Below are 114,498 nucleotides of genomic sequence, written 5' to 3' on the forward strand. Positions count from 1 at the left end.
ACCGTTCTCACCCTGGATCGGCTCCAGGATCACCATCGCGGTTTCACCGGTCACCGCGCTCCGGAGGGCCTCGACATCGCCGTACGGGATGTGCGAGACGTCTCCGGGCAGGGGCCGGAAGGGATCCTGCTTCGCCGGCTGGCCCGTCAGGGCCAGCGCCCCCATGGTCCGGCCGTGGAACGCGCCCTCGGTCGCGACGACGTGGGTGCGACCGGTCAGGCGGGAGATCTTGAAGGCGGCCTCGTTCGCCTCGGCGCCGGAGTTGCAGAACAGCACCCGGCCGGCCCGGCCCGCGAGGGCGAGGAGCAACTCGGCCAGGGCCACCGACGGCTCGGAGACGAAGAAGTTGGAGACGTGCCCCAGCTGCTGGATCTGCTGCGTGACCGCGGCGACGACGGCCGGGTGGGCGTGGCCGAGAGCGTTGACCGCGATGCCGCCGAGGAAGTCGACGTACTGCGTGCCGTCCTCGGCGGTGAGAACCGCCCCTTCCCCCTTGACCAGGCCGATCGCCGGCGTCCCGTAGTTGTTCATCATCGACTGCGACCAGCGCTCGGACAACGTGCTCATGCCGTCACCTCCGCTTCGCTCCGGTGCCGGCATGAGTCGATCACTGAGCTCGATGATTCGCTCGCAAGCTCGCTCATGAGGGGACCACCATGGTTCCGATTCCTTCTTCCGTGAAGACTTCGAGCAGCGTCGAGTGGGCGACCCGGCCGTCGACGACGTGCGCCGACGGGACCCCGCCGCGCACCGCGCGCAGGCACGCCTCCATCTTGGGCACCATCCCGGCCTCGAGGGAAGGCAGCAGCCCGGCCAGCGCGTCCGCGTCGATCTCGCTGGTCAGCGACGACGTGTCGGGCCAGTTCGTGTAGAGGCCCGGCACGTCGGTCAGCACCACGAGCTTGCGGGCGCCGAGCGCGACCGCGAGCGCGGAGGCGGCGGTGTCCGCGTTCACGTTGTGGGTCACGCCGTCCACGTCCGGGGCGACGGTCGCGATGACCGGGATCCGGCCGGCCGCGATCAGGTCGTCGACCGCGGACGTGTCCACCTTGTCGACGTCGCCGACCTGACCGATGTCGACCTCTTCGCCGTCGATCGTCGCGCCCCGGCGGACCGCCGTGAAGAGCCCGGCGTCCTCACCGGAGAGACCGACCGCGTAGGGGCCGTGCTGGTTGATCAGGCCGACCAGCTCCCGGCCGACCTGCCCGGTCAGCACCATCCGGACGATCTCCATGGTCTCCGCGGTGGTGACGCGCAGACCGCCGCGGAACTCGGACTCGATACCCAGTCTCGTCAGCATGCGGTTGATCTGAGGACCACCGCCGTGCACCACGACCGGCTTGATCCCGACGTGTCGCAGGAAAACCATGTCGGCGGCGAAGGCGGCCTGCAGCGAAGCGTCGATCATGGCGTTGCCGCCGTACTTGATGACGATCGTGGCGCCGTGGAAGCGCTCCAGCCAGGGCAGGGCCTCGATCAGGATTTCTGCCTTCTCGTGCGCTTTCACGAGGAGTAGGCCGAGTTCTCGTGAACGTAGGCGTGCGAGAGATCCGTGGTCCAGATCGTCGCGCTCATCTCGCCCTCGCGCAGGTTGACCACCACCTTGACGTCCCGGCCGGAGAGGTCGACCTTGGTCCGGTCCTCGGCGGCGGCGCCGTTCTTGCACACCCACACGCCGTTGATCGCGACGTCGATCCGGTCCGGCTCGAAGGCCGCCGATGTGGTGCCGACCGCGGCGAGGATGCGCCCCCAGTTCGGGTCGTTGCCGAAGAACGCCGTCTTCACCAGGTTGTTCCCGGCGATCGAGCGGCCCACCTGCACCGCGTCGGCCTCGCTGGCCGCGCCGGCCACCTCGATCGCGATGTGCTTGGTGGCGCCCTCGGCGTCGGCGATCAACTGCTGGGCCAGGTCGTGGCAGACCTCGGTGACCGCGGCGGTCAGCTCGGCGAGCGTCGGCTGCCGGTCCGAGGCGCCGCTGGCCAGCAGCAGCACGGTGTCGTTGGTCGACATGCAGCCGTCGGCGTCGATCCGGTCGAAGGTGACCCGGGTGGCCGCGCGCAGCGCCGCGTCGAGCGTCTCGTTGTCGGCCGAGGCGTCCGTGGTGATCACCACGAGCATGGTGGCCAGGGCCGGGGCGAGCATGCCGGCGCCCTTGGCGATGCCGCCGACCGACCAGCCGTCGCGCTGGGCCACCGCGTTCTTGGCCACCGTGTCGGTGGTCATGATCGCCTCGGCCGCTCTCGGGCCACCGTCGGCGGCGAGCGCCTTGACCGCCGCGTTCACACCCGGGAGCAGCTTGTCCATCGGGAGCAGCTCGCCGATCAGGCCGGTCGAGCAGACCGCGATGTCACCGGGGCCGATCATCAGCTTCTTCGCCGAGCGCAGCACCGACGCGGTGTGCTCGGCGGTCGCGTGGGTGTCGCGGAAGCCCTGCGAGCCGGTGCACGCGTTGGCGCCGCCGGAGTTCAGCACGACCGCGCGGATCACGCCGCCCTTGAGCACCTGCTGGCTCCAGAGCACCGGCGCGGCCTTCACCCGGTTACCGGTGAAGACGGCGGCCGCGGTGTAGTCGGGGCCGTCGTTGACGACCAGGGCGACGTCGGGGTTTCCGCTGGCTTTGAGCCCGGCGGCGACTCCCGAGGCCTTGAAGCCCTTCGGGTGGGTAACGGTCACGGTGCCACTCCGTAGACGCTGAGGCCGGCCGTCTCCGGCAGACCGAACATGATGTTGGCGTTCTGCACCGCCTGGCCGGCGGCGCCCTTGCCGAGGTTGTCGAGCGCGCTGACCACGATGATGCGGCCGGAGTCGACATCGACCGTGGTCTGCAGGTGGCACGAGTTGGAACCGGAGGTGGCGGCGGTGTGCGGCCACGCGCCCTCGGGCAGGACGTGGACGAACGGCTCGTCCGCGTAGGCCGCCTGCAGCGCCTCCCGCGGGTCGCCGCCGTTGCGCCGCTTCGCGGTGACGGTCGCCAGGATGCCGCGCGGCATCGGCGCCAGGATCGGGGTCATCGACAGCGACCCGGCGCCGGTGGCCTGCTTGATCTCCGCGACGTGCTGGTGCGCGCCCACCTTGTAGGGCGCGAGGTCGCCCATGATCTCGCTGGCCAGCAGGTGCGCCTTCGCGTTGCGGCCCGCGCCGGAGGTGCCGGAGCCGGCCACCACGACGACATCCTCCGGGTCGGCGACACCGGCGGCGATCAGCGGGGCGAGCGCCAGGATGATCGTGGCCGCATAACAACCCGTGTTGGCCACCCGCTCGGCGGCCTTGATCGCCGCCCGCGCGCCGGGCAGCTCGGGCAGCCCGTAGGTCCACGTGCCGGCGTGGCCGCCACCGTAATACCGCGTCCACTGCTCGGCGCTCTCCAGCCGGAAGTCGGCGCCCAGGTCGACGACCTTCACCCCGGCCGGCAGCTGCGCCGCGACGGCACCCGACTGCCCGTGCGGCAGGGCGAGAAAGACCAGGTCAGCCTGGCCGAGCGTGGCGGCGTCGGTGCTGCCGAGCGTCAGGTCGAGCCCGGTCAGCTGGGGGTGCACGGACGTCACGTGCTGACCGGCCTGACTGTGCGCGGTCGCCGCGACCAGGTCGAACTCGGGGTGCGCGGCCAGCAGGCGCAGCAACTCCCCGCCCGCGTAACCACTTGCCCCGGCGACCGCTACCCGGACTCCCATAACAACACCCACCTTCGCATGACTATGCAAAGAACCGTATCAACTCACATTGCCCAGGGCAACCGTGGCGTGCTCGGAGTCACGATCGCGCCTGAAGGCGCATCCCGCCAGACAAATACGGATTTATAAGGCATGCGAAGGGCAAGCCGAGCCAACACCCGAAGAGGGCGGGCCGCCTCAACGGGCCAGCCGCGCCCACTCCTCCCAGGCTGCCAGCCAGTGATCCCCGATCCCGGCGATGCCGTCCACGGCCGGGCGCGGCGGCAACTGCCGCGTACCCTCCCGCTCGCCCCACGCCTCCTGCGCGGCCCGGCTCGGCACGTTCTCCGACAGGCCGGTCGCATAAAGCAGCGTCTCGCTGATCGCCCGTTCCCGCAGCCGCTCGTCCTCGCGGAACCACGCGGCATCCGACTGCAACCGGGTGAGCTGTGACAACAGACTCTGCATGGCCACCTCGGCGGCCGCCTCGGGCTCACCGGACAACTCGGCCTGACGCCGGATCGCCGACCGCCACACCTCCGGCCAGGCCGCCGTCTGCCGCGGCGCCGGGCCGCCCTCGTCGAGCCAGACCACCGTCTCCCGGGCGCTGCGCAGCACCAGGTGGACCAGCCGCCGGTGCGGTTCGCCGCCGGGATCCGACGGCTCCCGGGACAGCTCGGCCTGCGGCCATCGCTGCGGGACCAGCGGCGCGTCCAGCATCCGCGCCACCGTCTCGTCCGGCAGGGTCACCACCCGGAGATCAAGTGCTTTCCGGTACGCCGTGAGCCCCACCTCGACCTCGCCGAGCACCGCCCGAGCAGCCCACCAGTCGTCCCCGGCGCGCAGCACCCGGGCGGGCAGCGCCTGACCGTCCACGGTCAGGGTCGCCTCGGACTCGGCCCAGGTGACGTCCGCGAACCACACGCCGGTGGTCCGCAGGCACTCCTTCAGGGTGTCCCGCAGGTCCGGCGCCGACCGGATCGTCCCCGTCCAGCGGGCCGCCTCGACGGCGAGCCACGAGTCGCCGGGCTCCCCGTACTCCACGGTCACCGTGGCCAGCAGCCCGTCCGACATCTCCCACCCGCCGAACCGCGGGTCGCCCGCATCCGGCGCCCCGAACGCCGGCAGCCGGCCCTCGGCGAGCCCGCGCCGCAGCTCGGCCCGGAGATCCCGCCACCCGGGCCGTCGCGGCGCATCGAACCTCATGCCTCCATCCTCACGGACGATGCGAGCGGCGTCACCCCGCAATCGGTCGACATCGTCGCCGGGAAACGGGTAAGCCGGACGCATGACCGACGACACCATCAGCGCGCTGCGCGCCGCCTCCACGGCTTACGCCGAGGCCGTGCGCACCACCCAGCGTTTCTTCGACCACGTCGAGGACGTGGACGACCCGGCCGTCCTCGCGGAGTACGCCACGCTCGCCGAGCAGGAGAAGATCGCCGCCGAGAACCGCCTGGACGCGCTCGAGGCCGCCGGCATCGCTGCCCCCAGCATCGACAACTCCCCCACCGACTGACCACTCCGCAACCCGCGCTCCCGGCCCGCCCGCCCCAGCCGCGGCTCGCGGAGCCGGCCGGGCCTCGCCATGGTCATGAGGCACGAACAACCACGGTGAGGCCCGGCCGGGAGCCGGTGACCCAGCCGGGAGCCGGTGGCCGGGTGGCCCAGCCGGGAGCCGGTGGCGCGGCGGGGAGCCCGGCCCGGCCGGGCGTCGCGCGGGCACGGACGGGGCCGGGCCGGCTGGAAACGGGCGGCGTTACCGACGTACCGGCTGGATCGTCTCGGCCTGGACCAGAGCGAGGCCGAACCATTCCTGCGGGTCGGACCACCAGTGGCGGAGGGCGAAGCCCGACGCGGCGAGCTCCGCGGTCAGCCCGGCCCGGCGGAATTTCGCGGAGATCTCGGTCCGCAGCTCCTCGCCGTCGGCGAAGGCAACTTCAAGATCAAGGTCTTTCACGTGTACGACCTGGTCCCGCCCCGACCGCAGCCGCATCTCGATCCATTCGCTGGCCGGGTCCCAGATCGCCACGTGCTCGAACGCGAGCGGATCAAAATCGGCCCGCAGCTCCCGGTTGATCACGTGGAGGACGTTCTTGTTGAACTCGGCGGTCACCCCGGCCGCGTCGTCGTAGGCCGGCACCAGCGTCCCCGGGTCCTTGACCAGGTCGGCGCCGAGCAGCAGCCACTCCCCGGGGTGCAGGACCGAGCGCAGATCGCTGAGGAACGCGGCCCGCTCGGACGGGACCAGGTTGCCGATCGTCCCGCCCAGGAACGCCACCACCCGGCTGTCCCCGTCGGGCAGGTGTCGCAGGTGGCGGGTCATGTCGCCGACCACGCCGGTGATCGCCAGGCCCGGGTAGGCCCCGCCGAGCGCGTCGACGGCCTCGCGCAGGGCGGATTCGGACACGTCGAGCGGCACGAACGAACCGAGCGTCCCGCGGTCGAGCATCGCGTCGAGCAGCAGCCGGGTCTTCTCGGACGAGCCGGAGCCGAGCTCGACCAGCGTCTTGGCGTCGGTGAGCCGGGCGATCTCGGCCGCGGCCGACGTCAGGATCGCCCGTTCGGTCCGGGTCGGGTAGTACTCCGGCAGCCGGGTGATGTCCTCGAAGAGCCGGCTGCCGCGAGCGTCGTAGAACCACTTCGGCGGCAGGCGTTTCGGGGTGGCGGTGAGTCCTTCGCGCACGTCGGCGCGCAAGGATCGGGCCAGGTCACGCTCGTCGAGGTGCTTCTCCAGTGAGGTCACAGTTCTCCCAGGGTCACGTCGGACGGGGTGGCGATCAGGAGGCGGTGGTCGGGGATCGGCTGCCAGCCGGGGTGGTCGTCGAGCGGTTCGGAGGCGACGAGCACGGAGCCGGCGGTGGTGCGGACCGAGAGTGAGTGGCCGACGGTGGTCGCGATGATCCGTTCGCCGTCGGTGAGGATCAGGTTCAGGCGCGAGCCGGGCGAAGTCGCTGAGACGCCGGAGACGACCCCGGCGATTGCCTCCTCGGCAGTCTTGCCCGCGCGCAGCTGATGCCGGACGAGAGCGAACAAAGCCGCCGAATCGGTCGGAGCATCCAAGGTCAGCAGATCTTCGACCGGAAGCGCGGCGGCCAGCGAGGCCAACGCACCAGGAAAGCCCCGCACGACGCCGTTGTGGCTGAACAGCCACCGGTCGTGGAGAAAAGGCGCCGCAGCGGTCTCGACCACCGGCATCCCGACCGTCGCCGAACGAACTGCCGCCAGGACCGCGCCGGAATGAACAGAAGCGGACAGCCCAGGCAGCGCCGCATCCGACCAGATCGGCATCGCCGAGCGGTACCGGATCGGTTCACCCCCGGCCGCCGGATACCACCCGGCTCCGAACCCGTCGGCGTTGATCGTCCCGCCCCCGCGCATGTCCCGCGGCGCCCACGCCTGATGGGCCAGCCCGTGCGCCGCGTCGAAGAGCAGCGACGACAGCGGCACGGGCGGCCCGAGGTAGGCCAGGTGACGACACATCAGGCGAGGTCCCGGGCGCAGCGGAAACCACTGAAGATCTGCCGCCGGATCGGATGGTCCCAGTTGCGGAACGTCCCGCGGATCGCGGCCGCGTCCGTGCCGAACGAGCCGCCGCGCAGCACCTTGTAGTCGCCGCCGAAGAACACCTCCGAGTACTCCGCGTACGGGAACACGCAGAACCCGGGGTATCCGTGCCACTCCGACGACGTCCACTCCCAGACGTCGCCGATCAGCTGGTGCACGCCGAGCGGCGACGCGCCCGCCGGGTACGAACCGACCGGCGCCGGCGCGAGGTGCCGCTGCCCCAGGTTGGCGTGCTCGGGGCCGGGCGGCTCGTCACCCCACGGGAAGCGGCGGGAGCGTCCGGTCTCCGGGTCCCAGCGGGCCGCCTTCTCCCACTCCACCTCGGTCGGCAGCCGTTTCCCGGCCCAGGACGCGTACGCCTCGGCCTCGAAGTAACTGACGTGGACGACGGGTTCGTTGCCGATGATCGCCGCGACGCGGCCGAACCGGCGGTAATGCCACTCGCCGTCCTGCTCGATCCAGTGCATCGGCGCGGACAGCCCGGCCTCGTTGCGGTGGGCCCAGCCGCGCTCGGACCACCAGCGCGGGTCGTCGTAGCCCCCGGCGTCGATGAAGGCCAGGTAGTCGGCGTTGGTCACCGGCCCGGCGTCGATCAGGAACGCCGGAACCTCCACGACGTGCGCCGGCCGCTCGTTGTCGAGGGCCCACGGGTCGGTGTCGGTGCCCATCGTGAACGGGCCGCCCGGGATGAACACCTCGCCGCGCACCCTGGTGAAGGAGCGCGGAGGCGGCGGCGCGGAGAGCACCGGGCCGCCCGTGCGCAGCTGGTGCGTGGCCAGCATGGTCTCGTCGTGCTGCTGCTCGTGCTGCACGATCATCCCGAACGCGAACCCGCCGGCGAGCAACGGCCGCTCGTCCAGTCGCACCCGGTCGAGCACGTCGAGCGCCTTGTCCCGGACCTGCGCGATGTACTGCCGGGCCTGCGCCGGGTCCAGCAGCGGCAGCGCCGGCCGGTCCCGGCGGGCGTGCTTGAAGGCGTCGTAGAGGTGGTCGATGTCGGGCCGCAGCGGCTCGCGCCCGCCCACGTCGCGGACCAGCCAGATCTCCTCCTGGCTGCCGACGTGGGCCAGGTCCCAGACCAGCGGCGACATCAGCGGCGAGTGCTGCCGGGTCAGGTCGTCCTCGTCGACCGCGTCGGTCAGCAGCGCGGTGCGGGCCCGGCTGCGCTCCAGTTCCGCCGCGATCGCGTTCTTGTCAGGGGTCGTCGTCACGGGTTTCCCTCCACACCGGTTCTCGTTCGCAGCCGCCGGAAGATCCCGGCAAAGACCTTTTCCCGTACGGCTTCGGTCAGCCCCGTCCGGGCGAAATGCCGGCAGGCGAGCTCCGCGAGCCCGGTCGCGGCCGGCCCCAGCACCGGATCGCCGAGCCCCGCCCGGGCGGCCTCCACCCAGCGGTCCGCGGCCGGAGCGGCGATCTCCCGCGCCTCGGCGGTGATCGCGTCGTCGGCCATCAGCGTGGCGACGACCGCGACCGGCGCGATCCACTGCTCGCCCGGCTGGGTGTCGAGGTAGCGCACCTCCAGGTAGCCCCGGGGGCGCACCGGCGGGAACAGGGTGTTCAAGTGGTAGTCCAGGTCGGCCACGGTGGGCGGCCGCCCGATCGGCCCGCTGCCGGCGATCCAGTCGGCGAAGGTGAACCCGGGCGGGGCGTCCCAGTCGTCCCCGTCGCTGCGCACGCAGAGCAGCGGGGCGTCCATCGCGTAGCCCGCCCAGTCCTTCGCCGGGTCGTGCCCGCCGTTGAGCGCGGGGGCGGTGCGCCGGGGATCGATGCCGTGCCACGTCACCATCCGGGCGGACTCCCAGCCGGTGTCGCGCCCGGCGTGCCCGCGCGAGTTCGCGAAGAGGGCCACCAGCGGCGGCCCGAACTCGTGCAGCGCCGCCCAGCGGGCGGCGACCGAGCCCGGCTCCCCGGCGTCCAGGCAGACCTGCAGGCCGGCGGTGCTGCCCATCATGGTCCGGCCGTGGTGGTCGAAGGCGCGTTCCATCGCGGCGTAGCGCGGGGTGTCGAGGATGCGACGGGGCGCCCGGTGTGGGTCGATGCCGTGCTCCCCCAGCTCGATCCCGCCGCGGCCGAGCAGGTCGGCGAGGTAGGCGTGATCGGCGGTGACGGCGGTGTGCAGGGCGGTCAGCGACTCGGCCGGTGCGGACGAGATCTCGACCTGGCCGCCGGGCTCGACGGTGACCGTGCCACCGTCAGGCAGTGGCCGGGGCTCCGGATTCCCGAGGCTGGCGGGCGCGTGCCCGCCGAGTGCGGCGCTCAGCTCCTCGGGCCGCAGGTAGGCGGCCGGGTCACCGGCGCGGTGGGTGGTCCATTCCAATTCGGCGCCGATGAATCGGGGCGGGCCGGTCTTGAAGCAGATGCCCTCGATGTGCTCGATCGCCGCGGCGGCGCCTCTCAGCACCTGTTCGGTGTCGCTCACGCTCCCCCTCGGACGGTCACGTAGAGTCATGGATAAACTCCGATCCGCAGGAACCTCCCGCGACCCTACCCGGATCGACGCCGTTCCGCCGCTCGGGTTCACGGGGTTTCCCCGTGTTTCACGTCTCGTCGATCGGCTCTAAAAGTTCCGGAACCGGTGCGGGGTGCCGGAACCGGTTCCGGACTGGAAGACTCCGTGTCGTTCGTGTTCGGCAGACCGTGCTTCGCGGTCACGACGACCGGAGGCCCGCGTGCCCGCCGACTTCCCCTATCTCGACCCCGCCCTGCGCGTGGAGCAGCGCGTCGACGACCTGCTCAGCCGCATGACGCTGCCCGAGAAGGTGGGGCAGATGCTGCAGCTCGACGCCCGCCAGGACCTGGCCGAGATCATTCACGACAGGATGGCCGGTTCGATCCTGCACACCTCGCCGGCCAAGCTGATCGAGGCGAGCGAACTCCTGGCCCGCACCCGACTGAAAATTCCGCTGCTCACCGCGGAGGACTGCATCCACGGCCACTCGTTCTGGCCCGGCGCCACGATCTTCCCGACCCAGCTCGGCATGGCCGCCTCCTGGGACCCGGAGCTGCTCGAACGCGTCGCACGGGCGACCGCGGTGGAAGCCTCCGCGACCGGCATCCACCAGACCTTCTCGCCGGTGCTGTGCATCACCCGGGATCTGCGCTGGGGCCGGGTCGGCGAGACCTTCGGCGAGGACCCGCTGCTGATCAGCGACCTGGGCGCGGCCATGATCCGCGGCTATCAGGGCGACGGCCTGTCCGATCCGACCGGCATCCTGGCCACCGCCAAGCACTTCGCGGGATACTCGGAGACCGTCGGCGGGCGCGACGCCACCGAGGCCGACCTCAGCCGCCGGAAGTTGCGGTCCTGGTTCCTGCCGCCGTTCGAGCGGGCCGCCAAGGAGGGCTGCCAGGTCTTCATGCTCGGCTACCAGTCGATGGACGGCGTTCCCATCACGGCCAACAAGTGGCTGCTCAACGACGTGCTCAAAGGCGAGTGGGGGTTCACGGGCACGCTCGTGACCGACTGGGACAACGTCGGCCGGATGGTCTGGGAACAGAAGGTGTGCGCCGACTACGCGGAGGCCGCCGCGGTCGCCGTCAAAGCCGGGAACGACCTGGTCATGACGACCCCGGGCTTCTTCGAGGGCGCGCAGCAGGCGATCGAGCGGGGCCTGCTCACGGAGTCCGACATCGATGAAGCCGTACGGCGCATCCTGCGTTTGAAGTTCGAACTGGGTCTTTTCGAGAACCCACGGACGCCGGACGCCGACCGGCAGCGTGCGGTCATCGGCTGCGCCGAGCACACCGAACTGAACCTCGAAGTGGCCCGGCGCTCGCTGGTCCTGCTGCGCAACGACGGGACGCTGCCGCTCGACGCCACCGCCCCGGCCCGCCGGATCGCCGTGCTCGGGCCGAACGCCGACGACGTCTCCGCGCAGCTCGGCGACTGGGCCGGCAACTCCGGGCAGGTCGCCTGGCTGCCGGACGGGCACCCGCGCGAGCTGACCACCACCGTGCTCGACGGCATCCGGGCGACCGTCCCGTCCGGCTGGGAAGTGGTGCACGAGCGTGGCGCCGACATCGAGCGCCTGGTGCCGGACCCGGAGGGCGAGACGTTCCCGGACGGGCAGCCCCGACCCTGGATCTCCGAAGCCGCCCCGGCCGACCCCGCCCGGATCGCCGCCGCGGCCCGGCTCGCCGCCGAGTCCGACTACGCCGTCGTGGTCGTCGGCGACACCGTGAACCTGACCGGCGAGGGCTGCTCGACCGCCACGCTGGAACTGATCGGCGGGCAGATCGCCCTGCTCGACGCGGTCGCCGCCACCGGCACCCCGATGATCGTCGTCCTGGTCAACTCCAAGCCGCTGTCCCTGCCGCCGTCGGCGCTCGGCGCGGCCGCGATCATCCAGGCGTTCAACCCCGGCATGCGCGGCGGGCAGGCCCTCGCCGAGGTGCTGCTCGGGTTGGTCGAGCCGAGCGGGCGGATGCCCGTCTCGGCCGCCCGTCACGTCGGGCAGCAGCCGGTCTACTACAACCAGCTGCGCGGCCAGCACGGGACGCGTTACGCCGACCTGACGCAGGATCCGCTGTTCGCGTTCGGTGAGGGGCTCAGCTACACGACCGTCGTCTACGACGGGCTGGCCATCGGGGAACCGGACGTGCCGGCCGACGGGGTGGTGCGGGCGACCGTGCGGCTCTCCAACACCGGGACGCGGCCGGCGCTGGAAACCGTCCAGGCCTACGTGAGCGACCTGGTCACGAGCGTGACCTGGGCGCATCGGGAGCTGAAGGGGTACCGGCAGGTGACCGTGCCGCCGGGCGAGAGCGTGACCGTGGAGATCGAGATCCCGGCGGCGGAGTGCACGCTGGTCGACGCGGACGGCCGCCGGGTCGTGGAGGCGGGTGATTTCGAGCTGCTGGTCGGGCCGAACTCGCGCCTGTCCGCCCTGCAGTCAGCGAAGTTCCGGCTGAGTTAGACGGCCTCGCTTCGGTCGGCGGCGTCTCACCCCGGGAAGTCGATGACGAGAGCCCGGAGATCGGCTCGCGGGCGACGAGCAGCGTCCACCGCTCGGCGAGCAGCGCTCCGGCACCGCACTGAGCTGGACCGGGGCCGACGCGGAGAACCTGCCGTTCGCCGACGCCGGGTTCGACATGGTCCTGTCCGGCATCGGCGTGCTGTTCGCGCCGCACCACCAGCAGGGCGCCGACGAGCTGCTCCGGGTGTGCCGGCCGGGCGGCACGGTGGCGCCGCCGCCCTCGACGCGGCGCCGGCCGACCTCGGCGATCGTCCCGGCGCCGGCCGCGGGGAACACCTGCTCCGGACCGCCCGGCGGGTCTAGAGCTGCTTCGCGGCGGCAACCCTTCGGGTCGCAAAACCCAATTTGTGGTACGTCGCCACGGCCACGACATTGTCGTAGTCCGCCAGCAGAGCCACCCGTTCCCGTCCCGCCAGCAGCTCGTCGGCCGCCCACGCACACAGGCCCGCGGCCAGTCCCCGCCCACGGGCCTCCGGCCGGGTCGTCACCCCGGCCAGGAACCCGACCTCGCCGGTGGACCAGGCGTCGGCGGCCACCGCGAGCAACCGGCCACCGGTGTCGCGCAGGCCCGCCCACCTGGCGACGCCGGTCCCGCCCGGACGCGCGTACGAGTCCGGGAACGACTCGTCGAGCAGCTTGCCCACCTCCGGCCACTCGTCCTCGCCCAGCCAGTACGGGTCGCCGGACGGCACCCGGCCGATCGGCTCGGTCACCTCCATCCAGGCGAAGCGGGCCGTGGCGACGAGCTCCGGCATCCGTGCCACGACGGCGGTGACCAGGGGCTCCGGGCCGAACGGACGGAACGACGTACCCACCTCGGGCATCACCTCGCGAAGCAGGGTGGCCAGGGTCGCCGGGTTGCCGCTCATCACCAGCCGATCCCAGTGCGCCAGGTTCGCGCAGGCCACGACCGTCGCACCGGGCCGTTGCCAGACGCGGGCGCCGTCGGCGGCGGCCGCCCACCGGACGAAAAGATCTTGTGTCGACACGCGCCCATGCTGCCTCATCCGCTCGGCACGGATCCGGGAGGTGGCGCACTGCCGAAGCCTGTCAGAGTGGGCCGCGTGCCGAAGATCTCCTCCCTCCGCCGGCGTCGCCTGATCATTCTCGGCGGCCTCGGAGCCGCGCTCGCCATGATCATCGTGGCGGGCAGCAATCTGTGGGTACGGGCCGGCTCGGACGGGCACGTGTACCCGGCGGCGGACGTGCCGTCGGCGCCGGTCGCGCTGGTGCTCGGTGCGCAGGTCAACCCGGACGGGGAGCCGTCCGCGTTCCTGGCCGCGCGGCTGGACGTCGCCCTCGCGCTCTACCGAGCCGGCAAGGTGAAGGCGATCCTGGTCTCCGGCGACCACGCGGAATGGTCCTACGACGAACCCGGCGCGATGATGGTCTACCTGGTCGCCCGTGGGGTGCCGGCCGATCGGATCGTGATGGATCACGCCGGGTTCGACACGTACGACTCGTGCGCCCGGGCCGGCCAGGTCTTCGGGGTGCGGCAGGCGATCGTCGTCACCCAGTCATTTCATGTTCCGCGGGCGGTGGCGCTCTGCCGGGCGCTCGGGATCGAGACGGTGGGGGTGGGGGACGACACCGCTCGGGTCTACGAGCCGTTGTGGGCGCGCGGTCAGATGCGGGAGTGGGCGGCGGCGGTGAAGGCTGCCTGGGACGTGACCAGTGGGCGGGACCCGGTTTTCCTCGGGCCGCACGAGAGCGGAGTGGAGACCGCGGTGGCGCGCGCCTGAGCTCCGCCTGACACGCGCCCGGGGGCCAGCCGCTGCGGCCCCGGTCAGGGAAGGGGAGTGAGGTGACGGCGGGTCGCGGACGGGGCTTCGGCCACGGGGCCCTGCCAGGCCAGGTGACCGTCGGGGCGGATCAGGGCGGCCACCCCCGAGGGAGTCACCGGGGCGGCGAGGCGCAGGCGGTCGCCGTACCCGGGAAGGGTTTGATCGTCGGTGATCAGGATGTGCTGCCCGGATCGGAGCGCCTCGTAAAGACGCTCACCATCACCCAGGGTCAGGTCAGCGGCTCGTGGCGCGCCCGGGTAGGCGATGCCGATGCCGGAGAGGATGCCGGCGGCCCGGTGCATGACCGGCGGCAGGGACATCAGCGCGGAGCCCGCGGTGTTCCGGACGAAGCGCCCGCCGGCCGAGCGGATCTTCGCGAGGCGGATCAGTGCGCCGCTGCTACGCAGCACGAGCCGGCCGACCGGGTGGCGTTCGGCCTGGTAGGTGTCGAGGAGACCGGGCGGGGCCCAGCCCTGGATCGTCGCGGCCAGCTTCCACGCCAGGTTCGCGGCGTCCTGCAAGCCGGTGTTCATGCCCTGGCCGCCGGCCGGCGAGTGGACGTGCGCGGCGTCGCCGGCCAGCAGGATGTTGCCCGCACGGTACGCCGGGACCTGTCGTTCGTCGCTGTGGAAGCGCGACATCCAGCGACTCTCGGTGATCCCGAAGTCGGTGCCGAGCGCACGTCTCGTGACTGCCCGGATTTCGTCGAGGGTGACGGGTTCACGGTCGCTCACCTGGTGGCGGCGGTCCCAGGCGAAGATGCGGTGCCAGCCGTCGCCGAACGGGGCGACGAACGCGAACGCGTCGCCGACCGCGTTGACGGCGAGCACGTCCGGCGGCGGGTCGGCCAGGCGCACGTCGGCCAGCATGATAGAGGTGAGCACGGAGCGGCCGGGGAACGGCAGGCCGGCCATCTCGCGGACGGTGCTGTGCACCCCGTCGGCGCCGATGATCCAGTCGGCGGTGGCGGTCCCGGGGCCGAACTCGACGCCGCGGACTAATTGTGCGCCGGCTTTCCGGGCGCGCTCCTCCAGCAGTCTCTCCACGTTGTACTGCGGGGTGATCAGCAGGAACGGGAAGCGGGTCGGCAATGAGCCGAGGTCGACCCGGAGGTGGTCGAAGAGCCGGAGCCGCGAGACTTTCACCCCGGTGGCGATCAGCTCGTCGGCGAGGCCACGGGCGTCGAGCACCTCGAGGGTGCGGGCGTGCACGCCGAAGGCCCGGGTCAGGTTCGACGTCTCGGACCGGCGTTCGAAGACGGTCACCTCGATCCCGGCCCGGGCCAGGTCGCCGGCCAGCAGCAGGCCGGTCGGGCCGGCTCCGGCGATTGCCACGGTGGTGTGCATGACCCCTCCTGTCAACGGTTGTTGGCCAACGCTTGTTGACAACGGTAGGGGCACGTCACTCTGAATGTCAACGGGTGTTGGCAAGCGCTTGCCGAGGACAACTGGAGCACGCCGCCGTGGATGTCAACGCTTGTTGGCATAGATTGGGGGCATGACAGCACCACGCCGCTCCGACGCCACCCGCGCCGCGATCCTGGCCGCCGCGCGGGAACGATTCGCCGCCGACGGCTTCGAGCGGGCCACCATCCGGGCCATCGCCGCCGACGCGAGCATCGACCCGTCCCTGGTCATGCGCTACTACGGCAACAAGGAGAAGCTGTTCGCGGCGGCCGCCGAGTTCGACCTGCGCCTGCCCGACCTGGACGGAGTGCCGCCCGAGGACTACGGCGCCGCACTGGTCGCGCACTTCCTGGACCGCTGGGCCGGCGACGAGAAACTGCTGGCGCTGCTGCGCTCCGGGGTGACGCACGAGGCCGCCGCCGAGCGGATGCGGGAGATCTTCGCCGCGCAGGTCGGCCCGATCGCGGCCCGGGTCGCCCCCGATCCGGCGTCCGCGGCGACCCGGGCCGGGCTGATCGCCACGCAGATCCTCGGGTTCGCGTTGTGCCGGTTCGTGCTGCGCCTGCCGCCCGTCGTCGACCTGGACCGGGAGGCCTCGATCGCCTGGCTCGGCCCGACCGTCCAGCGCTACCTGAGCGGCGCCGCCTGACATCGACGACCGTGGAATTTCGCCCACGAGCATCAGGACGTCAAGGTGGTCGACGGCGTGCAGTTCGGCGACCTGGTCGAGTTCTGCGACTTCGGATACATCGCCCGCGTCAACGCGGCCACGCTCTGGACCCTGGCCAACGCCCCCGGCACGCCCAGGAACGTCGTCATCGACACCACCCTGCTCACCAACGAGACCACCCTGCGCTGGACCCTCGGCACCGAACCCGGCCTGGCCGGCTACGAGGTGGTCTGGCGGGAGACGACCGCGCCCGACTGGACCCACGCGGTGCCGGTCGGCAAGGTGGCGACGGCCACGGTCGACATCTCCAAGGACAACGTCCAATTCGGCGTACGGGCAGTGGACACCTCCGGACACCGCAGTCCCGCGGCAGCGCCGAAGCCGTCGGCCTGATAGGTTCCCTTCGTGATCCGCGCGCACCGCGCATGATCCCCGAGTGCTCGAAAGAGTGAAGCCAATGATTGCCCCGCCGCCCGCCAGTGGGTTCCTCGTGCTTCCTCTTCTCGTTCTGCAGCCCTCGGAAGGGTCTACCCATCATGGATCTGCGCATTCAGCGCTCTGTCGTCGCCAACCTGCGTAACCGGCCGAACCCGGTCGACTCCGGGCCGTTCGTGCTCGGGCTGGATCTGAGCACCGACAGTCCTCACATCAACTACGCGACGCCGGTTCCCGGCATCGAGATCACCGCGGGAGACGTCCGCGGCCTGGTCCAGGCCTTCGGCACCTTGAAACCCCGCTTGGAGTACGTCGTCAGCTGCGCTCCCGACCTGGAGAAACTGCTGCTGGACGCGGGCTTCGAGGTGGAGTCCCGCAACGAGTACCTGATCTGCACGCCGTCGACGCTCACCGTCCCGCCGGTCCCGGAGGGCTTCGAGCTGTTCGAGCCGTCGACGGACGAGGAGTTCGCCGGCATGATCTCCGCCCAGAACGAGTCGTTCGGCGGCGAGTTCAGCGCCACCCCGGCCGACGTCGACCGCTACCGGCGCAACCGGGCGAAGGGCGGCCTGCAGGTCGCCGCCCGCACGCTGGACGGCCAGTACGCCGGCGGGGGCACCGCCGTCGCCCCGGACGAGGGCCTCAGCGAGGTCGCCGGCATCGCCGTCCGCCCCCAGTTCCGCCGCCGCGGCCTGGCCGGCGCCGTCACCGCCGCCCTCACGTCCCGCCTCTTCGCCACCGGCAACGACGTGGCCTGGCTGGAAGCGTCCGGCGACGACTCCTGGCGGGTCTACGAGCGGGTCGGCTTCCGCCCGTCCGGCCAGCGCCTCTACATCGCCAAGGACTGACCCTTCACGCCTCCCCCGCCGTTGTCCTGCCCCGGACAGCGGCGGGGTCGTCGCTAGGGTGGCAGCGTGACGATCAACGGTGTGGCCCTGGTGACCGGAGCATCGCGAGGGCTGGGCGCGCACATCGCGCGGCGGCTGGCGGCGGACGGGTGGCCGGTGGCGGTGAACTACCGGTCCGACGCGGAGGGAGCCGCGCGGGTCGTGGCGGACATCGAGGCGGCCGGTGGGCGGGCGGTGGCGGTCGGGGCCGACGTGACGGACGAGAACGCCGTACGGGAAATGGCTTTTGACGTCGCCTCTCGTCTCGGGCCGATCCAGGTGGTGGTGGCGAACGCGACCGGGCCGCAGCCGGCCCGGCCCGCGGAGGAGGTGAGCTGGCGGGATCATCTGGACCAGCTGGAGTTCTTCGTGAAGAGCCCGACGCTGCTGCTGCAGGCCACGCTGCCCGGGATGCGGGCGCTCGGCGGTGGCCGGTTCATCCACATCGGGTCGGATTCTCCGGTACGGGCTCTCCCCGGCGCCTCCGCCTACAACGCGGCCAAGGGAGCGCAGCTGGCGCTGGCCAAGACGTGGGCGCGGGAGCTGGGCGTGCACAACGTGACCGTGAACGTGGTCGCGCCCGGCTGGATCCCGGTCGAACGGCACGACGACGTGACGGCGGAGGACAAGGCGGGATACGCCGCGGATGTGCCGCTCGGCCGGATGGGGACGCCGCAGGAGATCGCGGAGGTGGTCGCCTTCGTCGCGTCGGACGCGTCCCGCTTCGTCACCGGCGAGCGGATCATCGTGAACGGCGGTCACACCCTCGGCTGAGAAATGTCGGACCCGGTCGCTAGCGTGCGGGCATGTTCTCCAAGCGGCGACCTGCCCTCACGAACGATCCGGCCCGCGGCGCGTGGCGGTCGGCTCAAGGACTGCTCTGGATCAGCGAGACACCTGTCGAGTCCGGCTGGTGGAGCACGGTGCACGCACAGCGCGGCGAGACCGGGCTGTGGCCGTTGCTCCTGCAGGGGCTGGGCACCTCGACGCCGATGCGGCCGTGGGAGAGCGGCGAGCTGCTTCCGGAGCTGATCCGGACGAGACCCGGCGATCACGACGTGTCCGCGCTGCTCCGGATGTGGTTCGAGGGCCAGATGCCGCTCGAGGAGGAGCTGGCGGAGGTGGGCGAGGTCATCGCCCCGTTCCGGGACGGATGGCCCGGGCTCGCGCCGCCCGGGGCGATCGGGACGGATCCCGAGGAGCACGCCGTCGAGTCGGCGGAGCTGCTCGCCGACTTCGATCGGGCCGCCGGGGCGCGGCTCGGGCTGGTCCCGTGCTCGCGCGGCGCGGACGCGCCGGCGGCCATCGGCTGGTCCGGGCCACTCAACCACGAGAACGACACCGCCATGATCTCCGCGGTCCTGCGCAGCTGGGAGGAGCGGTTCGGGGCACGGCTGGTCGCGCTCGGCTTCGACACGATGGTCCTCAGCGTGGCGGCGCCGCCGCGGGAGATCGAGCACGCGCGGCTGGTCGCGGCGGAACATCTCGGCTTCTGCCCGGACAACATCACGCAGGGCACCGGGTCGCTGGAGGAGTATGCGAAGGAGTTGCTCGGCGCCGAGCAGTGGGGGTTCTGGTGGGACTGAGATTTCTTCAGCCTGAACTGGTCGGTCTCAGCTGAAGGATTCACCGTCGGGGACATGAGCGAGATTCCCGTGTCCGCGACGCGGGCCGCCGGTGCGATCCGGTTGGCCCTCAGCCGGCTGCGCCGGCGCCTGCGCGAGGTGGCCGCCCTGGGCGGCGACACCGTCACCGTCGACGGCGCCACCCCGTCAGGCAGCAGCCGCGACCGCATCAGACCCAGAGGCTGACGCATTTTGGCTCGGCGGGGCGCGGGCGCGCGGCGAGCGCGGGCGCGGCAAGCGCGGGCGTGGGCGTGGCGGGCGTGGGCGTGGCGGGCGTGGCGGGCGCGGGCGCGGCGAACGCGGGCGCGGGCGCGGCAAGCGCGGGCGCGGCAAGCGCGGGCGCGGGCGCGGCAAGCGCGGGCGCGGGCGCGGACTCAGTGCGAGCCACGGCGCTGGGATGCGGCGCGCGGGTGAGTCGAGGCGGGCGGTTCACGGCGTACCGGAAAGGGGAAGCCCGCGGCATGGAGCCGCGGGCTTCCCTGGTGCCGAGCGGATCAGGCGCCGCGGAGCGTGGCCCCGAAGCGGGAGGCCGTCACCGCGACCGCGGCGTCCCGGGCGGCGATGGTCTCCTCCGAGGTGAGCGTGCGGTCGGGCGCGCGGAACGTCAGCTTGTAGGCCAGCGACCGCTTCCCCTCCCCCAGCTGCGCGGACTCGTAGACGTCGAACAGCGCGACCGACTCCAGCAGCTCGCCGGCCCCGGAGACGAGGGCCGTGCGGACCTCCTCGGCCGGGACCGAGGCGTCGAGGACCAGGGCCACGTCGATCAGGGCGGGCGGGAACGTGGAGATGTGGACAGCGTCGACGATCGGGGCGTCCGGGAGGGCGTCCAGGTCGATCTCCATCACGCTGGTGCGCTTCGGCAGGTCCAGCGCGGAGACGACGGCCGGGTGCAGTTCGCCGGCGTGGCCGACGACCGTGCCGTCGACGAGGATCGCGGCGCAGCGACCCGGGTGCCACGGGGCGTGCTCGGCCGCGCGGACCGTGACCCGGTCGTCGCGGACACCCGCGGCGCTGATCGCGACACGTGCCGCCTCGACCGCGTCGGCCCAGGTGGCGGCGCGACCCGCACCCCACCAGCCGGACGGCTCGGCGTCACCGGTCAGGACCGCGGCGAGGTGCCACGGCTGCTCGGGGACGATCGCGTTGGCCTGCGCCCACTCCTCGTCGGTGGGGCGCCGGTCGACGCCGAGCGGCTGCGGGGCCGCCGGCGTCAGGTGCGGCAGGAACACCGTGCCGGCCTCGAAGAGGGCCACGTCGCGGTGGCCGCGGCCCAGGTTGCGCTTGAGCGTGCCGAGCAGCGGGCCGATCAGGCTCGTGCGCAGCAGCGGCTCCTCCTCGGAGAGCGGGTTGGTGAGCCGCACCGCGCTGCGCCGCGGGTCGTCGGCGGCCAGCCCGAGCTGGTCCGCCGTGCCGGGCGCGACGAACGGGTAGGACAGCACCTCGACGTAGCCGTTCTCGGCCAGCGCCCGGCCCACCGACCGGCGGCGGCGCTGGGACGGGGTGAGACCGTTGCTGGCCGTGGCCGGCGGGAGCACGCTCGGGATGTCGTTGTAGCCGCCGAGCCGCGCCACCTCCTCGACCAGGTCGATCGGGGTGAGCAGGTCGGGCCGCCAGCTCGGCGGCACGACGTCAGTGCCGGCGACCGTGCAGCCGGCCGCGGTGAGCAGCTCGGCGGTCCGGTCCTGGGTGTAGGGCAGGCCGATGATCCGGGTCGGCAGGTCGGCCGGCAGGTGGATCGCGGCCGGCGGGGCGACGTGGTCGAGGTCGAGGACCCGCTCGTCGGCGGTGCCACCGGCGTGCTCGACCAGGATCGCGACCGCCCGTTCGAGCGCGGCCAGGGTCAGCTGCGGGTCGACGCCACGCTCCCAGCGCTTCGCGGCCTCGCTGAACAGCTTGTGCCGGCGGGCGGTGCGCCCGACCATCACCGGGTCCCAGTGGGCGGCCTCGAGGAGCACGTCGACGGTGCCCGGCTGCCACTCGCTGGTCTCGCCGCCCATCACCGCGGCGAGCGAGATCGGACCGGTCTCGTCGCAGATCACCATGTCCTCGGCGTCGAGCACCCGCGCGACACCGTCGAGGGTGGTCAGCTTCTCGCCCGGGTGGGCCCGGCGCACGACCAGGCCGCCGCGCAGGCGCTGCAGGTCGAAGACGTGCATCGGCTGACCGAATTCGAGCATCAGGTAGTTGGTGATGTCGACCGGCAGCGAGATGGCGCGGATGCCGGACTGGATCAGGCGGCGCTGCATCCACTCCGGGGACTTCGCCTCGGGGTCGATGCCACGCACGATCCGCGCCGAGAAGCGGTCGCAGCCGACGGTGTCGTCGACGGTCAGGTCGTACAGCGAATTGTCGGTCCTGGCGGAGATGCCGATGGCCGCCGGGTCCTTGTAGGACACGGTGAAATGAGTGGCCAGCTCGCGGGCGATACCACGAACGCTCATCTCGTAGCCGCGGTCCGGCGTGATCTCCACCTCGACCAGCACGTCGTCGAGGCCCACCACCGGGCGCGCGTCGGCACCCGGCGTGCCCGAGGGCAGCACGATGATGCCGTCGTGCTCGTCGGAGATGCCCAGCTCGCGAGCCGAGCAGATCATGCCGTTGGAGTTGCGGCCGTACGTCTTGCGGGCACCGATCCTGAACCCGCCGGGCAGCTCACCGCCGGGCAGGATGACCACGACGAGGTCGCCCTCGGCGAAGTTGCGCGCGCCGCAGACGATCTCCTGCGGCGCCTCGCGTCCGACGTCGACGGTGCAGAAACGGATCGGCTTCTTGAAACCGGTCAGCTCCTCGATGGTCAGCACCCGGCCGACGACCAGGTCACCCTGGATCGTGGCGGCCTGGTCGACGATCGACTCGACCTCCATGCCGAGGTTGTTCAGCGCCTGGTCGAGCCGCTCGGCGGTGAGGTCAGCGGGCAGCGCGACGTATTCACGCAGCCACGACAGTGACGTCTTCATCGCTTCAGGACTCCATTCCGAAGTTCGTGGTGAACCGCACGTCGCCCTCGACCATGTCGTGCATGTCGGAGACGCCGTTGCGGAACATCAGGGTCCGTTCGACACCCATGCCGAAGGCGAACCCGGAGTACGTCGCCGGGTCGATCCCGCACGCGGTGAGCACCCGCGGGTTGACCATGCCGCAGCCACCCCACTCGACCCAGCGCGGGCCGTCGCGGTGCTGCGCGAACCAGACGTCGAACTCCGCGGACGGCTCGGTGAACGGGAAGTAGTGCGGGCGCCAGCGGGTGCGCGCGTCCGGCCCGAACATCGCCTTGGCGAAGTGGTCCAGGGTGCCGCGGAGGTGGGCCATCGTGATGCCCTCGTCGATGACCAGGCCCTCGATCTGGTGGAAGACCGGGGTGTGCGTGGCGTCCAGCTCGTCCGTCCGGTACGCCCGGCCGGGGCTGACGACGCGGATCGGCGGCTTGCGGGTGAGCATGGTGCGCACCTGGCCGGGGGACGTGTGCGTACGCATGACCAGGCCCGGCAGGTCCACGAAGAACGTGTCGGAGGCGCCGCGGACCGGATTGTCCGGCCCGATGTTGAGCGCGTCGAAGTTGGCCCACTCCAGCTCCAGCTGGGGGCCGTCGACGATGTCGTAACCCATGCCGATGAAGACGTCACCCATGTGGTCCATCAGGGTGGTCAGCGGGTGACGCGCACCGCGCGGGCGGCGGCCCCACGGCAGGGTGACGTCGACCCGCTCCTCGACCAGCACGCGGGCGGCGCGGTCGGCCTCGAGCTCGGCCTGCCGGGCGTCGTAAGCGCTCTGGACGGCCTGGCGGGCGACGTTGACGCGCTTGCCGGCGTCGGATTTCGCGGCCGGGGGCAGCGAGCCGATCTCCCGGCGGGCCAGCGACACGGGCGAACGGTCGCCGAGGTGCGCCGGCTTGAGCGCGACGAGCGCGTCGAGGTCGGTGGCCTGCGCGAACGCCTTCTCGGCGTCGGTGACGGCGGCTTCGAGCGACTCGGGCGCCAGCAGGACGGCCTGCTTAGGATCGTACGGATCGTTGCGGTAAGACATGGCTGGGCGAACTCCCTCACACCGGATGAGCCATCGGGCAGTGTACGGAGGCACGGCTGAGCCGCAGCCCGCCGGTCAGCGAAGTTCGCGCAGGAGAGTCAGATCCGGCGCCCGCGACCAGCGGGCCGGATAAACAGTTCCCTCGGACCTGACATGGCGGCCAGTCTACCCTCAGCGCTGCGCGCGAGCACTCGCATACAGGCAGACCGCCGCCGCCGCGGCCAGGTTAAGGCTTTCCGCGCCACCGTAGATCGGAACCCGTACGCGCCGATCGGCGTTCTTCAACAGGTCGTCGGGGAGACCGTGGGCCTCCGAGCCGAACAGCCACGCCGTCGGCGCCGTCAGCAGACCGCCGTCGAGCAGCGAGTCGACGTCGTCCGACCCGGTGCCGCTGGTCGCGAGCACCTGCAGGCCGGAATCCTGCAGCAGGGTCAGCACGTCCAGCGGGGCACGGACCACGTCCAGGTGGAAGAGCGAGCCCGCCGAGGCACGAACGCATTTCCCGTTGTACGGGTCGACGGCGTCCCCCGCGAAGATCACCGCTCCGGCGCCGGCCGCGTCGGCGGTGCGCAGGATCGTGCCGGCGTTGCCCGGGTCGCGGATCTCGGCGACCACCGCGACCAGTTTCGGCGACTTCGCCAGCGCGGCGCCGATCGGCACGTCCACCTGCTCGCAGAGTGCGACCAGGCCCTGCGGCTGCACGGTCTCGGCCAGCGCCGCCATGGCCTCGTCGGTGACCGGCGACACCTCGGGCGCCTGCGCGGTCAGCTCGGCGTGCCGCTCCAGCCCGGCCGGGGTGCCGAAGAGCTCCAGCACGACGCCGGCGGCGAGCGCCTCGCGGACGGCCTGCGGGCCCTCGGCGAGGAAACGACCGGCCTGGTCACGATCGCGGCGGCGCTGCAGACGACGGGCGGCGACGATGCGGGGGGTACGCGGTGTGAACATCTGCTCCGGGATCTCGGGTCGGCTGGGCAGCTTCACGAAGCCGCTGCGAGTGGGCGCGGGACTTCCCGAACGGGAAACGCCCCCCGATCGCTCGGGGGGCGTTCCTTCGAGTGCGCGAGACTCAGGCAGCCTGAGCGGCCGCGCCGCCGGTGCCCTCGGCCGCGACGGCCGCGCGAGCGACCTCGACGATGGCAGCGAACGCCGCCGCGTCGTTGACCGCCAGGTCGGCCAGGATCTTGCGGTCGACCTCGACCTCAGCCAGCTTCAGGCCCTGGATGAGGCGGTTGTAGGTCATGCCGTTGGACCGGGCCGCCGCGTTGATGCGCGTGATCCACAGCTGGCGGAAGTCGCCCTTGCGGTCACGGCGGTCACGGTACGAGTACTGCATCGAGTGCAGCACCTGCTCCTTGGCCTTGCGGTACAGGCGGGAGCGCTGACCGCGGTAGCCGCTCGCGGTCTCGAGCAGAGTGCGGCGCTTCTTCTGGGCGTTTACCGCCCGCTTGACGCGTGCCATTTCAAGTACTCCTTACAGGGGAACGTGTCAGGCGCGCGTCAGCGGCCCAGAAGCTTCTTCACTCGCGGGACGTCAACCTTGGCCACCACGACAGTGCCGGTCATCCGGCGGGTAACGTGGGAGGACTTGTGCTCGAGCAGGTGGCGCTTGCCGGTCAGCTCACGCACGATCTTGCCCTTGCCGGTGACCTTCACCCGCTTACCCATGCCGGTGTGGCTCTTCATCTTCGGCACTTAGAACGCCTCTTTCTGATCTTTCCCCACGACCGGAGCCGTGGGGAAAAGCTGACTACTCTACTGCTGCTGCTGGGGTGTCGGCTGGCTCGGCCGACTCAACCTCGGTGCCGTCACCTTCACGCGGTTCCCGGGCCGGCTTGGCGCCCGCGGCGACCGCGGCAACCGCGGCGGCCTTGGTGGCCCGGTGCGGTGCCAGCACCATAATCATGTTTCGGCCGTCCTGCTTCGGACTGGCCTCCACGAAGCCGAGCTCGGAGATCTCCTCGCTCAACCGTCGCAGCAGGCGGAACCCCAGCTCGGGGCGGCTCTGCTCACGACCGCGGAACATGATCGTCACCTTGACCTTGTCGCCCGCCTTGAGGAACCGCACCACGTGACCCTTTTTGGTCTCGTAGTCGTGCGGGTCGATCTTCGGCCGGAGCTTCATTTCCTTGATGACGGTCTGCTGCTGGTTGCGCCGCGCTTCGCGGGCCTTCAGTGCGCTCTCGTACTTGAACTTGCCGAAGTCCATGAGCTTGCACACCGGCGGCCGGGCCATCGGAGCAACCTCGACCAGGTCCAGGTCGACATCCGCGGCCAGTTGGAGCGCGCGCTCGACCGGCACGATGCCGACCTGCTCACCCTCCGGACCGACCAGTCGGACCTCTCGAGCCCGGATCTGTTCGTTCACGCGTGGTTCGACGCTGATGGGGCCTCCTCAGAACGTACCTATATCTGCCAATGTCGGTCGGCCCCGGTTCACCGCTCCCCGCAGACGGCGGGAACGGCCGGGAAAGCAGAAGGCCTCGGCAGCACACGCCTGGTTTGAATTCAAACTCAGGCGCGCATGCCAAGGCCCGCTCGACCGGTCATCGGCGTCCATGGGGAGGACGCGCCCCGGACAGGAAATATTCCCTGCTCGGATGACCGGACCCAGCCACGTCGGTGACTCGGGTGGGAACCAGCGGGCTCCTCTTTCGCGTCCTGTTTTTTAGGCAGGACGTGGTCGACTGCCCGCCAGTCTATCAGGCGTCTTGAGCAGCGTTATGAAGAGCCCGCAGCGCCCGTACGCCGTCGACCGCATAGTCCTTGTCGACCGCCTGCAGAGCGTGGATCGACACCTGCTCGTCGTCGAGCAGCTCCAGCTGCGCCCACGGCGAGTTCCGGTCGAACCGGACCGCCCGCACCACGTTCCACGGCAGGTCGTAACCGCCGACCACGTTGCGCACGTGCACGCCCTGGTCGTCGGCGCGGACCCGGGGCCGGCAGAACGCCAGGATGCCGAGCCCGATCAGCACTCCCAGCCCGATCATCGCGGCCTGGTCACCGCGCTGGAAGCTGCCCGAGCCGGGCTGGCCGGCGTTCTCGAACCCGGCCTGCCCGTGCAGCCCGAAGCTGAGCACGGTGAAGAGCACGACCACACCGGCCGCCAGCGAACCGGCGACCCAGCGGATCTTCTGCGGACGAAAGTTCACGTCAGTCATCACAACCTGCAATTCGCGATATCCGTCACCAGGATGGCACGCGCGCCCAGCTCGTACAGCTCGTCCATCACCTTGTGCACCGCACTGCGCTGGACCATCGCCTCGACGGCGACCCAGCCCTCACGGTGCAGCGGGGAGACCGTCGGCGACTCGATGCCCGGGGTCAGCGCGGTGGCCTGGTCCAGCAGATCGGCGCGGACGTCGTAGGCCAGCATCACGAAGTTGCGGGCGACCAGGACGCCGTTGAGCCGCCGCAGCAGCTGGGCGCCGCCGGCCGGCGGTTCGGCGTGACGCCCGATCAGGATCGCCGACGAACGCATCAGCGGCTCGCCGAGCGTGACCAGGCCGGCCTGGCGCAGCGTCGCGCCGGTCTCCACCACGTCGGCGATCAGGTCGGCGACACCGAGGCGGACCGCGTTCTCCACCGCACCGTCGAGGCGGACCACGTCGGCCTTCAGCTCGTGCTCGGTCAGATAGTTGCTGACCAGGCCCGGGAACGCGGTGGCGATCCGCTTGCCGCCGATCTGCTCCACCGACGACAGCGTTCCGGCCGGGACGGCCCAGCGGAACGTGGCACCGGAGAAGTTCAGGTCGAGCAGCTCCGTGGCCGGGACACCGGAGTCGACCAGAAGATCGCGGCCGGTGATCCCGAGATCCAGGTCACCCGAGCCGACGTACGTGGCGATGTCGCGGGGACGCAGGTAGAAGAACTCGACGTTGTTGGCTTCGTCACGGCAGACCAGGTCTTTGGGGTCGGTGCGCTGACGGTAACCGGCGTCCTTCAGCATCTGCGAGGCCGGCGCGGAGAGGTTGCCCTTGTTCGGAATGGCGATGCGCAGCATTGACGTGCTCCTTCGTTCTCGACGGACGGATCGGGACCGCACGTCAGAGATGTCGGTACACGTCCTTCAGCTCGAGACCGGTGGCGATCATCAGGACTTGTGCCTGGTAGAAGAGCTGCGAGAGCTCCTCGGCGGCTCGTTCCGGGCCCTCGTGCTCGGCCGCCATCCAGGACTCGGCCGCCTCCTCGACGACCTTCTTCCCGATGAAGTGGACTCCACGGTCGAGCGCCTCGACCGTGCCCGAGCCGGGGGTTCGTTCGGCCGCTTTGCGCTGCAACTCGGCGAACAGTTCTTCGAACGTCTTCACGGGAGACGATTGTTGCAGCTCATTACGGTCCGACTACGAACGGCCCCAGCCCGTGGGACGTCTTTTAAGCTGCCCGGCATGGTCAGCCGTCTCACCCCCATCCTCGTCGGCGGCGCCGTGCTGGCGCTCGCCACCGTCACGGCCTGTTCCCCGGTCGAGGACGACACCACCACATCCGCATCCCCGTCCGCGCCGGTGAAGGCCTGCCCGTCCGGCGCGCTCGCCGGCACGGTCGCCGCCGGCAAACTCACGATCGGGACCGACAACCCGGCGTACGAGCCCTGGTTCAAGGACAACAAGCCCGACAACGGCCAGGGCTTCGAGTCCGCGGTCGCCTACAAGGTCGCCGAGCGTCTCGGCTACACCAAGGAGCAGGTGGTCTGGACGTCGGTGACGTTCAACAACGCCATCGCGCCCGGGCCGAAGACGTTCGACTTCGACATCAACCAGTTCTCGATCACCGACGAGCGCAAGCAGGCCGTCGACTTCTCGTCGCCGTACTACCTGGTCCGGCAGACCGTGATCACCACCAAGAAGTCCAAGATCGCGAACGCCAGGTCGCTGGCCGACCTGGCCGGCGCGAAGCTCGGCGCCCAGGTCGGCACGACCAGCTACCAGGCGGTCACCGACATCATCAAGCCGGCCACCAAGCCGTTGGTGTACAACAGCAACGACGACGCCAAGGCGGCCCTGGAGAACGGCACCGTCGACGGCATCGTGGTCGACCTGCCGACCGCGTTCTACATGACCGCGGCCGAGCTGAAGGACGGCGTGATCCTCGGCCAGCTGCCGCAGGTCGGCGTGCCCGAGCAGTTCGGCCTGGTGCTGGACAAGGGCTCCAAGCTGACCGGCTGCGTCAGCGCGGCCGTCGACCAGCTGCGTCAGGACGGCACCCTCGCCGAGCAGGAGAAGACCTGGCTCTCCGACGCCGGAGCGCCTGAACTCAAGTGACGTACGCGCCAAGTGAGCGGCAGCAGGAGCGGATCGCCTTCCGTCGCCGGCAGACGGTCCGCTCCGTTCTGCTCGCCGCCCTTTCCACCGCCGCCGTCGGCGCCCTGCTCGCGGTCGGGATCACCGGGTCGCCCGGCTGGCCGCGGGTCAAGCAGTCGTTCTTCAACTGGGACGTCGCCACGAAGTACCTGCCGGACATCCTCGACGGCTTCTGGCTCAACATCCGGCTGTTCGTGATCTGCGCCCCGCTTGCCCTGCTGCTCGGCCTGCTGGTCGCCGTCCTGCGCACGCTGCGGGGGCCGGTCGCGTTCCCGGTGCGCATGCTCGCCACCGGCTACACGTACTCGTTCCGGGGCGTGCCGCTGATCATCACGATCTACCTGTTCGCCTTCGGCATTCCCGGTCTGCGCCTGCAGGGCACGCCGGACGTGCTGATCCTCGGCGGGGCGGCGATCACCATCACCTACGGGTCGTACCTGGCCGAGGTGTTCCGGGCCGGCATCGAGTCGGTGCATCCGAGTCAGGTCGCCGCGGCCCGCTCGCTGGGCCTGAGCTATCGCCAGGCGATGCGGCACGTGGTGCTGCCCCAGGCGGTCCGCCGGGTCGCGCCGCCGCTGCTCAACGATGTCGTGTCGATGCAGAAGGACGTCGGCCTGATCTCGCTCGCCGGGGCGATCGACGCGATCCGGGCGGCCCAGATCGGCGTGGCCCAGTCGGCCAACTTCACGCCGTACGTGGTCGCCGCCGTGCTCTTCGTCCTGCTCGCCCTCCCCCTGATCGTGATCACCGACCGGGTGACGCTGCGTGCCGCCCGGGCCCAGAACGCGGGAACGTGATGCTGCTCTCCTGTACCGACGTGCGTAAGACGTTCGGCGGCAACGTCGTGCTCGACGGCCTCGACCTGGAGGTGGCCGAGCACGAGGTGGTCGCGCTGATCGGCGCGTCCGGCTCGGGCAAGTCGACGCTGCTGCGCTGCGTGAACCTGCTCACCGAGATCGACGACGGAACGATCCTCCTGGACGGCGCGGAGATCACCGACCCTCAGGTCAATCCTGACCTCGTACGGCGGAAGATCGGTCTTGTCTTTCAGAGCTTCAACCTGTTCCCGCACATGACCGTGCTGGACAACATCACCCTCGCCCCCACCCGGGTGCACAAGCGGGCCGCCGCCGAGACGCGTGACCAGGCCATGACCTGGCTGGAACGGGTCGGGCTGGCCGACAAGGCGAAGGCGTTCCCCGACGGGCTCTCCGGCGGTCAGCAGCAGCGCGTGGCGATCGTCCGTGCGCTGGTCAACAGCCCACGGCTCCTGCTGCTGGACGAGGTGACCTCGGCGCTCGACCCGGAACTGGTCGGCGAGGTGCTCACCATGATCCGGGACCTGAAAGCCGAGGGCATGACAATGGTGCTGGCCACCCACGAGATGGGTTTCGCCAAGCAGGTCGCCGACCGCGTCGCCTTCCTCGACAACGGCCGGGTTCTCGAACAGGGCCCGCCCGAGCAGGTGCTGGGCGACCCCGTCGAGCCGCGAACCAGGCAGTTCCTGACCCGCATCATCGAAGCCGGCCGCTTGTAGCCCAGCACAACGCATTGCGCCCGCTGACGGCGAGAGCCCCGGAAAAGACTAGGCGAAACCGTGGTCTTCTCCGGGGCTCTCGCCGTCAGCCGCCAAGGGCGCAATGCCGCGACGCCGCAGGCGGCGCCATCAACTCAGTACTTCTGAACCTCGCGGATGGCGAGCGCGGCGTCGAGGACGGCGACCGTGCTCTGCCATCCCTTGTCCTCGATCGAGTCCTCGAGGCCGGCCCGGTCCCGGGCCTGCCCGAGGCTCTGCACGGTCAGCACCCCGTGCGCGACCGGCGTCTGCTCGTCCAGCGAGACCCGGGTCAGCCCGGCCGTGACGGCATCGCACACATACTCGAAGTGCTGGGTCTCGCCCTTGATGACCACGCCGAGCGCGACCACCGCGTCGAACCGCTTGGCCATCGCCTGCGCGACCACCGGCAACTCGACCGAGCCGGCCACCCGGGCCACGACGACGTCGGTGACGCCGCACGCCTCGGCGGCCGCCTTGGCCCGCTCCACCATGTGGTCGACCAGGTCGTTGTGCCAGCGTGAGCCGACGATGCCGAGCCGCAGCCCGGCCGCGTCGACGGGCTGGGTGTGTGGATCACCGAAGCCGGCCATGAGATTCCCCCTCTGTCGTCATCATCACCGCAGAACCGGGCCGAGTCAGCCCAACGCCTCGAACAGGTGGCCCATCCGGTCCCGCTTGGTCCGCAGGTAGCGCACGTTCTCCGGGTGCAGCCGGACCGGCAGCGCCTCGCGCCCGGTGACCCGCAGGCCGTAGCCCTCCAGGCCGGCCCGTTTCGCCGGGTTGTTGGTGAGCAGGCGCATCGAGCGCACGCCCAGGTCGTAGAGGATCTGCGCACCGGTCCCGTAGTCCCGCGCGTCGGCCGGCAGGCCCAGCTCCAGGTTCGCGTCGACGGTGTCGAAACCCCGGTCCTGCAACTGGTACGCCTGAAGCTTGTGCAGCAGCCCGATGCCGCGCCCCTCGTGCCCGCGCATGTAGAGCACGACGCCACGCCCGGCCGCGGCGACCCGCTCCAGGGCCGCGTCGAGCTGGGGGCCGCAGTCGCAGCGCCGGGACCCGAAGACGTCCCCGGTCAGGCACTCGGAGTGCACCCGGACCAGCACGTCCTCCCCGTCGGCGAGGTCGCCGTAGACCAGGGCCACGTGCTCGCCGTTGTCGGCCGAGGTCCGGTAGCCGACCGCGGTGAAGACGCCGTGCTCGGTCGGCATGGTCGTCTCGACCACGCGCTCGACCTGCTTGCCGGCCCTCTCCTTCAGATATGCCACCAGGTCGGCGATCGTGACCAGCACCAGGTCGTGCTCGACCGCGAACTTCTCCAGGTCGGGGCGGCGCTGCATGGTGCCGTCGTCGTTGACCATCTCGCAGAGCGCGCCGGACGGGCGGAGACCGGCCAGCACGGCCAGGTCGATCGCGGCCTCGGTGTGACCCGGGCGGCGCAGGACGCCACCGGCCCTGGCCCGCAGCGGCACCACGTGGCCGGGCCGGGACAGGTCACCCGGCTCGGTGTCGGCCGCGGCGAGCAGGCTGATCGTCCGCGCGCGGTCGGCGGCCGAGATGCCGGTGCTCACGCCGTGCCGGGCGTCGACCGCCACCGCGTACGCCGTGCCCTTCTTGTCCTGGTTGGTGTGGTACATCGGGGGCAGGTCGAGCCGGTCGGCCTCGTCCTCGGTGATCGCCACGCAGATGTAGCCGGACGTGTAGCGGACCATGAACGCGACCAGTTCCGGGGTGGCGTGCTCGGCCGCGAAGATGAGGTCGCCCTCGTTCTCCCGGTCCTCGTCGTCCACCACGATCACCGGCCGGCCGGCCTTGATCTCGGCTATCGCGCGCTCGACGCTCTCAGACATTGCGGCTCCCCAGCATCTTCTCGACGTACTTGGCGATCACGTCGACCTCGAGGTTGACCGGCTCGCCGATGGCTTTGCTGCCCAGCACGGTGTGCTTGGAGGTGGCCGGGATCATCCCGACCGAGAACGTGTCGTCGGTGACCGCCATGACCGTCAGCGACACCCCGTCCACCGTGATCGAACCCTTCTCCACCACATATCGCGCGAGATCGGCCGGAAGTGAGAAGGTGACGACCTCCCACTGGTCGGCCGGCTCGCGGGCGACGAGCTCGGCGACCCCGTCCACGTGGCCCTGCACCAGGTGACCGCCGAGGCGGCTGCCCAGTGCGGCGGCGCGCTCCAGGTTCACGTTGCCGCCGACCTTCAGCGCGCCCAGCGAGGACCGCCGCAGCGTCTCGCCCATCACGTCGGCGGTGAACACGCCGTCGACGTTGTCGATCACGGTGAGACAGACGCCGTTGACGGAGATCGAGTCGCCGTCGCGCGCGTCCGACGTGACCAGCGGGCCCTTCACAGCGATGACCGCGGAGTCCTCGCTGCCCTCGGTGAGGCGGACGATCTCGCCCAGTTCCTCGACGATGCCGGTGAACATTTTTCAGTTCTCCTTCTGGCGGAGCGTTGCGGTGAAGCGCAGGTCGCCCCCGATCTGCGCGATGTCGGTGAAGTCGAGCTCCAGGGCGTCGGCGATGGTGCCGATCCCCGCGTCGACCAGGGCGGGACGGCCGGCGCCGAGCAGTTTCGGCGCGACATAGCCGATCACCCGGTCGACCAGGCCCGCGGCGAGGAACGCGCCGGCCAGGGTCGGACCGCCCTCCAGCAGGACGTTGCGGATGCCGCGGGCGTGCAACTCGGTGAGGACCGCGGTCAGGTCGACCCGGCCGTCCGGCCCGTGACCGGCCTCGGCCGCGGTGACGATCCAGGTCGCGGCGGCGGCGTCACGGACGCGGGCATTTTCCGGCGTACGCCCGTGGGAGTCCACGACCACACGCAACGGCTGCTTGATCGCGAGCGAGCCGTCCCGCAGGTCACGGACGGTCAGCTGCGGATCGTCGGCGAGTACCGTGCCGACCCCGGCGACGATCGCGTCCACGGTGCTGCGCAGCTCGTGCACGTCGAAGCGGGACTCGGCGGAACTGACCCACTGGCTCGTCCCGTCCGCGGCGGCCGAGCGGCCGTCCAGCGTGGCGGCGAACTTCCAGGTCACGAACGGGCGGGAGCGGCGCACCGCGGTCAGCCAGGCGATGTTGCCGAGCTCGGCCTCGGCGCGGCGGACCCCGGTCTCGACCTGAACGCCGGCCGCTCGCAGGGTGGCGGCGCCGCCGGAGGCCACCGGGTTCGGGTCGTCGACGGCGATCACGACCCGGCGCAGGCCGGCCTGGATCAGCGCCTCCGAGCACGGGCCGGTGCGGCCGGTGTGGTTGCACGGCTCGAGGGTGACCACGCAGGTGCCGCCGCGGGCCCGCTCGCCGGCCTGGGCCAGCGCGACGATCTCGGCGTGCGGGCCGCCCGCGTAGGCGTGGAAGCCCTCGCCGACGACCTCGCCGTCGGCGCTGAGCAGGAGGCAGCCGACGACCGGGTTCGGGCTGGTCGTGCCGAGGCCCCGGCCGGCCAGCGCGATCGCGCGGCGCATCGCCTCGTCCTCGGTCACCATCGGCGTCGTCGTCCTCTCGCGCGGTGCGCCACGCGAGGGGATCGCGCGGCCCGGTGACCGCGCGGTTGGCGCCGCGCGGCCGTGACAGCCGCGCAGGGGGACTCGCGCGGCCCTGGGACTGCGCGACTTTCGCCACGCGGCCGTGTTCACGCGCGACGAGCTTGAGGGAGAAAACGCCAGGAATCAGACACGATGGGTACGCTTCGCGCACCCCGGCCGGATGCCGCCCTCACCGAGGGTGCACCCGCGGATGTAGCCCCGCTGAGGGCACACCCGTCCGATTCCGCGCGCTGTCTCCCATCCGGACTGTCTGACCGAGCTTGCGCCCGATCAACCGTCGGCCCCGGAGTCTCACCAGGTCCACCGGCCGCCATGGTCTTGACGTCCGGGTCGCGGGCTTACCGCCGCTTGCGCAGCAGATCACCGCCGGTTCGGAATTTCACCGAGTCCCGCCAGCGCGTGGTGGGTTACCCCTGAGTCTTGCACGCGATCGGGAATTTGCCACCCCACGCGTCGCCGATCTCACAAAGGCTTGTTGACCATGGCACCGATCAGGGCGGCAGCGTGCTCGACCTCGTCCTCGGTGTTGTAGTAGTGCGGCGAGAAGCGGATCAGCGGCGGCGGATTCCGGTCCTCGGTGTCGAACTGCTGGTGCCCCGGGACGGTGCTGGTCACGTTCACGCCTTCGGCCGCGAGCCGGGTCACCACCTGCGCGGAGTCCACCCCGTCGACCTTCACGGTGACGATCGCGCACTGGCGTTGCCCGAGATCGTAAACGGTCACGCCGGGAATGTCCTCCAGCAGGCCGCGCATCCGGTCGCCGAGCTCGGAGTTGCGCTTGCCGATCTCGTCGAGGCCCAGGTTGAGCGCTTGATCGACGGCCGCGCCGAGACCGAGCACAGCCGCGTGGTTCAGCTCCCAGGTGGCGAACCGCTGGGCGCCGGGCACCCAGTCGAAGCCGCGCGCGCCGTCCCAGTCCGCCGACTCGATCTCCACGATGTGCGGGTCGAGCCGGTCCAGGATGCCACTGCGCACCCAGAGGAAGCCGGTGCCGCGGGGCCCGCGCAGGAACTTGCGCCCGGTGGCGCAGAGGAAGTCGCAGCCGATCTCCTCGACGTCGACCGGGAACTGGCCGACCGACTGGGTGGCGTCCAGCAGGTAGGGCACCCCGGCGGCCCGGGCGATGCGACCCACCTCGGCGGCCGGGTTGACCAGGCCACCGGCGGTCGGCACGTGCGTCAGCCCGATGAGTTTCGTGCGTTCGTCGATCAGACCCGCCAGCGCGTACGTGTCGATCTGCCCCGATGCGTCGTTCGGCACGACCACGATCTCGGCGCCGGTCCGCCGCGCCAGGTGCAGGTAGGACAGGACGTTGCTGCCGTACTCGTTGCGGCCGGTCAGCACACGGTCGCCGGCCCGCAGCGGCACCGCGTGGAACGCCGCCTGCCACGCATGCGTCGCGTTGTCGAACAGAGCGATCTCGTCGGACCGGCCACCGAGCAGCTCGGCCAGTCCGGAGTGGACGCGGGCCCGCCGTTCGGCCGCCGCGTCCGCCGCCTCGTAACCGCCGATCTCGGCCTCGAGCCGCAGATGCCCGACGACCACGTCCAGGGTTTCCTGCGACATCAACCCCGCGCCCGCGTTGTTGAGGTGGATCCGGTGGCGGCACCCGGGAGTGCCGGCACGAAGCGCGTCGACGTCCATGCGTCGAGAATTTCAGACCGGCCGCGTCCGCGCGACTGTCGTAGACAGTGTCTACGCGCTCTGGTAGACACTGTCTATGGCCCCTGACGATGCCTTACGCGATCGACTGGTCCACGTCGGGGCGGAATTGTTGCGCACGGAAAGTCCCGGCACCCTCTCACTGCGTGAGATAGCGCGCCGCGCCGGCGTCTCGCACGGCGCTCCCCGCCGCTACTTCCCGACCCATCTGTCCCTGCTGTCGGCCATCGCCCGCTCCGGATTCGCCGACCTCTCCGCCCAGATCACGACAGCCCTCGGCACCACCCCGGAAGATCCACGATCGAAGATCACGACCATTGCTCGTACGTACGTACGATTCGCCGCCGCCAACCGCAGCATGTTCGAGCTGATGTTCCGGCACGACCTGCTCTCCAGTGACGGCGAACTCGGACTGCGTGACGCCTCACTCCCGATCTTCCGGCTCTTCACCGACCTGGTCGAAGCCGCGCGCCCGGTCTCCCCCGAGGTGCCGGCGCAGGTGACCGCCGCGGCGATCTGGGGCGCCCTGCACGGCACCGCACAACTCTGGAACTGGGGTTCGCTGACCCTCGCCACCGAGGCCACCGACCCGATCCCGTTCGTCGACGCCACCCTGACCGCGCACCTCGGCCCGGAAGGTACCCGATGACCCGCATGCCACCCCTCTACGCCGGAGCCCACCGCACACTGGGCGTCCTGCTGCGCACGTTCTGGCCCACGACCGTCACCGGGCTGGAGAACATCCCGGCGGACACCGGCGCGATCCTCTGCTCCAACCACCACGCCATCGCCGACCAGCTCTTCCTCGGGGTCAACACGCCACGGCACGTCGCGTTCTGGGCCAAGGCGGAGTACTTCCGGGCGCCCGGCCTCCGCGGCGACCTGACCCGCCGGGTCGTCACCGGGATGGGCGCCATCCCGGTCGAGCGGGCCGGCGGACGAGCCGTGCTGACCGCGTTCGACGCCGCGGTCCCGATCCTGCGGGCCGGGGGCCTGGTCGCCGTCTTCCCCGAAGGCACCCGCTCACCGGACGGCCGGCTCTATCGCGGGCGCACCGGCGCGGTCCGGCTCGCCGCGCAGGCCGGGGTCCCGGTCGTCCCGATCGGCATCCGCGGCACCGACCAGGTCCGCCCGGCCGGCCACCGCATGCCGCGCCGCCACCCGATCGCGATCTCCTTCGGCCCGCCGATCCCGGTCAAGGTCGAGTCCGCCCAGGACGCCCGCCGGCTCACCGACGACCTGATCGCCGCCATCCAGTCCCTGACGTCCCAGGAGTACGTCCCCACCTACGCACCCGCCCGCCCCTCCTGACCCACAGCGGCCCGCCCAGCCACCACACGTGGCTCACCCCGCAGCGAACCGTCCAGCCCTTGACCCGGTCCGGCGGGCACAGGCCCGCGAGCCGGCACCGGGCCCGAGCCCTCAGCAGTGGTCGCGGGCTGCGACGGGTGGGGCTTGTCGACGAGCGGGAGGTTCGAGCCGGTTGGTTGCCCTGAGCTCGACCCGCCACGGAGGCCGCCCTTCCGGGCCTCGCGTTCTGGGCCGGCCACGGCCCTGCGAGGGCCGGAAGGGTCCCCGCGGGAGCGGCGGACCTGGACCACAGCGGACGTAGGACATGAAGATCTTGACGTTGATCTTCGGGTTATTCCGTTTCGCGGCGGCGGTCGATCGCGACATACGACCCCGGCTGGGATTTCGCGACCTTCTTCATCTCCGAGGCGACGGCGATGACCATGCGCGGGTCGGTGAACTGGCGGCCGCCGGCGGTGGCCTGGGCGACGCCGATGGAGAGCGTGACCAGGGCCGCACGCTGCTTGTTGCCGCGGCGGTCGGGCACCTCGATGTAGCCGCGCTGGGCGTCCTTCTGGTCGTAGAGCCGGTCGGCGGCGGACTCGAAATCGGTCACCATGCTCTTGGTCAGCGGGAGCACCTGGTCCGGGTGGCAGATGAAGACGAAATCGTCGCCGCCGATGTGGCCGAGGAAGATCGACGGTTTGCCGGTGGAGGCGCTGGCGCGCTGCAGGCTACGGGCCATGGCGCCGATGAACTCGTCGCCGCGGTCGAAGCCGTAGACGTCGTTGACGCTCTTGAATCGGTCGATGTCGATATAGCCGACGGAGTAGTCGCCGCCGTTGCGAATCCGGTCGGCGATCTCGCGGCGGACGCGGGCGTTGCCGGGCAGGCCGGTCAGCGGGGAGACCTCGCGGAACTCCTTGTTGCGTTTGAGCGTGGTGGAGACGCGGGCGATCAGCTCCGCCGTGTCGAACGGCTTGGTCAGGTAGTCGTCGGCGCCGGTGGTCAGGCCCACCACCTTGTCGCCGGTCATGCTCTTGGCGGTCAGCATGATCACCGGGAGGGCCGAGGTCAGCGGGTCGGCGCGGAGGGCGCGGATCAGCTCGACACCGTCCATCCGCGGCATCATCCAGTCGACGACGGCCAGATCCGGGCGATGCTCCTCCATAAGGTCGAGCGCCTCCTGCCCGTCGCGGGCGCGGATCACCTCGAAGCCGTGCACCTTGAGGTTGAACTCGACGAAGCTCGCGATGTCCTGATCGTCGTCGACGACCAGGATGAGGTCGGGTCGTTGCTCCTCGGCGTCGAGCCCGAAGTCGTCGACCACGGGCCCCGGCTCGGCATTACTCACATCGATTTCCCCATGCGCTCGGCAGCCAGTGCACGAAGCTTACGCACGGCCTCGGCGGGATCGGCAGCCCCATAGACGGCGGTGCCCGCCACGAACGCGTCGGCCCCGGCCTCGGCGGCCTGCGCGATGGTGTCCGCGGCGATGCCACCGTCGACCTCGATGCGGATGTCGAGGTGCCCGACGGAGACCCGGCGGCGCACGTCACGCACCTTGTCGAGCATCTCCGGCAGGAAGCTCTGCCCACCGAACCCGGCCTTGATCGTCATGATCAGGACGGTGTCCAGATGGGGCAACAACTCCAGATACGGCTCGACGGGGGTGTCGCGGTCGATGGCCAGGCCCGCCTTGGCGCCGGCCGCGCGCAGCGTCTTGGCCAGCGCGACCGGGTTGTCGCAGGCCTCGGCGTGGAACGTCACGTTGTACGCCCCCGCCTCGGCGTAGCCCGGGGCCCAGCGCTCCGGATCCGTGATCATCAGGTGCACGTCGAACGGGATCGTGGTCGCCTTGCGCAGGCTCTGCACGATCGGCAGGCCGAGCGTGAGGTTCGGCACGAAGTGGTTGTCCATGACATCCACGTGCACCCAGTCGGCCGCCCCCTCGATGGCGTGCACTTCCTCGGCGAGCCGGGAGAAGTCGGAGGCGAGGATGCTCGGCGCGATGATCGGCGATGACGTCACCGCTGAAGTGTAAAACCTCGGCCCGGACACGTCGGCGGGCCTGTGGACAAAGCCCGCCGCGCATGCCGGCGGGCCGGTGGACGAAGGCCGCCGGGCGCATGCCGGCGGCCTCTGCCGATCAGCTGGTACGGCGGAGCACCGCCAGGAACATCGCGTCGGTGCCGTGGCGGTGCGGCCAGAGCTGCACCGTCGGGCCGGCGCCCAGACCCGGCATCCCCGGCGGCAGCAGCGGACGGGCGTCGACGAAGTCCACCTCGACGCCGCTGCGACGGGCGCCCTCGCTGACCGTGACCTGCGTTTCCACCATGTGCGGGGAACACGTCACATACGCCACGACGCCACCGGGACGGACCGCGCGCAGCGCTGCGACCAGCAGCTCCCGCTGCAGCCGGGTCAGCGGCGGCAGGTCGGCCGGCTGGCGGCGCCAGCGCGACTCCGGACGGCGGCGCAGCGAACCCAGCCCCGTGCACGGCGCGTCGACCAGCACCCGGTCGAACGCCTCCTCCGGCAGGTCCGGGTCGCGGCCGACCGAGCGGCCGTCCATCGGGAAGACCGTCACCGGCATGCCCTCGGTGGCCTGCTCGACCAGGCGGGCGCGGTGCTCGGCCACCTCGACGGCGGTCACCTCGGCGCCCCGGCCGGCCGCGATCGCGCCGATCAGGCCGGTCTTGCCACCGGGGCCGGCGCACAGGTCCAGCCAGCGGGTGTCGCGGCCCTCGACCGGGGCGGCGAGCAGCGCGGCCGCGACGAGCTGGGAGCCCTCGTCCTGGACGTGGGCCCGGCCCTGCCGGATCGCGGCCAGGTCACGCGGGGCGCCGCCGTTCAGATACACCGCGTACGGCGAGAAGGCGCCCGGCACGCCGCCGACCTCGTCGGCCAGCTCGACCGCGTCGGCCCGGCCCGGACGGGCGCACAGGTGCACGGCCGGCGGCTGGTTGTCCTCGATCAGCAGCCGCTCGGTCTCCTCCAGGTCGCCACCGAGCGCCTCGGCGAACGCGCGCACGATCCACTGCGGATGGTGGTGCTGGACGGCGAGGTGACCGACCGGGTCGTCCTCCTGCTTCGGGGTGACCCGCTCCAGCCACGCCTCCAGGGTCGTCTCGGAGATCGTGCGCATCACCGCGTTGGCGAAACCGGCCGCGCCCGGGGCCACCGAACGGACCAGGTCGACGGTCTGGTTGACCGCGGCGTGCGACGGGACCCGGGTGTAGAGCAACTGGTACGCCCCGAGGCGCAACGCGTCGCGGGCCGGCGGGTCGATCCGCGCGACGTCACGGCCGGCGGCCTGGGCGACGATCAGATCGAGCGTCCCCAGCGCGCGCAACGTCCCGTAGGTCAGCTCGGTGGCGAACGCCGCATCCCGCCCGTGCAGGCCGAAGCCGTCGAGGATGTCGGAGAGGACCAGATTCGCGTACGCGTCGTCGCGGTTGACCGCGGCGATCGCCTCATACGCCGCCTGCCGCGCCGGGTCGGACGGCGGACGCCCGGCCCGCGGCGCCCGGCCGCTGCGCTGATCGCGGTGATCCCCCGGCCCGGACGGCCGTCGTGGGCCGGCGCCGTGCGGCCGTGAAGCCCTGTGCTCAGTCACGCGAGCTTCTCCCCTGCTTCAATTCTCATCCCGCGAGCCCAGTCGGTCGCGGCCATCGGTTTCTTGCCCGCCGCGCGGACCTCGCCCAGTTGCACCGGCGTCGTCGCCGTGCCGGCCAGCACCTGCGTGCGCTCCACCCGCAGCTCGCCCGGCTCCAGACGCGGCGCGTTCGCGATCGGCCGGACCGGGCCCAGCTTCAGCCGATCGTCGCGCAGCGTCGTCCACGCGCCCGGCGCCGGGGTGCACGCCCGGATCCGCCGGTCCACCGCGAAAGCCGGGTCGGTCCAGCGGACCCGCGCGTCCTCGGCGGTGAGTTTCGGGGCCAGGCTGACCCCGTCGTGCGGCTGCGGGTGCGCCCGGGCGGTGCCCGCCTCGATCGCGTCCAGCACCGCGACGAGCAGGCCGGCACCCTCGTGGGCGAGCCGGCCGAGCAGGTCACCGGAGGTGTCGTCGAAGCGGATCCGGTCGGTCAGCGTGCCGTAGACCGGGCCGGTGTCGAGCCCCGCCTCCAGCTCGAAGACGCTCGCCCCGGTCACCTCGTCGCCGTGCAGGACGGCGTGCTGCACCGGCGCGGCACCACGCCAGGCCGGTAGCAGGGAGAAGTGCAGGTTCACCCAGCCGTGCTTCGGGATCTCCAGGGCGGTGGGCGGGACCAGCGCGCCGTACGCCACCACGGGCACACAGTCGGGCGCGAGCTCGCGCAGCCGGGCCTGGAACTCGGGCTCGCGCGGTCGCTCCGGCGTCAGCACCTCGATGCCGCGCTCGTCGGCCCACGCCCCGGCGGGCGAGCGCACCAGGCGGCGGCCCCGACCGGCCGGCGCGTCCGGCCGGGTGATCACGGCGAGCAGGTCGTGCCCGGACGCGGCGATCGCGTCCAGGCTGGGCAGCGCCACCTCGGGCGTGCCGGCGAAGACCAGGCGCATCAGCTCACCGTCCCAGGCCGAAGATGCCCCGGCCGTGCGGGCTCTCCTTGATCGTCGGAGGCTTGGCCGCGTCATACCACTCGGCGGAGCGGATCTGCTTCATCGCGTCCTTGCGGGACGCGGAGTCCAGCCTGTCCAGGAACAGCACACCGTCCAGGTGGTCGGTCTCGTGCTGCACGCAACGGGCCATCAGGCCGGTGCCGACCAGCTGGATCGGGTCGCCGTGCTCGTTGAACCCGTTCGCCACCACGTTCTGCCGGCGCTTGGTGTCGATGTAGATGCCCGGGATCGACAGGCAGCCCTCCGGGCCGTCCTGCTCCTCCTCGTCGGGGAACGACAGCACCGGGTTGACGATGTGCCCGACCACGTCGTCGACGTCGAACGTGAACACGCGCAGACCGACCCCGAGCTGCGGGGCGGCCAGGCCGGCGCCGCCCTCGTCGAGCATCGTGTCGGTCAGATCCTTGACCAGTTTGCGCAGTTCCTTGTCGAAGTCGACGACCGCGTCGGCCTCAGTGCGCAGCACCGGGTCGCCGAAGAGACGGATGGGCTGGACGGTCACTCGGCGGAACTCCTAGACCTGAGAGAAAAACGGCTGCCAGACAGTCTACGGACCTAGAAGAGCTCGGCCGGGTCCACCTGGATGCGGACCGCGACCGCCGCCTTACGCGCGCTGCGCACCCCCGCCGCCACGTGCAGCGCGTGGGCCAGACCGGCCGCCCGGGAACGCGACACCCGCAGCAGCATCCGCTCCTGGTCGTCACGGGCCGGGACCGGGCCGAGCTGCTCGGTGCCGTCCGGCAGATCGGCGATCGTCAACAGCTCGGCGACAGCCGGGGCCGGGCCGGTCACGCTCGCCATCCGGGCCGCCGGCGGGAAACCCAACTCGCGGCGTTCGGCCAGCTCACGGGCGGCGAACCAGCCCGGGTCCCAGCGCAGCAGGGCCTGCACCGGCGCCAGCGAACCGTCGGCCACGACGATCACCCGGCCGCCCTGAGCCGCCGGGCGGGCCAGCGCCGACGCGTTCAGCCAGCGGCGCATCGTCTCCTCGGCGGCGCGCAGGTCGGCCCGGCTCAGCAGCGCCCACGTGTCGAGCAGGAGCACCGCGCCGTAACCCCCCTCGGCCACCGGCTCGGCGCCCGGGGTCGCCACGACGATCGCCGGGTCACCCGTCACCGTGTCCAAGATCTCGTCCCGCCCGGACGTGCGCACCGGCACACCGGTGAACGCGCGCCCCAGCTCCTCGGCCGTGCGCCGGGCGCCGATCACCGAGGCGCGCAGCCGCCGCTCGCCGCAGGCCGGGCACGTGTACGCCGGGGAGCCGCGCCCGCACCAGTGACAGATCGGCACGTCGTGCGCACCCTGCAGCCCCAGCGGCCCGGAACAGTGCGGGCAGCGCGCCGGAGTGCGGCACTCGGCGCACGCCACCGACGGCAGATAGCCCCGTCGCGGCACCTGGACCAGCACCGGATGCCCGGCCTCCAGCGCCTGCTTCGCGGTCAGCCAGGCCAGGCTCGGCAGACGGGCGGTCACCGCGCCGGGATCACGGGCGAGCTGCGGATCGTCCCCGGTCGGCGAGATGGCCGGCTGCCGTCGCCGCAGGGTCATCCGCTCCGCCGCGATCTCCCTGGCCCACCCGGTCTCCAGGAGAAGCTGACCTTCCCCGGTACGGGCGAACCCGCCGACCAGCGCCGCGGAACCGGCCAGCTGCGCCCGGGTGAGCAGCACCTCCCGCGCGTGCGGGTACGGCGAGCGGGGCTCGGCGTGCAGGTCGTCGCCGTCGTCCCAGATCACCACCAGCCCCAGATCGGTCGTCGGGGCCCACATCGCGGCCCTGGTCCCGACCACGACCGGCACCTGGTGACGGCTCGCCGCCAGGAACCGCCGATAGCGCTCGGCCGGGCCGAGAGCCGCGTTCAGCGCCACGTGGCGGCCCTCGCCCAGCACCGTGCCCAGCGCCCGGTCGACCCGGTCCAGGTCCCGCGCGTCGGCGACGACGATCACGACGCCGCGGCCGCCCTTGACGGTCGCGGCGGCGGCCTCGGCGATGCGGAGCGGCCAGGCCTCCCCCGGCAGGGCGGACCAGACGGCTCGGGCGGGGCGGCCCTCCTCCAGCGCGGTCAGGTAGGCCGGGCCGGTCGCGTAGGCGTCCCAGCCGCCGGGCTCGGGCTCACGGAACTCCCGCCCCGTGCCGTCCGCTCCGGCTCCGGCTCCGGCTCCGGCTCCGGCTCCGGCTCCGGCTCCGGCTCCGGCGGCACCATCCCCCGCCAGCTCAGCACCGTCCCCAGCCGGCTCAGCACCGTCCCCCGCCGGCTCGGCTGCCGGCCCGGCGTCCTGCTCCGAGCCGGGCTCCCGGGCCGCCTGCGACTCCACCCGGGCGTGCCGGGGCGGGACTGCCAGCCGCAGCACATCGGCCAGGCTGCCGGCATAGCGATCCGCCACCGCCCGCGCCAGCCGCGCGATCTCCGGGTCGAGCACCCGCTCGGGCGAGACCACCTTCTCCAGGTAGGCCAGCTTGCCCTGATGCTCGGACGCCTCGGCCCGCTCCAGCAGGAATCCGCTGACCAACTGCCCGGCGAACCGCACCTTGACGCGCACCCCCGGCTGCGCGGCCTCGTCGTCCTCGCCGGGGACCAGATAGTCGAACGGGCGATCCAGATGCGGCAGCTGAACGTCGACACACACTCGCGCCACCGGCAGACGCTCCGCCGGCTCCCGCTCCGCTCGCACACTTCTGGTCACCATCGCCGAACATTCTGCCCGCACCCCCCGACAAGATCTTTCCGGCGAGGCCGCACCGTGCCGTCCGAACCGCTGCGATCCCGGGCAGATGCCGGGGTCCGCGCTGCTCGACCGGGAGATCGGGGTGCCCGGCCGGCTCCCGGAGTCGAGACACTCCCGCCGCCCCGCCCCGCCGGCCCGGCCGGCTCCCAGGGCGTGTCAGGCGTCGGTACACCCCCGTCGCCCCGCCTCGCCGGCGCGGCCGGCTCCCAGGGGCGTGTCAGGCGGGTTGCGGCACCTCTGGGAGCCGGCCGGCGACCGCAGCCCTGACCGGCGGCGAGCGCCGCCTGGACGGCAGAACCGCGACCACAGCGGCCCGGAACGGCGAAAGCCGGCGTCCGCACGTGCGGACGCCGGCTTTTCAGAGCCGCCGTCAGAACAAGCAGCCATCAGGGCAGAGCGGCGATCAGGACGCGGCGGCCTTCAGGTCGGCAGCGCGGTCGGTGCTCTCCCACTTCAGGTCGGGCAGTTCCCGGCCGAAGTGCCCGTACGCCGCGGTCTGCTGGTAGATCGGCCGCAGCAGGTCCAGGTCCCGGATGATCGCGGCCGGACGCAGGTCGAACACCTCGTTGATGGCCTTCTCGATCCGCTCGACCGGCACGTTCTCGGTGCCGAACGTCTCGACGAACAGGCTGACCGGGTGCGCCTTACCGATCGCGTACGCCACCTGGGTCTCACACCGCTCGGCCAGCCCGGCCGCCACCACGTTCTTGGCGACCCAGCGCATCGCGTACGCCGCGGACCGGTCCACCTTCGACGGATCCTTGCCGGAGAACGCCCCGCCACCGTGCCGCGCGTACCCACCGTACGTGTCAACGATGATCTTGCGGCCGGTCAGACCGGCGTCACCCATCGGGCCACCGATCTCGAAGCGACCGGTCGGGTTGACCAGCAGCCGGTAACCCTCGGTCTCCAGGCCGAGGCCCTCCAGCTCGGGGTTGATCACGTGCTCACGCACATCCGGCGTCAGCAGCGAGTCCAGCGAGATGTCCGCGGCATGCTGCGACGAGACCACCACCGTGTCCAGCCGGACCGGGCGCAGCCCGTCGTACTCGATGGTCACCTGCGTCTTACCGTCCGGACGCAGATACGGGATCAGCCCGTCCTTACGCGCCACCGACAACCGCCGCGCCAACCGGTGCGCCAGCGCGATCGGCAGCGGCATCAACTCGGGCGTCTCGGAGCACGCGAACCCGAACATCATGCCCTGGTCGCCGGCACCCTGGGAGTCGAGGACGTGCTCGCTGTCCCCGGAGCGCAGCTCGAGAGCGCTGTCCACCCCCTGGGCGATGTCCGGCGACTGGGAGCCGATGGAGACCGAGACGCCGCACGACGCGCCGTCGAAGCCCTTCTTCGACGAGTCGTAGCCGATCCGCAGGATGGTGTCGCGCACGATGCTGGGGATGTCGGCGTAGGCCTGGGTGGTGACCTCGCCCGCTACGTGCACCTGGCCGGTGGTGATCAGGGTCTCGACCGCGACACGGCTGCGCGGGTCCTGCGCGAGCAGGGCGTCGAGAATCCCGTCGCTGATCTGGTCAGCGATCTTGTCCGGGTGGCCTTCCGTGACCGACTCGGAAGTGAACAGGCGGCGTGCCACGGTGCTCCTCAGTTGTCGAAAACAGGTAACGCGGAAGTGTAATCAGAGCGGCTGACCCTCGCCGACCTGGGCATCGAGCCGGTCCACGACATGGTCGAAGATCCTATCCGCCACATCGTCTTTGTGGAGTTCGGCGAGGGCTTCGGTGAGGCCGTCCGCGCCCAGCACAGTGACCGTGTTGCGATCCTGGCCGAAGACGCGGTCGACGCCCACCTCGTTGACCACGATGAGGTCTGCCCGCTTTTTGACCATTTTCACCCGGGCGTGTTCGAGAGCGTCGTGCGTCTCCGCGGCGAACGCCACGAGCACCTGCCCGGGACGCTTGGCGGCGCCCAGCTCGGCGGCGATGTCCGGGTTCGTGACCAGGGTGATCGGCGCGGGCGTACCGTCGCCGGTCTTCTTGATCTTCTGCTCGGCGACCGTCGCGGGGCGGAAGTCGGCGGGGGCGGCAGCCATCACCGCGACGTCGGCCGACGCGAACGCCTCGACCGTGGCCTGGCGCAGCTCCTCGGTGGTGCCGACGCGGATCAGCTCGGCGCCGGCCGGGTCGGGCAGCGTCACGTTCGCGGCGATCAGCGTCACCCGGGCGCCACGGGCGAGCGCGGCCCGGGCCAGCGCGTAACCCTGCTTGCCGGACGAACGGTTCCCCAGGAAACGCACCGGGTCGAGGGGCTCGCGCGTGCCGCCGGCGGTCACCACCACGTGCCAGCCCTCAAGATCTTTTTTAAGACCGTTCCTGAGTACGCCCATCGCGTACTCGAAGATCGCCGAAGGCTCCGGGAGCCGGCCCTTGCCGGTGTCCTTGCCGGTGAGCCGCCCCACGGCCGGCTCGATGACGATCGCGCCGCGCGAGCGCAGAGTCGCCACGTTGGCCCGGGTCGCGGGGTTCTCCCACATCTCGGTGTGCATCGCCGGGGCGTAGACGACCGGGCACGTCGCGGTCAGCAGCGTGTTGGTGAGCAGGTCGTCGGCGATCCCGTGGGCGGCCTTGGCCAGGATGTCGGCGGTGGCCGGGGCGACCACGACGAGCTCGGCGGCGCGGCCGATCCGCACGTGCGGGACCTCGTGCACGTCGTCCCACACCTCGGTGGCGACCGGGCGGCCGGAGAGCGCGGCCCAGGTCGGCGCCCCGACGAACTTCAGCGCCGAGGCGGTCGGCACCACGCGGACCCCGTGCCCCGACTCGGTGAGCAGGCGCAGCAACTCGCACGCCTTGTACGCGGCGATCCCGCCACACACGCCCAGGACGACCTCGGTCACCGCTTCTTCACCTCGGATAGCAGACGATCCCGCGCCCAGGAGCTGGACACGGGATCGACACGTTCAGAAAACCGGCGATCAGGGGTGGTCGGTCGGCTCTGCGGTCAGGAGACCTGCGTTGATCTCCCGCATCGCGATGGAGAGCGGCTTCTCCTGCGGAGTCGTCTCGACCAACGGCCCCACGTACTCGAGCAGACCCTCGCCGAGCTGGCTGTAGTAGGCGTTGACCTGGCGGGCGCGCTTGGCCGCGAAGATCACCAGCGAGTACTTCGACGAGGTCTTGTCCAGCAGCTCGTCGATCGGCGGATTGGTGATGCCCTCGGGGTTGGCGACAGTTCCCACTTTTCAGAATTCCTTAATGCTCGGATGCTGGCGCTAGAAATGACGAACCGAGCAAGCCTACCAGCTCATCCGCGGCGCGCTCGACGAAGTCGTTCACCACCGTGTAATCGAACTCGGCCTCGGCGGCCAGTTCCTCGTCGGCGTGGGCCAGGCGGCGGCGGATCGTCTCCTCGTCGTCGGTCCCCCGCCCGATGAGGCGCCGCTGGAGTTCCTCCTTGCTCGGTGGAGCGAGGAACACCAGTTGAGCGTCGGGTGAGGTGGCCCGCACCTGGCGGGCGCCTTGCAGGTCGATCTTCAACAAAACGGGCCGGCCCTGCTGGAGCCAGCCCTCGACCTGCGCGCGGGGCGTTCCGTAGAGGTTGCCCGCGAATTCCGCCCACTCCAGCAGCTGTCCGCCATCGATCAGGCGCTGGAACTCGGACCGGGTTACGAAGTGGTAGTGCTCGCCGTCGGTCTCGTAGTCGCGTTTCTTGCGTGTCGTGACCGACACCGACAACCGGATCCAAGGCGAGCGCGCCCGGATCAGCTCGATCACGCTGTCCTTGCCGACCCCGGAGGGGCCGGACAGGACGGTGAGGCGGGCTGCCGGGCGCGCGTCGTCATCCATGCTCACGGCTCATTCCTACACGAGCCGGTGAGTCAGTTCGCAGCGAACTCCCCCAGGAGGGCCTTACGCTGCTGGTCGCCGAGACCCCGGAGCCGGCGGCTCTCGGCGATCTTCAGCTTCTCCATGATCTGGGTCGCGCGGATCTTGCCGATACCCGGCAGCGCCTGCAGCACGGCCGAGACCTTCAGCTTGCCGACGACCTCATCGGCCTCCGCGCGGTCGAGCACGGCGGCGAGGGTGGTCTTGCCGGACTTGAGCTGTTCCTTCAGCTCAGCCCGAGCCTTGCGAACTTCCGCAGCCTTCTCCAGCGCGGCAGCGCGCTGCTCGGGGCTCAGTGACGGGAGCGGCACCAGTTCTCCTCAGGTCCCTATCGCGGCGGTAGTTCAATACCGGCGCTTCTGTGAAACGTGGTGTGCCAGGGAACCAAAGGGGCATGTGGTTCCCGGCGCCGGGAAAACTAGCGGTCATCGGCGCGTTCGGCAACGTGGGGGTACCCCGCGGCCCGGCCCGCTACGCAGGCTGTTTCACCCGAGCGCGGCGCGGCAGTCGTCCAGAACCCGCTCCGCGGCGGCCCGCAGACCGGCGATCTCCGGCCCTCCCGAGAGAACTTCGCGTGAGTACGACGGCAACACGTTGTGCAGGCTGTCACCGAAGACGGAACGCAGGTCATCGGGCGTCGCGCCCTGCGCTCCGAGGCCCGGCGCGAGCAGCGGGCCGTTGACGCCGGCGAGGTCGTGGCCGGTCTTCCCGATCGTCGCGCCGACCACCAGACCGAAACTTCCGAGAACGCTCGCACCCGCGTTGAGCTGGGAAATCTCGTCGATCACGGTCTGCGCGACAGTCTTCCCACCAGGGCCGACGGCGTGCTGGACGGAAGCGCCTTCCGGATTCGACGTCAGTGCGAGAACGAAAATTCCGGCCCCCGTTTCGGTCGCGAGATCGAATGCCGGCCGCAACGAGCCGACTCCGAGATAGGGACTCACAGTAATCGCGTCACTGCGCAGAGTGCTGTCATTGTCGAGATACGCGGAGGCGTACGCGGACATCGTCGAGCCGATGTCGCCGCGCTTCACATCGAGCAGGACGAGCGCGCCGGCCTCCCGGGACTGTCGGATAGTTGACTCAAGAATCGCGACGCCACGTGACCCAAATCTCTCAAAAAACGCGGACTGCGGCTTCAGAACAGCCACCCGATCGGCCAGCGCCTCGACGACCGTACGGGCGAAGCGTTCCAGGCCGGCAACGTCGTCGGTAAGGCCCCATCGGGCGAGCAGACCGGCGTGCGGATCGATGCCCACACACAGCGGTCCCCGCGTCTCGATCGCCGCGTGCAGCCGTTCGCCGAACGTCTCCATGTCGCGCTTGCTCCTTCTGTGTCAGGCAGCCGCCACCGCGGCGGCGATTCCTCGGGTAATGCGGGCCACGTCCGGCTCGTCGGTCACGTACGGCGGCATGGTGTAGATCAGGTCCCGGAACGGCCGCAGCCACACGCCCTGGGCCACCGCGGCCGCGGTGGCCCGCGCGACGTCGGCCTCACGGTCGAGCTGGACGACGCCGATGGCGCCCAGGACGCGGACATCAGCGACGCCCGGGGCTTCGCGCAACGGCTCCAGGCCGTCTCTAAGACCGATTTCGATCATCCGTACGCGATCCACCCACCCCCCGTCGGAAAGCAGCCCGAGAGAGGCGTTGGCGACCGCGCACGCCAGCGGATTGCCCATGAACGTCGGACCGTGGGCCAGTCCCCCGCCCTCGCCGGCCGAGATCGCCGCGGCCACCTCGGGCGTGCACAGCGTGGCGGCGAGCGTCAGGTAGCCACCGGTGAGCGCCTTGCCCAGGCACAGGACGTCCGGGCTGACGCCGGCGTGCTCGGCCGCGAAGAGGCGACCGGTCCGCCCGAAGCCGGTGGCGATCTCGTCGAAGATCAGGAAGATGCCGTGCTCGGTGGTGGCCTCCCGCAGCACCCTCAGGTACTCCGGGTGGTGGAAGCGCATCCCACCCGCGCCCTGGACCACCGGCTCGACGATCACGGCGGCGACCTGATCGGCGTACGCGGAAATCATGCTCCGGAGGGAATCGGCGTAGCCGGGATCGAACCCGGCGGGAGGCGGATCGGCGAAGATCTGCGCGGGCAGCACCCCGGTCCAGAGCGCGTGCATGCCGCCGACCGGGTCGCAGACGCTCATCGGGTGGAACGTGTCGCCGTGATACCCGCCACGCCAGGTCGCCAGTTTCTGCCGGCCGGGACGGCCGAGGGCCCGCTGGGCCTGCAACGCCATCTTGATCGCGACCTCGACCCCGATCGAGCCGGAGTCGCAGAGGAAGACGTGCTCCAGGCCGGCCGGGGTCAGGTCGACCAGCGTCTTCGCGAGCGTGACGGCGGGCTCGTGGGTGAGGCCGCCGAACATCACGTGACTCATCCGGCCGGCCTGGTCGGCCAGCGCCGCGTCGAGCACCGGGTGCCGGTAACCGTGCACCGCCGCCCACCAGGACGACATGCCGTCGACCAGCTCCCGGCCGTCGGCCAGGCGCAGCCGGACCCCGGCCGCGCTCTCCACCAGGTAGGGGTCGCTGCGGCCGGGCATCGGGCCGTAGGGGTGCCAGACGTGCGCCCGGTCGAGCGCAATCAGGTGGTCGCGCCCGGCCGGGGTCATCGGGCCGAGTGCGTCCGGGCCGGGCGGGCGCCCTGCGCGACCGCCTTCACCAGGTCCGGTCCCTTGTAGATGAAACCGGAGTAGAGCTGAACCAGCGTGGCGCCGGCGTCCAGGATCCGCGACGCGTCGTCGGCGGACATGATCCCGCCCACCCCGACGATCGGCAGCCGGCCGCCGGTCTCGTCGTGGACGAACCGCACCACCTGGCGGGCCCGGTCGGTGAGCGGCCGCCCGGAGAGCCCACCGGTCTCGGCGGCCAGGTGCTGGTCGCCGGGGGCGAGCCCGTCGCGGGCCAGGGTGGTGTTGGTGGCGATCAGGCCGGCCGCGCCGTGCTCCAGGCACACCTCGAGCAGCTCGGCGATGGCCGGTTCGGTCAGATCCGGCGCGATCTTGACGAGCACCGGGACCGGGCCGGCGAGCTCCTTCAACAGCGTCGTCAGGAAGTCGCGGTCCTGGAGACTGCGCAGGCCCGGGGTGTTCGGCGAGGAGACGTTGACCGCGATGTAGTCCGCGTAGGGGTGCAGCAGCCGGTACGACTCCAGGTAGTCCTCGACCGCCTCGTCCAGCGGCGTGACCTTGGACTTGCCCAGCGAGACGCCGAGCGGCACCCCGATCGGCCCCAGCTCCTCCAGCCGCCCGGCCAGGGCGGCCGCGCCGGCGTTGTTGAAGCCCATCCGGTTGATGATCGCCTCGGACTCCCGCAGCCGGAACAGGCGCGGCTTGTCGTTGCCCGGCTGCGGCTTCGCGGTGACCGTGCCGACCTCGACGAAGCCGAACCCGAGGGCCGGCCAGGACGGCAGGGCGACGCCGTTCTTGTCCATCCCGGCGGCCAGGCCGACCCGATTGGGGAAGCGGACACCGAACGCCTCGACCGGGGCGGAGAAGGCGTAGCGGCGGCGCATCACCTCACGGGCGGCCGGCGGCATCGAGGCGAGCCGGTGCAGGGTCCACTCGTGCGCGGCCTCGGCGTCACCGCCGCCCAGCCGGAACAGAACCGGCCGGACGGCGGAACGGAAGAGGTTCATGCGCGGTCACTCCGCAGGACCTTGTGCAGGTCCTGCAAGGGGCGAACCGCCAGGTCGCCGCGCATCAGGGCTTCGATGCCCATGACGGCGGCGGCCGCGCCGGGCACCGTGGTGATGCACGGGACGTCGGCGGTGACGGCGGCGCTGCGGATCTCGTAGCCGTCCTGGCGGGCGCTGGCGCCCGAGCCCTGCGGGGTGTTGATGATCAGGGCGATCTCGCCGGCCAGGATCAGCTCGACGGCGTTCTGACCGGCGCTCTCGTAGTGCTTGGGGACGATCTCGCAGTCCACGCCGTACCGGCTGAGCACCTCACCGGTGCCCGCCGTGGTGACGATCGTGAAGCCCAGGTCGGCCAGCCGCTTCACCGGGAAGATCATCGAGCGCTTGTCCCGGTTCGCCACCGACACGAAGATCTTGCCGCTGGTCGGCAGCGACCCGTACGCCGCGGCCTGCGACTTCGCGAACGCCTGACCGAAGGCGGTGTCGATGCCCATCACCTCGCCGGTCGACTTCATCTCCGGGCTGAGCAGGCTGTCCACGTTGTTGCCGGCAAGCGTGCGGAACCGCTTGAACGGCAGCACCGCTTCCTTGATCGCGATCGGTGCGCCGGCCGGGACCGAGCCACCGTCCCGGTCCGGGATCAGGATGCCCTCGGCCCGCAGCTCGGCGATGGTCGCGCCGAGCATGATCCGGGCGGCCGCCTTGGCCAGCTGGACGCCGGTCGCCTTGGAGATGAACGGGACGGTCCGCGACGCCCGCGGGTTGGCCTCCAGGACGTAGAGGGCTTCGTCCTTCAGCGCGTACTGCACGTTCATCAGGCCGCGCACGCCGATGCCCCGCGCCAGGGCCTCGGTGTAGCGGCGGACCTCGGCCAGGTGCGAGGCGGCCAGGGTGATCGGCGGCAGCGAGCAGGCCGAGTCACCGGAGTGGATGCCGGCCTCCTCGATGTGCTCCATCACGCCGCCGATGTACACCTCGCCGGTGGCGTCGCAGAGCGCGTCCACGTCGATCTCGACGGCGTCGTCGAGGAAGCGGTCGACCAGCACCGGGTGGTCCGGGGAGATCTCGGTGGCCCGCTCGATGTAGCCCTTCAGCGTGGGCTCGTCGTAGACGATCTCCATGCCGCGGCCGCCCAGCACGTACGAGGGGCGGACCAGGACCGGGTAGCCGATCGTGTCGGCGATCGCCTTGGCCTCCTCGAACGAGGTGGCGGTGCCGTGGTCGGGCGAGCGCAGGTCGTTCTCGGCCAGCAGCGCGCCGAACAGGCCCCGGTCCTCGGCCAGGTCGATCGACTCGGGCGAGGTGCCGACGATCGGGACACCGGCCGCCTTCAACCGGTTCGCCAGGCCGAGCGGGGTCTGGCCGCCGAGCTGGACGATCACGCCGATCACGCCGGGGCCGCCGGCCGCCTTGCCGGAGCTGTCCTCCGAGTGGAACACCTCGAGGACGTCCTCGAACGTGAGCGGCTCGAAGTAGAGCCGGTCCGCGGTGTCGTAGTCGGTGGAGACCGTCTCCGGATTGCAGTTGACCATGACGGTCTCGAAATCAACCCCACGGAGCGCCTGTACGGCGTGGACGCAGGAGTAGTCGAACTCGATGCCCTGCCCGATCCGGTTCGGCCCGGAGCCCAGGATCAGCACCTTCGGCCGGTCGCTCGGGGCGACCTCGGTCTCCTCGTCGTACGACGAGTAGTGGTACGGCGTGTTCGCCGCGAACTCGGCCGCACAGGTGTCCACGGTCTTGTAGACCGGGCGCAGCCCGAGCCGGTGCCGCAGCGCCCGTACGCCGTCCTCGCCGGCCAGTTCCGGCCGCAGCGCCGCGAGCTGCAGGTCGGAGAGCCCGGAGCGCTTGGCCTTGCGCAGCAGTTCCTCGTCGAGGACCGGGGCGGCCAGGATCTCCGCGCGCAGGTCGACCAGCGCCTTGATCTCGTCGAGGAACCACGGGTCGATCCGGCCGCTGGCCGCGTGCACCTGCTCGACCGTCGCACCGAGCCGCAGCGCGGCCTCGACCGTGTAGAGCCGGCCGTCGTGCGGGATCTTCAGGGCTTCGAGGGCCTCGTCGACGTTCTCGAAGGTCGGGGCGGTCCAGAAGCCGGCCGCCTTGGTCTCCATCGACCGCATCGCCTTGTTCAGCGCCTCGGCGAAGTTGCGGCCCAGGCTCATCGCCTCGCCGACCGACTTCATCGTGGTGGTGAGTTCCTTGTCCGCGCCCGGGAACTTCTCGAACGCGAACCGCGGGATCTTCACGACCACGTAGTCCAGGGCGGGCTCGAACGCGGCCGGCGTCTGCAGCGTGATGTCGTTCGGGATCTCGTCCAGGGTGTAGCCGATGGCCAGCTTCGCGGCGATCTTGGCGATCGGGAAGCCGGTGGCCTTCGACGCCAGGGCCGAGGAGCGGGAGACGCGCGGGTTCATCTCGATCACGATCATCCGGCCGTCGTCCGGGTTGATCGCGAACTGGATGTTGCAGCCGCCGGTGTCCACGCCGACCTCGCGGAGCACCGCGATGCCGAGGTCCCGCAGCTTCTGGTACTCCCGGTCGGTGAGCGTCATGGCCGGGGCCACGGTCACGCTGTCGCCGGTGTGCACGCCCATCGGGTCGACGTTCTCGATCGAGCAGACGACCACGACGTTGTCGTGCTTGTCGCGCATCAGCTCGAGCTCGTACTCCTTCCAGCCGAGCACGCTCTCCTCGATCAGCACCTCGTGCACCGGGGAGGCGGCCAGGCCGGCGCCCGCGATCTGCTCCAGATCCTCGGCCGAGTGGGCCATGCCCGAGCCGAGACCGCCCATGGTGAACGACGGGCGGATGACGACCGGCAGGCCGATCTCGGCCACCGTCTCGCGGACCTCGTCCATCGAGTGACAGACCCGCGAGCGCGGGGTCTCGCCGCCGGCCTTGGCGACGATCTCCTTGAACAGCTGGCGGTCCTCGCCCTTGCGGATGGCGTCGACCTTGGCGCCGATCAGCTCGACGCCGTACTTCTCCAGGACGCCGCTCTCGTGCAGGGCGATCGCGGTGTTCAGCGCGGTCTGGCCGCCCAGCGTCGGCAGGATCGCGTCCGGGCGTTCCCTGGCGATGACCAGCTCGACGAACTCCGGGGTGATCGGCTCGACGTAGGTGGCGTCGGCGAACTCCGGGTCGGTCATGATCGTGGCCGGGTTCGAGTTGACCAGCGAGACGCGCAGCCCCTCGGCACGCAGCACCCGGCACGCCTGGGTGCCGGAGTAGTCGAACTCGCAGGCCTGGCCGATGACGATCGGGCCGGACCCGATCACCATCACATGCTTGAGATCCTCACGCTTCGGCATTGGTGGCTCAGCCCTTCTTCTCGACGAGCTCGACGAAGCGGTCGAACAGGTAATCCGCGTCGTGCGGGCCGGCAGCGGCCTCGGGGTGGTACTGGACGGTGAAGGCGGGCACCTCGATGCCCCGCAACCCTTCGACCACGTTGTCGTTGAGGCAGACGTGCGAGACCTCGACGCCGCCGAACTCGGTGTCGACGACCTTGTCCAGCGGAGCGTTGACCGCGAACCCGTGGTTGTGGCTGGTCACCTCGACCTTGCCGGTGGTCTTGTCGAGCACCGGCTGGTTGATGCCGCGGTGGCCGTACCCGAGCTTGTAGGTGCCGAAGCCGAGCGCGCGGCCCAGGATCTGGCTGCCGAAGCAGATGCCGAAGAGCGGCACCTCGCGGCGCATCACCTCCCGCGCCAGCCCGACCGGGCCGTCGGCAGTGGCCGGGTCACCCGGGCCGGGCGAGAAGAACACCGCGTCCGGGCTGACCGCGAGCAGGTCCTCGATGCTCGACGAGGCCGGGAAGACGTGCGTGGTCACGCCGCGGGCGGCCAACCGGCGGGAGACGTTGCGCTTGATGCCCAGGTCCAGCGCGGCGACCGTGTAACGGTGCTCGCCCTCGGCCGGCACGGTGTAGCGCTCGCCGGTGGTGACCTGCGCGGAGAGGTCGGCGCCGAGCATCTGCGGCTGGGCCTTGACCCGTTCCTGCAGGGCCTTGACGTCCAGGTCGACCGACGAGATGCCGACCCGCATGGCGCCGCGTTCGCGCAGGTGGCGGGTGAGCGCGCGGGTGTCGATGCCGCTGATGCCGACGATGCCCTCGGCGGCCAGGCGCTCGCCCAGGTCACCCTTGGCGCGCCAGTTCGACGGGCGGCGGGCCGGGTCGCGGACCACGTAGCCCGCCACCCAGATCCGGTCCGACTCGTCGTCCTCGTCGTTGACGCCGGTGTTGCCGATCTGCGGCGCGGTCTGCACCACCACCTGCTTGTGGAACGACGGATCGGTGAGAACTTCCTGGTAACCGGTCATGCCGGTGGTGAAGACGGCTTCGCCGAACGTCTCGCCGACGGCGCCGTACGCCGTGCCGGAGAACGACCGGCCGTCCTCCAGCACCAGAATCGCCTTGCTCACTTGACTGCCTTCCCGTCCAGAACCGTCGCTTCTCCCCGCAGGAAGGTCGCCACGATGCGACCGGGCAGGGTCATACCCGCGTACGGCGTGTTTCCGCTACGGCTCGCCAGACCGGCCGGGTCGACGACCCAGCTCGCCTTCGGATCCACCAGCGTGAGGTTCGCCGGCGAGCCGGCCTTCGTCAGGTCGCCGCCGTGCCCGGTCAGTCCCGCGATCCGGGCCGGTGCGACCGACATCCGGTCGGCGATCAGATCCCACTTCTCGCCGAAGACGCTGAGCACGATGGGGAGCGCGGTCTCCAGGCCGAGCATGCCGGGACGCGCGTACGACCATTCGCACTCCTTGTCCTGCACGGCGTGCGGCGCGTGATCGGTGGCGACCACGTCGATCACGCCGTCCAGCAGCGCCTGTCGCAGGGCTGCGACGTCCTCGGCCGTACGCAATGGTGGGTTGACCTTGAAAACCGGGTCGTAACCGCTGGCCATCTCGTCGGTCAGGAGCAGGTGATGCGGGGTGACCTCGGCGGTCACCCGCACGCCACGGGCCTTGGCCTGGCGCAGCACCTCGACCGAACCGGCCGTGGAGACGTGACAGACGTGCAGGCGGCTGCCGACGTGCTCGGCCAGCAGCACGTCCCGCGCGATGATCGCCTCCTCGGCGACCGCGGGCCAGCCGGTCAGCCCGAGCCGGGTGCTGACCTCGCCCTCGTGCATCTGCGCGCCCTCGGTCAGGCGAGGCTCCTCGGCGTGCTGGGCGATGACGCCGTCGAACGCCTTCACGTACTCCAGGGCGCGGCGCATCAGCTTCGGGTCGGCGACGCAGAAGCCGTCGTCGGAGAAGATCCGCACGTTCGCGGCGGAGCTGGCCATCGCGCCGAGCTCGGCCATCTGCTTGCCGGCCAGGCCGACCGTGACCGCGCCGATCGGCTGCACGTCGACCAGGCCGGCCTCGCGGCCCAGGCGCCAGACCTGCTCGACCACGCCGGCGGTGTCGGCGACCGGCGAGGTGTTGGCCATCGCGCAGACCGCGGTGTAGCCGCCCAGGGCCGCGGCGCGGGAGCCGGTCTCGACCGTCTCGGCGTCCTCCCGCCCGGGTTCGCGCAGGTGGGTGTGCACGTCGACCAGGCCCGGCAGGGCGACCAGGCCGGTCGCGTCGATGACCTCGGCCTTGTGGTCCGCTTCATCGCAAACAAGACCGTCGTTGCTGATGTGCAGGTCCGTCGGCTGACCGCCGAGGATCGAGACGCCCTTGAGCAGGTACGCCATCACTTGCCTCCCAGGAGCAGGTAGAGGACGGCCATCCGGACGCTGACGCCGTTGGCGACCTGTTCGACGATCGTGGAGCGGGGTGAGTCGGCCACCTCGGGCGCGATCTCCATCCCGCGGTTCATCGGGCCGGGGTGCATGACGATCGCGTGCTCCGGCAGCTTGTGGAGACGGGGCACGTCGAGCCCGTAGCGGCGGCTGTACTCCCGCGCCGACGGGAAGTAGGAGTCCTGCATCCGCTCGGTCTGGACGCGGAGCATCATCACCACGTCGCTGTCCGGCAGGACCGTGTCCAGGTCGTAGGAGACCTGAGCCTTCGCCGACACGTCACGGGGAATCAAAGTCGGCGGCCCGACCAGCGTGACGTGCGCCCCGAGCGTGGTCAGCAGCAGCAGGTTCGAGCGGGCGACCCGGCTGTGCAGCACGTCGCCGACGATGGCCACCTTCAGACCGTCGAGGCGGCCCAGGCGCGAGCGCATCGTGTACGCGTCCAGCAGCGCCTGCGTCGGGTGCTCGTGGGTGCCGTCGCCGGCGTTCACGACCGAGCCCTCCACCCAGTTGGCCAGGCGGTGCGGCGCGCCGCTCGCAGAGTGACGGATCACCACCGCGTCGGCGCCCATCGCCTGCAGGGTCCACGCGGTGTCCTTCAGGCTCTCACCCTTCGAGACGCTGGACCCCTTGGCCGAGAAATTGATGACGTCGGCGGAGAGACGCTTGGCGGCCGCCTCGAACGAGATCCGGGTGCGGGTCGAGTCCTCGTAGAAGAGGTTGACCACGGTCCGGCCGCGCAGCGCGGGCAGCTTCTTCACCTCACGGCCGGAGAGCGCGGCCATCTCGGCCGCGGTGTCCAGGATCAGCGTCGCGGTCTCGGCGTCCAGGTCCGCGGCGGAACGCAGGTGCTTGATCACGCCAGGCCCCCGATCAGTCGTACCTCGTCGGCGTCGTCGGTCTCGGTCAGGGTGACCTTGACGCTCTCGCTCAGCGCGGTGGGGATGTTCTTGCCGACGTAGTCGGCGCGGATCGGCAACTGCCGGTGACCGCGGTCGACCAGGACCGCGAGCTGCACCGAGCTGGGCCGGCCGAGGTCCTTCAGCGCGTCCAGCGCGGCGCGCACCGAGCGGCCGGAGAAGAGCACGTCGTCGACGAGGATCACCCGCAGGCCGTCGATCCCACCGGCCGGCAGCTCGGTCTTGCCGAGCGCGCGGGTGGCCTTGAGCCGCAGGTCGTCGCGGTAGAGCGTGATGTCGAGAGAACCGACCGGGACCTCGACGCCCTCGAAGGCGTGGATGCGGGCGGCCAGCCGGTGCGCGAGCGGGACACCCCGGGTCGGGATGCCGAGCAGCGCGGTACCGGTGGCGCCGGAGGTCTTCTCGAGAATCTGATGGGCGATGCGGTCGACGACCCGGGACAGGTCGGACCCCGCCAAGATGATCTTGCTGGGCGCGTCTGCGCGTGGCTGTGCCACGGCGGACCTCCTTCCCCGCCTCACGGGACGGGTCGTTAAAGGACGTCTGAACGGGCGGTCTCCCGCCCGATGGCTGACGCTACGTTACCAGTGGATGAAGCCGTGACCAGGGTGACCTGCCCAACCCGCAGACAAACCCGACAAAACCAACAACTAGGGATACAGCCGGTAACTTTGGTGCGGCCCGCACGACTCATCGGTAACCAACACTTGACCGGCGCTCGCAAACTCCGTACCGTCACGCAGCGTAGCGATCCGTGAGGAAGAACCCTCCGGGCCGAGCACAGTACTGGGAGTGTCCGAATGCCGTCTGAGTACGCGAAGTCGCTGGGCGCTCGCCTGCGCTCCATTCGCCAGCAGCAGGGCCTGTCCCTGCAGGGCGTCGAAGAGAAGTCGAACGGCCGCTGGAAGGCCGTCGTGGTCGGCTCGTACGAGCGCGGCGACCGTGCGGTCACCGTGTCCCGTCTGGCCGAACTGGCCGACTTCTACCGTGTTCCCGTCTCCGAGCTGCTGCCCGACGGCAGTGGCATCCGTCTCGAGGCGACCAACAAGATCGTCCTGGACCTCGAGAAACTGTACGACACCACCGGTGAGGACCTCGCCTACGTGGCGCGGTACGCCCGGGCAATTCAGCAGCAGCGTGGTGACTACAACGGCCGGGTCCTCTCGATCCGCGCCGATGACCTGCGCGCCCTCGCCATCGTCTACGACATCTCGCCGTCCGGCTTGATCGAGCGACTGACCGAGCAGGGCGTTCTGGTGGCCGACCCCCGGGCGTTCTTCGCCAGCTGACATCAGCCGCACCACCGGCTGATACTGCTTCACGACAGAAGAGCCCGCGTCGGCCCCCCAAGATCGACGCGGGCTTACTTCATTTCTTGTATGGATTCATCCGGCGCTCGCCCCGCCGCGGCGCCCCTCGCGCGCCCGCGCCGGACCGCCTTCGCGGCAGCACCCCGCTCCCCTCGCGCCGAACCGCCCTCGCGGCAGCGCCCCCGTTCCCCTCGCGCCGAACCGCCCTCGCGGCAGCGCCCGCACTCCCCTCGCGGCAGCGCCCGCTCTCCCTCCGCCGGACCGCCCCCGCGGCACCGCCACTGCTCCTGCTCCGCGCGTGATCGTTCCGCGCCGAGCACGAGCCCCGCAGACTCCCCGCGGCCGCCGTCGAAGCCCCGCCCGCACGCCGTGATTCCATTCACACCCGGCCCGCCGCCGACCGGCGCCCGTGTATCACACGCCACCGATCAACCCGCTGACACGCAGCTCACTACAGGTCAGACCGCCCACGGACCGCTTCCGGCGACCCGCCCGTGACATTCCGGCGCGATGCGCCGACGTTCCGGGCCGTGGCGCGCCTGCCGGCTCGGACTGGTTCTCACCGTGGGCCCACAGTCAGCGGAAGCCGCCGGGCCCACGGACAGCGGAAGCCGCCGGACCCGCGGGCAGCGGACTTCTGGCGCGTCGCGCGGCTCAGGGCGTATCGAATCGGATTTCTGGGGTTGGGAAAACGAAACGGCCCGGACCGAAGCGGTCCAGGCCGTTTTGCGCATTTCTGGTTTTTTATCGCGTGGCGAAAGCCGCGATCCGATCCAGCAGACCGTTGAGGAAGCGCGGGCTGTCGTCGGTCGACATCTCCTTCGCCAGCTCGACCGCCTCGGTGATCGCCACCGGGTCATCCACCTCGGGCTCGAACAGCAGCTCGTAGACGGCGATGCGGGCGAGGTTGCGGTCGACCGCGGGCATGCGGTCGATCGTCCAGCCCTCGGCGTAGCTGGCGATCAGCTCGTCGATCCGGTCCAGGTGCTTGGCGACGCCCTCGATCAGGGTGACCGCGTAAGCCAGGTGCTCGGGATGCGGCTTGGCGATCCGTTCGAGGTACGTGACAAGCACCTGGCTCGGCGGCAGATCACGAAGGTCGGCCTCGAAAAGGACGTCCAGCGCCCGCTTGCGCGCCTTGCGACGCGCCAGCCGTTCCTTCTTGGGACCTTCCGCCATCAGCTGCGGCCGAGGTAGCGGCCGTCGCGGGTGTCGACCTTGATCTTCTCACCGGTGGTGATGAAGAGCGGAACCTGAACCGTGGCGCCGGTCTCGATCGTCGCCGGCTTGGTGCCACCGGTCGAGCGGTCGCCCTGCAGACCCGGCTCGGTGTAGGTGACCTCGACGAAGACGCTGGTCGGCAGCTCGATGTAGAGCGGCACGCCCTCGTGCAGCGCGACCGTGACCTCGGCCTCGGCCAGCAGGTAGTTGGCGTTGTCACCGACAGTGGCGCCGGGGACGTGAATCTGGTCGTAGGTGTCCAGGTCCATGAAGACGTAGTCGTCGCCGTCCTGGTACAGGTACTGCATGGAGCGCTTGTCCACGGTCGCCGTCTCGACCTTGGTGCCCGCGTTGAAGGTCTTGTCGACGACCTTGCCGGACAGCACGTGCTTCAGCGTGGTCCGCACGAAGGCGGGACCCTTACCGGGCTTGACGTGCTGGAACTCAACGACGGACCACAGCTCCTTGTCGAGGTTGAGAACCAGGCCGTTCTTCAGGTCGTTGGTGGAAGCCATGTCCTGCCTTGATCTTGACGCGAATCGGTGACCGAACCACTTTACCGGCGCCGCCCTGGTAAGAGCGAATCGGGTCTAGCGGGCAATATGCTCCAGAGCGAGCCGATAGCCGTCGAACCCGAGTCCGACGATCACACCGGTCGCCACGCCCGAGATCACCGAATGGTGCCGGAACTCCTCGCGCGTGTGAATGTTCGAGATGTGGACCTCGACCAGCTTGCCACCGAGCATCGCGCACGCGTCGCGGATCGCGTAGCTGTAATGCGTCCAGGCGCCGGCGTTGAGCACCACGTCGGCGCCCTCGTCGGCGGCCTGGTGCAGCCACTCGACCATCTGGTGCTCGGCGTTCGTCTGCAGGACCTTCACGGAGACGCCCAGGTCGTCGGCGACGGTCTGGCACATGTCCACCAGGTCCTGATAGGTGGCGCTGCCGTAGACGTCCGGCTCGCGGGTGCCCAGGCGATTCAGGTTCGGCCCGTTCAACACGTAGATCATCGCGCCACCTCGGTATAGGCCTGCCGCAGCAGGTCGTCGTCCGGCCCGGCGAGGATGCCCGGTTTCGCCAGGCCGTCGAGAACCACGAACCGCAAGGTTGCGGCCCGCGTCTTCTTGTCGACGCGCATTCCGGCAAGCAGGTCGGTCCAGGCATTTTGCGCGTACGCCGTGGGCAGCTCGAGAAGATCCAGGACCTTTCGGTGACGGGCCGCGGTCTCGTCGTCCAGCCGCCCCGCCAACCGGCCCAGCTCGGCCGCGAAGATCATGCCGACCGCGACCGCGTGCCCGTGCTTCCACGTGTACTTCTCGCGGCGCTCGATCGCGTGCCCGAGCGTGTGCCCGTAGTTCAGGATCTCCCGCAGGCCGGACTCCTTCAGGTCCACCCCGACGACGTCCGCCTTCACCCGGATCTTCCGCTCGATCAGCTCCCGCAGCACGTCACTGCGCGGGTCGAGGGCCGCTTCCGGGCTCTCCTCGACCAGCTCCAGGATCCGCGGGTCGGCGATGAACCCGCCCTTGACCACTTCGGCCAGACCGGCCGCGATGTCCTCGCGCGGCAGCGTGTCCAGCGCGTCCAGATCGCAGATCACACCGGCGGGCGGGTGGAACGCGCCGACCAGGTTCTTCCCCGCCGCGATGTTGACCGCGGTCTTCCCGCCGACCGCGGCGTCGACCATGCCGGCGACCGACGTGGACACCGGCACCCAGCGGACCCCGCGCAGCCAGGCGGCCGCGACGTAACCGGCCAGGTCCGTGGTGGCGCCACCACCGACACCGACGACGACGTCGGTGCGCGTGAAGCCGGCCGCGCCCAGCTCGTCCCAGCAGCGGGCGGCGACCTCGACGGACTTGCCCTGCTCGGCGTCCGGCACCTCGATCGGGACCACGATCCCGGCGCCGGTCGCTTCGGCCACCGCCTCGGCCCGCTCCCGCAACGTCGGCGGGTGGATCACGGCCACCCGGGCGGCGCCCTCGATCAGGCTCGGGAGCTCGCCGTTCAGCCCACGGCCGACTACCACCTCGTACGGACGGTCACCCGCCACCGGAATTCGCGTCACCACGGGCGTCACCCTATCCGCGTACCGGCGGGACCGAATGCCCCGCCGTCACCGGTTCCGCCAGGTGGGCGACCCGGGTTCGCAGGGGCGTGTTAGCCCCTCACGACGCCCGGGAGAACCAGCCGGGCCGGCTCAGGCGGCGAGGAGGGCCGCGACCTCGGGAGCGATCTCCCCGGGCTCACGGCCGTCGGTGATCACCGTGTGCGTCGCCACCTCCAGGTAGAGCGGGCGGCGCTGCTCCAGCAGGTACTTCAGGGTGGCACGCGGGTTGATCGCCAGCAGGGGGCGGCCGGCGCCCAGACCGACGCGCTTGAGGGCGTCGGTGAGCTCGACCGACAAGTAGACGACCGTGTGCCCGGCCAGCAGTTTGCGGGTGGAGTCGTCGAGGATCGCTCCGCCGCCCAGGGCCAGGACGCCGTCGAAGGTCTCCAGCGTCGACGCCACGACCTCGCGCTCCAGCGCGCGGAACGCGGCCTCGCCCTCGTCGACGAAGATCTCCGGGATCGGTTTGCCGGCCCGCTCCTCGATGATCGTGTCGGTGTCGGCGAACGGCAGGCCCAGTGACGCGGCGAGCGCCGCGCCGACGGTGGTCTTGCCGGCGCCCATCACCCCGACCAGGACAGCAGCCGGCGCCATCAGCGCGTCACCCCGGCGGGAACGGTGGCCGGCGTCATCAGCGGATCACCAGATTTTCGAGGTACGACGTGAGGTTGCGACGGATCTCGGCAACCGAGTCACCGCCGAACTTCTCCGTCGCGGCCTCGGCCAGCACCAGCGCGACCATGGCCTCGGCCACCACCGCGCCGGCCGGGACCGCACACACATCCGAACGCTGATTGATCGCGGTGGCCGCCTCACCGGTGACGACGTCGACGGTCTGCAACGCCCGGTTCAGCGACGAGATCGGCTTCAGAGCGGCACGCACCCGCAACGGCTCACCGTTGGTGATGCCGCCCTCCAGCCCACCGGCCCGATCAGTGACCCGCTTCACCCCGCCCGCCGTCGGGACGATCTCGTCATGCGCGACCGAACCCCGCGAACGGGCCTGAGTGAACCCGTCACCGATCTCCACACCCTTGACCGACTGGATCGACATCAGAGCCGAGGCCAGACGCGCGTCGAGCTTACGGTCCCACTGCACGTGCGAACCCAGACCCGGCGGCACCCGATACGCCAGGACCTCGACGATCCCACCGAGCGTGTCGGCGTCCTTCTTCGCCGCGTCGACCTCGGCGACCATCCGGGCACTGGCCTCCGGATCCAGGCAGCGCAACGGGTCCGCGTCGATCCGGTCGAAATCCTCCGGCGCCGGGATCAGCCCCGACTTCGCGGCCACCGAACCCAGCTCGATCACGTGCGAGACGATCTCGACACCCAGCGCCTGCCTGATCAGCTGCTTGGCGACCACACCGACCGCGACGCGGGCCGCGGTCTCCCGCGCACTGGCACGCTCCAGGATCGGGCGGGCATCGGTATGCCCGTACTTCTGCATCCCGGCCAGGTCGGCGTGACCCGGGCGCGGACGCGTCAGCGGCGCGTTACGGGACTGCTCGGCCAGCACGTCCGGGTCGACCGGATCAGCCGACATCACCGTCTCCCACTTGGGCCACTCGGTGTTACCCACCCGGATCGCGACCGGACTGCCCAGCGTCAACCCGTGCCGGACACCGCCGATGAACTCGACCTCGTCCTGCTCGAACTTCATCCGGGCCCCACGGCCATAACCCAAACGGCGGCGCACGAGGTCACGAGTGACGTCCGCACTCGTCACCTCCACGCCGGCGGGAACACCCTCCAGCAGCGCGACAAGAGCCGGACCGTGCGATTCACCTGCGGTAAGCCAGCGCAACACGGTTCACAGTCTGGCACGGCCGCGAACCCGGTCCGGCAGGTGGTACACCGCATCCCGAGTTCCGGACACCCGCGCCCTGCTCCGCCACCCGCCGCGGCCGCGCGCCGGGCACACCACGCGAGGCGGCTGACAGACAGGGACCGGCCGCGGCACGCCACAGCCGCTCGACGGGCGGCTGCGCCGGGCCGGGAGCCGTGGACGGGTTCGGTGCTCTGAGCGCGACCACCCACGGACGCCGCCCTTGCGGGCCTCGCGTTCCGGGCCGGCCACGGCCCTGCGAGGACCGGAAGGGTCCCCGCGGGAGCGACGGCCCGTACCCCGGCGGACCCAGGACATGAAGATCTTGATCTTGATCTTTTGCGGTCAGCGGTTGCGGACGGCCTCGTCGAGCGCCGCCCGCATCGCCTCCTCGGGCGCCTCGGCGACGCCGGTGAACTGCTCGAACTGGCTCAGCGCCTGGGCCAGCAGCAGATCGAGACCGGACACGACGGCGAGGCCTGCGGCGGTCGCGGAGGCGGCGAGCGGGGTCGGCCACGGGTCGTAGATCGCGTCGAAGAGGACCGTGCCGGGGCGCCAGGTGACCTCGGCGGCCAGGTGGTCGGCGGCGCCCTTGGGGACCGTGGAGATCACGGCGTCGGTGTCGAACGCGGCGGGGGCGGCGGACCAGGCGAGGCCTTCGAGCTTGAGGCCGAGCGCGCCGGCCACCGGCTCCAGCGCGGTGATCGCCTCGGGGCGGCGGGCGGCCACGATGACGATCTCGGCGCCCAGCGCGGAGGCGGCGGCGAGGGCGGCGCGGGCGGTGCCTCCGCCGCCGAGGACGGTGACCCGCGGCGGGGCCTCCTTCGCAGCGTGCCGGCCGGTGCTCGTGCCGACGCCCGCCGCACGCAGCACCCGGACCATGCCCGGGACGTCGGTGTTGTCGGCGTGCCAGCCGTCGGCCTGCCGGACCAGCGTGTTGGCCACGCCGGCGGCGATCGCGACCGGCGTCGCCGAGCTGGCCAGCTTGAGGGCGGCTTCCTTGAGCGGCATGGTCAGCGACAGGCCGGCCCACTCGGGGCCGAGGCCGGCGACGAGGTCGGGCAGCTCGGACTCGGCGCACTCGATCGCCTCGTAGGTCCACCCGGTGAGCCCGGCGGCGGCGAAGCCGGCCCGGTGGATCACCGGGGAGAGCGAGTGGGCGATCGGCTTGCCGAGGACGGCGGCCCGTCGCGAGCTGGTGATCTGCACAGCGTCCCCGTCCTCGTGATCGAAACGTCGCCGCCGTAGTTTACGGAATCCACGTCCCGGGACGGTTCGACCCGCTCCGGGACGTGGCCGGTGTCAGAGTTTGACCGAGGACGAGCAGTTGCCGACGCCGGTGCGGCAGATCCGCACCGAGGAGCCGTCCTGCGCGATGCCGGCCAGGATCTCCGTGCTGCTGCAGGCCGAGTCGCCGGTGTAGGACCAGCCGCTGCCGGTGTTGACCTGCCAGCGGGCGCAGTGGCCGTCGCTCAGCGGGTCGTGCGCGTAGAGCAGGTAGGTGCCGTTCTCGAAGTACTTGGTGCGGCCGGAGGCACCGGTGGTGGACAGCGTCGCCGCGCTCGCCGGCAGAGAACCCGCGACGACCCCGAGCACGGCGGTCGCCGCCACCACGGACGACCTCAGGATCCAGTTTCGGGCACGCATCGTGTCTACCTCCACAGTGGTCGGTGATACTGCGCGCGCCAGGTTAGTGGATCGTCGTCGCCGCTCGCGACCCCGTCAGCACAGCGGAATGCCGTTCTGGCAGGCCAGCAGGCGGTTCTTGTCGTGGTCGGCCCCGGTCTTGCCGTAGGCCATGGTGCCCTTGGTGTCGATGCTGATGAAGAAGTAGTACGGGAAGTTGTTCGTCGGGCTCATCGCACCCTTGAGCGCGGCCTTGCCCGGGTTCCCGATCGGGCCCGGGGGCAGGCCCGGCTTGTCGTGAGTGTTGTACGGGTTCTTCGGGTTGTGCAGTTCCGCGTTCGTCAGGTGCTCGGACGCCTTCGTCCCCTTGCCGGTGATCCGCAGCCAGTAGTTGACGGTGCTGTCCAGGCCGAGGCAGTGGCAGGCGAAGTCCCCGTACGCCCGGTTGTAGACGACCCGGGACACCTTCGGCATGTCCTCGTCCTTGAGCGCCTCGGCCTGCGCGATCGACGCGACGATCAGCGCCTGGTACGGCGAGACGCCGCCACGCGTCTTCTGCACGGTCGAGACGAACTCCAGCTGGTTCATCTCGGCGTTGAAGTTCGCGATGATCGCCTTGAGCACGCCGGTGGCGTCGGCTTTCGGGGACAGTTCGTACGTCGCCGGGTACAGGAAGCCCTCGATGTCGGTCCGGTCGGCCTTCTTGCCGTCGCTGCGAGTGAACCAGGACGGGTCGACGCCGAGGCCGACCGGGTCCTTCGCGGCCTTCTCGAAGTCCGCCACCGGGATCTTCGTGACCTCCGACAGCTTCTCGAACGTCTGCTGGTAGGAGAGGCCTTCCGGCAGGGTGACCTTGGTGACCCAGCGGGCGTTCGGGTCGAGCAGCAGCGCGACCGCGTCGGCCGCCTTCATCCCGACCTTCAACTTGTACCACCCGGCCTGGATGTTCTTGCTGCGGGTGTTGTCCTTGGCGGCGTCGACGAACGCGTCGACCGAGGCGACGACCTTCTGGTCGTAGAGCGTGGTGCCGATGTCGGCGGCCGACTGACCGGACTTCACCTCGACGATCGCCTCGGCCCCACCCGGGCCGGAGTAGTCGTCGGCGACGAAGATCCCCTTCACCTTGCTGTACGCGAACCAGCCGCCACCGGCCAGCAGGCCGAGCAGGACGAGGCTGAGGAAGAACGCGATCGTCGACCGCCCGGCCCGTCCGGCCTTGCGGTTCCGATGCTGTGGTTCACCCTCGGTCGCCTGCTGCTCTTCCTCCAGCACCGCATCCAGGTCGTCGAGCATTACCGCCTCCGCTGTGGGTCCAGCATGTCAAGCCCCCGGCTGGAACTACGAGGCGAAGAGTGCCACGGATCGACCTGCGGCGCTACCTCATGACGACGGCCGGCCGGGAACGCTCCCGGCCGGCCGTCGACGTGACGTTCCCTCGATCAGCAGATCGGGATGCCGTTCTTGCAGGCGATCTGCTTGTTCTTCTCGTGGTCGTCGTTGGTCTTGCCGTACGCCATGCTGCCCTTTTTGTCGACCGTCACGAAGAAGTAGTAATCGCTCTTCGGAGCTTCGATCGCACCCTTGAGGGCGACCTCGCCCGGGCTGCTGATCGGGCCGACCGCCATACCCTTCACGTCATAGCGGTACGGGTTCTTCGGGTCGTGCAGCTCGGAGGCGAGCAGGTTCTCCGACGCCTTGGCGTCCTTGCCGCTGATCCGCAGCCAGTAGTTGACCGTGCTGTCCAGCTGGAGACAGCTGCACGGGAAGTTCCCGGTGTAGGCGCGGTTGTAGAGCACCCGCGCGACCGGTCCCATGTCCTCCGGCAGCAGCGCCTCGACCTGGGCGATCGAGGCCGCGACCAGCGCCTCGTACGGCGAGATCTTGACGTCGAGCTTGGCCACCTGGTTGACGAAGTCCAGCTGCTCCATCTCGGCGTTGAAGTTCTTGATGATGAGCTTCAGGACGCTCTCGGCCGTCGCGTTCTTCGGAATCTCGTAGGTCGCCGGGTACAGGAAGCCCTCGATGTCCGACGTGTTGACCTTCTTGCCGTCCTTGCGCTTGAACCACAGCGCCGGCACGCCGAGCTTCTGCGGGTTCTTCGCGGCCGTCTTGAAGTCGTCGACCGGGATCCCGGTCGCCTTCGACAGCCGGTCGAAGATCTGCAGCGAGATGATGCCCTCGGGGATGGTGACCTTGTTGACGTTCTTGTTCTTCAGGTCGAGCAGCATGGTCAGCGCGTCGGCCGCCTTCATCTCCTTCTTCAGGAGATACGATCCGACCTGGATGTCCTTGCTCTTCGGATTGTCCTTGGCCGCGTCGACGAAGGCCGCCGCGCTCTTCACCACACCCGCCTTGTAAAGGGTGTTGGCGATGTCGGTCGCGGTGTTGCCGGACTTCACCTCGATGGCGACCTCACCGTTGCCCGGCCCGGCGAAATCCTCGACGGCGAAGTAGCCCCGCACCTTGTCGAAGCCGATGTAGCCGACGCCACCGAGCGCGCCGAGCAGCAAGAGAACCAGCGTGAAGGCCAGAAAAGTCCGGCCTTTACCGCCCTTCTTCTTGGCGTGTCTCCAGCGGCCTCGATCCTCGGCGTTCTCGAACGCTAAATCCAGGTCGTCGTCGCTCAATTAAGTCTGCCTCCGCTGCGCGTCCAGCCAGCCCTGCAGGATTTCCACGGCGGCCGCCTGATCGACGACCGCACGCTGCCGACGCCCTCGAACGCCCCGCTCGCTCAGCCTACGACTGGCGACGACGGTGGACATCCGCTCGTCGGAGAGCACGACGGGCCGCGGCGCGATGATCGCGCCGAGCCGCTCCACGTACGCCCGGACGTGGCCGGCCGCCACGCCCTCCCGCCCGTTGAGCGCGACCGGGAGACCCACGACGACCTCGACGGCCTCGTGTTCCTCCGCCAGCCGGGCCAGCTCGGCCATGTCGGCGGGGATCTTGTCCTCGCCGGCCTGCTGATCCCGTGCCACGGTCACGACCGGGCTGGCCAGAATGCCGTCCGGGTCGCACTTGGCGACTCCGACCCGCACCTGACCGACGTCCACCCCGAGGCGCACTCCCCGGGTGAAGCCCTGCGTCACACTCTCTCCCTGCATGGCGGCAAACCGCATCTCCTTGTCCCCGAACAGGCTTGTCGGCGAGAGGAAACCATTATCGACAAACGCCGATTAATGGCTCCCGATCGCGGGCAAAGCTTAACCGCTGCGGCCCTCGTTACAACGGCCCCCTGTGCCCCTGCTGGGAATTCTCAAGGAAAAGGAAAGGATCCGTCGCACTGGGCGACGGATCCATTACCAGTCAATTCTCAGCTCGCGTCGGCGATCGCCTTCTCGACCGACGCCAGCAGGTTCGGCGCCTCGGACGCCGGGACGCCGCCGCCCTGCGCGAGGTCGGCGTTGCCGCCACCCCGGCCGGAGAGCGCGCCCTTGACCAGATCGCCCGCGGACAGGCCCCGGCTCTTCGCCGCCGCGTTGACCGCCACGATCAGCGCCGCCTTGCCGTTCGCCCGGGACGCCACCGCGACGACCGCCGGACGCGCCGGGTCGAACTTGCCGCGGATCTCCTGCGCCAGCGTGCGCACGTCGTTGACCGCCGCGCCCTCCGGCGCCTCGGTGCCGACGAACGCCACCCCGCGCAGATCCTTCGCCTGGTCGATCAGCGCACCCGCGCCGGCCAGGACCATCTGCGCCCGCAGCTTCTCCAGCTCCTTCTCCGCGTCGCGCAGCGCCGTGACGGTCTGCTCGACCCGGTCCGCGACCTGATCGCCCGGCACCCGGAACATGTCGGCCAGACGGGACACCAGCAGGTGCTCCTTGGCCAGGAAGCCGAACGCGTCGATGCCGACGAGGGCCTCCACCCGGCGTACTCCCGAACCGATGGACGACTCGGTGAGGATCTTCACCAGGCCCAGCTGCCCGGACCGCGCGACGTGGGTGCCACCGCACAGCTCACGGGCGTAGTCGCCGACCTCGACGACGCGGACCTCGTCCCCGTACTTCTCGCCGAACAGCGCCATCGCGCCGAGCCGGCGCGCCTCCTCCTGCGAGGTGATGAACGCGTGCACCTCCAGGTCACGCAGCAGCACCTCGTTGATCTGCTGCTCGACGTCGAAGAGCACCGACGGGTTGATCGCGCCCGGCGTGTGGAAGTCGAACCGCAGCCGGCCCGGCGCGTTCAGCGAACCCGCCTGGGTCGCCGACTCCCCGAGGAAGTTGCGCATCGTCTGATGGACCAGGTGGGTCGCGGTGTGCGAGCGGGAGATCGCCTTGCGGCGGGTCACGTCGATCTCGGCCAGACCCGACTCACCCGCGCGCACCTCGCCGCGGATGACCCGCGCCTTGTGCACGATCAGGCCGGGGATCGGCTGCTGGACGTCGACCACCTCGAGCTGGCCGCCGCCCACCTTGATCACACCGGTGTCGGCCTGCTGGCCACCACCCTCGGCGTAGAACGGGGTGGTGTCGAGCACCAGCTCGATGAAGTCACCCTCACCGGCCACCTCGACCCGGCCCTTGTCGCCGATCAGCGCACGGACCCGGGACTCGCGGACGACCTCCTGGTAACCGGTGAACTCGACCGCGCCGCCCGCGTCGAGCGCCGACCGGTACGCCGAGAGGTCCGCGTGACCGGTCTTGCGCGCCGCCGCGTCCGCCTTCGCCCGGTTCCGCTGGTCGGCCATCAGCCGGCGGAAACCCTCCTGGTCGACCTGCAGACCCTGCTCCTGCGCGATCTCCAGGGTCAGGTCGATCGGGAACCCGTACGTGTCGTGCAGCTGGAACGCCTTGTCCCCGCTGAGCTGGCTCTTCCCCTTGGTCTTGGACTCGGTGATCGCCGTGTCCAGGATCGTGGTGCCCGCCTTGAGCGTGGAGAGGAACGCGTCCTCCTCCGCATACGCGTACGTGGAGATGCGCCCGAACTCCTCCGCCAGCTCCGGGTACGACGGGGACATGCAGTCCCGCGCGATCGGCAGCAGGACCGGCAGCGCCGGCTCCTGCCAGCCGAGCAGACGAATCGCCCGGATCGCGCGGCGCATGATCCGGCGCAGCACGTAACCACGGCCGTCGTTGGCCGGCACCACACCGTCACCGATCAGCATCAGCGCGGTGCGCACGTGGTCCGCGATGACCCGCAGGCGCACGTCGTCGGGGTGCGACTCGCCCGCGACGTGGCCGGAGTGCGCGCCGTACTTCTTACCGGTCATCTCGGCGGCCCGCGCCAGGATCGGCCGGACCTCGTCGATCTCGTACAGATTGTCGACACCCTGCAGGATCGACGAGATGCGCTCCAGGCCCATGCCGGTGTCGATGTTCTGCTTCGGCAGCGGAGCGACGATCGTGAAGTCCTCCTTCGACTTCACGTCGGTGATCTCGTTCTGCATGAAGACCAGGTTCCAGAACTCCATGAACCGGTCCTCGTCGACCTCGGGGCCGCCGTCCTTGCCGTACTCCGGGCCACGGTCGTAGAACAGCTCCGAGCACGGGCCCGCCGGACCCGGGATGCCCATGTGCCAGTAGTTGTCCTTCTTACCGCGGCGGACGATGTGGCTCTCCGGCACACCGATCCTGCGCCACAGCCCGAACGCCTCGTCGTCGTCGAGATACACCGTGGGCCAGATGCGCGACGGGTCCAGCCCGAAACCGCCCTCGGAGACCGGCTTCGTCGACAACTCCCAGGCGAGGTTGATCGCGCCTTCCTTGAAGTAGTCGCCGAACGAGAAGTTGCCGTTCATCTGGAAGAACGTGCCGTGGCGGCTGGTCTTGCCGACCTCGTCGATGTCCGGCGTGCGGATACACTTCTGCACGCTGACCGCACGGTTGAACGCCGGGGTCTGCTGACCCAGGAAATACGGCACGAACTGCACCATGCCGGCGTTGATGAACAGCAGGTTCGGGTCGTCGATGGCCGGCAGCGGGGCACTCGGGACCACCGTGTGCCCGTTCGCCTCGAAATGCGCCAGATAGCGCCGCTTGACTTCCGCCGTCTTCATCGAATTCCCTCCTGCGAACCGGGCTGCTCGTCCTCGCGCAGCTCGGCGAACTTGTCCTCGTACAGAACGCCCTCGGCGAACGCCTCGGCGATCTGCTGTTCCCGCTCGGCCATGCCGTCGCGGACGTCTTCCACGAAGCTACGCATCGACTCCACGAGCCCGCCAGCGGATTGCGAGAGCGAGGTGGCGATCCCGGTGGGAGTGAACTCCTCGGCCTTCTGCGTGAGCTTGCGCACCACGAGTGCGCCGACGGCCAGACCGACCCCGAGCCAGAGCAGGCGTTTCATAACGGCGATCCCCTCTCAGCGGCCGGCGCGACGGCGCCGCTTGAGCTCGGTGCGGACCTCGCGGTCCTGTTCGGCGGCCCGGCGGGCGGCGGTGGCCTTGCGCAGCCCGTACCCGAACGAGGCGACCTTGACCAGCGGGTTCGCCGCGGCGGCGGAGACCACGGTGACCAGGTTGGCGACGTTGGCGGTGATGTTCTGCGCATGCTCGGTCATCGTGTCGACCTTGGCCAGCTGCAGGTTCACGCCGTCCAGAGTGACCTGCGCCTGACCGAGCGCGGTGTTCACGTTCTCCACCGTGACGTTCACGTTGGAGAGCAGGGGGCCGGTGCGATCGACCACCTCGTTGATCCCGCGGGTGGCGGCGTCAATCGTGCGGCCCAGCTTCAGGATCGGGAACGCCAGCACGACGACGAGCATCAGGAAGGCGCCCGCCGCGATCAGACCAGCGATTTCTCCGGCGTTCATTAAGCGCGTCTCCTCTTCGGGTGGTCACGGATTCGGCGGGGACAACGTGCAGACCCTACCGTCCGTGACCACCACCCGCTTCACGACGCCTGGGGTGTCGGATTCAGAAGAGGATCGTTCTCGTCCAGCACCGGATCCGGGGTCTGCCCGACCGGCCCCGGATTCTTGTCCGTCTTGCCCCGCTCGTCGGCGATCGCGGTCCGCACCTTGATGCTGACCGTCGATCCCCCGCACTTGCCGGTCCCGGTCCGACCCGCCTCGGCCTGCTCCGAACCGGCCGCCGGGACCGCCTCCTGCAGCACCTGGTCGACCGCACAGTCGGGCAGCCCGACCGCCAGGTCCAGAGTGAACTCGTCCCGCCGGAAACAGGTGTAGGTACCCTCCTCCGGCTTCACCGGCGACTCCGGGCAGTCGGCGACCTTCCACAGCGTCCACCCGGCGGCCTCCAGCGCCTTCGTGTAGGCCTGGGTGGTCTCCTTGAAATCGCGCTGGGAGTCGGCCATCCGCTCCCGGAACCGGCACTCCAGGAAACACCAGCGGCTGCCGCTGCCCTGGTCCTCCGGCTTCTCGTCCGCCCACGCCGGCACACTCAGCGAGTCCAGGGAGGCGAAAACGGGGTCACTGCTGACCGCGCGCAGCCCGAAGAACGCCGGGAGCACCAGCAGGACCACCGCGGCCAGCGTCGACAGCGTGATCAGCCGGAGGCGCCGCTGCGTCCGCAGCTTCTGCCGCAGCTCGGCCAGACCACCCTCGGCCTCGGCCTCCTCCTCGGCGCCGGCTTCGAACCCCTTCGCCCGTACGGGGGTGGCCGCCGTCCCGGCCTTCGGGGCGCCGGCACGCGCCACCGCGATGGTGCCGGTGCCGTGGCCGGGCTCGTCGAACGGGTCGCCACCGGCCGGCGGACGTTTCGCGAAACCGGAGTCGGTCCCGAAGCCCGGTGCGTTGCCCCGGCTCCCGTTGCTCCCGCGCCCCGGACCGTTGCCCTGGCCGGGCGTGTTCCCGCGGCCGGATCCGTTGCCCTGACCCGGCGCCGTCCCCTGGCCCGGACCAGGGCCGTTGCCCTGACCAGGGCCGTTGCCCAGGCCCGGACCATTGCCCTGACCAGGGCCGTTGCCCGGGCCCGGACCGTTGCCCAGGCCGGAGGTGTTGTCGCGGCCCGGGACGGTTGCGGTGCCCGGGACCGAGGCCGATCCGGTGCCACGGCCGGGGACCGCGGCGGAGCCGGCACTCCCCGGGACGGCCGCGGCTCCGGTGCCACGGACATTTCCGGGCACGACGGCTGAGCCGGTGCCGCGGCTGGAACCGGGCACGGCGACCGAGGCCGCGCCGCGCGGAGAGGCGGTGCCGTCGGATGGGACCGGGACGGAAGCGGCGCCACGGCCCGGTGCGCCGGGCTCCGGCCCACTCCCGAGAACGGCGGCCGCACCTCGACCCGCCTCGGGGCTGTTCCCCGGGACGGCGGCCGCTCCACGGCGCGGCGGGCCGGCGGACTCGCCGTCGTGGGCGCCGCCCCGGCCGGGCACCGGCACGGACGCCGCGCCACGACCCGGACCGCCGGGGCCGCCCGGGACAACCGCTCGACCGGGCCCGTTCGGTCCGCCAGGACCCCCGGATCCCGGGCCGCCGGGGCCGTTCGGACCGCCGGGGCCGTGGGTGCCGCCCGGGCCTGCGGGACCGTTCAGGGCGCCCGGGCCTGCGGGACCGTTCGGGCCGCTACCCGGTACTCGAGCTGAGCCGGTCCCCGGACCACCGGGTCCGGGAACGGCGGCGGCACCCGCAGCGCCGACCCGCGCCGCGCCGGCCACCGACGCGCCACCGCGCGCCGGGCCACCAGCACGCGGTCCCGGTGCCGGCGAGACCGGCCCGCCGCTGCCGGCCGGGAAAGCTTGACTCACATCGGGACCGCGACGGCCCGTTCCGGGACCGTCCGCCGGGAAGGCCTGGCTCTGCTCCGGACCCGCCGGACCACGCCCACCCGGAGGAAAGCCCTGGTCCGGCTCGGGAACGGCCCGTCGCCGCCGGCCACGCGAGGTCGGCTCAGGAACGCCCGTGCCGGCCGGGAAGCCCTGGCTCTGCTCCGGCGCACCCGTACCGGCCCGGAAGCCCTGGCTCTGATCGGGGTGACCCATGCCGGCCGGGAAGCCCTGGCTCTGCTCCGGGCTGCCCGCACCCGCACGGAAGCCCTGGCTCTGATCGGGGTGACCCATGCCGGCCCGGAAGCCCTGACTCTGCTCCGGACCACCCGTGCCGGCCGGGAAACCCTGGCTCTGCTCGGGACTGCCCGTTCCGGCGCGGAAAGCCTGGCTCTGCTGCGGGCTACCCATGCCCGCCGGGAAGCCCTGGCTCTGCTCCGGGCTGCCCGCACCCGCACGGAAGCCCTGGCTCTGCTCCGGGTGGCCCATCCCCTGGTCAGGCGCCGGACCACGGCGGGGTTCGCCGCGTCCACGCCGCCCCGGGCCGGCCTGACCGGGTACCACGGCACCCGTCTGGCCACCCTCCACCGCACGCCGGTCGGTGGTGAACCCGTCCTCGTCCGGCTGCAACTGCCCGGTGCCGGGCCGCTGGGCCGGACGCTGAATGACTCCGGAGGCGCTTTCCGCCATCGCACCGGCACGCCCGGGCATGGCCGGGGAACGCTTCCCCTGCCGTCCCGGCACCACCGGAGGCGCGACCGCCGCGGACGCCCGGACCGGTCGCCCGTCACCGGGCCCGATCCGCCGCGGCCCGGGAACCGCAGGCCCGCCCGCGCCCGGTCCCGTCACCTCTTGCCCCGGGCCGCCCTGCCCCGGGCCGCCCTGCCCCGGAACGCCCTGCCCCGGAACGCCCTGCCCCGGAACGCCCTGCCCCGGAATGCCCTGGGCGGGGATGCCCTGACCGGCAGCACCCGGCATCGGCATGCTCTGGCCGGGCCCAGCCTGACCGGGGATGCCCTGGCCAGGAACACCCGGCACAGGACCGCTCGGCCGAGGGCCACCGCGCCCGGGAGCACCCTGCCCCGGCCCGCCGCGCCCCGGCATACCTTGACCAGGAACGCCCTGCCCGGGGCCACCTCGTCCGGAAACCCCGCGTCCGGGAACGCCCTGCGCCGGACCGCCCTGACCGGGAACGACCTGCCCCGGGACACCGGCCACGCCGGGTCCGTCGATCGCCTCGTGACGGCCGGGCCCCTGCTCCCGCGAGCCCGCGGCACCATGGCGACCGCCCGGAGCTTCCTGTGACAGCCCGAACCGATCCTCCGGCTGGGCGTGCGCGCCCGAAGTCGGCCGTGCCGACCCGCCGCGCATCCCGTCCGGGCCACCGGCGCGTGCATGGGCGGGCCCGTCCGGAGCGGCGTGCGAGGCAGGCCCGCCCGAGGTCGGCCCGGGCCCACGACCGCTGAAACCGTCCGGAGCCGCGTGCGCGGCGGGCGCTCCGGAAACCGGTCCCCCGCCGTAGATGCCGTCGGAACCGTCACCCTGGTCGGCGCGGGCCCGCCGGTTGCGTCCGCGCGAACGGCGACCGTCGTCCTCGTCACCGCCCGGGATGGGGCCGGTCTGGTACACGCTCGGCGGCACCGGATCGTTCTGGTAGACGCTCGGCGGCACGGCATCCGCCGGGAATCCGCCGCCCGCGGGCGGGATCGGCCCGGTCTGGTACACCGCGGGCGGGATCGGCCCGGACGGCTGCGCGTCGACCCGCGCCGAGGCGGCGTCCGTGCGGAACCGGTCGCGGGCCGGAGCACCGGGCGACGTCGGGCGCACCGCGGGCGAGACCGGGCGCAGCCCGGCCCCGGGAACCTCGGGCGCGTTGCCGGAACGTGGCACGGCCTGCTCCGGATAGCCCGGCCCGGCCGGCCCGGAGAGGTCCACGGGCCGGCGGCCGTCCGGCGGGACCGGTGCGCCGGGCCCACCACGCCGCGGCGGCACCGGAGCCGACTGCATCTGCCCGGGTGGCATCTGACCCGGCGGGACGGGCCCGGCAGCACCGCGCTGACCGGGAGAGACCGGCCCGGCCACGCCGGGAACGCCCCGCTGCCCCGGCGGCATCTGCCCGGGCCGCCCAGGAACCTGCCCCGGCGGCATCTGACCGGGCGGCATCTGACCGGGCGGCATCTGACCGGGCGGCATCTGACCAGGCGGCATCTGACCAGGGGCCGGCTGCTGGCCCGGCATCGGCCCGCCACGCTGACCCGGCGCTGTGCCCGGCGGCATCTGACCCGGCGCTGTGCCCGGCGGCATCTGACCCGGCACCCCACCCGGCGGCATCTGTCCTTGCACCGGCCCGGGGTGCCCCGGACCGCCGGGACCCTGACCACCACGCTGACCGGGAGCGATCGGCCGCTGCCCGGGCGGGACCGGCCCGGGCCCGGCCGGCTCGTCCGCGTCGAAACTGCCGCCGAAGACCGGCCCGGCGTCGTCCGGTTTGTCGTCAGGGCCGGGCGCCCTCCGGCCGGACTTGCTGGTCCGCGCCTCGCCGGGGGCCGCACCGGGCCCGATCGCGTCGCCCGATTCCTTCGCCGTGCGCAGGTCGTCGAGCCAGCCGGTCTCCTCGCGCGGGAGCTCGACCGGCTCGGCCGGCTGCTCGGCGCGGCCACGTCCGAAGCGGCGGCCCTTCTTGCCGCCGCCCTGCCCGGCGTCGTCGTCGGGCCGTTCGGCACCGCGCGGTGTCACGGCTGTTCCTCCCCGGCGGCGTCGCCGCTCTCGTCCGACCGTTCCTCGTCACTACCGGATCCCGGCCCGGCCGCCGCCGCACCCGATCCCGCTTCCGCACCCGGCGGGTCCGCCGCCGCACCCGGCCCGGCCGTAGCCGCACCCGGCGGGTCCGCCGCCGCACCGGATCCAGCCGCCACGCCCGGTCCCGCTTCCCCACCTGGCGGATCCGCCGCCCCGGTCATGTCCAACGCATCACGCGGCGTAACGGCCACCCCCGGACCGGGGGTCACCACATCCGGCACACCGGCACTCCCGCCGGGAGCGCCCGTAACGGAGGCCGCCGAAGACTGTGACGCATCCGCGGCCGGAGCACCACCCGCCGGGCGGTCCGCACTCCCCGACGAAGCGGCACGAGGCCCGAGCCCCCGCACGATCCGGCGCAGTCGTGGCACCCGCTCGCCGACGGCGCGCTCGGCCCCGTGTTCGGTCGGCCGATAGTAGTCGGTACCGACCAGATCGTCGGGCACGTACTGCTGGCGGACGACGCCGCGCGGATCGTCGTGCGGATAGCGGTATCCGCGGCCGTGACCGAGACCGCGCGCGCCGGAGTAGTGCGCGTCGCGCAGGTGCGTCGGGACCGCCCCGCCGCGGCCGGCCCGGACGTCGGCCATCGCGGCGCCGATCGCCGACGTCACACTGTTCGACTTGGGGGCGGTGGCCATGTGCACGACGGCCTGGGCCAGGTTGAGCTGGGCCTCGGGCATGCCGATCAGTTGCACCGCCTGGGCCGCCGCGGTCGCCACGAGCAGCGCCTGCGGGTCGGCCATGCCGACGTCCTCACTCGCGAAGATCACGATGCGGCGGGCGATGAACCGCGGGTCCTCGCCGGCCACGATCATGCGGGCCAGCCAGTGGAGGGCCGCGTCCGGGTCACTGCCGCGCATGCTCTTGATGAACGCGCTGATGATGTCGTAGTGCGCGTCGCCGTCCCGGTCGTAGCGCACCGCCGCCACGTCGACCGCCCGCTCGGCGGTGGCGAGGTCGATCTCCTTGGCGCCCTGCGCGACGGCGGAACCGGCGGCCGCCTCCAGCGCCGTCAACGCCTTGCGGACATCGCCGCCGGCAAGACGTACCAAATGGTCTTCTGCATCGTCGGAAAGCGTGACCGCGCCGCCGAGCCCGCGCTGGTCGGTGATCGCGCGGCGGATCAGGGCGCGCACGTCGCTCTCCTCCAGCGCCTGCAGGGTCAGCAGGACACAGCGGGAGAGCAAGGGCGAAATCACCGAGAAGTACGGATTCTCGGTCGTCGCCGCGAGCAACGTGACCGTCCGGTCCTCGACCGCGGCGAGCAACGAGTCCTGCTGGGTCTTGCTGAAGCGGTGCACCTCGTCGATGAACAAGACGGTCGGCGGGCCGCCGCGCCGGCGCTCGTTGCGCGCCGTGTCGATCACCGCGCGCACGTCCTTGACGCCGGCGGTGAGCGCGGACATCGCCACGAACTTACGGTCGGTGGCGTGCGCGACCAGGTGCGCGATCGTGGTCTTGCCGGTGCCGGGCGGGCCCCAGAGGATCACCGACATGGGGCTGGAACCGGTCACCAGCTGCCGCAACGGCGCGCCGGGGGCGAGCAGGTGCTGCTGCCCGACCAACTCGTCGATGCTTGCCGGGCGCATCCGGACGGGGAGGGGCGCATCGGCCGCGGGGGCACCGAAACCGGCAGCCTGAGCCGTCGCCGCGGGGGGCGGCGAAAGGTCCGGTTGCGCGAGGGAGAAGAGCCCGTCCGTTTCCATCGGAACCGACAGTACCGGCCATCCGAGGCCGATCCGAAATGCGATCTCACCGCCTGTGGACAAGCTCCCGGCCCGCGTACACACCGCTACGGAGCGTGTGCGCGGGCCGGAGAAGAGCGTGAGGACTCAGCCGCGGCCGGGGCGGCGGCCGTAGAACCGGCGGCCGGTGCCCGTGCCGCTGCGCGGACCGCTGCCGACACCGGCCAGGTAGAGAGCGATCAGCAGGAAGCCGAGCGAGGCCAGGGTCGGGAAGTTGATCAGGTCGTGCGCGCCGAAGTCCGTGTTGAAGAGGTCGGAGAGCAGGTAGATACCGAAAACGACAGCAGCCGCGATGGCGAGCATCAGGATCCTCCGGGGGTGAGAGCCGATGCAGGAGTGGTACCCGCGTCGATGGGTTCGGCAAACTTGGGTTTCACCAGATAGAGCGGGGCGGCCGCCGCCAGGACCACGCCCCCGGCCACGATGGCGGCGCCGACACTGACACTCTGCGCGAGCGACGTCAGCACGATCGCGCCGATCGCGAACCCCGGTTGCCCCACCATCGAATTGAGCGAGAGCAGGCTCGTCCGATACTCCCCCTCGGCCTGCCGGTGCAGCAGTCCGGCGTGGACCGGATTGGCCGCGCCGTGCACCGCGTAGGTCAGAAGGAAGCCGGTGATGACCCCGGCCGGGCCGGCCAGCAGTCCCATCGCGACGATCGTCAGTCCTTGCAGGATATGCAGGGCAAACCCGGTCCAGGCGGCGCCGACCCGGCGGACCAGCAACGGGATCAGCGCCGCGCCGGCCGCCGAGGCCGCCCAACCGGCCGAGCTCACCGGGCCCATCAGCGCCGCCGCGCCGGACTCGCTGCCGATCACCTCGCTGAGCCGGACCGGCATCAACTTCTCGAAGGTGACCATGCCGAAGCTCCACAGCAGCTCCACCGACATCAGCGCGAGAATCACCCGGGAACGGCGGGCCAGGCCCAGCGCGGAACCGATCGCCACCGGCACGCCGCGCACCGAGGTGGCCCACGCGGTCAGGCCGCGCGCCGGGCGCTCCTCGTGCATCAGCGACATCACCGCCAGCATGCTCACGGTGCTCAGTCCGAGCGCCACCACCAGCGGCACGGTCAGCGCGCTCAGCGAACCGATCGGGCCCAGCCAGATCAGACCACCGCTGAGCAGGGCACCGGCGGCGACCGCGAGGCTGAGCGCGACCGAGCCGTGACTCAACCCGGTCTCGATGTCGGCCTTCGCGTCCGCGGCCAGCGACTCGTCGACGAACCAGGAGTCGAGCGGGCCGCTGTCCAGCGCGCGGAAGACCCCCTGCAGGAACCAGGCGACCGCGAAGAGCGTGACCGTGTCGGCGAACGTCATCACGGTCAGCGACACGAGGTTGACCACACCGGCGATCAGCAGCACCGGGCGCCGGCCCAGCGCGTCGGCGAGCCCACCGGTCGGCAGCTCCAGCAGCAGAACGGTGAGGCCCTGGACCGCGGCGGTCACGCCGGCCTGCGAGATCGTCAGCCCACGATCCAGCGGCAGCAGCGTGGTCAGCGGGATCGTGAGGCCCACCGGCAGCCACCTCAGGACAATCAAGATCAAAAACTTCACCCTGATTTCCCGTACGGACATGATCACGCCCCCTCACCCGATCCGCTCTCGATCCGCGGCAGGCCGGCCACGTAGAGCACGACGGAGCGCGCATCCGGGCCGGGCTCGTCCTGACCGAGCCGCCGATAGCGCTCGATCACCTCCTCGATCTCGCGCAGCATCGCCTCGGTCTGCGCCGAGCCCAGCTGGATCACGTAGTCGGAGATCTCGGCCGTCTCCTGCCAGGCCACGGGCTCGTCGGGCAGAGCGCGCCGCCAGTTCTCCGCCAGCTCGGCGAAGCGGCTGACCTGGAACGCCTCCAGCCACTCGGCCGCCGCGGTCGCTTCCGGATCGCCCTCGTAGTAACTGCGGCGGAAGCTCGACATGTCGTGCGCGGCCCGCCACCAGCGCTGCCGGCCGGAGCCGGGCCGCTCCTCCTCCACGACGAGCCCGGCCTCGGCCAGCTGGCGCAGGTGATAGCTGGTGGCGCCGGTGTTCGTGCCCAGGTCGGCGGCGAGGCTGGTCGCCGTGGCCGGGCCACCGGACCGGAGCCGGCCGAGCAGTCGTAGCCGCAAGGGCTGGGCAAGCGCCCGGATCTGGGGACCAGTGAGGTGGACCTGCCTGAGTTCGTCGGCCATGAATACACAATAACTGTGCACAGAGGTTGTGCACAGATATTATGCATGATCGGCATGGATGCGGCCCGAGCTGCACATTCACTTCGGTTGACATGAAGCGAAGTTCAGGTAGCAAGCTCCTGAGCATGGGAAACGACACGCTCGACGAAGCGCTGATCCGCCTCCACGACACCGGACCCGAATTCGACGGCTGGCTCTCCAACCACGCGCCGATGGCCACCGAAGCGCTCATCCGCAACGGGCACGCCGGCGACGTGCACCCGTGGATCGACCAGTACCTGCAACGCCTCGAGACACGGCCGCGCGGGATCGCGCCGATCTCCGCCGGCAGCTGGCGAGAACCACTCGGCGACCCCGGCCGTACGGGAGACTGGTTGGTCTTCTTCGACCGCGAAGCACACACCGCGCCGTGGCAGGACGTGCTCGCCACCTGGTGGCCACGGCTCCTGCCCGGCATCGCCGCCGGCGCGACCCACGGGGTGATCCGGGTCGGCCACGCCGTCCGGGCACTGCTCGACCAGGAAACCCCGGAACGGGTCGCCGAATTGGGTCAAGCGCTGGCCTACTGGGCCGCGCGGTGGCAGCCGATGGCACCGGCCGGCCAAGGCCCCTACCGCGGAACCGACCCCCGGGCCGCCCTCGACGCCGTTCCGCGAGTGCCGGACCAGCGGCTCGGCATTCGCAACCGGCTGGCCCAACTGGCCGACCTGCCCGACTGGGCTTCGGCGGCTGCCACGATCCCGGGCTCCGGGGCCGCTCCGGAACGCCTGCGCGGGATCGTCACGGCCGCGGTTCGGCGGCATCTGCTCTATGGACACGGCAGCCCGGTCATGATGGTCCATGCCGCCACCGCACCGGCGGCCGTTCTCCGGGCCTTGCCTGCTCTGCCCGGGTCGCTGGCCTTTCCGAGTCTTGCTGCGGCGTGGGCTGCGACTGCCGCCGTCACCGCGGCCTACTCCCCGGCTGAGCCCAGCCCTGGTCAGGGCCCCGCCCCCGCCCCCGCCGCCACCTCCGCCGGTTCGTCGGGTCTCCCCGACTCTCCCGGTTCGATCACACCGCCGGGTCTTCCCGCCGACCCCGGCTCCGCCTCGTCGTCGCTGCACCCCGACGAGGTCTTCGCCCGAGCCGTGACCTCGGGAGACGCCCACGCCATCAAGTTCGCCGACGCCGCCCTCGATGTGTGGCGGACCGACCCCGATCCGGCGCTGCTGCACGCCGCCGTTCACGCCACCGAGTTGATCGGCCCGGCCACCTGACCGGCTTTTCCGGAGTCACCGCAGGCCCGGACGGCCGCTGGTCGGCCCGGAGTGGCAGCGGCGCGCCGGGGACAGAACGCGACCGGCCGGCGCGGTTGCCGAAGGCGCGCCGAGAGGATCAGTCGGCGAGTTTGAAGAGAAGCACCGTCTCCCACTTGTGCATGTCGGGTTGTTCGGCGGGGTTGGTCATCAGGATCTCGAGGCGCGCGTTCCACCGCTCCCCGGTCGGGGTCGGCGTCATGTCCCAGGTCAGGCCGTTGCGCTGGCCCCAGTCGAGCAGTCGCGCGGTGATCGCCATCAGTTGATCGGGGTGACCGACGTGGCTGACGGTGGCGTAGCGACCGGCGGGGAGGGTGTCCATGAAGTCCGGTGGCTCGACCGGGACTCGACCGGCGACGGGGATGCCGGCCTCGACGACCATCTCCGCCGCCATGTCGATCATGCGGTAGCGGAAGAACGGTGCGCCGGTGACCCGGGCTCCCTGGTGCGCGAGGCCGGAGAACATGGTGGGCAGATGATCGGCGACGCGCGCGAACTCGATCATGGTGATTGATTCGCGGCGCCCCACGTACAGCTGCTCGGCGCATTGGACGATGGTCGGCTCCACGCGAACCAGTCTCACAGGATCGGCGGTCCCGCGCACGCCCGGTGACCACCCCTGTGGATTGTGGATAACGCAAAGCCCCGGTGGGAGACTCCCACCGGGGCTTTGACCAGCTGTTTCAGTTGGAACGTTCGACCGGGGCGGCCTGGCCGTCGGTGCCGGGCGTGCCCGCGGCCGCCTTCGGCTTGGCGTCGACGCCGGCCTCCAGGCGCTGCTGGGCGGTGATCGGCGTGGGCGCGCCGGTCAGCGGGTCGAAGCCGCCGCGGCTCTTCGGGAACGAGATGACCTCGCGGATCGAGTCGAATCCGCCGAGCAGCATGCACGTCCGGTCCCAGCCGAGCGCGATGCCGGCGTGCGGGGGCGGGCCGTACTTGAAGGCTTCGAGCAGGAAGCCGAACTTGTCCTGCGCCTCCTCCGGGGTGATGCCGAGCAGGTCGAAGACCCGGCTCTGCACGTCACCGCGGTGGATACGGACGGAGCCGCCGCCGATCTCGTTGCCGTTCACGACGATGTCGTAGGCGTAGGCGAGGGCCTTGTCCGGCGCGGACTCGAAGTTGTCGAGCCACTCGTCGTTCGGCGAGGTGAAGGGGTGGTGGACCGCGGTCCAGCCGCCCTCGTCGGTCTTCTCGAACATCGGGGCGTCGACGACCCAGCAGAACGCCCAGGCGCTCTCGTCGATCAGTTTGGCGCGCTTGGCGATCTCGATGCGGGCGGCGCCGAGCAGCTCCTGCGCCTCACGGCGTTCGTTGGCGGCGGCGAAGAACACCGCGTCGCCCGGCTTCGCGCCGACCGCGTCGGCCAGGCCGGCGAGGTGCGCCTCGGACAGGTTCTTGGCGACCGGGCCACGCGCGGCGCCGGTCTCCGCGTCGAGCACCACGTAGGCCAGGCCGCGGGCGCCGCGGGCCTTCGCCCAGTCCTGCCAGCCGTCCAGCTCCTTGCGGGTCTGCGCGGCGCCGCCCGGCATCACGACCGCGCCGACGTAACCGCCCGCGTCGATCGCGCCGGCGAACACGCGGAACTCGGTGCCGCGCAGGTACTCCGTGAGCTCGACGAGCTCGACGCCGTACCGCAGGTCGGGCTTGTCGGAACCGTAACGGTTCATCGCGTCGGTCCAGGTGATCCGTGGGATCGGCAGCTGCACCTGGTAGTCGGCGAGCTCGCTCCACAGCTTGGAGACGATCTCCTCGCCGAGCGCGATGACGTCGTCCTGCGTGACGAACGACATCTCGATGTCGAGCTGGGTGAACTCCGGCTGCCGGTCGGCGCGGAAGTCCTCGTCGCGGTAGCAGCGGGCGATCTGGTAGTACCGCTCCATGCCGGCGACCATCAGCAGCTGCTTGAACAGCTGCGGGGACTGCGGCAACGCGTACCACGAGCCGGGCTGGAGGCGGACCGGGACCAGGAAGTCACGGGCGCCCTCGGGCGTCGACCGGGTCAGGGTCGGCGTCTCGATCTCGTTGAAGTCGTGGGCGTGCAGCACCTCGCGCGCGATCTGGTTGGCGCGGCTGCGCAGGCGCAGCGCCTTCGACGGGCCGGAACGGCGCAGGTCGAGGTAGCGGTACTTCAAGCGGATGTCGTCGGACGCGGTGATCGCGTCGTCGATCGGCAGCGGCAGCGGGGCGGCCTCGGAGAGCACGGTCAGCTCGCTGGCGACGACCTCGATCGCGCCGGTGGCCAGCTCCGGGTTCTCGTTGCCGTCCGGCCGGGCGTTGACCTGGCCGACGACCTTCACGCAGAACTCGTTGCGCAGCGCGTGCGCGTCCTCCTCGCGGAAGACCACCTGCACCACGCCGGAGCCGTCCCGCAGGTCGACGAAGATGACACCGCCGTGGTCACGGCGACGGGCCACCCAGCCCGCCAGCGTCACCGTCGTGCCGGCGTCAGTGGCACGCAGACTGCCGGCGTTGTGGGTCCTGATCACGGAAACGTCTCCTAACCGAGTTTCGCGGGGCGCACCCGACATTCTGTCAGGACCGCCCCGCGCTCCGTGTCACGGGCCGGTTTGCCGTGGTTGATCCGGATCAGTCACGGGCCAGCCACGAGGTCGCGCGCAGTCCGGCGGTCCCGGTGGCGCCCACGTCGGTGATCTCCACGAGCACGAGCTTCGCCGGTTGGGCGGCGGTCAGGACGCAGATCGCGGTGCCCTTTTTCACCGGCACCTCCGCGCCCGGCCCGAGCGGACCGTTCCTGATCGCCCGCTGGCAGTCGTCGGCGTCCAGGTCGGCGGTCGGCACCCCGGCGCCCGACACGGCTCCCGGGCCGAGCGAGAGCTGAGCCGGGTTGTTGCCGCATTTGCTGTCATAGCGCAGGTCGGAGAGTTGCTGCGGGGCGCCGGCGCGAGGTTCGTCGAGGTCCAGGTAGACCAGCGCGGCGCAGCCGATGCGGATGTTCAAAGCCTCTTTCGCGTACGTCACGGGCAGGCCCGTGGTGGCCTCGGCCGCGACCGATTGTGGTCGCTGCGGTGCGGCGCCGTCCCGGCCGGTGCCGCTCAGCCGGTAGAGGAGGACGGCGACCGCGCCGGAGGACGCCAGCGCCAGCAGGCTGACCGTCAGCGCGGTCAGCGCGAGCTTGCGGCCCGGCCGGACGGGCGGGTGCGGTGGTGCCGGCGGGCCGCTCGCGGGTGATGGTGATGCCTGTGGGCCGGTCACGGGTCGGCCGGGTGAGGGCGGCGATGCCTGCGGGTCGCTCGCGGGCCGGCCGGGTGAGGGCGGCGATGCCTGCGGGTCGCTCGCGGGCCGGCCGGGTGAGGGCGGCGATGCCTGCGGGTCGTTCATGGGTCGGCCGGGTGGCGGCGCTGGTGTCTCCGGTCCGGCGGCCTGGTCCGCCGGTGGTTCCAGCGGAGGTACGCCGATGCGGGGCAGGGGGCTCGCGGCCGGTGGGATGCCGCCGGCGGGTGGCGGCGGGTTCACCGGCGCCGGAGCGGTCGCCGGTGACTGGTGGCGGATCGGCCGGGGTGCCTGCGGTGGGGCGTTGACCGGGCGGGGAGTTGTCCGGTCGCGCTCGGCCGTGGTTCCGGCTCGGGGCTCGGGCCTTGCCCCGTTTCGAGCGTCGGGCCGGGTTTCCGCTCGACCGCCCGTCCCGGTCTCGGTGCGGGCTTCGCGGCGAGGGTCAGTGCGGGCTTCGCGGCGAGGGTCAGTGCGGGCTTCGCCACGCATGTCGGTGCGGGCCTCGCGGCGCAGGTCGGTCCTTGTCTCGCCGTGCGGGTCGGTGCGGGCTTCGCCGCGGGAGTCGGTGCGGGTCTCGTGTCGCGGGGCGGTGTGGGGCTCGGCTCGGGGGCCGGGGCGCGCCTCGCCCCGGGTGGTGGCGCCGAAGACGTCATGAACCTCCGGGGAGGTGCGGGATCTCACGACGACCGGGGCCTCCCCGATGAAGCGTTCTTTCTGCACCGGCCGGCTCGGCGGCGGTTCCTCGGTCTCGGGCTTGTTCTCCTGACCAGCATCGGAGGCGTTGGCAGCGAAGCTGGCAGCACGAAATACCGGCATAAAGGTCTCCAACGGCAAAGTGGGAGGAACTGCCCAGAACGCTAGGGCTCATGATCGCTGAGCAACATCCCCCGGTCAGGGCATCACGCCCCGGAACCAGCCGTCGCCGAACACCGGCACCACCTCCGACACGTCGGCCTCACCGGCGACCGCGACGTCGGCGGCGAACCCGATGGCCGCCAGCTCGCGGCCCGAGGAAGACGCCGCGAGCGCTTCCGGGAGCCGTCCCGCCACCGCCCGGTAGGCGGCCACCGCGGTCTCCGCCTCCGGGGAGAGACCATCGAATCCGTCGAGGAACGCGCCGGCGCCCCACAGATCCTCGATCGCCGGCCGGAGTCCACCGTCCGGCCAGCGCTCGCCTGCGGCGACGACGGCGAGCGGTTGCCCGTTCAGCCGGGCCCGCACCCAGGTGCTCGCCGCGCGGGCATTCCGCAGGCTGACCCCGATCACCGTCGTGCCGGTCCTCGCGAACCGTGCGGAGACGGCCGATCCGTTCGGCGACGGCAGCACCAGCCGCTCGACCGGGCGCCGGGATGCCACGCGCCGGAGGGCGGCCGGGGAGAGGCTGATCTCATCCGGCCCGGCCGCGGTCCGGCCGACCGCCAGCTCGGCGCGGTGTTGACCGGCGACCGTCGCCGCACTGTCGTCCCGCCACGGGTAGGGCATCACCGCGATGCCGTGCTCGGCCGCGACGCCGAGCGTAGTGGTGAACGACAGCACGTCCACGACCACGACGAACGCGGCACCCGGCGCGATCTCGCCGGCGCCGGAGGGGCCCCACTCGAACCGCGCCCGATACGACCTCTGACCGAAAACTCCCGCCATTCCGCTCCTCCTCCGTCGCGGGCCAAGATCAGCGGAACTCGCGAACCACCTCGATCGTGCCGACGATGTGGTCGTTGAACTCCTCCAGTTCCTCGGCCGGCACCCACAGCTCGAGGATCGTGTCGCCACCGGCCTGCCGCACCGGATAGCGCGCCGCGAACTCCGCCTCCACCTCGAAGCGGGTCACGAACCCCACGCCCGAGGCCGGCACGTTCCAGTCCCGGGCGATGCGCACCGCGTAGTCCTCGTTGAGCACCGGGTAGAAGATCGGCTGGTCCGGCAGGCGGGGTGGCCACCGCCGCCGGCCGGAGGCTCGCACCAGCTCGAGTTCCTCGGGCCCGGTGGGCCGCCACAGCACCAACGTGTCGGTCATGGCGTGCAGTCTCCCAAGATCGTTTTGCCCTCGCCATCACGTTTCGTCGCCGCTCCGGCTCAGAAGTACGTGTGCAGCACGTCCACCACCCGCCGCTCCTCGTCGACCACCGGGATGTCACGCCACTTGTCGAACGCCGTGCAGGGATGGGAGATCCCGAACCGCACGAGGTCACCCGGCTCGACCTGAACACCATCGGCCACCTCCAGATACGTGTGGTGATCGTTGAGCCGGGTCACCCGCAGCCCGTCGGCCGGCCCGCTCGTCCCGCCGGTCCGCCGGATCTCCATCGGCACCGGCAGGCCCTCGTCGAACGGGGCGTCACGCTTACCCATCCCGGCCAGCGCCAGACCGGGCTCCGGGACGGACAGCACCTGAGCCCAGACCTCCAGCGCCGCGGTGAGCGGGCCCTCCCCCGGCACCCGCACGAACGGGGTCCGCTCCCGGTAAAAGCCGTCGTCGTGGGTGACCGAGGCCCCGCTGCGCAGAACCAGCCGGGCCCGCGAGCTCAGCCCGGCCAGACGGTCGGCAACCCGGTCGAACCAGGCGCTGCCACCGGCCGAGACCAGCGGATCCTCCGGGAGCAGGGCGGCCGCGGACAGCCGCCCGAACCCCTCGGCCAGCCGATCCAAGTAGGCGTCGACCGCGGGCGGGTCGGCGAGCTGCCCCTCGTAGCCCGTGACGCCGACCAGCTCGACACCCGGGGCGTCGGCTGCGGCACGGGCGACAATCTCCAGCTGGTCAAGGGTGCGGACTCCGGTCCGGCCGCCCGGATGGCCCAGCTCGACCAGCACGCGGGCATGCCCGGCCGCGGCCGCCGCCCGTACGCCGGGAAGGGAATCGATCTGGAACATGACCTCCCATCCGGCTCTGCTCTCGGCGGCCAGCCAGCTCAGCGCCGTGGGGTCGAGCACCTGGTTGGCGATCAGCACCCGCTCGACACCGAGTCGCCGCAGGACCAGGGCCTGGTTGGCGGTGGCGACGGTCAGGCCCCACGCGCCGGCACGCAGTTGCGCGTCGATCAGGCCGGGCGCCATCGTGGTCTTGGCGTGCGGGGCGAAATCGAAGCCGTGGCGCCGGCACCAGGCGGCCATCGTGGCGATGTTCGCCTCGACGGCAGCGCGCCGCACCACCATCAGTGGCCAGGTGAACCCGCCGTCGAAGAGACCGGGTCGCTCCGCCGCGATCTCCGCGGCCGTCCGCGTGCCGTGCGGCAACCAGAACCCCTTGCTCCGCCAGTCGATCGTCATCGCCGGCCTCCTGCCGCCGTTGGGATATGGTTCGTAAATGGCTCGCTGATCCGCCCACCTTGACCTGCCGAGCGATTTCCTGCACGCTACTACGAACCACATACGAACCACCAGAGGGAGGCGCGATGACCATCGGGATCGTGGTCCACTCGGGACAGCGCGGTCGCTTCACCGAGGCCGCACGCACGCTGACCGGCGTCTCCTTCGCCTGGGCGGTCTACGAGCGGGAGGAGGAGATCCGTGACCGTGTCACCGACCTGCTCTCCATCGGGGCGCTCTCCGGTCTGCTGCTCGGGCTCGTCCCGCATGCACGGGCAGCCGATCTGCTGCCACCCGGGCTGCCCGTCGTGATCACCCGTTCCGCCGCGCTCGACCTGGCGCTGGCCTGGGCTCGCGCCCGGGGCAACGGCTGGCCGGCCACGCCGGTGAGCATCGACACGTTCCCCGACGAGACGGTGAGCGAGGTCGCGGGCGCGCTCGGGCTGGACCGGTCGTCGATCGCCACCCTTCCGTTCCGCCCCGAGCAGACGGTCGCCGAGGTGGTGACGTTCCACCGGGAGCAGCTGGAGCGCAGCGGCGCACCCTATGTGATCACCGCGCGCACCGGTGTGGCCGCCGCGCTCGACGGGCGGACGGCCGTGCTCCCGGCGACGGCGACAGCCGGCACGATCCGTGCCGATCTGCACGATCTGGTCTCGCGGGTGCGCAGCCGGCAGGCCGGTGGTCAGCGGTTCGCCGCTGCGGTCTTCCGCGCGCCGGAGCCGAGCACCCGGGAGGCGTTGCGGCAGGCTCTGGTCGAGTTGCCGCAGCTCGCCGACGCGTGGATCGACGAGCACGGGCCGCGCGGGGTGATCGCGTTCGCGCCGGCCATCGTCTTCGAGACCCTGACCGACCACTGGGTCAGCCTGCCGATCGACGAGACCACCGGTTTCCACGGCGTCCGCGACGCCGAGCCGTCCCCAGCGCCCGCGGTGGGGTTCGGCATCGGCGGGTCGGCCCGCAGCAGTGTGGCACTGGCCGACCAGGCGGCGGATCGAGCCGAGCGGGACGGTGCCGCCGCGGGCTATCTCATCACCGAGGACGGGATGATGATCGGCCCGATCGGAAGGGCCGGGCCACCGCTGGCCTATACCTATCGGGAGCACGGCGGTCTGGAGGACCTGGCCGCTCGGGCCGGGCTGAGCGCCGCCACGATGTCCCGGCTGGCGGCGCTGGAGCGGTCCCTCGCCGGGCGGGCGATCACCCCCGGCGAGCTGGCCCGCGCGCTCGGGATCACCGATCCCAGCGGGCGCCGGCTGATCCGCAAGCTCGGCGAGGCCGGCCTCGTCGCGCCGGTGGGCAGCGCCCAGCCGCATCACAAGGGGCGGCCCACGCGGCTCTATCGGCTGGCGATCCAGACCCCCCTGGCCTCGGGTGGTGGCCAATGAGGTTCGACCTGTTGCTGACCGGCGGCAGGCTGATGACGGCCCGCGCTCCGGTTACGGCGGGGTCCCCGGGCACCATGGGCTCATCGGCGGCTGCGGGCTTCTCGGCCGCCGGGGAATTGGGCACGCGTGGTGGCTTCCCGGCAACCGAGGGCCACGGCGATCCGGAGGCCGGTGCCGAGTTGCCGGTTTCCGAGATACCCGGCAGCCCGGCATCCGGTGACGGGTACTCGGTCTCCGATATACGTGGCGACCTGGGCATTCGTGACGGGCGGATCGTCGCGGTCGGCCCCGGCCTGCCGCGCGACGCGCGCCGGGTCGTCGACGTCACCGGGAAACTGGTCACGCCCGGGCTCGTCGACCTGCACACGCACGTCGGGCCGGGCTACTGGGGCATCGACCCGGATCCGGTGGCCTGGCACTCCGGGGTGACCACCTGGGTCGATGCCGGGTCCGCCGGGGCGTTCACCCTGGACGGTCTGCGCCGGGTCGCGGCGACCGCCGCCGTCCGGGTCGCCGCGCTGCTGAACATCTCCGCGATCGGTCTCGCCGGACGCACCGGCGAGGGCCGCGACCTGGAGAACTGCGACGTGTCCCTGGCGATCGACACCATCCAGGCGCATCGCGAGCTGGTCCGCGGCGTCAAGGTGCGCATCGATCGGGAGACCGTCGGCGCCAACGGCGTCGAACCCCTGCGTCGCGGCTTGGCCGTGGCGGAAGCGTGCGGGGTGCCGGCGATGGTCCACATCGGTGCCACGCCGCCCCGGCCCGACGAAGTGCTCGGCCTGCTGCGGCCCGGGGACGTCGTGACGCACTGCGCGAGCGGGATCGCCGCACCGCTCGGGTCGTCGATCCGAACAGCGGCCGGGCGCGGGGTGCTGATGGACATCGGGCACGGGTCCGGCGGTTTCGCGTTCGACGTGCTCGAGGAACAGCTCGCTGCCGGGGTGCGGCCGTTCACGATCTCCACCGACCTGCACGCACGGTCGCTGCACGGTCCGGTCTTCGACCTGCCCACCACGATGGCGAAACTGCTGGCCGCCGGTCTCGCGCTGACCGAGGTGGTCGCGGCGGTCACCGTCCGGCCGGCACGACTGCTGGGCCTCCCCGGCGGGACACTGAGCGTCGGGGCACCCGCCGACGTGGCGATCTTCGATGTACGGGAGGAGGAGTTCGCCGTCGCCGACGCGCACCGGCAGGTCCGGGCGTCACCGGTCCGCCTGGTGAACGAGGCGACCTACGTGGCCGGGCGACTGCTCACACCGCGGCTGGCCGCGCCGCCACCGCCGTGGGTTCCGCTGACCGAAGCACAGCGCGCCGCCCTCGACAATCGGGAGCGCCACCTTCGTGACCTGCTCGCCACGCCCCTGGTGGGGGTGGACGGGCTTGCCGAGCAGTTCCCGAGGCACCGGCCTCAGTGACCGAACAACAAACTTTGATACCGAGCCACCGACCAGTCTCCGCACCACGATCTCGGCTACTGCGCCACCGACCAGCGTCCGCACCCCGACCTCAGCCACTGCACCACCGACCTCAGCCTCCGAACCACCGACCTCACTTTTCGAACCATCGACCGAGGAGTTCCTGATGCCCAAACGCGCTGTGATCACCGACCGGGCCGCGCCCGCCGGCGGGCCGTACTCGCATGCCGTCGTCGCCGGCGACACCGTCTACCTGGCCGGGGCGGTCCCGGCACGGCCGGACGGCACCTGGGTCACGGGGAGTTTCGCCGAGCAGGCCCACGCCGCCTTTCAGAACCTGGCCGCGGTCGCCGAGGCGGCCGGGGCGAGCCTGGACGACGCCGTCCGGGTCGGCGTCTACCTGCGGGACTTCGACGACTTTGCCGAGTTGAACGAGATCTACTCGCAGTACATCAAGGGTGATCATCTTCCGGTGCGGACGACGCTGCCGGTGCCGTTGGTGGGCTTCGACATCGAGATCGACGCCATCCTCTACGTCGGAGAGTGAGGCCGGCCTCGACGACCCCGCACCGAGCTCATCAGCTGCGGTCCGGCCCGGGGCCATAGGGTCGCGGCGTGCTCGGTCGCGGCGCAATCCGGCCGAGGCGCCGGCGGTGGGCAGTACGCCGAGCCCGGCCGGGCCGCGCGAGTCCGGCCTGGGCCACGCCGGACTGAGCCGGGCGGCTGGGCCGGCTGGGCCGGGCTTAGCTGGCCGGGCTTGGCTGGCCGGGCTTAGCTGGCCGGGCTTAGCTGGCCGGGCTTAGCTGGCCGGGCTTAGCTGGCCGGGCTTAGCTGGCCGAGCTGGGCTGGGCGGGGCTGCACCGGGACTGGGACTGGGACTGGGACCGGGCTGAGCTGGGACTGGGGCTGCGTTGGGCGCGCGGGGCTGGAGCTGGGGCTGCGGCGGGCGCGGGGACCGGGTCGGGCCGGGGCGGAGAGGAGGGGATAGCGCGGGACCGTCCTGGGTAGAGGGACATGCATGCCTAAACCCGGAGAGTTGCTCGGCGGACGGTATCGGCTCGACGACCGCATCGCGGCCGGTGGCATGGGCGAGGTGTGGGCCGCGACCGACACCGTGCTCAGCCGACCCGTCGCGGTGAAGACGCTGCTGGGCGGGCGCGGGACCGATCCCGGGTTCCTGCGACGGTTCCGGCACGAGGCGCGGACGATGGCGGCGCTGCGGCATCCGGGTGTGGTGGCCGTGTACGACTTCGGGGACACCGAGGACGACAGCGCCTACCTGGTGATGGCGCGGGTCGACGGCGAGCCGCTGAACCGGGTCATCGCGGACCGCGGGCAGCTGACGGTCGCCGAGACCATGTCGATCGTGGCGCAGGCGGGCCGGGCGTTGCAGGCCGCGCACGAAGCCGGGGTGATCCACCGGGACGTCAAACCGGGCAACCTGATCATCGAGCCGGACGGGACGGTGGTGCTGGTCGACTTCGGAGTGGCCCGATCCGCGAACTCGGTGACGCTGACCGGGGCGCGCGAGGTGGTGGGCACGGCTCTCTACATCGCGCCGGAACAGGTGTCGAAGCGGACCACCGGGCCGGCGGCGGACATCTACGCGCTGGGCGCGGTGGCGTACCACTGCTTGACCGGGCGGCCGCCGTTCCTCGGGGACAATCCGCTGGCAGTGGCGCTGCAGCATGTGACGGATGAGCCGCCGCCGCTGTCCCGGGACGTTCCCCGCGCCGTGCGGGACCTGGTCGGCATCGCGCTGGCGAAGCAGCCGGAGGAGCGCTTCCCGTCCGCGGCCGCGATGGCCACCGCCGCGGAGGCCGCCGTTGCCGGGAGCGGCGCGACGCTCACCGGTATCACCGCGGCCACCGGCGCCCTTACCGCGACCGCCGGAATGACCGCGGCTGCCGGGGCTGCCGCTGCCGGGGCTGCCGCTGCCGGATACGGGGCTGCGGCCGGTGGGTACGCGGCCGCCGCGAACACCGGGGGTCTGTCGGGTACGGGAGCCGACAGCCTGTCGGGCGCGCCGACCGGTGGCGCGGCCGCGACGCCCGGCGGCGACCAGCAGAGTTTCGGCTTGACGCCCAGGACCGCCGCCGCGACTGCCCTCAGCAACCCGCAACTGGAGGCGACGAGCGCCGGCAGCGCAGGGCCGGAGCCGACGGGCGGCGGGAGCGCCGGTCTGGCGGCAACGAGCGCCGGCAGCGCAGGGCCGGAGCCGACGGGCGGCGGGAGCGCCGGGCCGGAAGCAACCGACAGCGGGAGTGCCGGGCTGGACCGGAATGCGGCCACGCAGAAGGTCGCCGCCGGAGCGTTCGCCGCCCGGGCCATGGTCGGCGCGCCCCGCCTGGATCAGCTGCCGCCGGTCGGCCCGGTCCAGGACGGCATGACGATGGCCGACGGGAACGTTCTCGCCGTGACCGCGCCACCAGCCCCGCCGGCTCCCGAGGTGACGCGCGAGCCCGCCAAGTCGCGGCGCGCCCTGGTCGCGATAGCGGCCGTCGTTCTGGCGCTGCTGGGCTTGGGCGCCGCTTTCGCCCTCGCGGATCCGTTCGACCTGTTCGGCGACGATCCGGCCGGAGGCACGGCCCCGGGCGGTGTTCCGTCGGTCGCCGCCACGAAGAGCACCGCCCCGAAGGATTCTTCCGGCAAGGGCAGCACCGGCAACGACAATCCTCGCCGGTCGGCCACGTCCAGTACCCCGAAGGCGAGGGCCACGTCTGCGGCGGCGGGCGCCGAGCCGACCGGCGGCGCGCCCACCCCGACGGCCGGAGAACCGACGACCACCCCGGCCGAGGAACCGACGACGACCGCCCCGACGCAGGCGCCGACGGGCGACAGCGACACCGGGAACGACGACGGCGACAACAGCGGGAGCGGCGAGAACAACGGAAACAGCGGGAGCGGCGGGAACAGCGGGAACAGCGGGAGCGGGGGCAGCGGCGGCGGCGTGGAGAACAGCGGCGAGGGCAGCAGCGGAAACTGATCATAAGATCGATTATCGCTGATGGGAGGGCATGGTCTGGGCGCATGCCGGAGGCCCTGACCCCGGCGAGCACCTCGCCTTTTCCCCGTCGCCGTCAACCCCGCAAGACCCGATTTCCCGTACGGCCACCGAGCACGACCTGCCACCCGGAACTCCTCGCCCGTCCCGCTCCCGCACCTCGCGCCCGGGCTCGTCCGGTCCCGCCGCGTCGCCGCCGGTCACCCCCGGTGGGAGCTCCCCCGGCTCCGTTCCACCGGAGGATGACCCGTCCTCCGCCGCCGGACCGCCCTGAGCTGCGATGCGACGCGTACGTCGAAATTCCGTGTTTTGATCTCTGTGGCATCCCGACCGGGCAGCGGCGTCATCACGCAGTAACACGGAACGGTTACACGGCGGAAATGTCCCGATGCAAGCATCTCCGGGCGCACCCAGGAGGTTCCTTTGTTCCTCAGCCGGCACGAGCAGGACCGTCTGCTCATCCACGTGGCCGCCGACGTCGCCCAGAAGCGGCGTGACCGCGGGCTCAAGCTGAACTATCCCGAAGCCACCGCGGTCATCACCGCTTTCCTGCTGGAGGGCGCCCGGGACGGCCGGACCGTCGTGGACCTGATGGATGCCGGGCGGCGCGTGCTGACCCGCGACGACGTGCTGGAGGGTGTGCCCGAGATGCTCGCCGAGGTTCAGGTCGAGGCCACGTTCCCGGACGGGACGAAGCTGGTCACCGTGCACGGGCCGATCTCGTGATCCCCGGCGAGGTCCTCTTCGGCGACGGTGAGATCACGATCAACCCGGGACGGCCGACGCTGGAGTTGACCGTCCGCAACACCGGTGACCGCCCGGTGCAGGTCGGCTCGCATTTCCACTTCGCCGAGTCGAACGCGGCCCTGGAGTTCGACCGCACCGCCGCCTGGGGTCACCGGCTCGGCATCCCGGCCGGCACCTCGGTCCGGTTCGAGCCGGGCATGCCGCGCGACATCGTGCTGGTCCCGCTGGCCGGCAACCGGATCGTGCCGGGCCTGCGCGGCCTGGCCGGCGGTCCGCTGGACCCGCTGCCCGCGGCGGCCGACCCGGACCCGGCCGACATCGAACCGGCCGGGTCGCTCGACGAGGACACCGGCGAGGCCCAGGCCGGCGCCGACAACGGAACCGGGAGCCCACGGTGAGTTCGTCCCTGGAACGCAGCCGCTACGCGGCCCTCTACGGCCCGACCGCCGGGGACCGGATCCGGCTCGCCGACACGAACCTGCTGCTGGAGATCGAGGAGGACCGCAGCGCCGGTCCGCAGCCGGGTGACGAAGTGGTCTTCGGCGGCGGCAAGGTGATCCGCGAGTCGATGGGCCAGTCCCGCGCGACCCGGGCCGAGGGCACCCCGGACACCGTGATCACCGGCGCGGTGATCGTCGACCACTGGGGCATCATCAAGGCCGACGTCGGGATCCGGGACGGCCGGATCGTCGCGATCGGCAAGGCCGGCAACCCCGACACCATGGACGGCGTGCACCCCGGCCTGGTGATCGGCGCCAGCACCGAGATCATCGCGGGCAACGGCAAGATCCTGACGGCCGGGGCGGTCGACAGCCACGTGCACCTGATCAGCCCGACCATCCTGGACACCGCGATCGCGTCCGGCGTCACCACGATCATCGGCGGCGGGACCGGGCCGGCCGAGGGCACGAAGGCGACCACCGTCACCCCGAACGCGTGGCACCTGGCGCGGATGCTCGAGGCTCTGGACACGTACCCGGTCAATGTCCTTCTTCTCGGCAAGGGCAACACGATGTCCGAGGAGTCCATGTGGGAACAGCTGCGCGGCGGCGCCGGCGGTTTCAAGCTGCACGAGGACTGGGGGACCACCCCGGCCGCTATCGACGCCTGCCTGAAGGTGTGCGACGCCTCCGGGGTGCAGGCGGCGATCCACACGGACACGCTGAACGAGGCCGGGTTCGTCGAGGAGACGATCCGGGCGATCGGCGGCCGGTCCATTCACGCCTATCACACCGAGGGCGCCGGTGGCGGGCACGCGCCGGACATCATCACCGTGGCCTCGCACCCGAACGTGCTGCCGTCGTCGACGAACCCGACCCGGCCGTACACGCGGAACACGCTGGCCGAACACCTCGACATGCTGATGGTCTGCCACCACCTGAACTCGGCCGTCCCGGAGGACCTGGCGTTCGCCGAGAGCCGGATCCGCCCGTCCACGATGGCGGCCGAGGACCTGCTGCACGACCTCGGGGCGATCTCGATGATCGGTTCCGACTCGCAGGCGATGGGCCGCGTCGGCGAGGTCATCCTGCGCACCTGGCAGACCGCCCACGTCATGAAGGCGCGGCGCGGCGCGCTCAGCGGTGACGGGCAGGCCGACAACAACCGGATCAAACGGTACGTCGCCAAGTACACGATCGCCCCGGCCATCGCCCACGGCATGGCGGCGCAGGTCGGATCCGTGGCAACGGGCAAACTCGCTGATCTGGTGCTGTGGGATCCGGCGTTTTTCGGCGTACGCCCGAGCCTGGTCCTCAAGGGTGGAATGATCGCCTATGCGCAGATGGGGGACGCCAACGCGTCGATCCCCACGCCACAGCCGATGCTGCCACGGCCGATGTTCGGCTCCTACGGGGTCGTGCCGGCGCAGACCTCGGTCGCGTTCGTCGCCCCGGCCGCGATCGACGCCCTGCTCAACGACCGGATCGGCGTGAAACGCGCGCTGGTCCCGGTCGGTGACACCCGGTCGGTCGGCAAGGCGGACATGCCGCTGAACGACGCGATGCCGCGGATCGAGGTGAAGGCCGACACCTTCGAGGTACGCATCGACGGCGAGATCGTCGAGCCGGACGCGGTCACCGAGCTGCCGATGGCCCAGCGGTACTTCCTCTTCTGATGAGTCTCGCGACACTGTTGTTGCTGGCCGACGGGCGGCTGCCGTCCGGCGGCCACGCGCACTCGTCCGGCTTGGAGGCGCAGGTCGCCGCCGGACGGGTGCGCACCGTCGAGGACCTGGACCGGTTCCTCCGCGGGAGGCTGGCGACCAGCGGGCTGGTCTCGGCGGCGTTCGCGGCGGCCTCGTGCGCCTCGGGTGCCCATCAGCAGCTCGACGCCGGTCTCGACGCCCGCACCCCGTCCCCGGCCCTGCGCAAGGCGTCGCGGGCCCAGGGCCGGGCGCTGCTGCGGGCCGGCCGGGCGATGTGGCCGGTCGCCGCGATCGGCCGGGACCCGCACCAACCCGTCGCACTCGGCGCACTGGCCGCGGCCGCCGGGCTGTCGCCCGCGGAAACCGCAGTTGCGGCGGCGTACGGCACGATCACCGGACCGGCCAGCGCGGCGGTCCGGCTGTTGGGGCTCGACCCCTACGCGGTGCACGCGCTCCTGGCGCGGCTCGCCCCCGAATGCGACCGGACCGCGGCACTCGCCGCGCAACGGTCCGGTGACCCGGTCGACGAACTGCCGGCCGCGGGCGCTCCCCTGCTCGACATCGGCGCCGAGCACCACGCCACCTGGGAGGTGCGTCTCTTTGCATCCTGAACTGCACGAACACGGCCCTGATGAGGTTCCGCACACTCACCCCGACCCCGGGGTCGACCCGCACACCCCGCTGGGCAGCGGGCCCCGCGCGCTGCGCATCGGCATCGGCGGGCCGGTCGGCTCCGGCAAGACCGCCCTGGTCGCGGCCCTGTGCCGGGCGCTCGGCGCGGAACTGCGCCTCGCCGTCGTCACCAACGACATCTACACCACCGAGGACGCCGACTTCCTGCTGCGCAACGGCGTCCTGCCGGCCGAACGGATCCGCGCGGTCGAAACCGGATGCTGCCCGCACACCGCGATCCGCGACGACATCTCCGCGAACCTCGACGCGGTCGAGGACCTGGAGGCGTCACTCGGGCCGCTCGACCTGGTGCTGGTCGAGAGCGGCGGCGACAATTTGACCGCCACGTTCAGCAAAGGCCTGATCGACCAGCAGATCTTCGTGGTCGACGTCTCCGGCGGGGACAAGGTGCCGCGCAAGGGTGGGCCCGGGGTGACCACGGCCGACCTGCTCGTGATCAACAAGACGGATCTGGCGCCGCTGGTGGGGGCGGATCTCTCGGTGATGGATCGGGACGCCCGGGCTCGTCGGCACGAGTTGCCGACGGTGTTCCTGTCGCTGGCCGAGGACAAGGGGGCGACGCCGGTCGCGGAGTGGATCCGGGGGCTGGTGGCGGCCCGCGCGGTGGCGGCCTGACCTCCAAGATCCACCCGAGAAGAACCCCCGCCCTCCTCAGGGGGGCGATCCCACGACCATTGTCCCGCAAACGGGGCCGGCCCCGCCCGGCCCCTGTGGACAACCCAGCAGTGTGGACAACCGCGGATCGGCCAGGAGACGGAGCTAGGGTGGAGCGGTCGCTTGAAGGCTGAGGCACGAGTGGTCGCGGAGTCCGACGGGCGCGGCGGCACCCGCCTCACGGTTCTGCGTGGGCAGTCCCCGCTGCTGCTGCGCAGGACCGGTCCGCGGGTGAGCGGCGGCGTCACCGTGCATCTGGTCGGCGGGGCGGCCGGGCCGCTGCGCGGGGACGAGCTGCGGCTGGAGATCGAGGTCGGGCCGGGTGCGTGGCTGGAGCTGCTCAGCGTGGCCGCGCAGCTCGCGCTTCCCGGCCGGCCGGCGCCCGCGTCCCGGTTGACGGTCACCGCGACGGTGGCGGCGGGTGGCACGCTGCGCTGGCTTCCGGAGCCGCTGATCGCCGCCGCCGGCTGCGATCACGTCGCCGTCACCCGCGTCTCGGTGGCCGACGGCGGGTCGCTGCTGTGGCGGGATGATGTGGTCTGCGGGCGGCACGGTGAGGATTCCGGCGACTTCGTCGCTGACACCCTTATCCGGTACGGCGGCAGCACGCTCTACCGGCACGAACTCGCTGTCGGCCCGCGCGCCGCGGGGTGGAGCGGCCCGGCGGTGCTGGGTGGTGCCGGGGCGGTCGGCACGGTCGTGACGGCCGGCCCGGAGCCCGTGGTCACAGGCGTGGCCGGGGCAGGGTCCGTGGTCACAGGCGAGACCGGGGCAGGGTCCGTGGTCACAGGCGTGGCCGGGGCGGATGCGGCGGTCATGCCGCTCGCCGGGCCGGGCGTGCTCGCCACCGCGGCCGGGCCGGACATCCGCGACGTGCGGGCCGTCCTGGACCCGTTCTGCGCCGCGCACCCGACGGCTCGTCGCCCCGGCGCGCGGGTCGCGGTTTGACCGTTGCACGCCCGCAGCTGGTCGCTGCGGGCCGCGGGTCGCGGTCTGCCCGCCGGCCGAGGGGCGCGGCTACCGCCGTACCGAATAATCGGTGGTGAGAATGGTGAAGGGCGGCCGAAGCCGCCCTCCCACCGCAAGGATCACGCAGCTACGGCGATCGGAACGCCGTGACTGTCCGTCAGGGCAAGCCGCGTGTGCAGATTGCCCTGCTGCTGCACCTTCGCGAAGTATTCGCTCCGGCGCCTCTGCAGACACCCCTTCCGTGTCCGTGGTCCGCCCGCCGCCACGGTCAGCAACTCCGGTGCGAGGGAGCTGTTCAAGCCTTCCCGCAGCAACCGCAGTGCCTCGGTGCGCAACTGGGAGATCCGCGACTCGGTCACGCCGAGTCGCGCCGCCACCTCGCTGAGCGGCTGCTCCTGCAGGAACGACTCCTCCACCACCTGGCGCAGCCGTTCGGGCAGCGCCTGGATGGCCTGGTGCAGGTAGCCGAGGCGTTCTCGTTTGAGCAGCAGATCCTCGGGTCCTTCGGACAGCTCCGGCACCATCTCCTCGGCCGCCCCGGTGGGGAAGCCCTGGAGGCTGAGCAGCGACGCTTTCTGCACGTCGTCCTCGACGCTGGCCAGTTCGGAGATCCCGATGCCGAGCATCTCGGCGACCTCGGCATCACTGGGTGTGCGCCCGAGGGCGGCCGTGAGCTCCTGGCGGGCAGTCGCCGCGCGCCGGGCCCGGGCCCGGACGGATCGGCTGGCCCAGTCCTGGCCACGGAGTTCGTCCAGCAGAGCACCGCGGATCCGCACAGCGGCGAAGCGGTGGAACGGAATGCCGCGGGTCACGTCGAAGGAGCGAGCCGCTCCGAGCAACGCCGCGAATCCGGCTGACGAGAGGTCATCTGCGTGGACGTGGCCGGGCACCCGGTTGAGCAGTTCCCGGACCAGATGGCCAACCATCGGCATGTGTTCGCGGATCAGGTCCTCGATGTCGCGCGCGGAAGGCGCGTCGTGGTGGATGCCGATGGTGGCGGGGAGTTCGGTCGTGACGGTCACGTAGTCCTCCTCGCTCGTACGAACCGGCTGGTGAAACCGGCTGACGAGAAAGAGAGTGGTGGCCGTCGGGTGCAGTGGCGGCGGAACTCGGTTGCTTTTGTGGAGTTTTTTCACATAAAGCCTCAGGTCAACCTGCGGCCCGGGCCCGGAAACACGACGATCCGCCTGACCACGAGGGGTCACGCGGATCGTCTTTGTCCCAGGGGATCAGTGCATGACCGGGGCGCCCATCATGACGACCTCGGCCAGTTCGGTCTGGACCCAGCGCATGCGGCTGACGGCCGCGTCGGGATGGTCACCGAACTCGGTGGCCACGCATGCGGCGCACCCGTCGCTGCCGTGCAGAAGGATCATGCTGGTGATCGCCTCCTCCACGGCGGTGCGGGTCGGGTCCTCGGACGGCTGCAGACACGAGACGAACAGCGCCTCAGCCGCCAGGTCCTTCACAGTGCTGATCATTTGTCGAACTCCCCGTTGCCACGACCTGCTTGATTGTCCGGCCGGCACTCGCTGGCGACGAGATCCATCATCGCTGCGAGCGGCCCGCCGGTCGGCAGCCACGCCGTGCGAAACAACCGCGATCCCGGCAGTTGACCATGGGTCGTAACTTCACGCGAAAACCGGGGCGGATCGAAGCAGAGCGCCTGTCGTTCTCGTCTTCACCGTAACTCGGCGGGCACCGGATCGACCGCAGGTTTTCCGGCCCGGCGATCCTTGCTCGCAGACCGGATCAACAGCTTCGTTTTCCGGCTCAGGGACTTCTGTACCCAGACCTGAGGCAGGCAATCCACCTGCGGGTGGGCCGGCGTTTGCCGACTGTCGTCCGGCTCCGGCTCCGGCCTCGGGCGATCGGCGGGGCAGGGCCGGGATCAGCAGTCGATGCCCACGTCGCAGTCGGCGATCGACGTGCCCGGTGCCGGTGGCGGGTTCGTCACCGGGGTGTCGGGCGCCGTGGTCGGCACGTCCGACGGCGGCGGCGGCGCCGCGCTCTTGGTCACTCCGCCGCCCGGGTCGGTGATCGGCGCCGACGAGGTGCTGGTGCCCGGGGCCGGGGTGCCGCTGCTCGTGGTCCTGCCCGGGGTCGTCGCCCCCTTGGTCGGCGTGATGTGCACGATGCCGCCCGGGTCGACGGAGATGCCGGGCGCCGGGTCGGTCGCCGACGCGGGGTCGCCGAGCCGCTGGGTGCCGTCGGAGAGCTGCTCCACGGGGCGGGACGGCTCGCCGGGCTGACTCGACACGTACGCCTGGCAGGTCTTGCCGTTGAGCTGGAACAGCATCGGCGCGATGTTGCTGTTGACGAAGCGCCCGGTGATCTCCATCGTGATGTTCTGCTGTGGGGCGAGCGCGGCTGCCGACTCGAGGGTGACGGCCCGGTTGTCCTGGGTCAGCGCCACCTTGCCCTGCCCGGAGACGGTCTGGTCGCCCGGCATGAGGAACCACAGTTTCCAGTCGCCGACCGGTTTGTCACCGCGGTTGGCCAGCGTCACCTGCGCCTTGAAGCGGTGCTTCTCCTGCGACCAGACGGCGTAGCTGACGATGCAGTTGCCGGCTGTCTGGACCACGACCGGGCCGGGCGAGGGTGTGCTCGCCAGCGGCTTGTCGTTCGGCGGCGCGGCCAGGCTCCAGCCGTAGGTCATGCCGCTGAGCAGGGCGATAGTGCCGAGGACGACCAGAATCCGGCGGGTCCGTGTCTGCTTGCGGCTGCGGGCCGGAGGACGCTTGCCGGCCGGGGCGGACGGGGCGCCCGCGCCGGGACGCAACTGCGGCGCCCGCGGGTCGTGGGCGTGCGACGTGGCCGCCGCGGCCGGGCCCATCCCGGCGTAGGGGTAACCGGACGGCAGGATCGTGGTGTCCTCGCCGTTGTCCCCCCAGTCCGCCTGGTAGCCGTCGACCGGGGCGGCCGGGGCACCCGCCGCGATGACGGCCAGCTGGTGCGCGACCTCGGCCGTCGGCGGCCGGTCGGACGGGCGCTTCTCCAGGCAGCGGCCGACCAGGGCGTCCACCTCGCGGGGCAGGCCGTCGACCGGCGGGAGCGGCTCGGGCTCCACGTACTGGTGGGCGCGCAGCAGTGCGGTGGTGGTGCCGACGTCCCACGGGAGCTGGCCGATCAGCATGCGGTAGATCAGCAGGCCGACCGCGTAGACGTCGGTGGCCGGGCTGACCTGGCCGCCCTCGAGGCGCTCGGGCGCCAGGTAGGCCGGGGTGCCGAGCAGGCTGCCGTCGTCGTCGGTGTCGTTCTCCCCGATCAGGGCGGAGATGCCGAAGTCGACGACCTTCGCCCCGGACGAGGTGAGCATGACGTTGGCCGGGGTGACGTCGCGGTGCACGATCCCGCGCGCGTGCGCGGCGGCGAGGGCCGCGGCCACGTCGGCGCTGATCCGCACGGCGGTGTTCCACGGCAGGGTGCGCACGCGGGCCAGCACGGCGGCGAGCGACTCGCCGTCGACGAGCTCCATCACGACGTACGGCACGGGTTCGCCGTCGACGGTGGTGGCCTCGCCGTAGTCGTACACGTTGGTGATGTGCGGGTGACTCAACCGGGCCGCGGCCTGGGCCTCGGCGCGCAGCCGTCGCCGGAACGAGGGGTCGGCGCTGGTGGACGGGGGCAGGACCTTGACCGCGACCTGACGCCCCAGCACTTCGTCGAACCCTCGCCAAACCACAGACATCCCGCCGGCGCCGAGACGCTCGACCAGCCGATATCGACCGGCGAGCAGACCCGAACCGGGCAGGTCCGTCGTGCTCATGTGCCCCCACATGCGCGCTTCGAGGAGAACGCCGGACCGCACCGCCATGCCGACCGACGCCGGGCGAGCCAGGGGACCCGCCACCGGATCCTGAGCATCCCCTATCGACGGCGTGGATGTTAGTACCTATAAGGCGTTAGTTCGACCCGTCCACCATGCGATCTACCAGGCAATCATCACACTGAGTTGGATCAGCCGAGCGGCGCGTGGGGCTGTCCGAACGGGCAGGAAAGCGCTTTCCGTCAACCGTCCGTCACGCAACGCCACGGAGCTGTACGGAGATTGCCCGCTTCGTCGGAACTTGCGCTTTCAACTTTCGCGTTACTCCATCGTGGAGTCATACACGATCGGTCAATATTTCGCTACGGAGAGAGATCTTGGATGTCCATGATCTGTCACACTGCTTGACCCGACCGGGGGCTCGTGGTCAGATTCCGGGCCAGTTGCGGGGTGGCGCGGATCGCCGGGGCGACCGGGATCACCGGATGCGCACCGGCCGGGACGGCCCCCAGCTCACCCAGGAACGCCCGCACCGGCGCCCATTTCTCGTAGTTCACCAGCAGCACCTCCCCCGGCGCGGTCATCGCCAGCGCGGTGGTCACCGCCTCCCGGAAACCGTCCGCGCGGACCGCCCGGATCTGCGGCCGCCGGGCCCGCATCTCCCGCTCGACCAGCGCGGACACCTGACCCGCCGGACGCCCGCGGGTGTCCTTGTCGTCGTAGAGCACAGCCCGGGTCAGCCCGTCGGCCAGGATCTGGGCCGACGCGGCGAGCAGGTCGTCGCGTCGGTCCGGGGGCAGCGTCACGGCGGCCACGCACCGGTTCGCACCCCACAGCCGGTGCAGCGTACGCAACGTCGTGGCGAGCGCGGCCGGGTTGTGCGCGTAGTCCAGGAAGACCGAGACGTCGCCGAGCCGCAGCAGCGTGCCACGCCCGGGGTTGTCCACCCCCGGGTCGAACTCGCTCAACCGGCCGGCCACGGTCTCCGGGCGAGCACCGAGCGCGCGGGCAGCGGCGATCGCGGCGAGAGCGTTGGCGGCGGTGTGAAGGGCGGCTCCGCCGTACGCGCCGGGAACTTCCGTCAAACGCATCAGGGGCGTCCGCCGGGCCCCGGTCGCCTGCACGAGCCAGCCGTCCTGCAGCACGTACGCCGTGCCGCCCTGCCCGAGATGTTCGGTCAGCACCGGGTTGCCCGGGTCGAGACCGAACCAGACGAGACGTTTCCGGTCGGCGCGCACCCGGGGCCGGGTCGCCAGGCTGCGCACCCACGGGTCGTCGGCGTTGAGCACCAGCGTGCCGCCGTCGCGCACCCGCTCGGCGACCACCGCCTTGACGTGGGCCAGGTCCTCGATCGAGCCGAGCCCGTCCTGACCCAGGTGATCGGCGGTGATGTTGGTGATCACGCCGACGTCCGACCAGTCGTAGCCGAGCCCGCGCCGCAGCAGGCCGCCCCGCGCGGTCTCCAGCACCGCCACCTCGACCTGCGGGTCGCCGAGCACCTGCTGCGCCGAGCGCGGCCCGGTGGCGTCGGCCAGGTGGATCGCGCGGCCGTCGACGTACACCCCGTCGGTGGTCGTCACGCCGACCCGCCGCCCGCCGCCGCTGAGCAGGTGCGCGGTCAGCCGGGTGACCGTGGTCTTGCCGTTGGTCCCGGTGACCGCGACGGTCGGGATCCGCCCGTCGGAGCCGCCGGGGAACATCGCCCGCACGATCGCGTCGCCCACGTCGCGGGCCCGGCCGCGCACCGGCGCCAGGTGCATCCGCAGCCCGGGGGCCGCGTTGACCTCGATCACCCCGGCGACCGGTTCGTCCTCGCCGGTCGGCGGCAGCGGCGCGGCGATCTCCGGCAGCCGCAGGTCGATGCCGGCGATGTCCAGCCCGATCAGCGCGGCCACCCGCTGGCAGAGCCGGGTCACGTCCGGGTGCACCTGGTCGGTGACGTCCCGGCTGGTGCCGCCGCTGGAGAGGTTGGCGCAGTCACGCAACCAGACGGTCTCGCCCTCGGGCGGAACGTCGGTTCTCGTGAACCTCGCCTCGTCCAGCGTGATCCGGGTCAGCACCCGCGAGTGCCCGGCCCCGCGCCGCGGATCCGCATTGACCTGGTCGACCAGTTGCTGCAGCGTGGACTTGCCGTCGCCGATCACGTGCGCGGCGATCCGCTCGGCCGCGGCCACCACCTCGCCGGCCACCACCAGCACCCGGTAGTCGCGCCCGGCCAGCTGCCGTTCGACCACCACGTCCGCACCGGCCGCGGCGAACGCACGCTCGACCTGCTCCGGTGTGGTCAGCCCGAGGTGGACGTCGCGCCCATGCCGTCCGCGCCGCGGCTTGACCACGACCGGCCCGCCGAGTTCGCGCAGCAGCCCGACCGCCTCCGGCGCGGTGCACGCCGCTCCCCCGGCCGCGACCGGGATGCCGGCCTCGCCGAGCAGCCGCCGGGTGACGTGCTTGTCGCCGGCGATGTCGATGCCCACTCCACTGGTCCGGTCGGTCATCGCGGCCCAGGCCATCCGTCGCCGGGTTCCCCAGCCGAGCCGGACCAGGCTGAGGTCGTCGAACCGCTCGACCGGGATGCCGCGGCGCCGGGCGGCTGCGATGATCGCCCGGGTGCTCGGCCCGGTCGCCTCCCGCTCGGCGAAGGCGGCCAGTTCGGCGAGCCGTGCGTCCGGCCGTCCCCCGCCCGGGCCGGCGTGGATCGCCATCACCAGGTCGACCGCGGCGTCGAGCAGCTCACCCGGCACACGCGATTCCGGCGACTCGTCGACCGGGCACTCCAGGATCACGTCGTAGAGCCCGGTCTCGCCGGCCGAGACGGTCCGGCCGAAGCTGACGTCCCGGCCGATCAGCTGCGACAACTCCAGGCACACGTGCTCGGTGACGTGACCGAAGTACGTCCCGCCCCGCAACCGGCTGACGAACCCGCCCGGCGCACCGGCCGCGCAGTGGTGCTCGGCCAGCCCCGGCAGTGCCCGCAGCAGCCGCTCGGTGAAGCCGGTGACGTCAGACGTCTCCTGCCCGGTCAGCTCCTCCAGCCGGAGCCGGGCCACCACCGCCGGCCGGGACAGATACACGTTGGGGCCGCGCAGGCGGCGCAGGCTCTCGATCTTCATGGGAGTGGTCCCCGATCCCCGGCCGCCGGCCGGTGAGGTGGTAGGTGTGACCCGCCGGCAGCACGTGGATCAGTGCCCCGGCCAGCGCGATCGGGCCGCCGCTGGGGACCCGGATGTCGGTGGCGGCCCCGGCGTCGACGACCGTCACCGCGCCACTGCCGAGAACCTCGAAGCAATCGCCGTCGGTCAGGATCGCGGTGTCCTCGTCGATACCCAGGCCGAGTTCGTGCGGATATCGCGCCACCGCGCTGAGCAGCCGGTTCAACCGCCCCCGCTGCGCGAAGTGCTGATCGATGAGCACCCCGGGAAGGAATTCAAGACCAGGACCCGTGCGTACGGCCGCAGCGGTCACACCCGGTCCGTCCCCGCCCACGATCATGGTGGCCGACATCATGGCCGCCCCCGCACTGGTCCCGCCGAGCACCACGGCACCGCCCGCCACCAGCTCCTGCAGCAGTGAGTCGGTCGCGGTGCCGCCCAGCACCGCGGTGATCCGCTGCTGGTCGCCGCCGGTGAAGAAGACCCCGGTGGCGTCGCGCAGCACGGCGGTCGCCTCCGGCGCGTTCGCCTCCGGGCGGGTGGTCAGCCGCAGCGCGCGGACCGAGCCGGCGCCGAGCCCGGTGAACGTCTCGACGTAGTGCGCCTCGGTGCTCTCCGGGGTCTCGCTGGCCGTCGCGATCACCACGATCCGGGCGGACGCGGCACCGGCGAGCTCCACGAACCGGACGAGCAACGCCGGTCCGGCGGCGCCTCCGATGATCAGTAGCCGGGCGTCCACCGTGCCTCCTCAGCAGGAACCCTTCCGGGTCACTCTTGAGGTTAATCGGAACAAAACCGAAACATCCGGCTAATCGGAATGCTTGGGAGGCAGCAGGTGGCGTACCGACGGCGGGCTCTCGGCGAGCGCGACCGCCCGCTCCTCCACCCGCTCGTCGTCCCCGGTCAGCCGGCCCTCGTGCTGGCGCAGATGCTCCTCCCACGTCGGGACCAGGTACACCTCGACGAACTGGGCCGGGTCGGCGCCGTCGCGGAACAGGCCCCACTGGGTCGCACCGGTCCGCTGCCGGGAACCACGCAACTCGTCCATCGCGCTGACGAACGCGTCGGTGTTGGCCGGCGCCACCCGGTACGTCGCCGACACCAGCACCGGGCCGTCCTCCAGGTGCGGCTGCAGCAGCAGGTGCGGCTCGGCCCAGAAGACGGCGGAACTATGGTCGTCGTCCTCGTGGGTGTGGACGGGCCACAGGCGTACCGCCAAGGTGCCCGCCAGCATCAGAGCCGCCGCGATCCCGAAGGCCGGCCGCAGGCCGAAGGCCTCGGCCGACTGCCCCCAGGCGACCGCGCCGAGCGCCTGCCCGCCCGCGAAGACCAGCTGGTAGATCGCGAGTGCCCGGGCGCGGACCCAGTTCGGCAGGTTCAGCTGCATCGCCGCGTTCATCCGCGACACCAGCATCATCCAGGCCAGGCCCGCGGCGACCAGCGCCGGCGTGACCACGAACCGGTTCGGGACCAGCGCGACGACCAGCAGCACCGCACCATAGGCAAGTCCGGTCACGGCGATCATCTGATTGGTCCGCAGCAGCCGTCGCGCCCGCGGCATCAGCAGCGCCCCGGCGATCGCACCGACGCCGAGCGCGGCCAGCAGGATGCCGTAACCACTCGCGCCCATGCCCAGCTCCCGGCTCGCGACCAGCGGCAACAGGCCCCAGACGACGCTGCCGGGCAGAACGAACAGCAGCACCCGGCCGAGGATCCGGCGGATCACCGGGGACCAGCGGACGTACCGCCCGCCGGCGCGCAGCGCCGAACCGAACGGCTCCGGACGCTTCACCGGCGGCTGCTCCGGACGCCGCCAGCGCAGCAGCGCCACCGCGAACACCACGAACGACAGCGCGTTCAACCCGAAGACCACCGTCGATCCGAAATGCGCCACGAGCAGACCGGCCAGCGCCGGACCGGCCGATCGGGCCAGGTTGGTGTTGACCGCGCCGAGCGCCGACGCCGACGGCAGCTCGTCGTGCGACACCACCTCCGGGATCACCGCCTGCCATGACGGCAGCGTGAGCGCCTGCCCGCACCCCAGCAGAAACGTGAAGACCAGCAGGGTCGCGGGGCCCGCTCGGTGCAGGGCCGTCAGCGCGGTCAGGGTTCCTGCGATCACGAACAGACTCAGCTGTACGGCGATGAGCAGCCGCCGCCGATCCAGTGCGTCCGCGATCGTCCCCGCCGGCAGCGCGAACAACAGCACCGGCACCGTGGTGGCGGTCTGCACCAGGCTGACCCAGGTCGCTGCGTTCGCCTCGTGGACCACCAGCCACTGGGCGCCGACGGTCTGCATCCACGTGCCGATGTTGCTGGCCAGCACGCCGATCCAGAGCGCGCGGAAAACCGGGTTCGTTCGTAACACGCCTTATTCTCGGCGGCGGTGCGCGCCCGGCCCGGGGCGGGGCAGCACGTCCCGGTGATCGGTCACCTCGTGTCCCTCGGCGCAGCCGATCCCGGCGTGCACTTCGGCGCCGCAGTCACGATGGGCGAACCGGATCGGCGGCCCCTCGGGGTCGGCCAGGTATCGGTTGCCCCACCCGGCCAGGGCGATCAGCACCGGATAGAGGTCGAAGCCCTTCTCGGTCAGCCGGTACTCCTGGCGCACCCGGGCGCCCGGCTCCCGGTACGGCTCACGGCGCAGCACCCCGGCCTCGACCAGGGCGGACAGCCGGTTTGCGAGCACCTGGCGGGGGATGTGCGTGCGCACCCGCATGTCGTCGAAGCGCCGGATGCCGGAGAAGATCTCCCGCAGCACCACCATGGTCCACTTCTCGCCGAGGATCTCCATCGCGCGCGAGATCGTGCAGTTGTCGACGCTCCAGTCCAGCGCCTCCGGCCGTCCCGGTGTTGTGACATGTCCGACCATCGGCCCAGGCTAGGTCTCGTTGACAGACGCAGCAAGCCGATGCCAGCCTGAGTCCATGACGCAGACCCAGACCGAGCGCTCCCGCACCTTCTCCTGGACCGACCCCACGGAGCACGCCAAGCTGTTCGCGGAGCGCAGCGGCCTGGACGTGCTGCGCGCGATGGCAGCCGGCGACGTCCCGCCGCCGCCGATCTTCCAGCTCATCGGCGGCAACCGCCTCCAGGTCGAACCGGGCAGCGTCACCGTCACCCTCGACCCGCAGGAATTCCACTACAACCCGATCGGCACCGTCCACGGTGGCATCATCTCCACCCTGCTCGACACCGCCGCCGCCTGCTCCGTCCAGTCCACGCTGCCCGCCGGCGTCGGCTACACCAGCATGGACCTGAACGTGAAGTTCCTGCGCCCGGTCACTGTCGACACCGGCCTGGTCACCTGCACCGGCGCCGTCCTCCAGCAGGGCCGCCGCACCGCCCTGGCCGAAGCCCGCCTCACCGACCCCGCCGGCAGACTCCTGGCCCACGCCACGTCCACCTGCCTCCTCTTCCCCCTCCCCACCCGGTAACCCCGGCCCCGTCCGGCCTCAGCGGTCCTCGCCCACCACACCCCTGCCGGCCGGCCCACCCCAGCCGGTACCCGGCGGTACCTCGACAGCTCCGAAGCACGCCCAGGATCCAGCCACTTGGCCTTGGCGGCGCCTCAGTGGTCGATCGACACGCCCGAAGCACCCCAGGGACCAACCACCGGAGTCCGGCCGGCGTTCGAGGGGGTATCGACGCCGGGAGGCGCCGCGGCGCACCGAGCCGGACCGGCCGGCACCGTTCACGTAGGTCGGCCGGCCCGCTGCACGGAGCGCGGACCGGCCGACGGCGGACTTCTTACCGGCGTTCAGCTACCGGTGACGGCCGCGCGCAGGTCAGCGGCCGGCGGGGTCCAGGTCGCGGCGTCGGCCTCCACCTGCTCACCGGACCGGATGTCCTTGACCGTGTCCGGCGAGCCCGGGAACCAGACGTACGGAATCCCGCGCCGGTCCGCGAACTGGATCTGCTTGCCGAACTTGGCCGCGGTCGGCGCGACCTCCGTCGGAATGCCGCGCTTGCGCAGCTCGGAGGCGATCCGGATGCACTCGGCCCGCTGCTCCTCGGCCGGCACCGCGACGACCACGGCGGTCGGCACCGAACGGGTCACCGACAGCGCGTTCTGCCCGAAGAGCAGGCCGAGCATCCGGGACACGCCGATCGAGATGCCGACGCCCGGGAAGCGTGTGTTGCCGACCGAGGCCAGTGTCTCGTAACGGCCGCCGGAGCAGATCGAGCCGGCTCGCTCGTATCCCTGAAGCTGGGTCTCATAGACGGTGCCGGTGTAGTAGTCGAGGCCGCGCGCGATCTTCAGCTCGGCCCGGATGAGCCCGGGCGCGTGCTCGTCGGCCGCCTCGACCACCTGGAGCAGTTCGTCCAGGCCTTCGTCGAGGAGCGGGTCGCTGACGCCGAGCGCCTTGACCGCGTCCACGAACGAGCCGTCGGCGGTGGAGATCTCGGCGAGCTTGAGGCACGCCCGGGCCTGCGCGTCGGTGGCGCCCGCGGTCTCGGCGAGCAGGGCCGCGACCTTCTCCGGCCCGATCTTGTCGAGTTTGTCGACGGTCCGCAGCACCTGGGCGGTGTCCTCGAGGCCGAGCCCGCGGTAGAAGCCTTCGCACACCTTCCGGTTGTTGACCAGGATGGTCGCGCGCGGGATCGGCAGCGAGCGGAACACGTCGCCGATCACCAGCGGCATCTCGGTGTCGAAGTGGAACGGCAGCGTGTCCCGGTTGACGACGTCGATGTCGGCCTGGAGGAACTCGCGGTAGCGACCCTCCTGCGGCCGCTCTCCGCGCCACACCTTCTGGATCTGGTACCGCCGGAACGGGAAGACCAGTTTGCCGTGATTCTCGGTGACGAAGCGGGCGAACGGCACGGTCAGATCGAAGTGCAGCCCGAGCTGGTCATCCGTGGAGGCGGCGCCGCCCGAGGCGTCCTGCAGACGGTGCAGCAGGTAGACCTCTTTGGACGTCTCCCCCTTGGAGAGCAGCGTCTCCAACGGCTCGACGGCACGGGTCTCCAGCGGAGCGAACCCGTACAGCTCGAAGGTGGAACGAATCTTGTCCAGCACATACTGCTCGATCATGCGCTGGGGCGGCAGCCACTCAGGGAAGCCGGAAATAGGCACTGTCTCTCCTGGAAACGCTCAGAGCAACGATCAGAGGAAGCGGCCGGGCGCGGCGGTCAGCTCCCGCAGGTACGGGTTCGACGCGCGCTCGCGGCCGATGGTGGTGGCCGGTCCGTGGCCGGGCAGCACGACGGTGTCGTCGGCCAGCGGCAGGATCTTGTCCCGCAGTGACGCCATCATCGTCGGGGTGCTGCCACCCGGCAGGTCGGTGCGTCCGATCGAGCCCGCGAAGAGCACGTCTCCGGAGAGACAGAGCTCCTCCGCGTCCCAGGAGGAACCCTCGCCCGGCAGGCGGAACAGCACCGACCCGCCGGTATGGCCCGGGGCATGATCGACGGTGATCTTCAACCCGACGAGGTCAAGAACCGCACCATCCGCCAATTCCGAAACGTCGTCGGGCTCCGAATACTCCATCCGGCCGCCGAAGAGCGCGTTCAGATCGGCGCTCAGTCCCTTGGCCGGATCGGCCAGCATCTCGCGGTCGTCCGGGTGGACGTAGGCCGTGATGCCACGGGCGCCACAGACCGGCGCGACCGAGAACGTGTGGTCCAGGTGACCGTGCGTGAGCAGCACCGCGGCCGGTGACAGCCGGTGCTGAGCGAGCACCTCGTCCAGTTGGTCGAGCACGCCGATGCCGGGGTCGACGATCAGGCACTGCTCGCCCGGGCCCGCGGACACCACATAACAGTTGGTGCCGAAAGCCTGCGCCGGGAAGCTGGCGACGAGCACTGGCCGGTCCCCCTCAGAGAAAGTCCACCGAAAAACAGGTGCGAATCGTAACGAGCCTAGCTGGGCAGCCGCACACCACTTTCTCAGGAGGTACCCGTACACTCTCCCGAGCGTGTGGCGTGCCGCACCCCTTGACATACACAGGGAAGGACAGCGTTAGTGGCTCCCAGCAAGGACCGGCAGCGCAAGCTCGCGCGCGCGAAATTCGATCGCCAGATGGCTCGCCGGGCCGTCCGGGAGCGCAAGCGACGCCGTGTCCTGGCCGGCGCCGGCATCGCTGTCGCCGTGCTCCTGGTCGCGGTCGGCGGCGCCTGGATCGGCGGTGCCTTCGACAGCAAGAAGGACACCACCACCGAGGCCGCCGACGTCTGCCTGTGGTCGCCGCTCGACACCTCGGCCAACACCGATCTGAAGGACGTGGGCACACCGCCCACCAAGGATCTCCCGCAGACCGGCACCGAGACCATGACGATCGACACCAACCAGGGTGCCCCGATCACCGCGACGATCGACGTGGCGAGTGCCCAGTGCGGCGCGGCCAGCTTCTCGTACCTGGCCGGCAAGAAGTTCTTCGACAACACCGACTGCCACGAGATCCTCGACATCGGCGCGGTGCACTGTGGCGACCCGAGCGGCACCGGCCAGGGCGGCCCGGCGTACACCTACTACGACGAGAACCTGCCGGTGGCGCCGGCGCCGGCGCCGAGCGCCTCCGCCGCGGCGAAACCCGCCGTGCTCTACCCCAGCGGCACGATCGCGACCATCGGTAACCCGGCCGGCAGCAACGGCAGCCAGTTCCTCATCTTCTTCAAGGACTATGCGCCGACCACCGACCCGATCTACTCGATCGTGGGCCAGGTGACCGGCGGGCTGGACACGCTGGCCAAGATCGCCAAGATCCCGACCGTGGCTGACGACACGGGGGACAAGGTCAAGCCCAAGGAGAAGATCACCATCAAGAGCCTGACCGTCGCCGCGGGCACTGCCGCGGCCGCTCCCTCGGCGAGCGCGCAGTCGTGAGTTCGGAAGAGACCAGCAGGAGGAACGACGTGTCGTCGATCAAGGACCGGCAGCGCGCGGCCGCGCGAGCCCGTCTCGAGAAGGAGATGGCCGAGCGTGCCGCCTCCGCGCGTAAACGGCGTCAGCGCCAGGCGATCATCGGTTCGGCCATCGCCGTCGTGGTGATCGCCGGCGCGGCCGTGTGGGTCTTCAGCGCCCTGAAGAAGGACGACAAGAAGACCACCGCGGGCAGCGCCGCCACCGCGGCCGGCACCGTCGCCTGCACCTGGACCCCGGCCGAATCGGCCAGCGGCGGCAAGGTCAAGGACGTCGGCACCCCGCCCGCCACCGTGCCGAACGTCGGGACCAGCGTGCTGACCCTCGACACCAACCTCGGCCCGATCGAGGCGACGATCGACCTGACCAAGGCGCCCTGCACCGGCGCCAGCTACAAGTACCTCGCGTCGAAGAAGTTCCTCGACAACACCAAGTGCCACCGCCTGGTCAACGAGGACAGCTTCAAGGTCCTGCAGTGCGGCGACCCGTTCGCCAGCGGCAAGGGCTACCGCGACACCGACGGCACCGGCGGCCCGAGCTACAC

The 114,498-nt window shown here is 71.3% G+C and carries 107 protein-coding genes, 2 pseudogenes and 1 riboswitch (2 of these 110 cut by a window edge); of the genes and pseudogenes, 31 read left to right on the top strand and 78 right to left on the bottom strand.

The genetic code is table 11. From position 1 onward, the window contains the following. From ACH442_RS25345 to ACH442_RS25365, 5 genes are all read right to left on the bottom strand, one after another. Nucleotides 1-567 carry the start of an acetylornithine transaminase gene (locus tag ACH442_RS25345; RefSeq protein ID WP_396340586.1) on the bottom strand. 588 nt of this gene lie to the left of the window's left edge, so the window shows 567 of its 1,155 coding nt (coding positions 1-567); it begins with the start codon at nucleotides 565-567; its stop codon lies off the left edge, out of view. 73 nt (nucleotides 568-640) lie between these two features. Continuing rightward, the gene (gene argB / locus ACH442_RS25350; protein WP_396340587.1) at nucleotides 641-1,507 is read right to left on the bottom strand and encodes an acetylglutamate kinase; all 867 of its coding nucleotides are present in this window, start codon (nucleotides 1,505-1,507) and stop codon (nucleotides 641-643) included. After that, the gene (gene argJ / locus ACH442_RS25355) at nucleotides 1,504-2,673 is read right to left on the bottom strand and encodes a bifunctional glutamate N-acetyltransferase/amino-acid acetyltransferase ArgJ (protein WP_396340588.1); all 1,170 of its coding nucleotides are present in this window, start codon (nucleotides 2,671-2,673) and stop codon (nucleotides 1,504-1,506) included. The genes argB and argJ overlap by 4 nt, the downstream gene beginning before the upstream one ends. Then, nucleotides 2,670-3,671, bottom strand: a complete 1,002-nt coding sequence (argC, locus tag ACH442_RS25360; protein WP_396340589.1) for an N-acetyl-gamma-glutamyl-phosphate reductase — start codon at nucleotides 3,669-3,671, stop codon at nucleotides 2,670-2,672. The genes argJ and argC overlap by 4 nt, the downstream gene beginning before the upstream one ends. Nucleotides 3,672-3,848: 177 nt before the next feature. After that, nucleotides 3,849-4,856, bottom strand: coding sequence for a hypothetical protein (locus tag ACH442_RS25365; RefSeq protein WP_396340590.1), 1,008 nt, complete (start codon nucleotides 4,854-4,856; stop codon nucleotides 3,849-3,851). Between the two features lie 82 nt (nucleotides 4,857-4,938). On the opposite strand from ACH442_RS25365, the gene ACH442_RS25370 reads away from it, so the two are divergent. Then, nucleotides 4,939-5,169 carry a hypothetical protein gene (locus tag ACH442_RS25370; RefSeq protein WP_396340591.1) on the top strand — a complete coding sequence of 77 codons (231 nt, stop codon included), beginning with the start codon at nucleotides 4,939-4,941 and terminating at the stop codon, nucleotides 5,167-5,169. Between the two features lie 240 nt (nucleotides 5,170-5,409). Here the strand turns inward: ACH442_RS25370 and egtD are convergent, their stop codons facing one another. From egtD to egtA, 4 genes are read right to left on the bottom strand one after another with little or no spacing between them, the layout of a single operon-like run. Then, complete coding sequence (egtD, locus tag ACH442_RS25375) at nucleotides 5,410-6,396, bottom strand: L-histidine N(alpha)-methyltransferase (RefSeq protein WP_396340592.1); 987 nt, start codon at nucleotides 6,394-6,396, stop codon at nucleotides 5,410-5,412. Continuing rightward, entirely contained in the window at nucleotides 6,393-7,133 is a 741-nt protein-coding gene (egtC, locus tag ACH442_RS25380) for an ergothioneine biosynthesis protein EgtC (protein ID WP_396340593.1), read from the bottom strand. The genes egtD and egtC overlap by 4 nt, the downstream gene beginning before the upstream one ends. Further along, nucleotides 7,133-8,428 (bottom strand): ergothioneine biosynthesis protein EgtB, encoded by a 1,296-nt coding sequence (gene egtB, locus ACH442_RS25385; RefSeq protein WP_396340594.1) that lies wholly within the window; start codon nucleotides 8,426-8,428, stop codon nucleotides 7,133-7,135. Before egtB ends, egtC begins: the two co-directional genes overlap by 1 nt. Further along, a complete protein-coding gene (gene egtA, locus ACH442_RS25390) occupies nucleotides 8,425-9,666 on the bottom strand; it encodes an ergothioneine biosynthesis glutamate--cysteine ligase EgtA (RefSeq protein ID WP_396340595.1) in 1,242 nt (413 codons plus the stop codon). Before egtA ends, egtB begins: the two co-directional genes overlap by 4 nt. A gap of 220 nt (nucleotides 9,667-9,886) precedes the next feature. On the opposite strand from egtA, the gene ACH442_RS25395 reads away from it, so the two are divergent. Further along, nucleotides 9,887-12,133 (top strand): glycoside hydrolase family 3 N-terminal domain-containing protein, encoded by a 2,247-nt coding sequence (locus ACH442_RS25395; RefSeq protein WP_396340596.1) that lies wholly within the window; start codon nucleotides 9,887-9,889, stop codon nucleotides 12,131-12,133. Nucleotides 12,134-12,251: 118 nt separating this feature from the next. After that, nucleotides 12,252-12,389, top strand: a pseudogene (locus tag ACH442_RS25400) (class I SAM-dependent methyltransferase); the annotation flags it as partial. A 103-nt stretch (nucleotides 12,390-12,492) separates the two neighbouring features. Here the strand turns inward: ACH442_RS25400 and ACH442_RS25405 are convergent. Next, a complete protein-coding gene (locus tag ACH442_RS25405) occupies nucleotides 12,493-13,182 on the bottom strand; it encodes a GNAT family N-acetyltransferase (protein WP_396340597.1) in 690 nt (229 codons plus the stop codon). A 75-nt stretch (nucleotides 13,183-13,257) separates the two neighbouring features. Here ACH442_RS25405 and ACH442_RS25410 point away from each other — a divergent pair, with 75 nt between their 5' ends. Beyond that, nucleotides 13,258-13,935 carry a vancomycin high temperature exclusion protein gene (locus tag ACH442_RS25410; RefSeq protein WP_396340598.1) on the top strand — a complete coding sequence of 226 codons (678 nt, stop codon included), beginning with the start codon at nucleotides 13,258-13,260 and terminating at the stop codon, nucleotides 13,933-13,935. Between the two features lie 44 nt (nucleotides 13,936-13,979). Here the strand turns inward: ACH442_RS25410 and ACH442_RS25415 are convergent, their stop codons facing one another. Next, a complete protein-coding gene (locus tag ACH442_RS25415) occupies nucleotides 13,980-15,323 on the bottom strand; it encodes an FAD-dependent monooxygenase (RefSeq protein WP_396340599.1) in 1,344 nt (447 codons plus the stop codon). 151 nt (nucleotides 15,324-15,474) lie between these two features. Here ACH442_RS25415 and ACH442_RS25420 point away from each other — a divergent pair, with 151 nt between their 5' ends. From ACH442_RS25420 to ACH442_RS25445, 6 genes are all read left to right on the top strand, one after another. Next, a complete protein-coding gene (locus ACH442_RS25420) occupies nucleotides 15,475-16,032 on the top strand; it encodes a TetR family transcriptional regulator (RefSeq protein ID WP_396340600.1) in 558 nt (185 codons plus the stop codon). 45 nt (nucleotides 16,033-16,077) lie between these two features. After that, nucleotides 16,078-16,446, top strand: a complete 369-nt coding sequence (locus ACH442_RS25425; protein ID WP_396340601.1) for a hypothetical protein — start codon at nucleotides 16,078-16,080, stop codon at nucleotides 16,444-16,446. A 143-nt stretch (nucleotides 16,447-16,589) separates the two neighbouring features. Continuing rightward, nucleotides 16,590-17,336, top strand: coding sequence for a GNAT family N-acetyltransferase (locus ACH442_RS25430; RefSeq protein ID WP_396340602.1), 747 nt, complete (start codon nucleotides 16,590-16,592; stop codon nucleotides 17,334-17,336). A 66-nt stretch (nucleotides 17,337-17,402) separates the two neighbouring features. Beyond that, nucleotides 17,403-18,149, top strand: coding sequence for an SDR family oxidoreductase (locus ACH442_RS25435; protein WP_396340603.1), 747 nt, complete (start codon nucleotides 17,403-17,405; stop codon nucleotides 18,147-18,149). Nucleotides 18,150-18,181: 32 nt separating this feature from the next. Next, nucleotides 18,182-18,961, top strand: a complete 780-nt coding sequence (locus tag ACH442_RS25440) for a DUF4253 domain-containing protein (protein ID WP_396340604.1) — start codon at nucleotides 18,182-18,184, stop codon at nucleotides 18,959-18,961. Between the two features lie 54 nt (nucleotides 18,962-19,015). Beyond that, on the top strand, nucleotides 19,016-19,186 hold the full coding sequence (locus ACH442_RS25445) for a hypothetical protein (RefSeq protein ID WP_396340605.1): 171 nt from the start codon (nucleotides 19,016-19,018) through the stop codon (nucleotides 19,184-19,186). A 308-nt stretch (nucleotides 19,187-19,494) separates the two neighbouring features. Here ACH442_RS25445 and pheT read toward each other — a convergent pair whose 3' ends face one another. The 9 genes from pheT to ACH442_RS25490 form a co-directional block, all read right to left on the bottom strand. Then, nucleotides 19,495-21,957, bottom strand: coding sequence for a phenylalanine--tRNA ligase subunit beta (gene pheT / locus ACH442_RS25450; RefSeq protein ID WP_396340606.1), 2,463 nt, complete (start codon nucleotides 21,955-21,957; stop codon nucleotides 19,495-19,497). Nucleotides 21,958-21,961: 4 nt separating this feature from the next. Next, the gene (pheS, locus tag ACH442_RS25455) at nucleotides 21,962-23,023 is read right to left on the bottom strand and encodes a phenylalanine--tRNA ligase subunit alpha (protein WP_396340607.1); all 1,062 of its coding nucleotides are present in this window, start codon (nucleotides 23,021-23,023) and stop codon (nucleotides 21,962-21,964) included. 171 nt (nucleotides 23,024-23,194) lie between these two features. Further along, nucleotides 23,195-23,968, bottom strand: coding sequence for a TrmH family RNA methyltransferase (locus ACH442_RS25460; protein WP_396340776.1), 774 nt, complete (start codon nucleotides 23,966-23,968; stop codon nucleotides 23,195-23,197). A 121-nt stretch (nucleotides 23,969-24,089) separates the two neighbouring features. After that, nucleotides 24,090-24,482: a 50S ribosomal protein L20 gene (gene rplT / locus ACH442_RS25465; RefSeq protein WP_043528305.1), complete on the bottom strand. Its 393-nt coding sequence runs from the start codon at nucleotides 24,480-24,482 to the stop codon at nucleotides 24,090-24,092. Between the two features lie 38 nt (nucleotides 24,483-24,520). Then, nucleotides 24,521-24,715 carry a 50S ribosomal protein L35 gene (gene rpmI / locus ACH442_RS25470; RefSeq protein ID WP_014693393.1) on the bottom strand — a complete coding sequence of 65 codons (195 nt, stop codon included), beginning with the start codon at nucleotides 24,713-24,715 and terminating at the stop codon, nucleotides 24,521-24,523. Nucleotides 24,716-24,770: 55 nt separating this feature from the next. After that, nucleotides 24,771-25,388 (bottom strand): translation initiation factor IF-3, encoded by a 618-nt coding sequence (gene infC, locus ACH442_RS25475; protein ID WP_396340608.1) that lies wholly within the window; start codon nucleotides 25,386-25,388, stop codon nucleotides 24,771-24,773. Nucleotides 25,389-25,722: 334 nt separating this feature from the next. After that, nucleotides 25,723-26,181: a PH domain-containing protein gene (locus tag ACH442_RS25480; RefSeq protein WP_396340609.1), complete on the bottom strand. Its 459-nt coding sequence runs from the start codon at nucleotides 26,179-26,181 to the stop codon at nucleotides 25,723-25,725. After that, nucleotides 26,181-27,023: an ATP phosphoribosyltransferase gene (gene hisG / locus ACH442_RS25485; RefSeq protein ID WP_396340610.1), complete on the bottom strand. Its 843-nt coding sequence runs from the start codon at nucleotides 27,021-27,023 to the stop codon at nucleotides 26,181-26,183. The genes ACH442_RS25480 and hisG overlap by 1 nt, the downstream gene beginning before the upstream one ends. Before the next feature lie 43 nt (nucleotides 27,024-27,066). Beyond that, the gene (locus ACH442_RS25490; RefSeq protein WP_396340611.1) at nucleotides 27,067-27,330 is read right to left on the bottom strand and encodes a phosphoribosyl-ATP diphosphatase; all 264 of its coding nucleotides are present in this window, start codon (nucleotides 27,328-27,330) and stop codon (nucleotides 27,067-27,069) included. Nucleotides 27,331-27,408: 78 nt separating this feature from the next. On the opposite strand from ACH442_RS25490, the gene ACH442_RS25495 reads away from it, so the two are divergent. Genes ACH442_RS25495 through ACH442_RS25505 form a run of 3 tightly spaced genes read left to right on the top strand, consistent with a single transcriptional unit; the run spans nucleotide 27,409 to nucleotide 29,857 of the window. Next, nucleotides 27,409-28,281, top strand: a complete 873-nt coding sequence (locus tag ACH442_RS25495; protein WP_396340612.1) for an ABC transporter substrate-binding protein — start codon at nucleotides 27,409-27,411, stop codon at nucleotides 28,279-28,281. Beyond that, nucleotides 28,278-29,117 carry an amino acid ABC transporter permease gene (locus ACH442_RS25500; RefSeq protein ID WP_396340613.1) on the top strand — a complete coding sequence of 280 codons (840 nt, stop codon included), beginning with the start codon at nucleotides 28,278-28,280 and terminating at the stop codon, nucleotides 29,115-29,117. The genes ACH442_RS25495 and ACH442_RS25500 overlap by 4 nt, the downstream gene beginning before the upstream one ends. Further along, nucleotides 29,117-29,857 carry an amino acid ABC transporter ATP-binding protein gene (locus ACH442_RS25505; RefSeq protein WP_396340614.1) on the top strand — a complete coding sequence of 247 codons (741 nt, stop codon included), beginning with the start codon at nucleotides 29,117-29,119 and terminating at the stop codon, nucleotides 29,855-29,857. The genes ACH442_RS25500 and ACH442_RS25505 overlap by 1 nt, the downstream gene beginning before the upstream one ends. A 134-nt stretch (nucleotides 29,858-29,991) precedes the next feature. On the opposite strand, the gene ribH is transcribed toward ACH442_RS25505, so the two are convergent. The 5 genes from ribH to ACH442_RS25530 form a co-directional block, all read right to left on the bottom strand. After that, entirely contained in the window at nucleotides 29,992-30,468 is a 477-nt protein-coding gene (gene ribH / locus ACH442_RS25510) for a 6,7-dimethyl-8-ribityllumazine synthase (protein WP_396340615.1), read from the bottom strand. A gap of 45 nt (nucleotides 30,469-30,513) precedes the next feature. Next, nucleotides 30,514-31,722, bottom strand: a complete 1,209-nt coding sequence (locus ACH442_RS25515; RefSeq protein ID WP_396340616.1) for a bifunctional 3,4-dihydroxy-2-butanone-4-phosphate synthase/GTP cyclohydrolase II — start codon at nucleotides 31,720-31,722, stop codon at nucleotides 30,514-30,516. Beyond that, entirely contained in the window at nucleotides 31,715-32,314 is a 600-nt protein-coding gene (locus ACH442_RS25520) for a riboflavin synthase (protein WP_396340617.1), read from the bottom strand. Before ACH442_RS25520 ends, ACH442_RS25515 begins: the two co-directional genes overlap by 8 nt. Nucleotides 32,315-32,317: 3 nt before the next feature. Beyond that, nucleotides 32,318-33,373, bottom strand: a complete 1,056-nt coding sequence (gene ribD, locus ACH442_RS25525; protein ID WP_396340618.1) for a bifunctional diaminohydroxyphosphoribosylaminopyrimidine deaminase/5-amino-6-(5-phosphoribosylamino)uracil reductase RibD — start codon at nucleotides 33,371-33,373, stop codon at nucleotides 32,318-32,320. 285 nt (nucleotides 33,374-33,658) lie between these two features. Beyond that, nucleotides 33,659-33,834, bottom strand: a riboswitch (FMN riboswitch). A 61-nt stretch (nucleotides 33,835-33,895) separates the two neighbouring features. After that, nucleotides 33,896-35,077 carry an aminotransferase class V-fold PLP-dependent enzyme gene (locus ACH442_RS25530; RefSeq protein WP_396340619.1) on the bottom strand — a complete coding sequence of 394 codons (1,182 nt, stop codon included), beginning with the start codon at nucleotides 35,075-35,077 and terminating at the stop codon, nucleotides 33,896-33,898. Nucleotides 35,078-35,153: 76 nt separating this feature from the next. On the opposite strand from ACH442_RS25530, the gene ACH442_RS25535 reads away from it, so the two are divergent. Further along, nucleotides 35,154-35,744, top strand: coding sequence for a TetR/AcrR family transcriptional regulator (locus ACH442_RS25535; RefSeq protein ID WP_396340620.1), 591 nt, complete (start codon nucleotides 35,154-35,156; stop codon nucleotides 35,742-35,744). A 5-nt stretch (nucleotides 35,745-35,749) separates the two neighbouring features. Beyond that, nucleotides 35,750-36,406: a lysophospholipid acyltransferase family protein gene (locus ACH442_RS25540; protein WP_396340777.1), complete on the top strand. Its 657-nt coding sequence runs from the start codon at nucleotides 35,750-35,752 to the stop codon at nucleotides 36,404-36,406. 331 nt (nucleotides 36,407-36,737) lie between these two features. Here ACH442_RS25540 and ACH442_RS25545 read toward each other — a convergent pair whose 3' ends face one another. The 19 genes from ACH442_RS25545 to pyrR all read right to left on the bottom strand — a co-directional run bounded on the left by ACH442_RS25545 (nucleotide 36,738) and on the right by pyrR (nucleotide 58,372). Continuing rightward, the gene (locus ACH442_RS25545) at nucleotides 36,738-37,739 is read right to left on the bottom strand and encodes a response regulator (RefSeq protein ID WP_396340621.1); all 1,002 of its coding nucleotides are present in this window, start codon (nucleotides 37,737-37,739) and stop codon (nucleotides 36,738-36,740) included. Then, nucleotides 37,736-38,416, bottom strand: coding sequence for a ribulose-phosphate 3-epimerase (rpe, locus tag ACH442_RS25550; protein WP_396340622.1), 681 nt, complete (start codon nucleotides 38,414-38,416; stop codon nucleotides 37,736-37,738). Before rpe ends, ACH442_RS25545 begins: the two co-directional genes overlap by 4 nt. Nucleotides 38,417-38,534: 118 nt before the next feature. Beyond that, entirely contained in the window at nucleotides 38,535-40,004 is a 1,470-nt protein-coding gene (locus ACH442_RS25555) for an RsmB/NOP family class I SAM-dependent RNA methyltransferase (protein WP_396340623.1), read from the bottom strand. Further along, on the bottom strand, nucleotides 40,001-40,927 hold the full coding sequence (gene fmt / locus ACH442_RS25560) for a methionyl-tRNA formyltransferase (protein ID WP_396340624.1): 927 nt from the start codon (nucleotides 40,925-40,927) through the stop codon (nucleotides 40,001-40,003). The genes ACH442_RS25555 and fmt overlap by 4 nt, the downstream gene beginning before the upstream one ends. A 4-nt stretch (nucleotides 40,928-40,931) precedes the next feature. After that, complete coding sequence (def, locus tag ACH442_RS25565) at nucleotides 40,932-41,489, bottom strand: peptide deformylase (RefSeq protein WP_396340625.1); 558 nt, start codon at nucleotides 41,487-41,489, stop codon at nucleotides 40,932-40,934. Nucleotides 41,490-41,542: 53 nt separating this feature from the next. Then, complete coding sequence (locus tag ACH442_RS25570) at nucleotides 41,543-43,672, bottom strand: primosomal protein N' (protein WP_396340626.1); 2,130 nt, start codon at nucleotides 43,670-43,672, stop codon at nucleotides 41,543-41,545. A 442-nt stretch (nucleotides 43,673-44,114) separates the two neighbouring features. Then, complete coding sequence (gene metK, locus ACH442_RS25575; protein ID WP_396340627.1) at nucleotides 44,115-45,305, bottom strand: methionine adenosyltransferase; 1,191 nt, start codon at nucleotides 45,303-45,305, stop codon at nucleotides 44,115-44,117. Nucleotides 45,306-45,347: 42 nt separating this feature from the next. Next, a complete protein-coding gene (gene coaBC, locus ACH442_RS25580) occupies nucleotides 45,348-46,565 on the bottom strand; it encodes a bifunctional phosphopantothenoylcysteine decarboxylase/phosphopantothenate--cysteine ligase CoaBC (protein ID WP_396340628.1) in 1,218 nt (405 codons plus the stop codon). 78 nt (nucleotides 46,566-46,643) lie between these two features. Continuing rightward, a complete protein-coding gene (rpoZ, locus tag ACH442_RS25585) occupies nucleotides 46,644-46,907 on the bottom strand; it encodes a DNA-directed RNA polymerase subunit omega (RefSeq protein WP_067705078.1) in 264 nt (87 codons plus the stop codon). 13 nt (nucleotides 46,908-46,920) lie between these two features. Then, nucleotides 46,921-47,514 carry a guanylate kinase gene (gene gmk, locus ACH442_RS25590; protein ID WP_396340629.1) on the bottom strand — a complete coding sequence of 198 codons (594 nt, stop codon included), beginning with the start codon at nucleotides 47,512-47,514 and terminating at the stop codon, nucleotides 46,921-46,923. A gap of 32 nt (nucleotides 47,515-47,546) precedes the next feature. Beyond that, entirely contained in the window at nucleotides 47,547-47,864 is a 318-nt protein-coding gene (gene mihF / locus ACH442_RS25595; protein WP_014693418.1) for an integration host factor, actinobacterial type, read from the bottom strand. 174 nt (nucleotides 47,865-48,038) lie between these two features. Continuing rightward, on the bottom strand, nucleotides 48,039-48,869 hold the full coding sequence (gene pyrF / locus ACH442_RS25600) for an orotidine-5'-phosphate decarboxylase (RefSeq protein ID WP_396340630.1): 831 nt from the start codon (nucleotides 48,867-48,869) through the stop codon (nucleotides 48,039-48,041). Between the two features lie 21 nt (nucleotides 48,870-48,890). Continuing rightward, nucleotides 48,891-50,168 (bottom strand): adenosylmethionine--8-amino-7-oxononanoate transaminase, encoded by a 1,278-nt coding sequence (locus ACH442_RS25605; RefSeq protein ID WP_396340631.1) that lies wholly within the window; start codon nucleotides 50,166-50,168, stop codon nucleotides 48,891-48,893. Beyond that, nucleotides 50,165-51,193: a quinone-dependent dihydroorotate dehydrogenase gene (locus tag ACH442_RS25610; RefSeq protein WP_396340632.1), complete on the bottom strand. Its 1,029-nt coding sequence runs from the start codon at nucleotides 51,191-51,193 to the stop codon at nucleotides 50,165-50,167. The genes ACH442_RS25605 and ACH442_RS25610 overlap by 4 nt, the downstream gene beginning before the upstream one ends. After that, nucleotides 51,190-54,504 (bottom strand): carbamoyl-phosphate synthase large subunit, encoded by a 3,315-nt coding sequence (gene carB, locus ACH442_RS25615; protein WP_396340633.1) that lies wholly within the window; start codon nucleotides 54,502-54,504, stop codon nucleotides 51,190-51,192. Before carB ends, ACH442_RS25610 begins: the two co-directional genes overlap by 4 nt. Nucleotides 54,505-54,511: 7 nt before the next feature. Then, entirely contained in the window at nucleotides 54,512-55,618 is a 1,107-nt protein-coding gene (gene carA / locus ACH442_RS25620; RefSeq protein WP_396340634.1) for a glutamine-hydrolyzing carbamoyl-phosphate synthase small subunit, read from the bottom strand. Then, a complete protein-coding gene (locus ACH442_RS25625; RefSeq protein ID WP_396340635.1) occupies nucleotides 55,615-56,886 on the bottom strand; it encodes a dihydroorotase in 1,272 nt (423 codons plus the stop codon). Before ACH442_RS25625 ends, carA begins: the two co-directional genes overlap by 4 nt. After that, nucleotides 56,883-57,791 (bottom strand): aspartate carbamoyltransferase catalytic subunit, encoded by a 909-nt coding sequence (locus ACH442_RS25630; protein ID WP_396340636.1) that lies wholly within the window; start codon nucleotides 57,789-57,791, stop codon nucleotides 56,883-56,885. The genes ACH442_RS25625 and ACH442_RS25630 overlap by 4 nt, the downstream gene beginning before the upstream one ends. After that, the gene (pyrR, locus tag ACH442_RS25635) at nucleotides 57,788-58,372 is read right to left on the bottom strand and encodes a bifunctional pyr operon transcriptional regulator/uracil phosphoribosyltransferase PyrR (protein WP_396340637.1); all 585 of its coding nucleotides are present in this window, start codon (nucleotides 58,370-58,372) and stop codon (nucleotides 57,788-57,790) included. Before pyrR ends, ACH442_RS25630 begins: the two co-directional genes overlap by 4 nt. 279 nt (nucleotides 58,373-58,651) lie before the next feature. Between pyrR and ACH442_RS25640 the strand changes: the two genes are divergently transcribed. Next, nucleotides 58,652-59,140, top strand: coding sequence for a transcriptional regulator (locus tag ACH442_RS25640; protein ID WP_014446326.1), 489 nt, complete (start codon nucleotides 58,652-58,654; stop codon nucleotides 59,138-59,140). A 765-nt stretch (nucleotides 59,141-59,905) separates the two neighbouring features. Here ACH442_RS25640 and nusB read toward each other — a convergent pair. From nusB to ACH442_RS25715, 15 genes are all read right to left on the bottom strand, one after another. Next, on the bottom strand, nucleotides 59,906-60,340 hold the full coding sequence (gene nusB, locus ACH442_RS25645) for a transcription antitermination factor NusB (protein WP_396340638.1): 435 nt from the start codon (nucleotides 60,338-60,340) through the stop codon (nucleotides 59,906-59,908). Then, a complete protein-coding gene (gene efp / locus ACH442_RS25650; RefSeq protein WP_396340639.1) occupies nucleotides 60,340-60,897 on the bottom strand; it encodes an elongation factor P in 558 nt (185 codons plus the stop codon). The genes nusB and efp overlap by 1 nt, the downstream gene beginning before the upstream one ends. A gap of 75 nt (nucleotides 60,898-60,972) precedes the next feature. Next, nucleotides 60,973-61,392: a type II 3-dehydroquinate dehydratase gene (aroQ, locus tag ACH442_RS25655; RefSeq protein ID WP_396340640.1), complete on the bottom strand. Its 420-nt coding sequence runs from the start codon at nucleotides 61,390-61,392 to the stop codon at nucleotides 60,973-60,975. Then, entirely contained in the window at nucleotides 61,389-62,453 is a 1,065-nt protein-coding gene (gene aroB / locus ACH442_RS25660) for a 3-dehydroquinate synthase (RefSeq protein ID WP_396340641.1), read from the bottom strand. The genes aroQ and aroB overlap by 4 nt, the downstream gene beginning before the upstream one ends. Nucleotides 62,454-62,582: 129 nt before the next feature. Then, a complete protein-coding gene (locus ACH442_RS25665) occupies nucleotides 62,583-63,086 on the bottom strand; it encodes a shikimate kinase (protein ID WP_396340642.1) in 504 nt (167 codons plus the stop codon). Between the two features lie 37 nt (nucleotides 63,087-63,123). Further along, a complete protein-coding gene (gene aroC, locus ACH442_RS25670; protein ID WP_396340643.1) occupies nucleotides 63,124-64,302 on the bottom strand; it encodes a chorismate synthase in 1,179 nt (392 codons plus the stop codon). A 363-nt stretch (nucleotides 64,303-64,665) separates the two neighbouring features. Further along, nucleotides 64,666-65,523 carry a shikimate dehydrogenase gene (locus ACH442_RS25675; protein ID WP_396340778.1) on the bottom strand — a complete coding sequence of 286 codons (858 nt, stop codon included), beginning with the start codon at nucleotides 65,521-65,523 and terminating at the stop codon, nucleotides 64,666-64,668. Between the two features lie 99 nt (nucleotides 65,524-65,622). After that, nucleotides 65,623-65,967 carry a hypothetical protein gene (locus tag ACH442_RS25680; RefSeq protein ID WP_396340644.1) on the bottom strand — a complete coding sequence of 115 codons (345 nt, stop codon included), beginning with the start codon at nucleotides 65,965-65,967 and terminating at the stop codon, nucleotides 65,623-65,625. Nucleotides 65,968-66,042: 75 nt separating this feature from the next. Next, on the bottom strand, nucleotides 66,043-67,239 hold the full coding sequence (gene mltG, locus ACH442_RS25685; RefSeq protein ID WP_396340645.1) for an endolytic transglycosylase MltG: 1,197 nt from the start codon (nucleotides 67,237-67,239) through the stop codon (nucleotides 66,043-66,045). A 146-nt stretch (nucleotides 67,240-67,385) separates the two neighbouring features. Continuing rightward, nucleotides 67,386-68,573: an endolytic transglycosylase MltG gene (mltG, locus tag ACH442_RS25690; RefSeq protein ID WP_396340646.1), complete on the bottom strand. Its 1,188-nt coding sequence runs from the start codon at nucleotides 68,571-68,573 to the stop codon at nucleotides 67,386-67,388. Further along, nucleotides 68,574-69,035: a Holliday junction resolvase RuvX gene (gene ruvX, locus ACH442_RS25695; RefSeq protein WP_396340647.1), complete on the bottom strand. Its 462-nt coding sequence runs from the start codon at nucleotides 69,033-69,035 to the stop codon at nucleotides 68,574-68,576. 224 nt (nucleotides 69,036-69,259) lie between these two features. Continuing rightward, nucleotides 69,260-71,941, bottom strand: coding sequence for an alanine--tRNA ligase (alaS, locus tag ACH442_RS25700; protein ID WP_396340648.1), 2,682 nt, complete (start codon nucleotides 71,939-71,941; stop codon nucleotides 69,260-69,262). Beyond that, nucleotides 71,938-72,228, bottom strand: coding sequence for a hypothetical protein (locus ACH442_RS25705; protein WP_396340649.1), 291 nt, complete (start codon nucleotides 72,226-72,228; stop codon nucleotides 71,938-71,940). Before ACH442_RS25705 ends, alaS begins: the two co-directional genes overlap by 4 nt. A 15-nt stretch (nucleotides 72,229-72,243) precedes the next feature. Beyond that, nucleotides 72,244-72,693 carry a DUF948 domain-containing protein gene (locus tag ACH442_RS25710; protein WP_396340650.1) on the bottom strand — a complete coding sequence of 150 codons (450 nt, stop codon included), beginning with the start codon at nucleotides 72,691-72,693 and terminating at the stop codon, nucleotides 72,244-72,246. A gap of 80 nt (nucleotides 72,694-72,773) precedes the next feature. Then, nucleotides 72,774-74,003, bottom strand: a complete 1,230-nt coding sequence (locus ACH442_RS25715; RefSeq protein WP_396340651.1) for a hypothetical protein — start codon at nucleotides 74,001-74,003, stop codon at nucleotides 72,774-72,776. Between the two features lie 576 nt (nucleotides 74,004-74,579). Here ACH442_RS25715 and ACH442_RS25720 point away from each other — a divergent pair. Next, entirely contained in the window at nucleotides 74,580-75,911 is a 1,332-nt protein-coding gene (locus tag ACH442_RS25720) for a hypothetical protein (RefSeq protein WP_396340652.1), read from the top strand. A gap of 1,427 nt (nucleotides 75,912-77,338) precedes the next feature. On the opposite strand, the gene ACH442_RS25725 is transcribed toward ACH442_RS25720, so the two are convergent. From ACH442_RS25725 to ACH442_RS25740, 4 genes are all read right to left on the bottom strand, one after another. Continuing rightward, nucleotides 77,339-79,114 (bottom strand): replication-associated recombination protein A, encoded by a 1,776-nt coding sequence (locus ACH442_RS25725; protein WP_396340653.1) that lies wholly within the window; start codon nucleotides 79,112-79,114, stop codon nucleotides 77,339-77,341. Between the two features lie 126 nt (nucleotides 79,115-79,240). Continuing rightward, entirely contained in the window at nucleotides 79,241-79,456 is a 216-nt protein-coding gene (locus tag ACH442_RS25730) for a hypothetical protein (protein ID WP_396340654.1), read from the bottom strand. Beyond that, nucleotides 79,456-80,730, bottom strand: coding sequence for an MFS transporter (locus ACH442_RS25735; RefSeq protein ID WP_396340655.1), 1,275 nt, complete (start codon nucleotides 80,728-80,730; stop codon nucleotides 79,456-79,458). The genes ACH442_RS25730 and ACH442_RS25735 overlap by 1 nt, the downstream gene beginning before the upstream one ends. A gap of 2 nt (nucleotides 80,731-80,732) precedes the next feature. Beyond that, nucleotides 80,733-81,326 (bottom strand): helix-turn-helix domain-containing protein, encoded by a 594-nt coding sequence (locus tag ACH442_RS25740; protein WP_396340656.1) that lies wholly within the window; start codon nucleotides 81,324-81,326, stop codon nucleotides 80,733-80,735. A gap of 125 nt (nucleotides 81,327-81,451) precedes the next feature. Here ACH442_RS25740 and ACH442_RS25745 point away from each other — a divergent pair, with 125 nt between their 5' ends. Further along, nucleotides 81,452-82,582: a hypothetical protein gene (locus ACH442_RS25745; protein WP_396340657.1), complete on the top strand. Its 1,131-nt coding sequence runs from the start codon at nucleotides 81,452-81,454 to the stop codon at nucleotides 82,580-82,582. 118 nt (nucleotides 82,583-82,700) lie between these two features. Here the strand turns inward: ACH442_RS25745 and ACH442_RS25750 are convergent, their stop codons facing one another. From ACH442_RS25750 to ACH442_RS25775, 6 genes are all read right to left on the bottom strand, one after another. Further along, the gene (locus ACH442_RS25750; RefSeq protein WP_396340658.1) at nucleotides 82,701-83,189 is read right to left on the bottom strand and encodes a GyrI-like domain-containing protein; all 489 of its coding nucleotides are present in this window, start codon (nucleotides 83,187-83,189) and stop codon (nucleotides 82,701-82,703) included. Nucleotides 83,190-83,304: 115 nt separating this feature from the next. Beyond that, on the bottom strand, nucleotides 83,305-85,107 hold the full coding sequence (aspS, locus tag ACH442_RS25755) for an aspartate--tRNA ligase (protein ID WP_396340659.1): 1,803 nt from the start codon (nucleotides 85,105-85,107) through the stop codon (nucleotides 83,305-83,307). Nucleotides 85,108-85,207: 100 nt separating this feature from the next. Then, nucleotides 85,208-85,834, bottom strand: a complete 627-nt coding sequence (locus ACH442_RS25760) for a hypothetical protein (RefSeq protein WP_396340660.1) — start codon at nucleotides 85,832-85,834, stop codon at nucleotides 85,208-85,210. A gap of 909 nt (nucleotides 85,835-86,743) precedes the next feature. Beyond that, complete coding sequence (locus tag ACH442_RS25765; protein WP_396340661.1) at nucleotides 86,744-87,493, bottom strand: 2-phosphosulfolactate phosphatase; 750 nt, start codon at nucleotides 87,491-87,493, stop codon at nucleotides 86,744-86,746. A gap of 28 nt (nucleotides 87,494-87,521) precedes the next feature. Beyond that, the gene (locus ACH442_RS25770) at nucleotides 87,522-87,866 is read right to left on the bottom strand and encodes a hypothetical protein (RefSeq protein WP_396340662.1); all 345 of its coding nucleotides are present in this window, start codon (nucleotides 87,864-87,866) and stop codon (nucleotides 87,522-87,524) included. A gap of 59 nt (nucleotides 87,867-87,925) precedes the next feature. Then, nucleotides 87,926-89,116: an alanine racemase gene (locus tag ACH442_RS25775; RefSeq protein WP_396340663.1), complete on the bottom strand. Its 1,191-nt coding sequence runs from the start codon at nucleotides 89,114-89,116 to the stop codon at nucleotides 87,926-87,928. Between the two features lie 125 nt (nucleotides 89,117-89,241). On the opposite strand from ACH442_RS25775, the gene ACH442_RS25780 reads away from it, so the two are divergent. The 10 genes and pseudogenes from ACH442_RS25780 (at nucleotide 89,242) to ACH442_RS25825 (ending at nucleotide 100,153) form a co-directional block, all read left to right on the top strand. Continuing rightward, a complete protein-coding gene (locus tag ACH442_RS25780; protein WP_396340664.1) occupies nucleotides 89,242-90,543 on the top strand; it encodes a winged helix-turn-helix domain-containing protein in 1,302 nt (433 codons plus the stop codon). After that, nucleotides 90,540-91,961 carry an amidohydrolase family protein gene (locus tag ACH442_RS25785; protein ID WP_396340665.1) on the top strand — a complete coding sequence of 474 codons (1,422 nt, stop codon included), beginning with the start codon at nucleotides 90,540-90,542 and terminating at the stop codon, nucleotides 91,959-91,961. The genes ACH442_RS25780 and ACH442_RS25785 overlap by 4 nt, the downstream gene beginning before the upstream one ends. Before the next feature lie 166 nt (nucleotides 91,962-92,127). Next, nucleotides 92,128-92,508: a RidA family protein gene (locus ACH442_RS25790; RefSeq protein ID WP_396340666.1), complete on the top strand. Its 381-nt coding sequence runs from the start codon at nucleotides 92,128-92,130 to the stop codon at nucleotides 92,506-92,508. A gap of 471 nt (nucleotides 92,509-92,979) precedes the next feature. Continuing rightward, on the top strand, nucleotides 92,980-94,947 hold the full coding sequence (locus ACH442_RS25795) for a protein kinase (protein WP_396340667.1): 1,968 nt from the start codon (nucleotides 92,980-92,982) through the stop codon (nucleotides 94,945-94,947). Between the two features lie 441 nt (nucleotides 94,948-95,388). After that, nucleotides 95,389-95,691, top strand: a complete 303-nt coding sequence (locus ACH442_RS25800) for an urease subunit gamma (protein WP_396340668.1) — start codon at nucleotides 95,389-95,391, stop codon at nucleotides 95,689-95,691. Continuing rightward, nucleotides 95,688-95,993 (top strand): annotated as a pseudogene (locus ACH442_RS25805) (urease subunit beta); the annotation flags it as partial. The gene ACH442_RS25800 and the pseudogene ACH442_RS25805, both read left to right, overlap by 4 nt. Before the next feature lie 113 nt (nucleotides 95,994-96,106). Then, complete coding sequence (locus ACH442_RS25810) at nucleotides 96,107-97,828, top strand: urease subunit alpha (RefSeq protein WP_396340669.1); 1,722 nt, start codon at nucleotides 96,107-96,109, stop codon at nucleotides 97,826-97,828. Next, complete coding sequence (locus ACH442_RS25815; protein WP_396340670.1) at nucleotides 97,828-98,469, top strand: urease accessory protein UreF; 642 nt, start codon at nucleotides 97,828-97,830, stop codon at nucleotides 98,467-98,469. Before ACH442_RS25810 ends, ACH442_RS25815 begins: the two co-directional genes overlap by 1 nt. Then, complete coding sequence (ureG, locus tag ACH442_RS25820) at nucleotides 98,459-99,166, top strand: urease accessory protein UreG (protein WP_396340671.1); 708 nt, start codon at nucleotides 98,459-98,461, stop codon at nucleotides 99,164-99,166. Before ACH442_RS25815 ends, ureG begins: the two co-directional genes overlap by 11 nt. 162 nt (nucleotides 99,167-99,328) lie before the next feature. Further along, nucleotides 99,329-100,153, top strand: a complete 825-nt coding sequence (locus tag ACH442_RS25825; protein ID WP_396340672.1) for an urease accessory protein UreD — start codon at nucleotides 99,329-99,331, stop codon at nucleotides 100,151-100,153. Nucleotides 100,154-100,293: 140 nt separating this feature from the next. Here ACH442_RS25825 and ACH442_RS25830 read toward each other — a convergent pair whose 3' ends face one another. The 7 genes from ACH442_RS25830 to ACH442_RS25860 form a co-directional block, all read right to left on the bottom strand. Continuing rightward, complete coding sequence (locus ACH442_RS25830) at nucleotides 100,294-101,196, bottom strand: sigma-70 family RNA polymerase sigma factor (protein WP_396340673.1); 903 nt, start codon at nucleotides 101,194-101,196, stop codon at nucleotides 100,294-100,296. 207 nt (nucleotides 101,197-101,403) lie between these two features. Further along, entirely contained in the window at nucleotides 101,404-101,655 is a 252-nt protein-coding gene (locus tag ACH442_RS25835) for a hypothetical protein (protein ID WP_396340674.1), read from the bottom strand. A 410-nt stretch (nucleotides 101,656-102,065) separates the two neighbouring features. Beyond that, complete coding sequence (locus ACH442_RS25840) at nucleotides 102,066-103,943, bottom strand: protein kinase (RefSeq protein ID WP_396340675.1); 1,878 nt, start codon at nucleotides 103,941-103,943, stop codon at nucleotides 102,066-102,068. 395 nt (nucleotides 103,944-104,338) lie between these two features. Further along, nucleotides 104,339-107,053, bottom strand: coding sequence for a cyanophycin synthetase (cphA, locus tag ACH442_RS25845; RefSeq protein WP_396340676.1), 2,715 nt, complete (start codon nucleotides 107,051-107,053; stop codon nucleotides 104,339-104,341). Next, nucleotides 106,944-107,831, bottom strand: coding sequence for a cyanophycinase (locus ACH442_RS25850; protein ID WP_396340677.1), 888 nt, complete (start codon nucleotides 107,829-107,831; stop codon nucleotides 106,944-106,946). The genes cphA and ACH442_RS25850 overlap by 110 nt, the downstream gene beginning before the upstream one ends. 69 nt (nucleotides 107,832-107,900) lie before the next feature. Continuing rightward, complete coding sequence (locus tag ACH442_RS25855) at nucleotides 107,901-109,460, bottom strand: MFS transporter (RefSeq protein ID WP_396340678.1); 1,560 nt, start codon at nucleotides 109,458-109,460, stop codon at nucleotides 107,901-107,903. 3 nt (nucleotides 109,461-109,463) lie between these two features. Then, the gene (locus ACH442_RS25860) at nucleotides 109,464-109,964 is read right to left on the bottom strand and encodes a winged helix-turn-helix transcriptional regulator (protein ID WP_396340679.1); all 501 of its coding nucleotides are present in this window, start codon (nucleotides 109,962-109,964) and stop codon (nucleotides 109,464-109,466) included. A 19-nt stretch (nucleotides 109,965-109,983) separates the two neighbouring features. On the opposite strand from ACH442_RS25860, the gene ACH442_RS25865 reads away from it, so the two are divergent. After that, nucleotides 109,984-110,529, top strand: coding sequence for a PaaI family thioesterase (locus tag ACH442_RS25865; protein ID WP_396340680.1), 546 nt, complete (start codon nucleotides 109,984-109,986; stop codon nucleotides 110,527-110,529). Between the two features lie 323 nt (nucleotides 110,530-110,852). Here the strand turns inward: ACH442_RS25865 and hisS are convergent, their stop codons facing one another. After that, complete coding sequence (hisS, locus tag ACH442_RS25870; protein WP_396340681.1) at nucleotides 110,853-112,169, bottom strand: histidine--tRNA ligase; 1,317 nt, start codon at nucleotides 112,167-112,169, stop codon at nucleotides 110,853-110,855. 30 nt (nucleotides 112,170-112,199) lie between these two features. Then, entirely contained in the window at nucleotides 112,200-112,898 is a 699-nt protein-coding gene (locus ACH442_RS25875) for an MBL fold metallo-hydrolase (RefSeq protein WP_396340682.1), read from the bottom strand. 159 nt (nucleotides 112,899-113,057) lie between these two features. Here ACH442_RS25875 and ACH442_RS25880 point away from each other — a divergent pair, with 159 nt between their 5' ends. Next, on the top strand, nucleotides 113,058-113,918 hold the full coding sequence (locus ACH442_RS25880) for a peptidylprolyl isomerase (RefSeq protein WP_396340683.1): 861 nt from the start codon (nucleotides 113,058-113,060) through the stop codon (nucleotides 113,916-113,918). A 29-nt stretch (nucleotides 113,919-113,947) separates the two neighbouring features. Continuing rightward, on the top strand, nucleotides 113,948-114,498 hold the 5' portion of the coding sequence (locus tag ACH442_RS25885; RefSeq protein ID WP_396340684.1) for a peptidylprolyl isomerase. The gene runs 283 nt beyond the window's last position; only the first 551 of its 834 coding nucleotides appear in the window; it begins with the start codon at nucleotides 113,948-113,950; its stop codon lies off the right edge, out of view.

It is taken from the genome of Actinoplanes sp. NPDC020271, assembly GCF_044388125.1.
GTDB lineage: Bacteria > Actinomycetota > Actinomycetes > Mycobacteriales > Micromonosporaceae > Actinoplanes.

Bases quoted from the DNA above. Each gene is read 5' to 3' on its own strand.
- argC (WP_396340589.1), bottom strand. From the start codon at position 3,671: ATGGGAGTCCGGGTAGCGGTCGCCGGGGCAAGTGGTTACGCGGGCGGG.
- ACH442_RS25365 (WP_396340590.1), bottom strand. From the start codon at position 4,856: ATGAGGTTCGATGCGCCGCGACGGCCCGGGTGGCGGGATCTCCGGGCC.
- ACH442_RS25370 (WP_396340591.1), top strand. From the start codon at position 4,939: ATGACCGACGACACCATCAGCGCGCTGCGCGCCGCCTCCACGGCTTAC.
- egtC (WP_396340593.1), bottom strand. From the start codon at position 7,133: ATGTGTCGTCACCTGGCCTACCTCGGGCCGCCCGTGCCGCTGTCGTCG.
- egtA (WP_396340595.1), bottom strand. From the start codon at position 9,666: ATGACTCTACGTGACCGTCCGAGGGGGAGCGTGAGCGACACCGAACAG.
- ACH442_RS25415 (WP_396340599.1), bottom strand. From the start codon at position 15,323: ATGCACACCACCGTGGCAATCGCCGGAGCCGGCCCGACCGGCCTGCTG.
- ACH442_RS25420 (WP_396340600.1), top strand. From the start codon at position 15,475: ATGACAGCACCACGCCGCTCCGACGCCACCCGCGCCGCGATCCTGGCC.
- ACH442_RS25430 (WP_396340602.1), top strand. From the start codon at position 16,590: ATGGATCTGCGCATTCAGCGCTCTGTCGTCGCCAACCTGCGTAACCGG.
- ACH442_RS25440 (WP_396340604.1), top strand. From the start codon at position 18,182: ATGTTCTCCAAGCGGCGACCTGCCCTCACGAACGATCCGGCCCGCGGC.
- ACH442_RS25445 (WP_396340605.1), top strand. From the start codon at position 19,016: ATGAGCGAGATTCCCGTGTCCGCGACGCGGGCCGCCGGTGCGATCCGG.
- pheT (WP_396340606.1), bottom strand. From the start codon at position 21,957: ATGAAGACGTCACTGTCGTGGCTGCGTGAATACGTCGCGCTGCCCGCT.
- pheS (WP_396340607.1), bottom strand. From the start codon at position 23,023: ATGTCTTACCGCAACGATCCGTACGATCCTAAGCAGGCCGTCCTGCTG.
- ACH442_RS25460 (WP_396340776.1), bottom strand. From the start codon at position 23,968: ATGTTCACACCGCGTACCCCCCGCATCGTCGCCGCCCGTCGTCTGCAG.
- rplT (WP_043528305.1), bottom strand. From the start codon at position 24,482: ATGGCACGCGTCAAGCGGGCGGTAAACGCCCAGAAGAAGCGCCGCACT.
- ACH442_RS25480 (WP_396340609.1), bottom strand. From the start codon at position 26,181: ATGACTGACGTGAACTTTCGTCCGCAGAAGATCCGCTGGGTCGCCGGT.
- hisG (WP_396340610.1), bottom strand. From the start codon at position 27,023: ATGCTGCGCATCGCCATTCCGAACAAGGGCAACCTCTCCGCGCCGGCC.
- ACH442_RS25495 (WP_396340612.1), top strand. From the start codon at position 27,409: ATGGTCAGCCGTCTCACCCCCATCCTCGTCGGCGGCGCCGTGCTGGCG.
- ACH442_RS25505 (WP_396340614.1), top strand. From the start codon at position 29,117: ATGCTGCTCTCCTGTACCGACGTGCGTAAGACGTTCGGCGGCAACGTC.
- ribH (WP_396340615.1), bottom strand. From the start codon at position 30,468: ATGGCCGGCTTCGGTGATCCACACACCCAGCCCGTCGACGCGGCCGGG.
- ACH442_RS25515 (WP_396340616.1), bottom strand. From the start codon at position 31,722: ATGTCTGAGAGCGTCGAGCGCGCGATAGCCGAGATCAAGGCCGGCCGG.
- ACH442_RS25520 (WP_396340617.1), bottom strand. From the start codon at position 32,314: ATGTTCACCGGCATCGTCGAGGAACTGGGCGAGATCGTCCGCCTCACC.
- ribD (WP_396340618.1), bottom strand. From the start codon at position 33,373: ATGGTGACCGAGGACGAGGCGATGCGCCGCGCGATCGCGCTGGCCGGC.
- ACH442_RS25530 (WP_396340619.1), bottom strand. From the start codon at position 35,077: ATGGACGTCGACGCGCTTCGTGCCGGCACTCCCGGGTGCCGCCACCGG.
- ACH442_RS25535 (WP_396340620.1), top strand. From the start codon at position 35,154: ATGGCCCCTGACGATGCCTTACGCGATCGACTGGTCCACGTCGGGGCG.
- ACH442_RS25540 (WP_396340777.1), top strand. From the start codon at position 35,750: ATGCCACCCCTCTACGCCGGAGCCCACCGCACACTGGGCGTCCTGCTG.
- fmt (WP_396340624.1), bottom strand. From the start codon at position 40,927: ATGCGCCTGGTCTTCGCCGGCACGCCCGAGGTGGCGCTGCCCAGCCTG.
- ACH442_RS25570 (WP_396340626.1), bottom strand. From the start codon at position 43,672: ATGGTGACCAGAAGTGTGCGAGCGGAGCGGGAGCCGGCGGAGCGTCTG.
- gmk (WP_396340629.1), bottom strand. From the start codon at position 47,514: ATGGATGACGACGCGCGCCCGGCAGCCCGCCTCACCGTCCTGTCCGGC.
- pyrF (WP_396340630.1), bottom strand. From the start codon at position 48,869: ATGGAGACGTTCGGCGAACGGCTGCACGCGGCGATCGAGACGCGGGGA.
- ACH442_RS25605 (WP_396340631.1), bottom strand. From the start codon at position 50,168: ATGACCCCGGCCGGGCGCGACCACCTGATTGCGCTCGACCGGGCGCAC.
- ACH442_RS25610 (WP_396340632.1), bottom strand. From the start codon at position 51,193: ATGAACCTCTTCCGTTCCGCCGTCCGGCCGGTTCTGTTCCGGCTGGGC.
- carB (WP_396340633.1), bottom strand. From the start codon at position 54,504: ATGCCGAAGCGTGAGGATCTCAAGCATGTGATGGTGATCGGGTCCGGC.
- ACH442_RS25640 (WP_014446326.1), top strand. From the start codon at position 58,652: ATGCCGTCTGAGTACGCGAAGTCGCTGGGCGCTCGCCTGCGCTCCATT.
- nusB (WP_396340638.1), bottom strand. From the start codon at position 60,340: ATGGCGGAAGGTCCCAAGAAGGAACGGCTGGCGCGTCGCAAGGCGCGC.
- efp (WP_396340639.1), bottom strand. From the start codon at position 60,897: ATGGCTTCCACCAACGACCTGAAGAACGGCCTGGTTCTCAACCTCGAC.
- aroQ (WP_396340640.1), bottom strand. From the start codon at position 61,392: ATGATCTACGTGTTGAACGGGCCGAACCTGAATCGCCTGGGCACCCGC.
- ACH442_RS25665 (WP_396340642.1), bottom strand. From the start codon at position 63,086: ATGGCGCCGGCTGCTGTCCTGGTCGGGGTGATGGGCGCCGGCAAGACC.
- ACH442_RS25680 (WP_396340644.1), bottom strand. From the start codon at position 65,967: ATGCGTGCCCGAAACTGGATCCTGAGGTCGTCCGTGGTGGCGGCGACC.
- mltG (WP_396340645.1), bottom strand. From the start codon at position 67,239: ATGCTCGACGACCTGGATGCGGTGCTGGAGGAAGAGCAGCAGGCGACC.
- alaS (WP_396340648.1), bottom strand. From the start codon at position 71,941: ATGAAGACGGCGGAAGTCAAGCGGCGCTATCTGGCGCATTTCGAGGCG.
- ACH442_RS25705 (WP_396340649.1), bottom strand. From the start codon at position 72,228: ATGAAACGCCTGCTCTGGCTCGGGGTCGGTCTGGCCGTCGGCGCACTC.
- ACH442_RS25710 (WP_396340650.1), bottom strand. From the start codon at position 72,693: ATGAACGCCGGAGAAATCGCTGGTCTGATCGCGGCGGGCGCCTTCCTG.
- ACH442_RS25725 (WP_396340653.1), bottom strand. From the start codon at position 79,114: ATGGAAACGGACGGGCTCTTCTCCCTCGCGCAACCGGACCTTTCGCCG.
- ACH442_RS25730 (WP_396340654.1), bottom strand. From the start codon at position 79,456: ATGCTCGCCATCGCGGCTGCTGTCGTTTTCGGTATCTACCTGCTCTCC.
- ACH442_RS25735 (WP_396340655.1), bottom strand. From the start codon at position 80,730: ATGTCCGTACGGGAAATCAGGGTGAAGTTTTTGATCTTGATTGTCCTG.
- ACH442_RS25740 (WP_396340656.1), bottom strand. From the start codon at position 81,326: ATGGCCGACGAACTCAGGCAGGTCCACCTCACTGGTCCCCAGATCCGG.
- ACH442_RS25745 (WP_396340657.1), top strand. From the start codon at position 81,452: ATGGGAAACGACACGCTCGACGAAGCGCTGATCCGCCTCCACGACACC.
- ACH442_RS25765 (WP_396340661.1), bottom strand. From the start codon at position 87,493: ATGGCGGGAGTTTTCGGTCAGAGGTCGTATCGGGCGCGGTTCGAGTGG.
- ACH442_RS25770 (WP_396340662.1), bottom strand. From the start codon at position 87,866: ATGACCGACACGTTGGTGCTGTGGCGGCCCACCGGGCCCGAGGAACTC.
- ACH442_RS25775 (WP_396340663.1), bottom strand. From the start codon at position 89,116: ATGACGATCGACTGGCGGAGCAAGGGGTTCTGGTTGCCGCACGGCACG.
- ACH442_RS25780 (WP_396340664.1), top strand. From the start codon at position 89,242: ATGACCATCGGGATCGTGGTCCACTCGGGACAGCGCGGTCGCTTCACC.
- ACH442_RS25785 (WP_396340665.1), top strand. From the start codon at position 90,540: ATGAGGTTCGACCTGTTGCTGACCGGCGGCAGGCTGATGACGGCCCGC.
- ACH442_RS25790 (WP_396340666.1), top strand. From the start codon at position 92,128: ATGCCCAAACGCGCTGTGATCACCGACCGGGCCGCGCCCGCCGGCGGG.
- ACH442_RS25795 (WP_396340667.1), top strand. From the start codon at position 92,980: ATGCCTAAACCCGGAGAGTTGCTCGGCGGACGGTATCGGCTCGACGAC.
- ACH442_RS25815 (WP_396340670.1), top strand. From the start codon at position 97,828: ATGAGTCTCGCGACACTGTTGTTGCTGGCCGACGGGCGGCTGCCGTCC.
- ACH442_RS25835 (WP_396340674.1), bottom strand. From the start codon at position 101,655: ATGATCAGCACTGTGAAGGACCTGGCGGCTGAGGCGCTGTTCGTCTCG.
- ACH442_RS25840 (WP_396340675.1), bottom strand. From the start codon at position 103,943: ATGAGCACGACGGACCTGCCCGGTTCGGGTCTGCTCGCCGGTCGATAT.
- cphA (WP_396340676.1), bottom strand. From the start codon at position 107,053: ATGAAGATCGAGAGCCTGCGCCGCCTGCGCGGCCCCAACGTGTATCTG.
- ACH442_RS25860 (WP_396340679.1), bottom strand. From the start codon at position 109,964: ATGGTCGGACATGTCACAACACCGGGACGGCCGGAGGCGCTGGACTGG.